This window comes from Nocardioides sp. zg-DK7169, from assembly GCF_013155365.1.
Lineage (GTDB): Bacteria > Actinomycetota > Actinomycetes > Propionibacteriales > Nocardioidaceae > Nocardioides.
Map to the genome: position 1 here is coordinate 1 of NZ_JABJRA010000009.1, position 113,627 is coordinate 113,627.

Consider the following 113,627-nt stretch of genomic DNA (forward strand, 5'->3'; position numbering starts at 1 on the left):
GTCACGCCGCAGATCGACCGCCATCCGGATCGCCCGCTCCCGAAGCTCGTCCGGGTACTTCCTCGGTGCTGCCATGACTCTCATCCTTCCGTGGAATGAGAGCCTCCATCAGACCCGGCACGCGACACCCCGCCAGCCTTGACGAACAGCCGCCGCGCCCAGCTCCGCGACGCGCCAGCCGACACCGCCGCTTCATCAATGCCCAGACCAGCTCGGAGACCTCGCCAAAACTGATGCTCGTGCTCACGCGGCAGATCGGGCTTGGTGAACTTCCTCATCGCAACTCCTCATAGAGGGCGTTGCGTCACTACCTAGAACTCGCCGCGGCCCGCCCTTCGCTTACCGCCTCGGCCGGCCTTGCCGCCGGTCACTCTGTCCTAGGTGATTGCCGGTGAGGCCGCGATCGCCCAAGGACGCCTTGCAGATAGGGCACATCGCTCGGAGAGTTTGTCTCCATCAGTGACAGAAGAGCTGTCGCCTCCGCATGGGCTTCTGAACGTTGGCCGATCCTCACAAGCGCGTTCGCGCGCTGCGCACGCAGTTGGAGAGTGGAAACTCCATGGGCTGTGTCGGCGGCGAAGGCCTCCAGATAATCGTCGGTTAGCGCGACGACGGCCGCGTATTCTCCCGAGCGCGACAGGCTCAAAGCGAGTACGTTCGCAGCCTTGTGTGTTCGGAGATCGCCGCGCCCCAGGTCGTTCACCCGAAGCTCATGCGCCGCCTTCCCCAGCTCGACGGCCTCAGGCAGGTCTTCTGCACCAAGTGCACATCGAGCCGCGAGACTCATCGCCCAACCGACTCCGTCCGGGACCTGGGAACCGTAACGCTGATAATCCTCGACCAGCTGGCGTAGCAACGTGAGGGGCTCCGCGTAGTCGCCCGGCTTGGACGCGGTGTCGATGAGGATCTTCGCGCGATTGCCGCGTAGCCCGAGAACTAAATCTGACGTACTGCCCCACCGGTCGGCACCAGCCTCGACGGCCTTCCCTGCCAGTTCGACGGCCGATGCGCGCTGCTCCGCTTTTTCTGCGCACATCATGGCCAGATCCATCTGGGTGCGCAGCGATTCGACCGAGTCGAGGTCACCGTCGGCGACGTAGGCGGCGTGGAGGTTCTCGAGCATCCGAAAGGCGCGATCGGTCTGCCCACTTTCTCGGAAGTTGGACACTTGGTTGCGCTTCATCCTGCGCACTTCTTGCTCATCGCCCCTTAGCCGAGCCTCCTCAATCAGTTCCTCCCACCTCTCGGCTGCTGTCGCATGCTGACCAGTCTCTCCTAGGTAACCCACACGATTTTGCCGAAGGGTCGTAATAGCGGCCTCGTGCCCCGCAGGCGAGGCGGTCAAGTCGCTCAACAATTCATCCGTGGCCTCGATAGCTTCCGCCAGCCGGCCAGCTTCTTGCAGGTAATGCGACCGCATGCGACGCGCATACACGGTCTGGGCGTCGAGGGCGCCGAATCGGTCCGCACACTCGGTAGCGATCCGCTCAAACTGTGCAACCGCATCCTCGAAGCGTGCATCCAGGCCGCACCACCACGCTTCCTGGTTTCGGGCGGCCCAGTACCGTTTGTCGTCTACGTCGAAGGCATTCCGCCACGGCTGATAGCGGGCAATCAAGTTCAGGGCCGCCCGCGGCCGGTCAGCCTCTGCCATGAGTCCTGCCAGCGTCAACACGGCCACCGCCCGACCAGTACTTAACGCTTCTGTGGGCGCAGTGAAGTTCAGCAGCCAGCGACTAAGGACCTCAGCCTCTTCTTCCTCAGCAACGAGCGAAACCTCGTTCGCCTGCGAACACTCGACGAGCCGGCGCTCAAGAATCTCCTCCGCGGCCTGCGCCAGACGGCTCAGTTTGCTCTGGTGAACGTACGTACCGATGTTAAGAAGTGCGATGTCGCGCAGGATCTCCTCTTTAAACGCCTGCCGGTCCGGACTCGTCAGTGTCATCCACTCCAAGTCCGCAGCGTCCCTGCGCAGCGCCTGGGTCAACTCGTCGATCTCGTCTTCCTCTACGCCTACCGCCCCGGCAGCCTCACCGACCACTTGACCGATGACGTCGAGCTGCTGTTGCGGCAACACGCCGGCCGCCAGAGCGAGCGCCTGCTTTACGTCGTCAGGTAGTTCAGACCAGCGACGCTGGTACACCTCCTGGAGATCCTCCGGGAGGTTGTCGATGTCGTCCAGCGTCAGGTCGAGCGCGCCATCGCGTATGGCACGACGGGTACTTCGCAAGCCCAGAAACAGCTTCATCGCCAAAGGGTTCGAGTACTGGGCAACCAGCCGCTGCACGATGGCGCTGTCGGTCTCCGGGGCTAGGTCGCACACCCATGCGCGCAGATGCTCGCCCTCAAGCGGTCCGATCCCGACCTCGCTGAACCCGACGTCTGCGTCGGCAAGGTCTCCCTCCAGCCCTAGCAGGCCCCCCTCATTGCGGCACTCTGGCCAGACGGTCCCGATGATGAGAACTGGGCCAGCGGCGGCTTTGGCTACTTGGGTAAGCAGTAGGAGGAGCTCGGGGCCAAGCCGATGCATGTCCTCGACAACGAATATACAGGGCAGGTCCGGAGCCGTGGTCGCGACGATGGCATCGGCGTACCGACGCACATCGGCATCGCGTGACTGCCGAGCGACGGCACCTTGATCGACATCGGAATGTAGCGCCTGACGCTCCTCTCGGCGCTCCTGCCAGGCTGACCGCCCCAGGGCGGCCCCCTCGACGATCCACGGAAGGCCCGGGACCGCTACGCCCAACTTGTCGAGCGCCTCAAGAACAAGGTCACCCTTGGAGTCCCCGAGGGCTTTGCGAACCCGCCCGAGGCCCTCGTCGAACGTCGACCTGAGGCCTCCCTTACTCCTCCGGACTGCAAGACCAGCGGGGATGGCGTGAGCTCTGATAGACGGGCCGGCCTGCGCGACCACGTCAAGGACGTCGCCGCTTTCATTCTTGTGGCACTCGAACGCCCACCACGTGAAGGTCGGCAGTGCATCTGATCCCCAGACGAATCCGTCGGTCGGCGGGGCGAGCAGCTTGCGCCCCTGCAGCGGGTCAGCAGAATCGACATGCCCCCAGTCCGCCATCGGGGGCCAGTAGGAGTCCGCGGTCTCCAGGCGCAGACGCTCGTAGAACTCCTTGATGATGCGGGACTTTCCTATACCGGACGGTCCTCGCAACATCACGAAATGTGCAGAATTCGTCTCCTGGGCGGAACGTAACCGTGCCAGCAGGGTCTCCACCGCGTCGTTATGCGTGGCTCCGACGAACTGAACAGACATTGAAACCCCATGCGAATCGTTGGGCAGGCGGACTACCCAGATCCAATCAGCGACCGGCACCCGGCGAGTGTCGAATCGAAGAATCGCTGCTGCGGTCGTGACCAGCGATTCAGTCCTGCCGAACTGGATGAAGACCGCCCGTCGAGGGGGACGATAGTTGCCGACCACGTCGAGCGACAACGCCTAAGGCTGGCACGGTCCGAAGCGTGCGTCAGGCCGCGCTCGGCCCCAGCGCGGTGGCCTTGATGCCGCGCAGGATGTCGACGATGGCGTCGACCTCGGCGTCGGGGAACAGGTAGTCCGGGCCGGTCGGGGCGTGGTCGACGTACGGCGACTCGTAGAGGCGAGCCGGTTCCATGACGCCGTTGGTGGTCAGCTCCTCGATGATGAGTGTCACGAAGCGAACCTGCTCCACGGAGAACCTGTTCTCGTCCAAGTAGGCAGCGAACGCCTCGACCGCCGCGGCCCGGTCAAGGCCAACGAGCGACCGGATGAAGGGGCCGAGATCCCCTGCGCGTTCATTTACCCACGTGATGTCGACCTGTTGGTCGCTTCCCGAAGCCACGAGCATCTCCGAAAGCGAGGCCAGATCGTCTTCCGTGAGGGGCCTGTTGCGGCGTAGTCGCTGCAGGGCAACGTGATCCTGGTGCTCACGCAGGTACGCCTGCGCCTTGGCTCGGAACCGCTCCCAGTTCATTCCGGTGGTGACCTGCGGCAGCTCGATAGGGGTGGGGTCCTCGAGCGTGTCCTCGAAGTCTGTGTACACCGGGTTCTGCGTGGTCTTCTCGACGAACCGGACGAGGCCGCGCAGCCGCAGGCGCACCACCTCGAGCATCGGCAAGGTCACGTCGACCCACCACTCGTCGCCGGCGACCTCGTCCAATAGCTGGAGCTGTTCGGCGACCGATGGGATGGCCTCCTTGGGGAGCAGGGCTTCGGCGATCGCCTGGATCGTCTCCCGGATCCGTTCCGCCGCAACGGCGTCGCCCTCCAGCTGCGCCAGCTGTCGGCGTAGTACGAGGAGGTCGAAGCGCTTCGCCTGCTCATCAGGGTCTCGGACCGTGGACGGCAGCCCCGGCAGATGGTCGAGGATCTCGGCCGCATCTTCCTGGGAGAGCTGGTGCCAGCGGTCGCGCTCGGACCAGGTCTCGACCTGTCGGCGGTGGGCGCGAACCAGGAAGTTGTCGAGGTTCATCCCGGCCACGATCTCGTGCAGCCACCCGGCCGTGGCGTCACGTAACTTGGGTTCCGCCCCGGCCGCGTCGAGGGCGGTGACGAGACCGAGTCGGGACTCGAAGAGCCGTTGGGTGAGCGACTTCTGCGACGACCCCTCGCTGCCGGGCAGGTCTTGGCTGAAGAACTCTAGGTTGCCGCAGAAGTCGAAGACGAAGAAGTCCTTCTTGTCCTCGCCGGGCCCGAAGATGTCAGGGCACAGGCGAGTGCCGCGTCCGATCATCTGCCAGAACTTCGACTTCGAACGCACCATCTTGAAGAACACGAGGTTCAGCACCTCGGGCACATCGATGCCGGTGTCGAGCATGTCGACACTGATGGCGATGTGGGGTGCCTTCTCGGGCTGGGAGAAGTTGTCGATGAGGCTCTGCGCGTACGGCGCGGCGTGGGTGATGACGCGGGCGAACTCGCCGCCGTACTCCGGATACTGGATGTTGAAGCGCTGCTCGATGAACTCCGCGTGGCGCTGGTTCTTGGCGAAGATGATGGTCTTGCCCAACCGATCGCCCCCGGCGACCTTGTATCCCTCGGCCATCAAGGTGGCGAGCACCTTGTCGACGGTGTCCTCGTTGAACAGGAACCGGTTGATCTCCTCGGAGTCGATGGCGTCCGGCGGTCCCCCATCACCCCAGTCGAGGCTGTCCCACTCGTCCTTCTCGTGCTCGCTCAAGTCGTCGTAGGTGATGCCCTGACGCAGGAACTTGGTGCCGACAGCGACGCCGAACGGCGGCACGAGGTAGTTGTCCGTGACTGCCTGCTCGAGGTCGTAGGCGTCGGTCGGGACTCCGTCCTCGAGATAGAACAGCCGGTAGGTGTTGTGGTCAACCTCGTCCTTCGGAGTGGCGGTCAGCCCCACGAGCGGGGCATCGAACCAGTCGAAGATCGCCTTGTACTTCTGGTAGACCGACCGGTGCGCCTCGTCAATGATGATCAGGTCGAAGTAGCCAGGCCCGAACCGTCGGTTGTCGTTCTCGACCTGGTTGATGAGGTTCAGCATCGTCGGGTAGGTGGAGACGTAGACGCGACCCTCGGTGGCCCTCTCGGTCACCAGGTTGACGGTGATGACGCCGGGCAGGTGGCTCTTGAACGCGTTGACGGCTTGGTTGACCAAGGCCGTGCGATCGGCGAGGAACAGCACCCGCTTGGCCCAGTTGGCCTTCATCAGCTGGTCGGTCAGCGCGATGGCGGTCCGGGTCTTGCCCGAGCCGGTGGCCATGACCAGCAGTGCCTCGCGCTGCTTGGCGTCAAACGCAGCGTCGACGGCCTTGATGGCGCGGGTCTGGTAGTAGCGCCCCGCGATCAAGGCGTTCACGGCCTCGCTTGCGAGCGGCAGCCGGGTCTGGCGGCGCTGGACCAGCAGTTCCAATTCGTTGCGTGTGTAGAAGCCTTGGAGTTCACGAGGCGGGTAACCGGCGGCGTCGTCCCAGATCCAATGCTCGTAGCCGTTGCTGTAGAAGATCACCGGCCGCCGCCCGAACTGCTTCTCCAAGCAGTCTGCGTAGAGCTTGGCCTGCTGTTGTCCTACCTGGGGGCTCTTGGTGGTGCGTTTGGCCTCCACCACCGCCAGCGGGAGCCCATCGGCCCCCCACAGGACGTAGTCGACGAACCCCTTGCCCTGGTTGTTGGGCATCCCCGTCACCAGATACTCCCGGTCGCGGTCCTGGTCCAGTGGCCACCCGGCCTCGGCAAGCAGAACGTCAATGATCAGCCGGCGGGTATCGGCCTCGGAGTAGTCGTGGTCGTCCACGACCTTCTGGCTGGCGGCCTGGGCGGACTTGACCTGCGCCTGCAGGGCCGCGATCTCGGCCTCGTACTTCACTACCAGCGCTTCGTTCTCAGCCCGCGCCTTGGCAATCGCTTCGTCCTGCGCCTTGAGCTTGGCCGCAAGCGCCTTGAGCTCGTTGACCGTGAGTGGAGCCTGCTGCGGCGCGAGTGCTGGGTCGAACTGCGCCTGCGTCGGCACCTGGTCACGGGCCGGCGAGTGGTGGAAGCTCGCCCACACCATGACGTGGAACAGCTCGCGCAGCGCGTCGAACGCGACGCCGGGTGCGATCGGCTGGCTGCGGTGAACTGCGGTGTTCCCGAGTTTGCGGAGCAGGTTAAGCTTCGCGGCCATCCCTGTACCGACTCGCTGCTTGAACCCGGCATCGTTGATGCGTGCAGCCAGGTCGTCGGTGTAGGGCAGCGGCAATTCCCACAGGTCGTACAGATAGCCGACGAGTCCCTCGACGGCCCGGCGCGCGTAGAAGCACGCCGAACGCGGGTCGTTGGCCAGGTACGCCTCCGCCTTCACGCAGTCGGCGTGTACAGCCGGTACGGCAAGCGCGACGAAATTGAAATTGGAACTCACACGCCCATCCTTTCCCAGGACAAGGGGCGATGGGCCGGAACTGGCGACCTGCACCCGAGAAGGCAATCGGCGGGGCCAGGAACCGAAGGGCCGTGCTACTCGAAGAAGTCCTCGTCCACCTCGACGATCTGAACCGTCCGCTTGACCTGCACGCCCACGCCGTAGCGGATCATCAGTCTGGTCAGCTTCTCGCCGTCGATGAGCACGATGCGCGTCGGCACCTGGTTGGCGTAGGCCTGTGCCTCACCACTGAACCGGCTGGTTGTGATGAAGACCCCTTGGTTGGCCTGGTTGCCGGCCAGTGCGCCGACGAAGGCCTGGATCGCGGGCCGTCCGATGGCGTTGTCCTCTGAGTACCGCTTCGCCTGTACGTAGATCCGGCTCAACCCGAGCGCGTCCTGATCGACGATCCCGTCGATGCCGCCGTCGCTGGACAGCTGGGTGCGGGTCGCGGATCCCTCCGCACCGCCATAGCCCATGGCGATCAGCAGATCGAGCACCGCCTGCTCGAAGAAGACCGGTTCCTGCGCCAGGATGCGGGTGAGCAGCTGATCGGCGACATCGGCATTGATGCGTGCGACGCCGGAGGCGATCTGTTCCTCGGGGTCAAGCTTGGAAGCTTCCTCCACTGCCGCGGGCGCCGAGGGCTGGGCAGGCGAGGGGAACGCTTTGAAGGTATGCGGGGCGTTCTCGTCGCCGGACAGCGCGCGCAGGTGCTTCTCGGTGATGCCGTCCGGGTGCTCCGACAGGAGCTTCCGGCCGGTCGCGGTAATTCGGTAGCGACCCCGGCTCGGACGCTCGGCCGCACCCGCGCGGGCTAGATAGGACAGCGCCCAGTTGCCGCGGTTCACCCACTGCTCCTGGCCCGAGGGGATCAGGATCTCTCGCTGCGCCTGCGTCACGCCCAGGAGGTCCGCAGCACCTTCCACGATGGGGCGGGCGCGGTGCACCTCGCCATCCGACAACACGCGCAGGCACGGCGCCATGTACTGATCCCAAGTCGGCACGGGCATCAAAGGTTTCCTCGGAACGCCTCGAACTGCAACGACGCAAACAACTCTTCTTCGGCGCGGATTGCGCGTTGCGCGGCTGCACGCAGAGAACTTAAGCAGTCAACACGCTTCGCGAACTGCTCCTGGTGCGCAGTAGAGACGTCGGGAATGAGCATTGTTTCCAGCTTTCCCTTCGAGACGTTCTTCATCGAGCCGCCGGTTCCGCTCGACAACCGACTGATCTGGCGACGAACTGATGGCATACGGAACAGCACATGGTAGAAGGCTGGAACACTGTCAGGGACACGCCACTCGAACTTCCAGACCTTGTCCGGCAGCGCAAGGTTCCCTGGGGCGTCATGAACCAGAGCTACCGCCCCCACCAGTTCCGTAGTGTTGGCCCTACTCATCAGCAAGTCGCCACGACGCACAAGGTGACTCGCTGGCGGAACGTAGTCCGCGGGCAGCGGCTTGGACTCGTGGGGCTTGAAGTGGCCGGTGGTGACTGCGCTGATCTTCAGTACACGATAGGGAGACTGCAACCCTGCGTCGGCGGCGACAAGGTTTCGACCGCCCGATAGACGCGCCACCTCCCCGAATGGCACTCTGTCAACGACTTCATCTGGAGAGCCGAACATCTCGAGAAAGATCGCCAACGGGAGCTCGTCGAGGTGGGCGAGGGCTTTGCGGCGCTTGGCGCGGAGGGCGTCGGCCTGGTCCAGGATGGCGGCGATGCGGCGCTGCTCGTCGAGGGGTGGGAGGGGGATCCGGATACTCTCCAGGACTCTCGCGTCGAGCTTTTTCGTACCATGAGCCGCCGTACTGACCTGCGCCAAGATCACGTCGTGCTGAGCGCGCAACATCGCAGCAAGAAATCTCGGGTCGATCTCGCGACGTGGGATGAGCGCTTTGAGGTCCTGATTTATCGCAGATTCGACATCGAGGATCGCGATAGGAACGGTGTGGGCGAGGATCATCCCGCGCACGACCATCGTGACCGTGCCTGCCGGAATCTTCCGTATCGAAGTCGAGTCGAACACGGATTGAGAGATGTGGTCAGCGGAGTCCGTCAGCCGAGCCTGTTTGATGTCTTTAGCACTGAACCAAGGCACGTCCCCACGCCAGAAGTCGGGGTTAGCCTTCGACGGTGTCCCGCCGCTGTGAAAGTCGACGACTTCGCCGAGCGCAACGGTGGTCAAGAGAGAATGGCCCTCAGGTCGATCAAGCCCTGTTGAATATCGGTCTCGAGGCGCTCGAGGTCGGCGATGATGTCCAGCGGCGCGCGATGCTCTACCTCGTCGTGCACGACTTCCTTGTACCGGTTCAGAGAGAGGTCGTAGCCCTGTGCGGCGATGTCCGCCTTGGGCACACAGAAGCTCTGCTCGGTGCGGGCACGGTTCTGCTCGTCACCGTCACGCTTCGCCCAGCGTGCAAGTACGTCGGGGAGGTCGTTGGCCTCGACCGGGTTGCGCTTGTCATCGAGGGAGAAGCCGTCGGCCCGGACATCGTAGAACCAGACGTGGTCGGTGCCACCGGAGTTGGTCTTGGTGAAGAACAGGATTGCGGTGGACACCCCGGCGTAGGGCTTGAAAACCCCTGAGGGGAGCTTGACGACGGCGTCGAGCTTCTCGTCCTCGACGAGGATGCGGCGCAACTCCTTGTGCGCCTTCGACGATCCGAACAGCACGCCGTCCGGCACGATCACCGCCGCTCGACCGCCGGGCTTGAGCAGCCGGAGGAAGAGCGCGAGGAACAGGAGCTCGGTCTTCTTGGTCTTCGCGACCCGCTGCAGGTCCTTCGCGGTGGACTCGTAGTCGAGCGAGCCGGCGAACGGCGGGTTGGCGAGGATCAGGGTGTACTTCTCGGCGTCCTCCGACGCTCCCTGCGAGAGGGAGTCGCGGTAGCGGATGTCGGGCGACTCGATGCCGTGAAGCAGCATGTTCATCGACCCGATGCGGAGCATCACGTTGTCGAAGTCGTAGCCGTGGAACATTGACTTGTGGAACTGCGCTCGCTGGACTGCGTCGGTCAGCGTCCCGGGGTGCTCGCGTCGCACGTACCCCGAGGCGGCGACCAAGAACCCGGCGGTGCCGCAGGCCGGGTCGCAGATCTCGTCGCCTGGCTTGGGCGCCGTCATCGCCACCATCAGGTCGATGATGTGGCGCGGGGTGCGGAACTGGCCGTTCGTCCCCGCGGTCGCGATCTTGCTGAGCATGTACTCGTACAGGTCGCCGTTGGTGTCGCGATCGCCCATCGGAATGTCGTCGAGGGCGTCCACGACCTTCGACAGGAGCGCCGGGGTGGGGATGGTGAAGCGGGCGTCCTTCATGTGCTCGGTGTAGGTGGACTCGTCGCCGCCCACCTGAGCGCCGTACTGCTGCAGGAAGGGAAAGACCTCGGTAGCGACGGTCTTGTACATCACGTCGGGATCGGCGTTCTTGAAGCGGCTCCACCTCAGGTGGTCCTGGCCGGGCAGGTACTTCGGGTCCTCGATGACGCCGCCCGTGACCCGCGCCTTCTTCTCCGCGAGCGTCTGCAGGTCATCGAGTCGTCGCAGGAACAGCAGGTAGGTGATCTGCTCGATGACCTCCAGCGGGTTGCTGATGCCGCCGGACCAGAACGAGTCCCAGATGCGATCGATCTTGCTCTTCAACTCTCCGGTGATCACAGGCGGATTCTAGGCGCTGGCACGGTGCCGCCGCACAGCAAGCGAACTCGTCGCGGCGGCACCTCGCCAGCCGTCGGGGGCCGAGGGTCCAACGCCCAGACGTACGAGGACCTCGCACATGACGACGAGGGCCCGCCGCGGATGCGGCGGGCCCTCGTCACAGAAGGGGATCTGCTGATCTGTGGAGCTGCGGGGAATCGAACCCCGGTCCTCGAGCGTCGAACCAAGTCTTCTCCGGGTGCAGTCCGTGATGTCGCTTTTCTCGGCCTCGGGGCTCGCACGGACACGTCCCCGACAGGCTCAGTCACGGAATAGTCCCGCTCACCCTCCGCGACACGGAGTGAGCAGCAAGTCTCCTAGATGACGCCAGGGTCCGGGACGGAGACGGATGCCCGGTCTGACGCTTCGATCACCGCTCAGGCGGCGAGAGCGAAGGAACTGCGCTTAGCGTTGGCAGTTGTTGTTTTCCAGCGGTCGTTTACGAGATGTCGCTGGCTCCTCGACCCGCTTCCCTTGGAACTAACGTCCCAAGTCGAAACCGATCAGCCCCTCTGTAGTTGTCAACGACGCCAGTGTAGACGCCACGCCCCAGCGTCCGCACCCGACATACGTGCGCGCGTACGCCGCGGTCCAGGCGAGGGCGTTCGGCCGCTGGCCCGCTGAGGCTGAGCTGGAGGCGCCGGTCGCAGGGCGGCTCGCTCAGGACCCCTGACGGAGGTCAGCCGTCGGCGGCCTCGCCGGGAGCGGCGAGGAGGATCCGGACGCGGGTGATGCGGCGGTCCTCGACGGCCTCCACCTCGACGACGTGGCCGTCCACGACCACCCGGTCGCCGACGACCGCCATCCGGGTCAGGCGCGCCAGCACGTAGCCGGCGACGGTCTCGTAGGCGCCCTCGGGAAGGTGCAGGCCGGTGCGGTCCGCGACCTCCTCGAGGGTCAGGCCGCCCTCGACGGAGGCCTCGTGGCCAGGGCCGAGCCGGGCCGGCTCCACCTCGTCCTCGTCGTACTCGTCGCGGATCTCCCCGATCAGCTCCTCGATCAGGTCCTCGAGCGTCACGATGCCGTCGGTACCGCCGTACTCGTCGACGACCAGCGCGATGTGGGCACGGGCGTCGCGCATCCGGGTCAGGGTCGGCAGCACCCGGTTGGTGGACGGCAGCACCATGAGCTCGCGCGCCACCTCGGCGACCTGGACCTCGCCGAGGTCGCCGCGGCCGAGCAGGTCGCGCAGGTGCACGTAGCCGATCACCTGGTCGAAGTCGCGCCCGGTGACCGGGTAGCGGGTGTACGGGCTCGCCTCCATCACCTCGACCGCCTCGGCGAGGGTGTACTCACCGGGCACGAAGACCACGTCGGGCCGCGGCTGCATCGCCTCCTTCACCGAGCGGTCGCCGGCCCCGAAGACGTCCTCGACGATCGCGCGCTCCTCGGCGGGGATCCCCTCGTGGCCCGAGATCATCCCGCGCAGCTCGTCCTCGTCGATCTCCTCGTTGGCCGCGTCCGGGTTGCCGCCGAGCAGGCGGACCAGCAGGTTCGTCGACACCGACAGCAGCCAGATCACCGGCGTCATGACCGTCGCGAAGCGGCCCAGCGGAGGCGCCAGCAGGCGGGAGAAGCCCATCGAGCGCTGCAGCGCCAGCCGCTTCGGCACCAGCTCGCCCAGCACCAGGGAGAGGTAGGAGACCACCAGCGTCGTCGCCACCAGCGACACCGTGTCCGCCGCCGGGACCCCGAGGTCCTCCAGGCCGGGGGCGAACTGCGGGGCGAGCGTCGAGGCGCCGAACGCCGCGGAGAAGAAGCCCGCGACGGTCACGCCGATCTGCACCGCGGAGAGGAACCGGTTCGGGTCGCGGGCCAGGCTCGCGACCGACGCGCCCCGGCCGCCCTCGGCCTCGAGCTTGGCGACCTGGCCCTCGCGCAGCGACACCAGCGCGATCTCGGTGGCGGCGAAGACCCCGCCCATCAGGATGAAGGCGACGATGAGGAGGAGGTCGACGGCAGTGCCTGAGTCCATGGCCGCCACGGTAACCGGGCGGTAGCAAGGGCAGTCCTCCCCGGGACGGCCACCTCTCGACCGGTCAGGCCGCCACCCAGGCCCGCACCGCCTCCGCACCGGGCCCGTCGAGCCGCCCCATCTCCGCCGGCCGTCCGGCGATCACCGTGGCGAGCGCCTCCGCCGGACCGGTGACCTCCGGCCCGCGGCCGCCGCGCCAGTCCAGGTCGGTCGCGACGTACGTCGCCTCCGGGCGAGCGCCGAGCATCGTGCCGAGCTGCGGGATCCGGCCGGTGAGCAGCTCCAGGACCGGGCGCCACAGCTCCGGCGGCCGCTCGACGTGCAGCCCCAGCGGGACCACGATGTCGACGCGGTGGACCATCACGTCGGTCATCCCGGCCCGCGCCCCCATGCCCGGCGGCGCGACGTGGCCGTCGGCGTGCTCGCGCAGCAGGGCGACCAGCTCGGCCGGCGGGAGCTCGACGTACTCGTCGGCGAGGTACTCGATCACCCCCGAGGGGCTGCCCATCGCGCGGAGCACGGCGCGGGCCTTCGTCAGCGCCCCGGTGGCCTGCACGCTGACCAGGTGGGCCACGACGCCCTGCACGGTCCAGGCGGCGCACAGGCTCTGCGCGGCCCACTGCTCGGGGGTGAGCCCGTCGAGCAGCGCGGCGAGCTCACGCCGCTCGGTCGCGACGGTGCCCCACAGCGGGTCGGCCATCCTTCATGGTGCACCCGCGCCCCCGCCTCGGGCCATGGCCCAAGGCCCGGTGGCGCTACTCCTTCATGCCCTTGAGGTGCCGGCCGAGGGCCTGCTCCTTCTCGCGGTTCGCGGTGCGCTCGGCGATGCTGTGCCGCTTGTCCCAGGTCTTCTTGCCCTTGGCGAGGGCGATCTCGACCTTGGCGCGCCCGTCCTTGAAGTACAGCGAGAGCGGCACCACGGTGAGGCCCTTCTCGTTGACGCGGCGCTCGATCTTGTCGATCTCGACGCGGTTGAGCAGCAGCTTGCGCTTGCGTCGGGCCGAGTGGTTGGTCCAGGTGCCCTGGGAGTACTCGGGGATGTGGACGCCGTGCAGCCAGGCCTCCCCGCGGTCGATGTCGACGAAGCCGTCGACGAGCGAGGCGCGGCCCTGCCGCAGCGACTTCACCTCGGTGCCCTGCAGGACCAGCCCGGCCTCGAAGGTGTCCTCGATGTGGTAGTCGTGGCGCGCCTTCTTGTTCTGGGCGACCATCTTCTGCCCCTGCTCCCTGGCCATGCGCTGATTGTGTCAAGCGCCGCAACCGGGTTGTTCGCCGGAGGGGCCCCGGCGCCACCGGCCGCGCCCCTGCCGTGCTCTCGGCAGGGGCTCAGCGACGGGTCAGAGGTAGTTCGCGGGGTTCGCGGCGTTGCCGTTGACCAGCACCGTGAAGTGCAGGTGGCACCCGGTCGACCAGCCGGTGGAGCCGACGTAGCCCACGACCTGCCCGCGCGAGACCCGCTGGCCGGGCTGCACGACGTAGTGCGTGGCGTGGTTGTAGACCGCGGTGACGTACTTGCCGTTCACGTTGCCCACGTTGAGGTGCATGCGGTTGCCGTAGACCTGGGAGAAGTAGCTGGAGGCCACGGTGCCGTCGGCGACCGCGCGCATCGGCGTGCCGCACGCGGCGCCGAAGTCGGTGCCGTCGTGAAGCCCCCAGTAGCCGTAGATGGGGTGGGTGCGGTAGCCGAACGGCGAGGTCAGGTAGCCGCCCGGCACCGGGTTGTCGAAGAACCCGCCGGAGTTCCCGCGGTAGCCGCCGCGTGCGGAGGCCGCGGCGGCAAGGATCTGGCGCCGGATCCGCTCCTCGCGCTGCTCCAGGCGGGCCAGCACCCGCTGGTCGCGCTGCTTGGCGGCGTCCGCCGTGGCCCGGGCGTCGCGGCGGGCCTCGACGCGGGTGCGGACCGCCGCGCGGGCGTCGCGGGCCTGCACGTGCAGGCCGCGCATGGTGCGCAGGTGCGCGGCGGCTGCGCGGCGCTGCTCGGCGACCGCGGCACGGGCGTCCTCGACGCGGGACTCGCGGACCCGCAGCAGCACCTCGGTCGCGCGCAGCTCGTCGTACGCCGCGGTCTCGTTGCCGACCACCGTCTTGCGCGCCTCGACGCCGCGCATCAGGTCGCTGGGGCTCTGGGCGTCCAGGATCGAGAACACCGCGAGCATCTCGGGGTCGCCCTCCTGGTAGATGGAGGTGACCGTGTCGACCACGGAGGCGCGCTGGGTCTCCACGGCCCGCTGTCCGGCCGCGACGTCGGCGCGCGCCTGGCGCAGCCGCTCCTCGGCGACGGCCAGCCGAGCCTGCATCTGCTCGTCGCGCGCCTTCGCGGCGGTGACCTTGGCGCGGGCGGTGTCGAGGGCGTCGCGCGCCTTGGTGAGCTCGGCGACCGAGGCCTCGAGCGCGGCGGCCGCGCGGCGGGCCCGGGCGCTGGAGTGCTCGAGCTCGTCGTGGGCGTGGTCGAGCTGCTTCTCGACCTTGCGCTGCTCCTGCTTGAGGTCGTCGTCGGCCGCCTGCGCCAACGGGACCGCTGCGGAGCCGGCGAGAAGGGCGCCGGCGAGCGCGAACGAGGCCATGCGGGAACGCGAGGCGCGGGGGAAGATGCGCACCAGGTCTGCCTTAAGTGATCGGGGAAACTCGGGAGGGAGCTCGGGGAAGAACCCGCGCCAACGTTAGGCGCCCGCGATCAGACTTTGAGGTATTTGCGCGTCAGCAGGAGTGTCGGCAGCAGCGTGAGCAGCGGGCCGAGGATCGCGATCACGATCACGGAGGTCGTCAGCTCCGGCCAGCCGATCCACGGGATGAACGCCAGCGACTCGGCGAGCTTGTCCTGCACGCCGAACTTCATCAGCGCGGCGAGTGCGCCGCCGGCCAGCACCACGCTGATCACGGCGGTGACCAGGGCCTCGAGGAGGAACGGCAGCGTGATGTACAGCGTCGAGGCACCCACCAGCCGCATGATGCCGATCTCCTTGCGGCGCGCGAACGCGGCGAGGCGGATCGTGTTGGCCACCAGCAGCAGCGCGGCGAGGACCAGGAAGCCCGCAACCGCGAGCGCGCCCTTCTGGAGCACGTCGAGGGTGTCGTAGATGCGCACCACGACCTCACGGTTGTCGACCACGCGGCTCACGCCCGGCAGCCCGGCGACCGCGCTGGTGATGCCGGCCGACTCCTTCGGGTTCTTCAGGGTGATCCAGATGGCCTCGGGCATGTTCTCGGCCGTCATCACCGGGTCGGAGCCCTCGAAGTACTCGTCGGGGAAGTCGAAGAGCTCGCGCATCTTGTCGAAGGCCTCCTCCCGCGTCTCGAAGTCGGAGGAGGCCACCTCGGCGTTGTCGTCGATGACGGCCTGGATCTCCTCCTTCTGCGGGTCGGTCGCCGCGGTGTTGCACGACGGCGACTGGTCGTCCTCGCGGCACAGGTACACCGCGATCTGCAGCTCGTTGCCGTAGCGCTCGGCGGCGCGGTCGGCCTGCTGGTTCAGCAGGACGCCCAGCGCCACGAGGGTGAGGGAGACGAAGAGGGTGAGGACGACCGCGACGTGCATCGAGAGGTTGCGGCGCAGCCCCTGGCGGAGCTCGGAGAAGACGTAGCGCAGCTGCATGGGGGCGGAAGGACTCCTGATCAGGATGGAACTCGGGACGTACGACGGGCTCGGCCGAGGCCCACGCGCGGCGGCGCGGGTCCCGGCGCGGTGTCAGTGCTGGAAGCCGTAGACACCCTGGGCCTGGTCACGGATGACCCGGCCGTGGTCGAGCTCGACGACACGCTTGCGCATCTGGTCGACGATCCCGTGGTCGTGGGTGGCCATCAGCACCGTCGTACCGGTGCGGTTGATGCGGTCGAGCAGCTTCATGATGCCGACCGAGGTCGACGGGTCCAGGTTGCCGGTCGGCTCGTCGGCGATCAGGATCATCGGCCGGTTCACGAACGCCCGGGCGATGGCGACGCGCTGCTGCTCGCCGCCGGAGAGCTCGTCGGGCAGCCGGTCGCCCTTGCCCTCGAGCCCGACGAGCTCGAGGGTCTCGGGGACCAGGTCGCGGATCTCCGTGCGCGAGCGTCCGATCACCTGGAGCGCGAAGGCGACGTTCTCGGAGACGGTCTTGTTCGGCAGCAGCCGGAAGTCCTGGAAGACGGTGCCGATCTGGCGGCGCAGTCGCGGGACCTTCCAACCGGCGAGCCGGTTGATCTCCTTGCCCGCGACGTAGACGCGTCCCGAGGTGGGGCGGGTCTCGCGCAGCACCAGGCGCAGCGCGGTCGACTTGCCGGACCCGGAGGTGCCGACGAGGAAGACGAACTCGCCCTTCTCGACGTCGATCGACACCTGGTCGAGGGCGGGGCTGCCCGTGCCGGGGTAGGTCTTGGTGACCTTCTCGAAGCGAATCACGCGACAGACGGTACGCGCTCCGGATGCGGATCCATGGATCGTGCTTTCGTATGTTGGGGGCGTGCGCCACTCCGTCCGGTCCCTGACGCTCGCCGCCGCCGCGCTCGTCGTGACCGGGCTCGCGGTGCTCCTGGGCGTGCTCACGCTGGGCCAGGGCACCTCCCCCGCCCAGGAGCGTGAGGCCCCGGCGGCTGTGCCGGAAATCACCCTGGCCGAGCTCGACACCACCGCCCTCGCCGTACGTCGTGACGCGTTCTGCGACGCCGTCCCGGCGAGCAGCGTGGCGAGCGCCCTCGACGCGGAGCCGAAGGGCGCGCGCGCGCACTCCCCCGGCGACCGCGCCCAGCTCGCCGAAGGGATCCGCGACGTCGCCCACGAGCACGCCTGCTCCTGGACAACCCCCACGGCCACCGCCCGCGCCTGGGTCTTCGCCCCTCCGGTGAGCCCCGGCCAGGCCCGCGCGACCGGGCGCGCCGCCGCGGACGCCGAGGGCTGCTCGCGGCTCCCCGACGCCCCGTCGTACGGCCTGGCGTCGGTCGCGCTGCTGTGCCGCACCGATGGCGGGCAGGAGGTCTCGTGGCGCGGCCTGTTCGGCGACGCGTGGCTGACCTGCTCGCTGCGCGCCCGCGACGTCCCCCGCGCGGAGCTGGTCGACCGGGGCGGGCGCTGGTGCGCCATGGTCGCCCGCGTCACCGCCTCCTGAGCCCGCCCTGAGCCAGGCCCCGGCCCGCGCCTGACGCGGGTCCCACCGACGCCACGCGCCGGCCGCTGAGCCGCACGCTCGCACGAGCCCGTTCGCCGAGCCCGTTCGCCGACCCTCCCGAGGGGCTCGGCGAAACCTGTCGCCAGACCGTGTCACCACGGCCGTGACAGCACGTTTCTTATGTGCATTAATTTACTCGACTTTATCGCAAAACCGAAGGAGCCCCATGTCCTCCACCCTCCCCCGTCGGCGTCACCGCCGACCGCGTCGACGCCTGCCCGTCGCGCTGGCCATGGCCATCTCGGCTCTGGTCGTGGCCGGCTGCTCCTCCGAGGCCGCGGGACCCGAGCTCGAGGCCGGGGCCGACCTCCCGGACCAGGCCCCCTCCGGGACGGTGCTGCGCGTCGGCGACCCCGCCACGCAGACCGCACTCGAGGTCTCCGGCCTCATCGCCGAGATCGACTTCGACATCGAGTGGGCCAACATCTCCGGCGGCCCCAAGACCCTCGAGGCCTTCCGCGCCGACGCCCTCGACGTCGGGGCGGTCGCGGACATCCCACCGCTCTTCGCGACCTGGACCGACACCGAGGTCCGCATCCTCGCCACCCGCGAGACCGTCGACCCGCTGGAGCACCAGACCTACGCCCTGGGCGTCGCGCCCGGCGCGGACGTCTCGGACCTCGACGACCTGGCCGGCAAGAAGATCGCCTACTCCCCCGGCCAGGCGCAGGGCGCGCTGGTGCTCCGCGTGCTGGAGAAGGCCGGACTGAGCCAGGAGGACGTCGAGCTGGTCGAGATGACCAGCGTGGACGACTCCTTCGTCAACGCCCTCGGCAGCAAGCAGGTCGACGTCGCCCCGCTCCAGCCGACCCTGGCCAAGACGTTCCTCGCCAAGTACGAGCGCGACGGCGCCCGCACCGTCGCCTCCGGGGTCCGCGACGACGCCTGGGTGCTCTACGCGCCGGTCGAGGTGGTCGAGGACGCCCACAAGGCCGCGGCCGCCAAGAAGTACGTCGCGATCTGGGCCAAGGCCCAGGAGTGGATCAACGAGCACCCCGAGGAGTTCGCCCAGGCCTTCTACGTCGAGCACGAGGGGCTCTCCCTCGAGGACGCCCGCTACGTGGTCGAGGCGCTCGGCACCTTCACGGTCCCGACCGACTGGGACGACCTGATCGCCCGGCACCAGGAGACCGCCGATCTGCTGGCCCGCGAGCAGGGTCACGACGAGCTCGACGTGAGCGAGCTCTACGACCGCCGCTTCGAGGAAGTGGTCGCCGAGGCCGTCGACGGCGCCGCACCCCGCGGGCCCGCCGGCACCGGGAGCCCGTCGTGACCGCCGCGCCCCCCGCCCCGCCCCCGACCCGCGCCCTCCACGACGGCTCGAGCGCCGTCGACGCCCGCGTCGTACGCCGCCGGCTCGGGCCCGGTCCGCGGGTGCCGTTCGCGGCGCTGCTCGGCCCGGTGCTGCTCGTCGTCGCCTGGTGCGTCGGCTCCGCCACCGGCGTCCTCGACCCTCGCACCCTGAGCGAGCCGTGGACGGTCGCGAGCACCGCCGCCGACCTCGTCGAGAGCGGTCGGCTCCAGGACAGCCTGGTGACCTCCGCGGTCCGGGCCGGCCTGGGGCTCGCCCTGGGCACCGCCGTCGGCGTGGTGCTGGCGATCATCGCCGGCCTCTCGCGTCTCGGCGAGGCGGTCGTCGACGGACCGGTGCAGATCAAGCGCTCGATCCCGAGCCTGGCGCTGATCCCGCTGCTCATCCTCTGGTTCGGCATCGGCGAGGAGATGAAGGTCATCACGATCGCCCTCGGCGTGCTCGTTCCGGTCTACATCCACACCCACCACGGCCTGCGCGCCATCGAGGGGCGCTACGCCGAGCTCGCCGAGACCGTCGACCTGAGCCGCACCGCGTTCGTGCGCAGCATCGTCATCCCGGCGGCGATGCCCGGGTTCCTGCTCGGCCTGCGCTTCGCGGTGACCTCCGCGATCCTCGCGCTGGTCGTGGTCGAGCAGATCAACGCCACGAGCGGGATCGGCCACATGATCACGCTCGCGTCCAGCTATGGACAGACCGACGTCATCGTCGTCGGCCTGGTCGTCTACGCCGCCCTCGGCCTCGTCGCCGACGGCACCGTCCGCCTGATCGAGAGGAAGGCCCTGACATGGCGACGCACCCTGGGCTGACGCCCGCCACCACCGACCACGCCCCGCAGCCCCACGGCAGCGCCGTGCGGGTCCGCGGCCTGCACCGCCGCTTCAGCGAGGCCGGGGGCGTGCTCAACGGCCTCGACCTCGACATCGCCCCCGGGGAGTTCGTGGCCCTGCTCGGGCGCAGCGGCAGCGGCAAGAGCACGCTGCTGCGCGCCCTGGCCGGGCTGGACCGCGACGTCGCGGGCCACGGCACGATCGAGGTCCCGACCAACGTCTCGGTGGTCTTCCAGGACTCCCGGCTGCTCCCGTGGAAGCGGGTCCTGGACAACGTGGTCCTGGGCCTCCCCGGCCGGCACGCCCAGGTCCGCGGCCGCACCGCACTGGAGGAGGTCGGCCTCGGCGGGCGCGACCGGGCCTGGCCGCACCAACTCTCGGGCGGGGAGCAGCAGCGAGCCGCGCTGGCCCGCTCCCTGGTCCGCGAGCCCGCGCTGCTGCTCGCTGACGAGCCCTTCGGCGCGCTCGACGCGCTCACCCGGATCCGCATGCACACGCTGCTGCGCCGGCTGTGCGAGGCGCACCGGCCCGCGGTGCTGCTGGTCACCCACGACGTCGACGAGGCGATCGTGCTGGCCGACCGGGTGATCGTGCTCGACGACGGCGTCGTGCGCTCGGACCTGGCGGTGCAGCTCGACGGGCGCCGCTCGCAGGCCGACCCCGCGTTCGCGGCGCTGCGCACCCGGCTGCTGGCCGAGCTGGGCGTCGTCGACGACGCGGACGCCGTACGCACGGAGGTGGCCTCGTGAGCCTGCACCTGAACCTGTTCATCTACCCCGGCGGTCACCACGAGGCCGCCTGGCGTCACCCGGACAGCGACATCTCGCGCGTCCTGGACATCACCTACTACCAGGCGCTGGCCCGCAAGGCCGAGGGCGCGAAGCTCGACGCGATCTTCTTCGCCGACGGCCCCTCGCTGGCCGACAACATCCGCTACGCCTCGCGGTTCCGCCTCGAGCCGCTCACCTGGATGTCGGCGATCGCGGCGGTGACCAGCCGGATCGGGCTGATCGGGACCGCGTCGACCACCTACACCGAGCCCTACAACCTGGCCCGCCAGTTCGTCTCGCTGGACCACCTCAGCAACGGCCGCGCCGGCTGGAACATCGTGACCACCGGGGCCGCCGGCGCCGCGGCCAACTTCGGGCTGCCCGAGCACCCGCCGCACGCCGACCGCTACGCCCGCGCCGACGAGTACCTCGAGGTGGTCACCCGGCTGTGGGACAGCTGGGAGGACGAGGCGCTGCTCGCCGACCCCGACAGCGGGATCTTCGCCGACACCGACCGCATCCACCGCGTCGACCACGTCGGCCGGGAGTTCTCGGTCGCGGGGCCGCTCAACCTGCCCCGCTCCCCGCAGGGCCGCCCGGTCTACGTGCAGGCCGGCTCCTCCGCCGACGGTCGCGGCTTCGCGGCCCGCTGGGCCGAGGCCATCTTCACCGCCCACCAGACCCTGGACAGCGCCCAGGAGTTCTACGCCGACATCAAGCAGCGCGCCCGCGACGTCGGGCGCGACCCGCGCTCGGTGCTGGTGCTGCCCGGGATCAGCCCGGTGATCGGCGCGACCGAGGCCGAGGCCCGCGAGCTGCACGACCGGCTCAACGTGCTCACCCAGCCGGCGTACTCCCTGGAGGTGCTGCGCAACACCCTGGGCGTGGACCTGTCCGGCCACGACCTGGACGGGCCGTTCCCGGTCGAGGCGCTGCACCTGGACGGCGAGCGCGCCGAGTCCAGCCGCGCGCAGCTGGTGCTCGACATCGTCGAGCGCGAGCAGCCGACCATCCGCCAGCTCATGCACCGCCTCGCCGGCGCCCGCGGCCACCGGGTCGTGGTCGGCACCCCCGAGCAGGTCGCCGACCAGATCCAGCTGTGGCACGAGAGCGGCGCCGCCGACGGCTTCAACGTGATGCCGCCGTGGCTCACCGGCGGCTTCGACCGCTTCGTCGACGGCGTGCTGCCGATCCTGCGCGAGCGCGGCCTGTTCCGCCACGAGTACGACGGCACGACGCTGCGCGAGCACCTCGGTCTCGCGCGGCCCGCGAGCCTCTTCAGCCAGCCCCACCACCACCAGGAGACCGCATGAACCCCGAGCACTGGCGCGACCTCGGCACCACCGGCGTGAAGGTCAGCCCGCTCGCCCTCGGCGCGATGATGTTCGGCGAGTGGGGCAACCCCGACCCCGAGGACTCGATCCGGATCATCCACCGCGCGCTCGACGCCGGAATCAACGTCATCGACACCGCCGACGTCTACTCCCGCGGCGAGTCCGAGCGGATCGTGGGCCGGGCGCTGAAGGGGCGCCGCGACGACGTCGTCCTGGCCACCAAGTTCCACGGCGCCATGTCCGATGAGGACCCCAACCACGGCGGCAACTCGCGGCGCTGGATCATCCGCGAGGTCGAGAGCTCGCTGCGCCGGCTGCGCACCGACCACATCGACCTCTACCAGGTGCACCGCCCGCGCCCGGAGATCGCGATCGACGAGACCCTCTCCGCGCTCTCGGACCTGGTCCACCAGGGCAAGATCCGCTACCTCGGCACCTCCACGTTCCTGCCCTCGCAGGTCGTCGAGGCGCAGTGGGTCGCCGAGCGCCGCCACCGCGAGCGGCCGGTGACCGAGCAGCCGCCGTACTCGATCCTGGCCCGGGAGGTCGAGCGGGACCTGCTGCCGACCGCGCAGAGGTACGGCCTCGGGATCCTGCCGTGGAGCCCGCTGGCCGGCGGCTGGCTCTCGGGGCGCCACCGCCGCGGCGAGGAGACCATCACCTCCTCGCGGCTGGCGCGCCAGCCCGGGCGCCACGACCCGTACCACCCCGCCAACGCGCGCAAGCTCGAGGCGGTGCACCAGCTCCAAGACCTCGCCGACGACGCCGGGGTCTCGCTGATCCACCTCGCGCTGGCGTTCGTGCTCGAGCACCCGGCGGTCTCCTCGGCCATCATCGGGCCGCGCACCATGGAGCAGCTGGAGTCCCAGCTGGGCGCGGAGAAGGTCTCGCTGTCGCGCGACGTGCTGGACCGCATCGACGAGATCGTCGCACCGGGCACCACGATCAACGACGCGGACCGGGGCTACGCACCCCCGGCCCTCACCGAGGCACGTCTGCGCCGCCGCTCGGCGCGCTGACACCCCTGGCACCGGGGCGCCTCGACGCGACAGGCCCCGTCTCCCGATCGGGAGGCGGGGCCTGTCGTCGTACGGCGGGTGCGGCGCGGGGCCGCGTGGCTCAGTTCTCGTCGGCCTTCTCGGCGCCGCGGCGCCAGCGGATGCCCGCCTCGAGGAAGCCGTCGATGTCGCCGTCGAAGACCGCGGCGGGGTTGCCGACCTCGTAGCCGGTGCGCAGGTCCTTGACGACCTGGTAGGGGTTCAGCACGTAGTTGCGCATCTGGTCGCCCCAGCTGGCCTGCACGTCGCCCTTGAGCTCGTCGAGGTGCGCCTTCTCCTCGGCCTTCTTGCGGGCGAGCAGCTTGGCCTTGAGCACGACCATCGCGCTGGCCTTGTTCTGCAGCTGGCTCTTCTCGTTCTGGCAGCTGACCACGGTGCCGGTGGGGATGTGAGTCAGCCGGACCGCGGAGTCGGTGGTGTTGACCGACTGGCCGCCGGGGCCGCCGGAGCGGTAGACGTCGACGCGGATCTCCTCGTCGGGGATGTCGATCTCGTCGGTCTGCTCGAGCACGGGCACGACCTCGACGGCGGCGAACGACGTCTGGCGACGGCCCTGGTTGTCGAAGGGGCTGATCCGCACGAGGCGGTGGGTGCCGGCCTCGACGCTCAGCGTGCCGTAGCCGTACGGCGCGTGGATCGCGAAGGTCGCCGACTTCAGGCCGGCCTCCTCGGCGTAGGAGGTGTCGAAGACCTCCACGGAGTACTTGTGCTGCTCGGCCCAGCGCGTGTACATGCGCATCAGCATCTCGGCGAAGTCCGCGGCGTCGACGCCACCGGCGCCGGCGCGGATGGTCACCAGGGCCTCGCGGGAGTCGTACTCGCCGGAGAGCAGGGTGCGGACCTCGAGGGCCTCGACGGACTTCTTGACCCGCTCGAGCTCGATCACGGCCTCGCCGAGGACGTCGTCGTCGCCCTCCTCGCGGGCCATCTCGGCCATCAGGCCGACGTCCTCGATGCGGCTGGTGAGGCTCTCGAAGCGCTCGAGCTCGCCCTGGAGGGTGGACAGGCGACCGGTGACGCGCGCGGCGTTGGCCTGGTCGTCCCAGAGGTCCGGGGCGCCCACCTGCTCGCTGAGGTCGGCGATCTCGACCTTCATCGCGTCCACGTCGAGCACCTGCTCGATCGTGCGCATGGTTGCCTGGAGCTGTTTGATCTCGACGTCGAAGTCCGGTCCGGCCACGTCCTACAGGTTACGGCCCCGCTGGGTAGGTGTCGAAAGCCGCCCTGACCTCGGTTTTTTCAACCGCGTGCCGCCGGGCGACAACTTCCCCTGCGTCCGGGCGCTGCCTAGCCTCAGGGCCGATGGTCCGCCCACGCCGGGCCGGCCGGCGCGTTCTTTGGGGGTCCTCCTGCACAGGAGGGTGTGCGCCGTCCCGGCCGGCGTACGGCGTCAGCGCTGGCCGAGCACCTGCGCGGCGTACCAGCGGCCGTCGTCGCCGCGTCGGGCCGCGATGCCGACCCGGTCGAACCCGCCGTTGAGGATGTTGGCGCGGTGGCCGGGCGACTTCATCCAGCCCTGGCGCACGACGGCGCGCCCCCTGGGATAGCCGGAGGCGACGTTCTCACCCACCATGCTCATCCCGCAGCGCTGCAGCAGCGGGCCCAGGTCCTGGTGGAAGATCCGCTGCTGCGCGGCCATCTTGCGCGCCTGCTGGGCGGCGGCCTTGCGCAGGCAGGCGTTCTTCTTCACCGCGCCGCGGTCGTGGTTGGCGCGCACCGCGTTGGTCGCACGCACGGCCTGGTTGGCGTAGGTCTGCTCCGGCGTCGCGGCGCTGGCCGGCGACAGCACCGCGAGCGGGGACAGGAGGAGGGCGAACAGGGCCACGAGGGTTCCGAGACGGTGAGACATCCGGCGAGGCTACGAGATCGGTGGTGGCCGATGCACGCGCCGACACCCGCCTCCCCCACTTCGCATCGGCACATATAACCGGGGCATCCCGTATCGTTTACTCAATGGCACGGACTGGACGCCCGGCAGGGCCGGCGAACGAGACGGCGACCGTGGTGCTCACCGCGGCACTCGAGCTGCTGCTGGTGGAGGGCGCGACCGCGCTGACCCCGCAACGGCTGCACCAGGTGACCGGCGTCTCGCGCTCGACGATCTACCGGCACTGGCCGACCTCGACCGACGTACTGGCCGCGCTCATCGACGTGGCGCCTTCCCCGCCGGGCCCCTCCTCCGGCGACCTGGCGGCCGACCTGCACACGGCGGTCGATGTGCTGTGCGACCGGCTGCGCGACAAGCCGGTGGCGGCGTTCCTCCAGGCGCTGACCACCACCGCGGCGCTCGACCCGGCCGCGGCCGACCTGCGGCGGCGCTACGTCGAGGACCTGCTCGAGCCGTTCGGCACGGTGCTGGCCCAGGCGCAGGTGCCCCGCGGCCCGGCCGACGACGTGATCGCCGTGGTCGTCTCACCGCTGCTCGTCGACGCCCTCCTGCTGGACCGGCCCGCGGCGCGCGCCCGGGCGCACCGCGCGGTGGACCTCTGCCTCGCCGGGCTCGAAGGAGTGTCGCGATGACGAACGCCGTGGGCCCCCGGGCCGTCTTCGGGGTGATCGTGCCGAGCACGAACACCGTGGTCGAGCACGACTACTGGCGCGCCGGTGTCGACGGGGTCGCGTTCCGCGCCGGCTCGATGCACATCCCGGACCCCACGATGGCCGGCGACGCCGGCTTCGAGGCGCTGCTGGTGCAGATCCGCGCCTCCCTCGACACCGCGGTGCGCGACGCGCTCACCGCCGAGCCGGACCGGATGGTCATGGGGATGTCGGCGGAGACGTTCTGGGGCGGCGTCGAGGGCAACGCCGCCTTCGAGCAGCGGATGCGCGAGCGCACCGGTCTCCCGGTCACCACCGGCGCCGGCGCGTGCCGGGCGGCGCTGCACGCCCTCGGCGTACGTCGGATCTCGGTCTTCTCGCCGTACCAGCCGGTCGCCGACCGCGAGGTCGGCCGGTTCTTCACCGAGGCGGGCTTCGACGTCGCGGCGATCACCGGCCTGCGCTGCCCCACCGCCATGGACATCGCCCGTGTCGAGGAGCCCCGGCTGCGCGAGGTGGTGGCCGAGATCGACCGCCCCGGCGTGGAGGCGATCGTGCAGGTCGGCACCAATCTCTCCTTCGTCGGGCTCGCCGAGACGCTCGAGGCCGAGCTCGGCCGCCCGGTCGTCGCGATCAACGCCGCCACGCTGTGGCACGCGCTGCGCGAGCACGGCATCGAGGACCGGGTCACCGGCTCCGGGGTGCTCCTGCGCGAGCACTGACCTGCGCTCACCGACTTACGTCCTCCGGGCGAAGCGGATGTCGCCGTTCGGCATCCGCTGGTGGAGATAGCGGTCGTCGTGGACCAGATGGTGGTGGTGGAAGCAGAGCAGGAGCGCGTTCGCGAGGTCGGTCCTCCCTCCCGCTGACCACGGCTTCAGATGATGTGCCTCGCACCAGGTGGCGGGGATCGAGCAGCCGTCCGCGCGGCACTCCCGGTCGCGGATCGCGAGGGCCTTCCGTTGTCCGGGGCTGAAGAGCCTCGTTGCGTGTCCGAGGTCGAGCGGGACCGAGCGGGTGCCCAGCACCGCGGGCACGAGGCCTGCGGTGCAGGCCAGTCGCCGGGCCTCGCCGGCGGTGATCCGGGAGCCGTCCGCCAACGTCGCCGTCCCGAGGCCCGCGGTCAGCGTCGCCAGGTCCATCGTGATGACCAGCGTCGTCGCGTCCCCGCCGTGCAGCGGCAGCCGGGCGGGGTCGAGGGCCTCCATCAGCGAGCAGAACGCCTCACCGAGGCGCCGCTCGTACGGCACCCGCCGCCCGTCGTCCGCAGCCGCCGCGCCGTCCTCCTTGCGGGGGTTGGTGAAGGCCTCCAGCATCGTGGTCAGCCGCAACGCCACGCTCTCGGGCACCCGCGCCCGGATGAATGCCGTGCCGTCGCCCTGGTGCTGCACCGACAGCGTCGTACGCCGCCGAGCCGCGCGCTCCGCGGCCTCCAGCTGTCGCCGTTCCAGCTCCTCGGCCCACTGCGGCGCGACCACCTCCAGGATCCGCTCCCCCAACCGGCGCAGCTCCCGCGGACCGAAGCCGACCGCCTGCTCCACCAGATAGACCTCCGCGCGGACCAGGACCTCGGCCCACTCCTCCGCCGGGGCCTCCACCAGGTCACGCCCGCAGGCCAGCTCGTCGAGGGCAGCCACGATCACCTGGGCCTGGTCGACGCTCATCCGCCCGCCCAGCAGCGCCAAACCGACCCGGTGCCAGCGCTGCTCGCACGCCACCCCCAGCCGCTGCGCCCGACGGGTCGTGGTCAGCGAGTCATGGGTGCGGTGCGTCAACCACGAGGCGACGTCCCGGTGGCCCTCCGCGTCCGCCACGTCGTCCGCACACCCGACCAGCCGCGCCAGGACAGCCTGCGCCCGCGACGATGCCGAGGCCGCCATCAGCAACGCCTGGCGCTTCGTCGCCACGGGAAGGAACACCGGGTCCCGCTCGACCACCCGGTCCAGGTCGGCGTGCAGGCGCTCCAGATCCACCAGATAGGGATCGAGCGTTTCGGCCATCCGGGCCTCCCGAGACCAGGTGCTGCGGAGCTCTACGACATGACTTCATCCTAGAGACGACCGGGGACATTTCCGGGGCCCCGACCTCCGTCCCTCCGCCGGCTGTGGAGGGTCGTCGGCAGGCCTGTTGGTGCGCGGGGTCCTGCGCTCCACACCCATGGGATTGGCGACGCCCGATCGCGGGAAGCAGCCCCGCGTGAAGATCCGACTCCTGCGGCCCCTCGCGTCCCTCCTCGCGTCCGGCGGCCTCCTCGTCTCCTCCCTCGCCGTGGCGCCCGCTGCCCGGGCAGCCGACCCGGTCGGTTTCCTCGACGCTGTCTCAGTCACCCCCGACGGCTACGTCGCCGTCAGCGGCTGGGCGCAGGACCCGGACACCCCGGACGCCGCCGTGGAGATCCACGTCTACTCCACCACCAGCTACGGCAGCCGCCGGCTCCTCGGAACCACGACGGCCGGTCTCCATCGCGAGGACGTCGGGCCGCACGGGTTCGCCGCTTCCTTCCAGCCCCCGGGGGACCTGTCCCCGAGCGAGACGGTGTGCGCCTACGCGATCGATCCCACGGGCAGCAACCCGCTGCTCCCGCCATGCCACGAGGTGAGGATCCCCCACCCGGATGCGATGGCGTTCCTCGAGGAGCTGAAGGTCCAGCGCACCACGCTCCGAGTCGCCGGCCGCGCGTACGACGCCAACTCCCAGGGCCGCCCCATCAAGGTGAGGATCTCGATCGACGGCGCTCGGGTCGCCACCGTCCTGGCCAACCGCCCCGCACCGAAGTCCTTCTGGTCGCAGGCTCCCCACTGGTTCCGGACCAGGGTGAAGCACCCGGTCGGCACCTTCGAGCTCTGCCTACGCCCGGTCAACGTGGGCGCGGGCACCTCCACGGGCGACTGCCTGATGATGCCGGCCGCCCGGATGACCGGGCCGGCGAAGAAGTCCACCCGGGCCAAGCGGGTGAAGCTGAGCTGGCGTGGCATCCAGACCGAGCAGCTCGGGCCTGGCCTGCCCTACTCCGTGCGTCACCGCAGCCGACCGGCAGCGCGCACCGGCAAGGGCGGCTGGACCTCGTGGACGGTCCCCGGCGCCCGGCGTGCGCTGACCACCATGTCGGTCAGGTCGCAGCCGCTGAGGAAGGGGCGCACCTACTGCTTCAGCGTCCGCCCGAATCTCCGCGCGGCAGGGGGCGACGGGAGCGTCTCGCTCGCCTGGTCGCCTCCGCGCTGCGTCACGCGACGGTGAGCCCCTCAGGCCACCGTCGACACCGCGGACCCGCTCGCGCCGACCCGTGGGCGTCGACCCAACGACAACGGAGCAGCCGCCAATCAGGCCAAAAGAGGTTACCTGGCGCGATCGTTCTTGCCCTCTCCTCGACACTCCTGGCCCCCTAGACATCCCCACCAAGGGCGCCGGTTTCACCCCCTGTTCGCCACGGGCTCCGCCATTTAGCGCACGACGCGTAGCAGAGCTCCCATGCCATGCGCCCGTCACGTCGCAGTCGGGCCCTGAGCCAGGCCCCGAGACCACTACGTGAGCAGTAGGAGGTGCGCACGGACCGCCTGGCGCCGCGCCCTCCTGCTTGACGCTGGTCCTCGCCGACCCCAGCGACACCCGTTGCGGGAGCCGCACTGCAGACCCGAAGCACACCTGCATGGGAGTGGCTGAACACCCCCTTGCTACTCCGTATTGGTGAACCGTGACTACCCCATCCGATCTGCCCTAGCGGGGCGGCGATTCGTTCGTTGGAAGACAAGAACGAAGGAAGGGGTCGCCGGACCGAACGCTCAAGCACCGTCCTCCCTCAGGGGACTGTGATTGGTCGAGCCGTCCGGGCTCTTCCCTGAGAGAAGGAGCACTCACCATGAGCACGAACACGACCGGCGAGATGGATTACAAGACCGCGAAGGCCGTCGCCAAGGCCAAGCGCCCGATCTATAAGAAGAAGCGCTACTGGCTGCTGGCGATCGTGGTCCTCGCCATCCTCATCAGCATCGCGAACGGGGGCGGCAGCGACTCCGAAGAGCCGGAGGCTGCGAAGGATGCCGGTTCCACCTCGCAGGCCGACAAGCCGAAGAAGGACGAGAAGCCGGCTGACAAGGCCGAGCCGACTGAGGCGCCCGAGCCCGAGATGACCTCGGGGCAGGAGCGCGCGATCGACGCGGCCGAGTCCTACCTCGACATGACGGCATTCTCCGAGTCCGGCTTGGTGGAGCAACTTGTCTTCGAGGACTACTCCAAGGCCGACGCGGAGTTCGCCGTGAACAACATCGAGGTCGACTGGACCGAGCAGGCCGCGAGGTCGGCGGAGGCCTACCTCGACATGACGTCGTTTTCCAAGACGGGCCTCATCGAGCAGCTTGTCTTCGAGGGCTACACGCAGGAGCAGGCCACCGCGGGCGTCAACGCCGTCTACTGATCCGGGCTGAAGTCCCGCCCGCGGGCGATCGAAAATGGCCCCTGTACCCCGCAGGGGCGCTCTCGCGTTGTCGGCGAGGCCCGGAGTGACAGCAGGCCGGCAACCCGGCCGTACGCAGCACGAACTTGCAGGTGTTCACCGCCGCGAACCCCTGCTGGTCCCCTCAAGGACTACGGTCCAACCGGTGTCCTCGAACAGGATCGCGTCCACGAATGTCGACGCCCTTACCGGTCGGGCACACAGGGCTCTAGCGCATCACATGGAGACGGTTGAGCGCGGCCACCCGCAGCCTGGATGGCCGCGTTCAATCACGCGCGCGTCGCCCCAGGCACCAAACGCGTGGCAAGAGGACCTGGCAGGCACGACGATCGCGAAGTGGCCTGGCAGGCGCCGCGAGACGCACGGCTTGCGGCTGTCGGGTTCCCCACCGAGCACAGCGGGTCAATCGCCGCGCCGAGCCGCGCCGGGCAAGCTAGCTGGCTGCCGCGAAGCGCCTCCAGAATGGCGAGCACTCAGTCCACCGTCGACACCGCGGACCCGCTCGCGCCGACCCGGGGCTGGGAGGGCGAACCGGGGAAGGTGAGCGGCAGGTCGAGCGGGGCGCTCAGCTCGACGGTGACCCGCTGGTCCGCCGAGATCCCCACCCGGAAGGTCAGACCGGGGAAGCGGCCATGCGCGCCGACCTGTTGCAGGTAGTCCGCGACCGAGGCCCGCACGGTCGCCTCGCTGACCCGCAGCCGCTCCTCGGGGACCCCGTCGGTGTAGACGTCGACGCCGGTGGCGCCCAGGTCCGCACCGTGCAGCGCCGCGCCGTCGGCCAGCGAGCTCAGCTCGGAGCGCTGGAGATAGGCGGCCGTCGCGTCGATGACGACCGCGACGGCCAGCGCGAGGACCAGCGCGAACCCGATGATCAGCGGGGAGACCGACCCACCCTCCATGCCCTGCCCACGCGCTCGGAGCGGCGGTAACGGGGGCGTCACCGGACCTCCTGGTACTGCCCGATCGGCACCGTGTGGCTCGCGTCGAGGGCGAACCGGCCGCGCTCGGCCCCGAGCGCGTCGGGCAGCACCGGCAGCGCCACGCTGGAGCTGATGCGCACCGTGATCACCGAGGTCCCGCTGTGGCAGTCGGCGTGCGGTGTGCAGCTCACCTCCACCTGCAGCGGGGCCGAGCCGATCCCCTGGTCGCGCAAGGCCTGGCGCGCCGCCTCCTCCGCGCGCTGCCGTCCCTCCGCATCGCTCGGCGCCAGGGCGTAGGCCCGCCCGGCGGCCCGGGCGGCCGCGCTCACGGCGTACGCGCCGCGCTGCACCTCGAAGACCGACAGCACGATCCACAGCAGCGGCACCAGGAGCAGCAGCCCGAGCCAGACCAGCTCGACCAGCGCGCTGCCCTCTTCACCGCGGTCCCCGAGCCGATGCCCCCGCCGGACGCCGGGCATCACGGCGCCACCTGCGCCGTCTCCTCGACCGCGTGCGCGGTGACCACCACGTCGACGCCCGGACCGCCCAGCCCCAGCGCCGGGACGCTGGCGCGCACCGTCACCTCGATCATCGGCTGGCCGTCCTGCACCACCTGCCGTGCGCTCACGTCGCGCGCAAACCGCCCCGAGACCGCGCCCTCGACCTGGGAGCGCGTGCGCGCGACGCCGTCCGCGGGGCCCCGATCGGCGGTCGCGGCGTACCGCGCACCCTCCGAGGCGGCCGCGGCCAGCGTGTTGCGCACGAAGAGCGTCAGCGCGACCTGCAGAATCCCCAGCACCAGCGGGACCAGCACCAGCACGACCAGCACGAAGTCCGCGACGGCGCTGCCGCGCTCGCCCGCGTCCGGTGGTCGAGCCCGGCCAGCCCCCGCGGGCACTACTGCACCTTGGACAGCGCGTTGGTCAACATCCTGGTCAGCTGCGGTTGGGCGACGGCGGTGATCGCACCGACCAGACCGACCGTCATCAGGGTGACGAGCACCCACCCGGGTACGTCGCCGCGCTCGTCGCGGCGCCCACGCGCCACCACGAGCGTGGCCTGCAGCCTGACCAGGAGAAGCAGGAGGTGGGTCATGAGGGGCTCCGATCTGTCCGGGTTCGCGGGGGGGGGGGTAAAGCAGGGTCTGGAGTGGTCAGGGAGTGGTCAACGAGAGCCCGACGGCGCCCGGCCAGAACGCAAAGAGCACGGTCACCGGGAGCACGAGAAAGACGACGGGCACCATCATCGCGACCTCCTTGCGGGCCGCGACCTCGATCAGCTCACGCCGGCCCGCCTCGCGGACGTCGGCGGCCTGCGCGTGCAGGACGTCGGCCAGCGGGGTGCCGCGCTCGGAGGCAACGGCGATGCCCTGGGCGAAGCGAGCTACCAGCGGGAGCCCGCTGCGCGCGGCCAGGGCGTCGAAGGCGGAGGCCACCGGCTCCCCGGTGCGTACGGCGGCGAGCACCACGGCGAGCTCGTCGGAGAGGTCTCCCCCGCTGCGGCGTACGACGCGGTCCAGCGCCGAGACCGGGCTCTCCCCCGCGGCGACCGCCAGCGCGAGCAGCTCCGCGACCGTCGGGAACTCCTCGAGGATCCGCCGCTCGCGCGCCTTGACCTGCGAGGACAGCCAGGTGTCGCGGGCCAGCACGCCGCACACGAAGGCGACCGCACAGACCAGGAGCGACGCCAGCGCGGCGCCGGGCGCCGTCATCGCGCGCAGCAGCCCCCAGGCCGCCGCGACCGCGAAGCCGGCCAGGCCCCACAGCACCTGCTCGACCCGGAACTCCTGGACCGTGGTCTCGAGACCGGCGCGCTCGAGCCGGCGGCGTACGGACGTGGCGCCGCCGAGCACCCGCTCCACCGCCTCCGCCGCGGAGCGCAACACCGGCCCGAAGACGCCGACCGCGGCGGCCGCGGGCGACGCCGAGGGGGCTGCGGCGGCCGGGCCGGCCCCGTGGCGCGGCAGGTCGCGCACCCACGGCAGCACCCGCTCGGCCAGCGGCACCCGGCGCATCGCGACCAGGCGGGACACGACCAGCAGCAGTCCGCCGGCGAGCGTCGCGCCGAGCACGGCTCCCCACATCGCGAGGCTCACGACAGGATCCGTCGCTCGACCGGTAGCCGTCCGATGCGCATCATCACGCGGTAGGCGACCGCGCAGATCCCGGCGCCCACGACCAGCACGACCACGCCCGCGGGCGTGGCGTAGCGCCGGATTGCCTCGCCCTGGAGCGAGAGCATCAGCAGCACCACCCACGGCGCCGCGACCGCCAGCCGGGCGCCGTTGACCGTCCAGGACTGCCGCGACTCCAGCTCGGAGCGCGTCCGGGCCTCTTCACGCAGGTAGCCCGACAGGTTGCGCAGCAGCCGGCCGAGCTCGCCGCCACCCACCTCACGAGCGATCCGCAGCCCCTCCACGACCCGGTCGCCGACGGGGTCGGACAGCCGGTCCTTGAGCCGGTCGAGGCAGTCGCCGAAGCGGCCGGTGACCTGGTAGTCGAGGGCGAAGGACTGGAACGCCGGCTGGAGCGGCTCGGGCCCGCGGGTGCCCAGCGCGGCCAGCCCGTCCGGGAGCGACATCCCCGCGCGTACGGCCGAGGCGAGGTTGTCGACCGCCTCGGGCCAGACCTCGGCGAACTCCCGCTGGCGCCGGCGCGCGCGGCCGGTGACGACGGCGACCGGCAGGTAGCCGCCGAGCAGGCCGAAGACGAGGGCGACCGGGGCGGTGCGGGAGACGACCTGGATCGCCAACGCGGCCACCATGCCCACGGCCACGCAGAGCAGCACGAAGCCCGGCGCCGACACCCCCTGCAGCCCGGCCCGGGCGAGCAGCCGGGTCACCCGCCCCTCCTCGCGCGGTGCGCGCTCGGGGTGCGGCAGCGCGAACGCCGACCAGATGAGCACCAGCCCGATGCCCACCCCGAGACCGACCAGCGCGCCCATCAGGACGCCCCGCGCTCCTGCTCGGCGACCGAGCCGGGCTCGGCCAGCAGCGCGTGCACGTCGATCCCGGCCCGCTCGTAGAGCTCGACGCGCGGCGGCATCCCCCGGGTCCGCCGCAGGTCACCGCCGCGCCGCTCGAAGATCGGCTCGACCTCGATGACGTCGTTCTCCACCCGACCCGGCACGGCCACGATCTCGTTGACCCGCCGTACGCCGTGCTGGTCGATGCCCAGGTGGACCACGAGGTCCACCGAGGACGCCACGGTCGGCACCACGAAGCGCGCCGAGATGTTCTCCCCGGCCAGGAGCGGCAGCGTGCACATCTTCACCAGCGCCTCGCGGGCGCTGTTGGCGTGCAGTGTCCCCATCCCCGGCAGGCCGGCGTTGAGCGCGAGCAGCAGGTCGAGGCACTCCTCCGCCCGCACCTCCCCCACGATCAGGCGGCTCGGCCGCATCCGCAGGCTCTCCTTGACCAGGTCGCGCAGCCGGATCTCACCGGTGCCCTCCAGCCCGGACTGGCGCGTCTGCATCGGCACCCAGTCCGGGTGCGGGAAGCGCAGCTCGAAGACCTCCTCGACCGAGACGATCCGCTCCCCGCCGGGGATCGCCGCCGCGAGGCAGTTCAACATCGTGGTCTTCCCGGTCTGCGTACAACCCGGTTGCTAACAAGGTGGTTAGCGGCCATCGTTCTCGGCATGCCCGCCACCGCTCGCCGCTGCGCCATCTACGTCCGGATCTCCGTCGCCCAGGAGGCGTCAGTGTCCATCGACCGCCAGGTGGAGGCGGCTGAACAGTACGCCGCCGCTCGCGGTTGGCAGGTCGTCGCGACGTTCCGCGACGAGGGCGTCAGCGCGACCCACAACAAGCCCGAGGACCGCGCCGGGTGGCGGGCGCTGCTGGACTCCCCCGAGAGCTTCGACGCCGTCGTCATCTGGAAGCTCGACCGGCTCGCGCGCCGGGTGCTGGACTTCCACCTCGCCAACGAGGCGCTCCAACAACGGGGCGCGGGAATCGTCGCCGTGGAGAACGCCATCGACATGACGACCCCGGACGGGCGGTTCGTCGCGGGCGTCCTGGCCACCTTCGCGGAGTACGAGGCCGACGCCATCTCGGCGCGCGTCAAGGCCGCGAGGAACCACCTGTTGAAGGCGGGGCGGGTCGTCGGCGGGACCGTGCCATACGGCTGGCGCTCGGTCCCCAACCCCGACGGCAACGGCTACGTCCTGGCCAAGGACCCCGACCGCATCGACTTCGTGCGTGGGGCGGCTGAGCGAGTCGCGGCGGGTGCGTCGATCTACTCGACCGTCCAGTGGCTCAACGAGGTCGGCGCCCCGCTGCCCGGCGTATCGCAGGCGAGCCGCAAGCGCGACGGCTGGGCGTACTCCACGGTCGAGCGACTGCTGCGCAACCCGGTGCTTGCGGGCATGACCGCCTACAACCCCGGCAACGTCAGCAAGCAACGCGGGACGGAGGTCCTCCGCGACCCCGACACCGGCTTGCCCGTCGTGGACGAGTCGGTCGCGATCATGACGCCGCCCGAGTGGCGGGCGATGGTGCAGAAGCTCGACGCGCGCAACACCGCGCAGAGCAAGCCCCGCGCGATGCGCGCCAAGACCTCCGGGCTGCTGTCGGGGCTCGTCTACTGCGGCGAACACGACGGCGAGGCGGTGCGCATGCACCGGGGCACGGTCCAGAACCGGCCCGGCTACTACTGCCCGAGCTGCCACATGGCGATCAGCAACTTCGAGGACGCCGTGGTCGAGGAGTTCCTGCGCCAGCGCGGCGACCAGCTGCGCCTGTCGGTTGTCGAGGAGGTGCACGAGGGCGGGGCGGCGCTGCTGCCCGAGATCGAGCACCGGCTGGCCGAGCTCGGCGCGGCACTCCAGGCCACGGACGATGACGACGAAGCCGACCGGCTCACCGCCGAGATTGCCGGGCTGCGGAAGCTCCGGCGCGAGGCCCGAGCGAAGGCCCCGAGGGTCACTCTCCGCGCCGTCGAAGGCTCGCAGACCTTCGGGGAGGACTGGGCTCAGGCTGGCACCGTCGAAACCCGGAGGGCAGTCCTGGACGACGCCCTCCGGCGCGTGTGGGTGCGACGCGGCCGACCGGGGCGACGTACTCCGGCGCAGCTGCTCGCGCGGCTCACCTTCGACTGGCATCCGGCTGGCCAGGTCGAGGCCCCGACCGATGAGGACCTGGCTTACTGGGCGGACTAGGCGACGCTACGAAACGTGAATCGGAGTCTCCGCATCGGAGTTCTCCCGCACGCCGTACCGCGACCGGAAGTTTCGGAACTCTCCGTTCTTGGCAGCTGCCATGGCGTCGAGGATCGGGCTGGTGACCTCCCCAGCGACGAGCGGCGCCCAGGTCTTCTCGGTCGCCTCGTGTGATCGCTTGATCCCGTCCCACAGAAGCCACGGCGGCACCAACACGAACGCCAGTGCGAGCGGCGACCAAGCCACAGCCAGGATCCCGGTGAGCACGATGAGTGGCCAGAAGATCGACATCCGAAGCTCGGCTTCGACCTTGAGGCGGTCGATCTCCGCGTAGACCTCGGGGAACCGCATCTGGATGCGGACCTCTACCGCCGGGCGCTCATCCTTAACCTCGCGGACGAAGTTCTCGCTCAAGCTCGACCGAAGCTGGTCCGAATTGATGCCGTAAGCAGGGTGGGACTCGACGGTGTCCGCAGCGTAGAAACCCTCGAAGCCGTTCGGAGCGTTACAGCCACCGTCGAACGAGCGCATGACCGGGACGTGCCCATCGGACAGCATCGCCTGAAACTCGTTGTGCAACCAGCCATCTACGGCCTGCCACCGAATGCCTTCCGACTGGCACCAGCTGCGCGCTCGATTGACCGGTCGGCGGTAGGACCACTTGTCGCGCCACTTCTTCCACAGCCAGCGATGGCGCCGCTTGGCTGGCGCGCGATCTTCGTCCAGGCGGTCGATCATGCGGGCGACCCACGGCCGGAACCGCACCACCAACGGTTCGATCGGCGACTTCCGTACGACGAGGAGACTGCCTACGAGGTACACGAGCAGCGCAGCGGCGCCAAGCCACACCGTCGAGGGCAGTTGGTCGAGGCGGAAGTCCGACACGAAATCGCTGGTGGCATTGCTATCCGAGATGGGCCTTCCGACGAGCAGCCACAGGCACGCTGCCCACAGAAGCCCAGTCACCAGCGGCGTGCGGAACTCGCGAACGCCAGGAAGCAGGGTCGAGAGCATGCAGGCAGATTAGTTCTGAGCACCGACAGTCGGCTGGCAACTAGCACATCTCAACCTCATCCCAGCGATTACTGCCCATATGCAGAACTAACGCCTGCGGCTCAACCCGGCGCGATATCGTTGTCACCACGAACAAGGGCTACGAGCTGCACGGCAGCGGTACCAGGTAGGCGCCCCACCGGGGACGAACCTGAGAGCGCGTGTGGCCCGGCGTCGGCGGTCAGGCGAGAGCGCCGGGCCAGGGCAGGTCGGACACCTGATCCACACCGACGTCGGAGAGTGCGCCGTCCACAGCGGAGGGACGGCAGACAGCTCCCGGAAAGAGCAGTGGCGGCCCGCCACCAGTGAAGGACTCGCCATCATGGCCGAGCCTCAGAACCTCCTCGCTGCACGGATGCAGGTCGCTCGCGTCGCCCGTGCGACTCACGGCGCCGACCAGACCGAGATCAACGCGGCGCGCACCAGCTACGCCACTGCGAAGCTCGACGTCGCGATCCGTCAGACGATGCGCAACTCCGCCAAGGGCGCCCCCCTCGATGACTCGCAGGTCGCCCACCTCTGTGGGCTCCTGCTGGCCGAGGCGGGCGTGAAGTACGAGGCGTTGCAGCTCATCGAGCCCGTCATCCGCGCGGCGGTCGTCGCGGCGCAGGGCGGTGAAGCGTGAGCACCTACACGAGCCTCGCCCACAACAGTGGGCGCCGTCGGGCCACCGACCGTCAGCAGCCGCGCAAGTCGAAGCGCGAGCACGCCGAGCACACCGACAAGTACGCCGAGGAGCTGATGGCCGCGAGGCTGTCCGAGCTGGTGCGGCACTTCAATGGCGAGGAGGCCGACCGTGGCTAGCCCGTACGACGCTGCCGACGACTACCGGGCCGCGGGCTGGCTCGGCACCGTGATCCTGCCGCGCCGCAAGAAGTCCCCGCCGCCGACCGGCTTCACCGGCTACGACGGCACTGACCCGGACGACGCGCAGGTGGCCGCGTGGCGCCGCCGTGGGGGCAACATCGGTCTGCGCCTGCCCTCCGACGTGATCGGCCTCGACGTCGACGCCTACGACGACAAGCACGGCGGCAAGGTGCTGGCCGAGGCCGAGGCGCGGTTGGGCAAGCTGCCGCCCACGTGGCGCTCGACCTCGCGCGACACCGACTTCGTGAGCGGCATCCGCTACTACCGGGTGCCGCCCGGTCGCCGCTGGGCCAACGTGCTCGGTGAGCACGTCGAGCTCATCCACCACGGCCACCGGTTCGCCGTCGCTCCGCCGTCGGTCCACCCGGCGGGTGGTGAGTACGGCTGGTGGGACCCCGACGGGCTGCCCACCCACGACATCCCCACCGTGGCCGAGCTGGCCTCCCTGCCGGACGCCTGGGTGGCCGAGCTCGACAGGGGCGATGCTGCCGACCACGACCGCAAGGCAGAGGTTGACCGGGCCGACGTCGACGCGTGGGTGGCCGAGCTCCCCGACGAGGATGTGCACCCTGCCGTCGGAGAGGTGTTGGCCAACGCTGCCATGGCGCTCAGCGTCGCGGCCAGCCGCCACGACACCACGGCGACGCTGATGCTCGACCTGGTCCGCAAGGGCGAGCAGGGCCTCGTCGGTGTGCCCACGGCGCTCGACACCTTGGAAGCCATGTTCACCACGGCGTTGGGCGGCGAGCGCGACGCCCAGGGCGAGTGGTCGCGGCTGCTGGTCGGCGCCTACGGCATCGTCAAGGCGAACCCGACGCCCACGGCGGCTGAGGTCTTTGATGATCTGGCCGACGACCTGTTCGACGCCACCCCGGTGCTGCGCCGCATCCGCGACGCGGCGCACTCGCGGCTCGTCGGGTCGCAGGCGCTGCTCTGCTACGTGCTGGCGCGGGTGCTGGCCGAGCTGCCGCCGGGCGTGGCCCTGCCGCCCGTCGTCGGCGGGCGAGCTTCGCTCAACCTGGGCGTGGCGGTCGTGGGTGGCTCGGGCGCCGGTAAGAGCGCGCTGCTCGCTGTCTCGCGGGACCTGCTGGGCGACGTCGGGCAGTGGCAGGAGGACATCGAGCGCAACGTCGGCTCTGGCGAGGGCTTGGTGCAGACGTTCCTCCGCAAGGGCTCCGGGCGCGACTTGGTGCTCATCGACTACCCGCACCGCATCCTCACCGTCGATGAGATCGACTCGCTCGGCGCGACCCAGCGCCGTAGCGGGGCGACCATCGCCCCGACGATCCGCTCGGCGCTGACCGGGGGCACGCTCGGGCAGGCCAACGCCTCCGCGGAGCGCAACCGCCACGTGCGGGCCAACAGCTACCGGCTGGTGATGCTGCTCGGGGTCCAGCCCACGCGGTCGGCGGCACTGCTGGACGACGCCGACGCGGGCACGCCCCAGCGGCTCGTGTGGGTGCAGGCGGTGGACCCGTCGCTGCCCGACGCCGACGTGCCGTGGCCCGGCGCCCTCGACTGGCATCCGCCGGCCGATCTGCCCGAGGTCATCGACTACCCCGAGCACGTCCGAGCCGAGGTCCGGGCCGCGCGGCGCGCCCAGCTCCGCGACGCGGGCGCCGACCCGCTGGCCGGGCACAAGCTCCTGACCCGATTGAAGGTGGCGGCGGCGCTGGCGCTGCTGCACGGCGAGGTCGCGATTAACGACCAGTGGTGGGAGCTGGCCGGGGTCGTGATCGACATGTCGGCGGCTGTCCAGGTCCAGTGCAAGCGCACGTTGTCGACCCAGCACCAGGAGGGCCACGACGCCGTTGCGGTGACCAAGGCGCGGGCCGAGGATGCCGCCGACGAGGACCGCGTCAAGCGGGCCGCGCAGGCCATCACCAAGACGCTCCAGACGGCGGGCGGCGAGTGGGTCGTGTGGGACAAGGTCCGCCCGCGGATCACTCTGCGCCCGTACGCCGACGAGGCGGTGGACCGCCTGGTGGCCAGCGGCACGGTTGAGGTCGAGCACTACACGAGCCCGAAGGGTGTCGAGTCGCGCAGGCTGCGCCACGCGGGCGGGTGACGGCCGAAGCCCGGTACACCGGTACGCGTACCGGGCTACGGGCCTGTGCCACTGCCTTATCGAATCGACTCGTATCTGTATCTGGTGAGGTCAGAGAACAGATTGGTCGTCGGCGGGTCGGCGTGTTCTACCGGCGTTGCCCGGTACGCGTACCGGACGTACCGGGCTACCGGGCGGCTCGTCCGGGTGTCTGCGAGCTGCCCAGTGGGCGGGGAGGCCGGGTGGTTTGGATGGTGGGCGGACGAGCCGCGCGGACCTAGCCGGACGCCCGGCGCACGCTGCACCCCTCACGCACGCGCGAGAGAGAAGCCCTCCGGCGCTCGGTTGTCACCCCACTGGCCCGGCCAGAGAGTTCGTCGTAAGCCAGTCCTACAGGACCGGCTTACGGCTACCCGAGGAGCGACCATGAACGTCGGCATCTATACCCGCGTCAGCACCACCGGCCAGGTGGACGGCGAGTCCCTGCCCGAGCAGGAGCGGAACGGGCGAGCTTGGGCCGAGGCCCACGGCCACCACGTGCTCGCGGTCTACACCGACGCGGGCCGCTCCGGGGCGCTCCCGGTCACCGAGCGCCCTGGGTTGGCCGAGGCCCTGGAAGCCCTTGAGACGGGCGCTCTCGACGGTCTCGTGATGCGCGACCTGGACCGGCTCGCCCGCGAGGTCACCGTCCAGGAGGCGGTGCTCGCGCAGGTGTGGCTGACGCCCGGCGCCACGGTCTTCACCTTCCACGGCGAGGTCCAGCGCGACGACCCGGACGACCCGATGCGCACGGCCATGCGGCAGATGGCGGGCGTCTTCGCTGGCCTGGAGCGGCGCGTGATCGTCAAGCGCCTGCGCGACGGGCGCCGCGCCAAGGCCCGCAAGGGCCAGCACGCCAACGGTCCCGCCCCGTACGGCTGGCGCTCCGCCGACGGCGAGCTGTTCCCGGTGCCCGCCGAGCAGGCGGTCCTCGCCCTGATGCGTGACCTCCGAGCCGACGGGCTGCGGCAGGCCGAGGTCGCGGAAGCTCTCAACGCCGAAGGCCACCCGACCCGCAACGGCGGGCCGTGGACGCAGCCCGTGGTCGGGCGCATCCTCGCCCGAGAGGCCGCGCTCACGCCGGAGCAGTGTGCCTACCGAGCGGACCGCCGCTCCGTCCGTGCTCACGGCTCACCCGCCGACTAGGACCGTTCGCCAAAGTCCTCGCTCATTGACTCAACCGATAGTCAGCGTGCCGTCATACGCCGGATCGAGCGCAACGAGCTGCGGGTCCGAAACCTCGTTACCGAGCAGCCCCACATCCACTAGCGCGCCGATGATGTTCGCCTTCTTCGGGACCATGAAGGCGTAGGTCATCTCGGAGGTAAAGCCCGGCTGCAGCTGCGCGTTGCACTCGGGGTTATCCCGCATCTCGTGAAGGCTCTGGACGGGGTCGTACTCCTGGAAGTCCTCGTTGAAGACCTTGATGTCGATGGGGAAGCTGCACGTCAGGTCCATCGACTCGGTCGAGTTGTTCTTGATGACGGTGTCCAGCACGACGAACGTGCCGCCACGCGCGGGCTTCTGCTGAGTCCAAGTCTCGTAACCGCTGCCCGACTGGTAGCCCGACTGGTTGACCTCCAAGGTCTCCGCCTTGCGGACGTTGCGGATCGTCATCACGAACCCCGGAGCCTTGATCCGGTCGCCCACACCGTAGTTGTCGACCGCTGGCTCCGGTTCGGGCGTCGGCGTGCTGGCTTCCGAGGGGGACGCCGAGCCGGTTGAGCCGCTGGCCTGCGCCGTCTCGCCCACCTCGCTGTCATCGTCGCTCCCGCAGCCCGAGAGCGCGAGAAGAACTACAGCCACTGCCGCCAACCTCGTTCGCATGGCCGTAATCGAAGCAGCAGAAGGTAAAGGCCCGCAGGAGATCGCCCGATCCCCCGCTCAGATCACTGAGCTTGTCGCTGCAGCGCCCATGCCCCATCGTTCATCCCGAGCGGTCCTCATCCCTGGCCCTCTCGGTGCAGCCATCTCCCGGCTGACCTCGCCGCCCGCGACCGTTCAGCCGGTCGCGGGCGGTGGTGTTTCCCCACGGGGCCTCATTGAGCTACCGCGAGGCGCGCATCCGGCCTATCGTTCGACTCAGGTCGCTCAGTCGGCCAGCACGCGCAGGTGGGCGCGGGCCAGTAGGCCAACCCACCAGGCGCCCTCGCGGGCGCGGGCAGTCGCCCAGGACGCAGTCGAGCTTCGGCTCCTGCGTGGTGCAGGAGCACCGGCCCTAACCGACTCACCCGACCCGCAAGGAGAAGCCACCATGGCTCGCGGATACAACGCTTGGGCGGACGTTCGGCGGACCACCGCCGACGGTCGCGACATCAACGAGCTCTACGACGAGCTCACCGCCGCCGCGCAGCTCGCAAACGAGCAGCAGCAGCGGTTCCTGGATCTGTTCACGTACAACACCAGCGCCCCGGTCGTCTCGGTCCTGCAGACGCTCGGCGCGGGTGACGCGGCCTTCGAGGAGGCCAGCGAGTACGGCATCGCAACGAGCAAGCGGACGGCGCACGACACGCTCAACATGGGCGCCACCTTCAAGTGGTACGACAACCGGTGGGCCGCGACCTGGCGCTACCTGGCCGACGCGACCTCCGCGGAGATCGAGGCCAGCACCAACGCGATCCTCGCCGCCGACCAGGACCTCATCTTCCGTGAGGTCATGCGGACGATCTTCAACCCGGCGAACCGCAAGGTCACCGACCGGAAGACCAACACCGTCTACGACGTGTTCGCGTTCGCGAACGGCGACGGCTGGGTGCCCCCGGAGTACGCGGGGAACACCTTCAACGGCTCGCACACCCACTACCGGACCTCCCACGCGGACACCGTCGCGAGCGCGGACCTGGACGAGATCCTCGACGACTTCAAGAGCCACGGTTACAGCGCCGAGAACGGCTCGCAGATCGTCCTCTTCGTCAACGCGGCCGAGGCCAACGTCATCGGCGGCTTCCGGGTCGCCAGCGGCGCACGAGCCGACTTCATCCCCTCGCAGGGTCAGCGGTTCTTCGCCAACGAGGGCGACCTGGTCGGCTCGCAGGTGGCCTCCACGTTCGCGGGCTTCCCCGTCAAGGGCAGCTACGACGAGGCGCTCGTCATCGAGTCGAGCCGCATCCCTGCCGGGTACGTCGCGGCGATGGTGTCGGGCGGCTCGCTCGTGCCGAGCAACCCGATCATGTTCCGCCAGCACGAGCGGATCCAGGGCCTCCAGCTGATCCCCGGCGCCGAGACGTACCCGCTCCAGGACAGCTACTGGACCCGTGGATTCGGCACCGGTGTCCGACACCGCCTCGCGGGCCTCGTCATGCAGATCACCACCAACACCACGTACGCGCCCCCGGCGCTGTACGTCGGCTGAGCCAGGAAGGACAGCGGACGTGGCTGCTCGATACGACAAGTACGACCCGAAGTCCGGCGGCTTCCGCGCGAAGCTCGACGCGGCGCTGACCGGTGAGAACGTCGGCGTCCCGCTGGGCGTCGGCCTGAACGCCAACGGTCGCGTCGTCGTGGGTGCCGGCAACTCGGGCGTCCGTGGCGTCCTGGTGGTGGACCACCCGATGGACGCGGGCGACCCCGTCGACGTCATGACCTCCGGTGAGGTCGTGGACGTCGAGGACCTCACCGCTGGCACGGCGTACAGCGCCGCCGCCGACGGCTCGCTCGGCACCGAGGAGACCGACACCCCGGTCGGCTTCACCGCCGAGGCCACCCGGCTCGTCGTCCGGGTCTGATGCACCGGTCCGGTGGGGGCCTGGCTTGGACCTCCACCGGATCGGCTTCCAAGCCGCTCCAAGCCACCCCGAAGGAGTCACGATGACCATGGCCACCAACCCCACCGACATCATCGAAAACGCGATCCGCGACGGCGCCGAGCTGGTGGAGTGGGCCGAGCCCAACACCGCCGCCCTGGCCGACGACGACACCGAGTACGCCGCCCTCGCGGCTCTCGGCGGGCCTCTCGCCCCCGAGCTGGCCTTCGGCGTGCCCCTCCTCCGGTTCGCCAACCTCGACCTGCCTGCGGTGCCGCTGATCCAGGCGGTCATGAGCCCGCCGAAGCACCGTGCCACGGACTGCGACCGCTGCCGCAACCCCATCGGGCGCGGGATGCGGAGCTACGACCTGTGGGTGCCGATGGGCGCCTCGGTCGTGGCTGTCACCACGTGCGGCTACTGCCACGACGTCCTCAACGACGTCACCGCGTGCGACCTGGTGTGGCGGTAGCCATGCCTGGCCGGGGCGTGACTCACTCCGAGGACTGGTGGGCGACCCGTCGCCCCGCCCACGTCCTCCGCTGCACCGCGAGCTTGAAGCGGGACGGCTCGCAGTGTCGCCGCGAGGCGGTGCCGGGCGCCAACGTGTGCAGCCAGCACGGTGGACTCGCTCCGGCTGTGCAGGCTGCGGCGGCGACCCGCATCCAGATGAGCGTCGAGGACGCGGCCAAGGCGCTGCGCGAGCTGGCGTTCGATGAGAACGGCGACGCCCGCGTCCGCCTGAAGGCGATCCAGGACCTCCTCGACCGGGGCGGGCTCGCGCCGACGAGCAAGGTGCTGCAGGGCGTCGCCACCGACGACCCGATCGAGAAGCTCTTCCGCAACATCCTCTCGGACCCCAACGTGTATGCGCCGCCGAGGCCGGTGCACGTCGAGGCCCTGCCTCCGGCTCGAGACGAGGCCCAGGAGCGCCTAGACCGCGCCCAGCGGGCGTCGGAGTGGGAGGACCTGATTGGCGTCGCCGACGACTCCGAGGAAGACCTCATTGGGGACGTGGTCGACGCCGAGCTGGTCGAGGAACCGGAGGCACCTGTCGTAAGCAGCCGTCCGCCGAAGCACATTCTTCGCGACCTGGAGCGGCTGGACCTGCTGTGAGCGAGTTCGCCGATCTCCGGTCCGGCAAGAAGGCCGACGTGGGCGCGTGGCTGGCCGAGCGCCTCGGGCCGCGCTATGCCTACGACAGCGAAGCGCTGGACCCTATGAGGACGCACCACGCAGCCAAGGGTGTGTGGAAGTGGAGGTTGTCCTCCGGCGCGCTGCACCGCATCGACACGTCGGTGGTCGTACAGGCGGTGCGGGCGGAGCTGGACTTCGCCTACTACGCGGCGTTGGACGACACCACCTTCACCGCGAGGGCGGTTGAGCGGCTGTCGTCGGACCGCTTCATCGATGTTGCGGTTATGCCAGTCCTGCGAAAGCTCCTCGCGCTGCCTGTCGCTCCCAGGCCGGTGCGGCGGCGCAAGCCGAAGGCCATGGTCACGCGTCGTCGTGCAGCCGCACCGGCGCCGTACCGGCGCAGGCGCTGTGCCGAGTGCGCCCTGGTGAGCAACAGTGGCGGCATAGGCCTGCACCAGAAGAACACCGGCCATACCGGGTGGGTGGAACTGGACCCGACCTACTCCGGATGACCCACTCGCAGGTTTCCATGAACGAGTGTCGGTGGTCTTTTGTACCGTCCTCACGTGACGACGGCTGAGTGGGCGCCCTTCGGGCTGAGCGACGACGAGACCTCGCAGTACAGAGTCCTGGCCGACGGGGTGCCACAGAAGCTCCGGGAGCCGCTGATCGCCTGGCTTCGGCCCGCCCTGGCATCGAGTGATTACCCTTACTGGGTGATCACTGCCCGGACGCGCGAACTGGAGATGCGGACCGAGGTGCGTATGGGGCTGGCGGAGCAGTCCCACTTGGATTGGAAGGCGTACACCGAGCTACTGCGAAAAATGCCGCCCGAGAAGTTGCTGCGCGTGGTCGATGCCGTGCTCTCCTCCGGCTGGTACGGCATACGCGTTGACGAGCTAAACAAGACCCTCACCCTGGCCAAGTCCAAGTGGATGGTGGGTGAGCGAATGGGTAAGCCGGGGCTCGTCGCGCGTGAGCCCGAGGGTGTCCAGGACATGGTCGAGGACACGATCAAGAACTCCGGCACGGCGGGCCAGATTCTCGCCCGCGCCTGGGGCAAAGTGCACGCCCTTGAGCCCGACAACCCCGGCGCGTACGCCGACGCCGTCCGCGCCGTCGAAGCAGCGGCCAAGCCCCTCGTCGAGCCAGACAATGACGAGGCCACGCTAGGCAGCATGGCCGGTGTGATGCGGAACCATGGGGACTGGCGGCTTCCCCTTCGCGAACACCAGCACGCGCCGACCGGCCAGATGATGGTCGCCATGATGCGGTCCCTATACCGGGGACACGTAGACCGCCACGGTCGCGACGACTACAGGGACGTCACGCACGAGGAGGCGCGGGCCGGTGTCGCTCTCGCAGCGACCCTCGTCTCTTGGTTCGCGCTCGGCGTCGTGCAGCGGCGCCCCGAGGTCGACTAAACAACTGGAAACCTACCGGCCTGCGTGCCACCGGCCACCATGACGTTCAGCCCGGCCCGCACCGACGCCTCCAGGAACGCCGCCGCCCGCGGTGTCACGCTGCCCAGCTCGACGAGGTCGGCGACCCGGGCCGCGCGCAGCACGAACTTGCGGATGTTGACGGCCGAGAACCCGCGGCTGATCCCCTCCAGGACCACGTGCAGACGATGCCCCTCGGGCAGCATCGCGTCGACGAACGGCTGGCTCAGGTCGAGGCGCCGACCGCTCGACTTCAACATGCGCTCGACCAGCTCGGTCACCTGCGCCGCACTCAGCATCAGGTTGGTCAGCTCGTGGCGCCCACGCCGCGCGACGAACACGCGGGAGGGGTCGTTGATCCAGATCTCCTCGACCTCGGGATCATCGAGGAACTCCTGCAACGGCCCGAACCCCGCGACCCGGGCCACCAGCTCCCCGACCACGACCTCCACGTCCGGCACCGGCTCCACCCGCCCGGTCAGGCTCTGCTCGTCGTGCGCGCGGACCACGCCCTCGGCGATCCGGCGTACGACACCCGCGTCGCGCTGCGGGTCCACACCCTCGCGCCGGACCAGGTCCCGCACCCGCTCGTCGAGCAGGTCGACCAGCACGCTGCGCGTGTGGGTGTGCCGGCTCGACGTCGTCATCGCCATGGTGGCCCCGTCCCGAGTGGACTCGTGGCGCCCGACCGTAGGCGAGCCAGCGACCCGCGGCCAGCCCCTCTACCCAGATCTGTGGACAACGAGTCCGCCGCCCGGGTGCCGGGCCGCTCGACGACCGGGGATCAGCGACTCACTGCTCGTCCTCGACGTCCTCGTCGGCCTCGTCGCCTTGGAACCCGAGCAGCCAGTGCAGGCCGTAGCGGTCGATGACCTCGCCGTCGAAGTCTCCCCACCCCCGCGCCTCGAGCTCCGCGACCACCCGGCCGCCCTCGGACAGCCGGGCGAACCACTCGCGCAGCACGCGCGGCTCGGCGGCGCCGAGCAGCGAGAGCATCAGCCCCTCGGTCCGCAGCGGCGGCTCTTCGGCCCCGGCGTCGGCGCCGAAGAGCGCCACCGGCCCGTCGCGCAGCACGCCGTGGGCGACCGCCTCGGCGGGGCCGTCCACGCGCCCGAAGTCGGCGTAGGTGCGCACCTGGACCCCGCAGCCGAAGACGTCGCCGTAGAACGTCAACGCCTCGCGCGCCGTGCCGGGGAAGTGGATGTAGGGCGTGGGATGTGTCATGGCGCACACGCTAGGCGCTGGCGCCGTCGGTGTCGGTAGGCCAGCAACGGGGTCCCGCCGGCGACCAGCAGCCCGAGCACCCCGGTCCCCAGCTCCACCCAGCGGGCGTCGCCCTGCGCGAAGGCCCGTTCCGGGTGCGCGGACTCATACGAGACCTCGATCGGCTGGCCCGGGTGCGCCGCCCGGCACCGGCGCCGGCCGAGGTCGAGACGGTAGGTCTTCCCCTCCACGACGTACTCGATGACCCGGGAGCAGGGAGAGTCGACGACCTGCCCGGTCACCGTGCGGTCGGGACGCGGAGCGGTCGCATAGCCGTGGATCCCCCAGGCAGCGAACGCGCCGCCGAGAACGATCCCCAACAGCGAGATGACGATCGGGTCGTGCCGTCTCAGACGCCGCTTGCGCCTGTCAGGTTCCGTGCTGACCACCGTCACTCACTCCCTTGCGCAGACCCGGGCCAGGCCAACCTAGCCGGAGGGGTCGGGCGGGCGTCCGCCTGTGCGGATGCCGGCGTCAGTCCGGGTCGACCGCTGTCGGCAAGGGCACGTCGACGTCGAGCATCCGCTCCTCCCGGGGCTTCATCCAGTAGAGGACGATCGCGATCAGCGCGGCCGGCACGATTCCCGAGGTCATCAGCGCGGCGACGTTCTCGGGCAGCTGTTCGGCGATCTCGGGACGCCAGGCGAACCCCTGCCCCACGACGACGGAGACGGCGATGATGATCAGGTCGTTCTGCGTCAGCGGCCGAGTGGTCAGCAACGTGATGCCGGCGGCCAGCACCATTCCGAACATCATCACCCCGGCGCCCCCGATGACCGGCGCGGGGATGATCGCGATCACCATCGCGAGCTTCGGCACGAACCCGGCCACGACGAGGAACAGCGCCCCGATGGTGACCACGAACCGGCTCATGACCCCGGTGAAGGCGACGAGCCCGACGTTCTGGGAGAACGACGTGTTCGGCAGCGCGCTGAACAGCGCAGCGAGCGAGGTGCCCACGCCGTCGCCCATGAGGCCGCCCTTCATCTCGCGAGTCGTCGGCTCGCGCTGGTCACCGGCCTTGGTGAGCGCGGAGATGTCGCCGACCGTCTCGATCGAGGTCGCCACCGCCATCGCACCCATCGCGATGAGGGCAGCGCTGGGGAACTCCAGCCCGAAGTGCAGCGGCTGCGGTGCGGCCAGCCACGGCGCGTCGGCCACGCGGTCCCAGTCGAGCATCCCGAGCGACGCGGTCAGCAGGTAGCCGAACACCAGGCCGAGGAGGACGGCCGCAGCGGCCATGAACCCCCTTCCGAACCGGTAGATCAGCAGGATCGAGACGAGGACCGCGGTCGCCACGCCGAGGTTGCGCAGGGAGCCGAGGTCCTCGGAGCCGGCCCCACCCGCGAAGAGCAGGATGCCGGTGGGGATGAGCCCGATGCCGATGACGAGCACGACCACGCCGGCGACCAGCGGCGGGAAGAGGTGCCGGATCCGGGTGAAGAACATCCCGAAGAGGAACTGGACGCCGCCGGCGAAGAGCGCACCGCCGAACACGGCACCGAGGCCGCACTCCTGCGCCAGGGGCACGGACACGACCAGGAAGCCGAAGTGGTGCCCTGGACGATCGGCAACCGGGCGCCCACCGGCCCGATGCCGATCGTCTGGATGAGCGTCGCCAGTCCCGCGACCAGCAGCGCCATCTGGACCAGGAACGCGGTGTCCTCGGCGCTGGAGCCGATCGCCGCGGCCAGGATGACCGGGATGGTGACGTTGCTGGCCATCATGACCATGACGTGCTGCAGGCCCAGCGGCACGGCCGTCCTGAGCGGTGGTCGGTCGTCGAGACCGTAACGAGGGCTGTCGGGGGTCGAGCTCATCCGCTGCGCCTCGACGGGCACGACCAGTCCCACGTGGACCTCGACGACCCGACCCTGCTGACCAACGACTACGTACGCCGCATCGGCGACGTGCTCGACGCGTGCGCGCAGCGGGATCAAGGTGCGCCCGGTGGACGGCCGCACGGGGCTGGCGGCGCTGCGCGAGGACAGCGCCGACGTGGTCGTCGTCGACGCGTACGCCGAGGGGCGGGTACCCGGCGACCACCTCGCCGCGCGGGGCCCCAGGCACCCGGCTCGACGCGCCCTGGTCGACCGGAACTGACCTGCCCGCCCGGGCCCGTCGTCGCCCGCCGGCTCGTCGGCCGGGGAGTCGAGGCCCTCGATCAACCGGACACCGACCAGAACGCGTTGCACTTTATTGGTGACTCGGCTCACATCCGGGCCTGATCCTGGCTAGCGTGCCCAAGCATGAAGTTCAACCTGGCCTCCGTGTTCGAGACCGTCGCCGACGCCGTGCCCGAGCGGGTCGCCCTCACCTACGAGGGTCGCGACCTGACCTACGCCGAGTTCGACCGCGAGGCCACCCAGGTCGGCCACCTCTTCGCGGCGCACGGCGTCGCGCCGGGTGAGCACGTCGCGATCTTCCTCAAGAACTGCGTCGAGCACGTCACCTCGATGGTGGGCCTGCTCAAGATCCGCGCGGTGCCGATCAACGTGAACTACCGCTACACCGCCGCGGAGCTGGAGTACCTCTTCACCAACTCCGACAGCGTCGCCGTCGTCGTCGAGGAGCCCGCCCACCAGCGTGTGCTCGCCTCGATCCTCGACCGCCTCCCTCAGCTCCGCACCGTGTACGTCGCCGGGCAGCCCGACGCGGCGCTCGTGTCCGCGGCCGGCGAGCGCGGCGTCGCGCTCGTCGACCTCGCCGGCTGGCGCGACCAGCCGGCCGAGCGGGACTTCGCCGAGCGCACCGGGGACGAGCACTACATCCTCTACACCGGCGGGACCACGGGCTACCCGAAGGGCGTCGTGTGGACCCACGACGACCTCTTCCACAAGCCGCTCTCGGGCGGCAACCCCTACGGCGACGCGCACCCCGACCTCGCGGCCGTCGCAGCGGCCGCCCAGGCGATGCCGCCGATCTCGTTCCTCATCGCGGCCCCGCTGATGCACGGCGCGGCGTCGTACGCGATGTTCTTCTACTTCATCTTCGGCGGCCGGCTGGTCATGCTCCGTGACTTCGACCCGGCGAGGATCGTCGACGGCATCGCGCACGACGGCCTGCAGAGCCTGCTCATCGTCGGCGACGCGATGGGCATGCCGCTGGCCGATGAGATGGAGCGCCGCCAGGACGAGGTCGACTACTCCGCGCTGTTCATGATCACCTCCGGCGGGGCGATCTGGTCCCAGGCGTGCCGCGACCGGTTCAAGGCGCTCGCCCCCGGCGCGATGCAGCGCGACAACTTCGGTGCCTCGGAGTCGGGCAACGACGGCGAGATCACGCTGGACGAGCGGGGCAACCTGCGGGTGCCGGCCACCGACCAGATGCTCGTCGTCGACGACACGCTCGCCGAGGTGCCCGCCGGGCCCGAGAACGTCGGCCTCATCGCCCGCCTCGGACCGGTCCCCCAGGGCTACTACAAGGACGAGGAGAAGACCGCCCGCACGTTCCGCACCCTGCCCGACGGGCGGCGCTGCTCGGTGCTGGGCGACATGGGCTACCGCGACCACGACGGCTCGATCGTCTTCCTCGGCCGCGGCTCGCAGTGCATCAACACCGGTGGGGAGAAGGTCTACGTCGAGGAGGTCGAGAACGTCCTCCACGGCCATCCCGACATCGCCGACGTCCTCGTCGTCGCCGTCCCCGACGAGCGGCTCGGCGAGCGGGTGGCCGCCGTCGTCTCCCCGCGGGAGGGCCGCGAGCCGCAGCTCGAGGACGTCCAGCGCCACGCGCGCGAGTCGCTGGCCGGCTACAAGGTCCCCCGCGACCTGGTCGTCGTCCCCGAGGTCAAGCGCACCCCCGCCGGCAAGGCCGACTACCGCTGGGCCAAGGCGGTCGCGAGCGAGCACGCCCCCACCCCCGCCTGACGCCTCGCGGGGCGCGCGGCCGGGCGCCGCTGCGAGGATAGGCCCGTGGACACCGGGACCCTCGAGATCGTGCCGACCGAGCGGGCCGGCGCCTACGTGCTGCGCCTCGACGGGCACGACCAGTCCCACGTGGACCTCGACGACCCGACCCGGCTGGCCTTCGACTACGTACGCCGCATCGGCGACGTGCTCGACGCGTGCGCGCCGGCGGGCGAGCCGGTGCGGGTGGTGCACGTGGGCGGGGCGGCGATGACGCTGCCGCGCTACGTCGCCGCGACCCGGCCGCGCTCGGCGCAGATCGTGCTCGAGCCGGCCACCGAGGTCACCGACCTGGTGCGCGCGGAGCTGCCGCTGCCCCCGCGCAGCGGCATCAAGGTGCGCCCCGTCGACGGCCGTACCGGGCTCGCCGCGCTGCGCGAGGACAGCGCCGACGTGGTCGTCGTCGACGCGTACGCCGAGGGGCGGGTGCCCGGGGACCTGGTCACCCGGGAGGCGGCCGCGCTCGCGGCGCGGGCGCTCGGTGAGCACGGCCTGCTGCTGCTCAACCTCGCCGACCGGGCGCCGTTCGCGTGGACCCGGCGGGTGGTGGCAGCGGTCCGCGACAGCCTGCCCCATCTGATGCTCAGCGCCGAGCCGGCCACCCTGCGCGCGCGGCGCGGGGGCAACCTGCTGCTCGTCGCCGCCCGCGGGCCGGTGCCGCTGGAGGAGCTGACCCGACGCGCGGCGAGCTCGCCGGCGCCGTACCGCGTGCTGGACGCGGGGCAGGTGAGCGACTCCTTCGGCGGCGGCCGGCCGTTCACCGACGCCGACACGGAGCCCTCACCCGCCCCCTGACCCGTCCTGCGCAGGTCAGCGGCGCGCGGTGCCCGCGAACCAGGAGTCGGTCCAGATCTTCGTCCGCTCGACCCGCTTGCCGGTCGAGGGCGCGTGGATGATGCGGCGCTTGCCGTTGTCGAAACCGGTGAAGATGCCGACGTGGTAGACGCTGCCGCCGTTGTGGAAGAAGACCAGGTCGCCGCGGCGCATCTTGGCGCGCGGGATCCGCTTGGCCCACCCGGCCTGGGCCGAGGAGGTCCGCGGGATGCCGGTGAACCCCGCCTTGCGGAAGGAGAAGCTGGTCAGGCCGGAGCAGTCGAACGCGTCGGGCCCGGTGGCGCCGTAGCGGTAGCGGTCGCCGATCTGGTTGCGAGCGACGGAGATCGCCTTGCCGATGCGGCGCTCCTGCTTCTTGCGGGCGGCCGGCTGGGCGGTCGGTGCCACGGCCTGGAGCGTCGTGCCGGACCCGGTGGCGGCGTCGGCGGACGGCGCGGGGGCGACGCCGATCAGGGTGACGGCGAGGGCGCCGGCGCCGAGGACACGGGCGCCGAGCCGGGTGCCGCGGCTCAGCGAGCCGGCGAGGAACCTGCGGGCAGGGGTGGGGGTGGTGGGGTGCATGGTTGTCCTTCCCACGCCTGTGAGGTGAGCTGTCGGGCTCGGGCTCGGAAGGTGCCCGGCCACCCGCGGGTGGCTTCGCCCCGAGCGGTCCGTGGACCGCGTGGAGATGTGGGTCCCCCACTCCTGCCCCTGCGGCGCGCGCGCCGTCAGGCTTCCGGCGCACGGGCGGGCAGGACTCGGCGTGACCGCGCGTCGGCGACCTGGGCTCAGGTCAAGCCGACGACGGTAGCCCGGCCTCGGGGCGAGGTCCAGTTCAGCGCGGCCGGTCGCGATCGGCGAGCACCGTGTGCGCGTAGAGGTCGCGCAGCAGCGCCACCTCGGCGAGGTGGTGGATGAGCTCGCGGTGGATGTGCAGCACCAGGTCGGCCATCGCGAGGTCCGGATACGGCTCCTTCGGGCCCACCTGCGCCAGCAGCTCGTCCTCCCCGAGGCCCCGGACGCCGGCCAGCCAGACCCCCAGCTGGGCCTCGAGCTGCTCCAGCGCGCCGGCCGCGGTCTCGGAGTACTCCCACTCGTCGTACGACGTGGGCGGGGCGCCGAAGTGGGAGGCGTTGCGCATCGCCAGCACGCCCACGATCACGTGGCCCAGGCGCCACGCGATGGTCGTGAACGGCGCCGGGTCCGGGGCGGGGTAGGCGTAGTCGATGGTGAGCGCGCCGGCACCGGCCTGGATCGGGGCGGTCGAGGTGCCCCGCGGGTAGAGGCTCCACGCGCCCGGGACCGGGGACCAGAGGTACTCCTCGTCGGTGAGCCCCTCCAGGCGCGGGCGCAGCTGGTGGTCCCAGTGGAACTCCCACTGCTCGCGCAGCGAGCGGTTCCAGTCGTGCGGCGCGGTCATGGCGGCCTCCGGGTGTCGATGACCCCACTGTGACACCGGCCACCCCCAGTGGCCGGTTGCCTCGACTCGACCGCCAGAAGTCTCGACTCGACCGTCAGAAGTCTCGACTCAACCGTGGCGCGGGACCGGGCAGCCGCCGGGGAAGGTGCCGAGGTCCTCGACGCGGAAGCCGTCGGGGTAGCTGCGGATCCAGGGGAGGTCCTCGATGCGCTTGGGGTCGCGGCGCACCGGGAAGGCGCGCAGGGCGATGCCGCGGGCGCGCAGCAGGCCGCGCGAGAGGACCTCGACGCGGCGCGAGGGGGCGTCGTAGCCGAAGGCCTCGCGCAGCGGCTGGTCCATCAGCGAGCGGCTGAACACCTCCACCGCGCGGGAGGCGAAGGAGGGGTGGAAGGTCAGCAGCAGCGCCAGCGTGGCGTCGGCGACGCGGCGCCCGCCGGGGTCGAAGGCGAAGTGCTCGGCCTCGTAGGTGTCCATCAGCCGCGCGAACCCGTCGTAGCTGTCCGGGATGTCGGGGATCGCCATGTGCCGGCCCAGCTCGCGGTAGTAGTTCACCGACGCGCGCAGCTCCACGTCGCTCAGCGGCCGCTTGCCGTAGTCGTCGAGCCAGCGCTTCGGCACCACCACGAAGGTGCTGAGCACGTAGCGCATCTCGTGGTCGGGGATGTCGTAGGAGCGGTGCATCTGGTTGATCCGCCGGATCGCCGCGCGTGCCTCCGGGTCCTCGAAGCCGCGCCCGAACGGCACCTCGAGCAGCAGCGCGGTGTCGTCGTAGCGCTTCTGGGTGTTGCCCTCGAACTCCCCGGTCGCGTCGAGCAGCCGCCCGATCCCCGGTACCGCGTAGGTGCGGAAGAGCGCGAAGCTCAGCGCCTGGTTCATGTCCCAGGGGAACTCGTGCATCGCGACGTTGCGATAGATCTCGACGTACTGCGTCTCGGGGTCCATCGCCTCGTTGACGCGACGCCAGTGCTCGCGCGAGACGCCGCCGAAGCGCTTGCCGCGGATCTTGATGCCGTCAGCGAGGGGAGCCATGCCGGCCAAACTAGAGCAGATGCTCCAGTCTGGCTAGGGTGTCGGGATGCGCACCCCGCTCCAGGCCCGCAGCGAGTCCTCCGCGGACCGGATGCTCGACGCCGCCCTGACCCTGCTGGCGGACGGCGGGCTGCGCGCGGTCACCGTCGCCGCCGTCGCCCGCGAGGCGGGCACCTCGAACGGCTCGCTCTACCACCGCTTCGGCGACCGCGGCGGCCTGCTGCTCGCCGCGCAGGACCGCGCCCTCGGCCAGATCGAGGCCGCCACCGCCCGCGCATTCGCCCGCGCGGACGCCGAGCCGGACGACGACCGTGCCCTCGCGATGCTCGCCCGCGAGGCGCTCGCGATCTTCGGCACCCACCGGGCCGCGCTGCGCACCTTCCTCGTCGAGGCCGCCGGGCAGCCCGAGTTCGAGGCGCGCACGGTGCGCTCCAGCCACCTGCTGGCCACCACCGTGACCGACTGGCTGCGGACCCGCTTCGACGCGCGGGACGAGGACGCGGAGGCGGCGTACCGGCTGCTGTTCGCCCTCGGCGCGGCGCAGGCGCTCTTCGACGACGCCCAGGTCTCCCCCGGGCGCACCGACCCGGACCGGTTCGCCGACGCCGTCGCACGGGCGGTCGGCGCCGTCGTGCGCGCCTGAGCGTCGGCGCTCAGCCCGCGTCGGGGCGGGGACCCTCGAGGCGGAAGCCGACGCCACGCACCGCGACCACCTTGTCGGCGACGCCGACGCCCTCGAGCTTCTGGCGCAGCCGCCCGATCGTGACGTCGAGGGTCTTGGTGGAGCCGTACCAGTTCTCGTCCCACACGTCGGCCATCAGCCGGCCGCGGGACACCACCTTGTCGCGGTTGGCGACCAGGATCGACAAGACGTCGAACTCCTTGCCGGTCAGCGGCACCTCCTCGGCGCCCGCGTAGACCCGCCGCGCGGCGACGTCCACGCGGAGCGCGCCGTCCCCGGCGTCCTCCGGGCCGAAGCCGGTGCCGGCGGTGCGCCGCAGCAGCGCCCGGATCCGGGCGTGCAGCTCGGCGAGCGCGAACGGCTTGGCCAGGTAGTCGTCGGCGCCGTAGTCGAGCCCGACCACGCGGTCCATCTCGCTGGCGCGCGCGGTGAGGATCAGGATCGCCCCGAGGTAGCCGGCCTCGCGGGACTTGCGGCACACCTCGAGACCGTCGAGGTCCGGCAGGCCGAGGTCGAGCAACACCACGTCGGAGGGGTCCTTCGCGAGGATCTCCAGAGCACCCAGCCCGGTGTCCACCCACTCGACGGCATAGCCCTCGTGCTCGAGCGTGCGCACGAGCGGGTACGCGATGTCCTCCTCGTCTTCCACGACGAGAACGCGCTGGGCCATGCCAGGAGCATAGGGCCCGCTCAGCGGGGGCGCTCCCGGTTGCCGCAGACTGACCAGACCTCTTCCCACGCTAGGAGCCAGCCCTTCTCACCCGCCCCACGGGGGCACCACCAGCCGTCCACGGGTGGGTAACGACCCGGCGACGTGCCGGGGTCAGGCGAAGAGGTCGCCGTGCTCGGCGACCCGGTCGAGCACCTCGGTGAAGAGGAACTGCCCCAGCCCCTCGGGGTCCTCCGCGCCCGCCTCGACCTCCGCCCAGGTGACCGGCGTGGCGACGGTGGGCCGCTCCTTCCCGCGCAGCGAGTACGGCGAGATGGTGGTCTTGGAGGCGGCGTTCTGCGACCAGTCGAGGAACACCTTGCCGCCGCGGCGCGACTTGGTCATGGTGGCGGTGACCTCGCCGGGGTGGGCGCGCTGGAGGTCCTCGGCGAGCTCCTTGGCCAGCGCGGTGACCTCCTCGGACGGCAGCCGGCGCGGCAGGTCGGCGTACAGGTGCAGGCCCTTGCTGCCGCTGGTGACCGGCTTGCCGGCGAGCCCGCGCTCCTCGAGGCGCTCGCGCACCAGCAGCGCCACCTGGCAGCACTCGTGCAGCCCGGCCGGCTCGCCCGGGTCGAGGTCGACGACGAGGCGGTCGGCGTTGCGGGGCCGGCCGTTGCGGCCCACCTTCCACTGGTGGACGTGCAGCTCGAGGGCGGCGAGGTTGACCAGCCAGGTCAGCGTGGCGAGGTCGTCGGCCACCGGGAAGACCAGGGTGTCGCCATGGCGGGAGGTCCCGCGCGAGCCAGTGGTCGGGACCTTCACGGTGCGCACCCACGAGGGCGTGCCCGGCGGGGTGTTCTTCTCGAAGAAGCTGCCCTCCTGCACGCCGTGCGGCCACCGGATCCGGGTGACCGCGCGGTCCGCGACGTGCGGCAGCAGCACCGGGGCGACCTGGGCGTAGTAGTGCAGCACCTCGCCCTTGGTGGTGCCGGTGCGCGGATAGAGCACCTTGTCGAGGCTGCTGATGGTCAGGGTGCGCCCGTCGACCTCGACGCGCACCTCCTGGCGGTCGCGCGCCGGGCTCACAGGTCCTCCGGGGACAGGTCGCTGCGCACGCCCTGGTACGACGGCTGGCGCAGCCGCTGCGCGCGCGAGGTGTGGTGGGTGTCGACGTCGACCACCAGGACCGGGTCCACCCAGACGGTGCCGCGGGCGTCGATGCGCGGCACCTCGTCGTCGAAGGGGCTGTCGGCGCGCACGTGCCCGGCCAGCAGCTCGCCGAGCTGGCGACCGACCCGGGCGCCGATCCCGCTGCCCACACGGCCGCGGTAGAGCAGGCCGTCGGGACTCGGCTCCCCCACCAGCAGCGCGGCCAGCCGGTCCTCGGTCCCCTCCTGCGGGCGCCACCCGCCCACGACGTAGGAGTGCCGGTGCCGGTGCGCGAGCTTGCGCCAGTGCGGGCTGCGGGCGCCGAAGACGTAGCGGGAGTCGCGGCGCTTGCTGACCACGCCCTCCAGACCCTGGGCGAGCGTCGCCTCGTGGAGCATCGCGCCGTCGTCGTACGACGCGGGCACCTGCCAGGCGCCGAGGTCGCCCGCATCGGCGAGCCCGGCCAGCAGCTCGCGGCGCCGCTCGAGCGGCTCGTCGGTGAGGTCGCGCCCGTCGAGGCGCAGCAGGTCGAAGACCATGTAGGTGGCCGGCAGGCTCCGCGCCAGCCGGGTGGCGCTGGTGGCCCGGCGCACGTGCATCCGGTCCTGGAGCACCCGGAAGTCCGGCAACCCCTGCTCGTTGAGCGCGATGATCTCCCCGTCCACGAGCAGGTCGCGCCCGGGCGCCGGCCCGCCGCCGGCGACGTCGGGCCAGGCGACGGTGACGTCGTTGTCGTTGCGGCTGGTCAGCCGCGGCCCCTCCGCACCACCCGCCTCCGAGCGCAGCTCCGCGAGGATTCGCACCCCGTCCCACTTCACCTCGTGCGACCATGCCTCCCCCGTCGGGACCTGATCGGTCTTCGTGGCGAGCATCGGGCGCATGCGGTCATCCTTACCCATCCCCGTCCACCGCTCACGCACCTCAATTTGCCCTTTGTCGATGGATTCACGAGAGAATGCCGCCGGGCCCGTCGGGCCGCGGAAGGGGACACATGGAGCACAGCCACGCCGTGATCGGCGCCGGACCGAGCGGCCTGGCCGCCGCCCGCAACCTGCAGCGCCACGGGCTGGCCTGGGAGGGCTACGAGCTCGGCCCGGGCGTCGGCGGGCTGTGGGACATCGACTCCCCGCGCAGCACGGTCTATGAGTCCGCGCACCTGATCTCCTCCAAGCACACCACCGAGTTCCTCGAGTTCCCGATGCGTGCCGAGGTCGCCGACTACCCCTCGCACCGCGAGCTGCTGGCCTACTTCCGCGACTTCGCCGCGCACTTCGACCTCACCTCGGGGTTCCGGTTCCACACCGAGGTCACCGCAGTCACCCCGCACCCGGACGGCGGGTTCACCGTCACCAGCACCGGCCCCGACGGCGCGCGCGAGGCGCGCCACGCGAGCGTCCTGGTCGCCAACGGCACCCTGAGCGAGCCGAACCGCCCGGTCCTGCCCGGCCGCTTCGACGGCGAGCTGATCCACACGAGTGAGTACAAGCGGGCCCAGGTCTTCGCCGGCAAGCGGGTGCTGGTCGTCGGGGCCGGCAACTCCGGCTGCGACATCGCCGTGGACGCGGTGCACCACGCGGCCTCCGTCGACATCTCGGTGCGCCGCGGCTACTACTTCGTGCCCAAGTACGTCCTCGGCCGCCCCGCGGACACCCTCAACCAGGGCCGCCCGCTCCCGCCGCGGCTCAAGCAGGCGATCGACTCCCGGCTGCTCAAGCTGTTCACCGGCGACCCGGTCCGCTTCGGCCTGCCCAAGCCCGACCACCGGATCTATGAGTCCCACCCGGTGGTGAACTCGCTGGTCCTGCACCACCTCGGCCACGGCGACATCACGGTGCGCCCCGACGTCGAGCGCCTCGACGGCGACGGCGTCCGGTTCCGCGACGGCTCGCGCGCGGCGTACGACCTGGTGGTGCTGGCGACCGGCTACCGGCTGCACTACCCGTTCCTCGACCCCGCGCTGCTGCGCTGGTCGGGCACCGGCGGCGCGCCGGACCTCTACCTCAACATCTTCAGCCCCGCGCACCCCGACCTGTTCGTGCTCGGCATGATCGAGGCCTCCGGGATCGGCTGGCAGGGCCGCTACGAGCAGGCCGAGCTGGTCGCGGCGTACCTGCGGGCCCGCACGGAGGACCCGGCCGCGGCCGCCGCCCTCGAGGCCCGCGCCGCCGGGCCGCGCCCCGACCTCTCCGGCGGCTACCGCTACCTGGGCCTGGAGCGGATGTCGTACTACGTCAACAAGGACGCCTACCGCCGCGCGGTCCGCGCGGAGATCGAGGCGCTGGCCGCCCCCGCGGGAGCGGGCCGATGACTCCCCTGCTGGCCGACGTCGACAACGTCCGGATCGCCTTCGAGGAGGGGTCGCTGACGACGCTGAAGATCGTCATCGGCGCGATCCTCTTCGGCATCGCGCTGGACACCCGCCTGGAGGACTTCACCGCGGCGCTGCGCCGGCCCGGCACGATCGCGATCGGGGTGCTGGCGCAGTTCCTGATGCTGCCGGCGCTGACCTTCGTGCTGACCCTGCTGCTCGACGTGCGCGGCTCGGTCGCCCTCGGCATGATCCTGGTCGCCTGCTGCCCGCCCGGCAACGTCTCCAACATCCTGACCCACCGCGCCGGCGGCGACGTCGCGCTCTCGGTGTCGATGACCGCGGTCGGCAACGTCCTCGCGATCTTCCTGATGCCGCTCAACATGGCCTTCTGGGGCGGCCTGCACCCCAGCGGCAAGGCGATGCTCGAGGACATCGAGCTCTCGGTGGCCGACATGCTCGGGGAGATCGCCTTCGTCATCGGCGTGCCGTTCGTGCTCGGCATCGCCATCCAGCGGATCTGGCCGCGCGTCGCCGCGGTCGGCCACCGGGTGATCGGGCCGCTCTCGTTCCTGGCGCTCGGCGCGGTGATCGCGGTGGGCGTGGCGAACAACTGGTCGGTCTTCCTCGACCACATCGGCATCGTGCTGCTCGCGGTGTTCCTCCACGACGCCCTGGCCCTGTTCCTCGGCTTCGGCATCGCGAAGGCCACCCGGCTGCCCGAGGCCAGCACCAAGGCGATGACCTTCGAGGTCGGCATCCGCAACGCCGGGCTGGGCCTGCTGCTGGTCTTCACCTACTTCGACGGCCTGGGCGGCATGGCGCTGGTCGCCGCCTGGTGGGGCATCTGGGACATCATCGCCGGCCTGGCCGTCGCCCAGTGGTGGCGCGCGCGCAGCGGGCGCCGCGCCAGCACGGTCGGGGCGAGCGCGTGAGCGGGCTGCGCGTCCTGGTCACCGGTGGCAGCGGCTTCCTCGGCTCCTCGGTAGTGCGCGGCCTCGCCGCGGCCGGGCACACCGTCACCAGCGCCGACCTGCGGCTGCCGGAGACCCCGGTCGCCCGTGTCGACCACGTCGTCATGGACGTCACCGACCGCGCCGGCGTGCTCGCCGGGATCGGGACGGCCGCCCCCGAGGTGGTCGTGCACCTGGCCTCGGTGGTCACCCCCGGCCCCGGCTCCACCCGGGAGCGCGAGCGCGCCGTCGACGTCGACGGGTCGCGCCACGTCCTCGACGCCTGCCTGGCCAAGGGGGTACGCCGGGTGGTGGTCTCCTCCAGCGGCGCGGCGTACGGCTACCACCCGGACAACGGCGCCGCCCACGGCGGCTGGCTGACCGAGGACGACCCGCTGCGCGGCAACGTGGAGTTCGCCTACAGCGACCACAAGCGCCAGGTCGAGGAGATGCTCGCCGAGCTGCGCGCCACCCGTCCCGAGCTGGAGCAGGTCGTGCTGCGCATCGGCACGATCCTCGGCGAACGCGTCGACAACCAGATCACCGCGCTCTTCGAGCGGGACCGGCTGCTGAAGATCCGGGGCTCGGACTCGCCCTTCGTCTTCATCTGGGACACCGACGTGGTGGCGATCATCGAGCAGGCGGTCACCGGTCCCGTGACCGGGACCTTCAACGTCGCCGGCGACGGCGCCCTCACCATCGACGAGATCGCCGGGCTGCTCGGCAAGCCGGTGCTGAGCATCCCCGAGCCGGTGCTGCGGACCGCGCTCGCGGTCGGTCGGCGGCTGCGCCTCACGGCGTACGGACCCGAGCAGACGCGGTTCCTGCAGTACCGCCCGGTGCTGGCCAACGACCGGCTCAAGGAGGTCTTCGGCTACACCCCCTCGCGCACCTCGCGGCAGGCCTTCGAGGATTGGCGGGTGCGTGGGCCCCGCTGAGGTCGGATACTGAGGCGCATGCGAGCGATCTGGAAGGGCGCGGTCTCCTTCGGCCTGGTCAACGTGCCGGTGAAGCTGTACGCCGCCACCGAGTCCCACGACGTGTCCTTCCGGCAGGTCCACGCCAAGGACGGCGGCCGGATCCGCTACCAGCGGATCTGCGCCCTCGACGGCGAGGAGGTGCCCTACGCCGACATCGCCAAGGGCTACGAGACCGAGGACGGCGAGATGGTGATCCTCGACGACGAGGACCTGGCCGAGCTCCCCTCGACCTCTTCGCGCGAGATCTCGGTGGAGAAGTTCGTGCCGAGCGACCAGATCGACCCGATGCTGTTCGAGAAGTCCTACTACCTCGAGCCCGAGAAGTCCGGCGCGAAGCCGTACGCCCTGCTGCGCCAGGCGCTGCGCGACGCCGACCGGATGGCCGTGGTCACCGTGGCGCTGCGCCAGCGCACGAGCGTGGCGGTGCTGCGCGTGCGCGACGACGTGATCGTCCTGCAGACGATGATGTGGCCCGACGAGGTCCGCACCCCCGACTTCAACGTGGACGGCGGCGACGTGAAGCCCGCCGAGGTCAAGATGGCCACGATGCTCGTCGAGACCCTGGCCGGGGACTTCGACCCCACCGAGTTCGAGGACGACTACGCCGAGGCCGTCGAGGCGCTGGTCAAGGCGAAGGTCGAGGGCGGCGAGGTGCAGCGCACCCCCACCTCCACCAAGTCCTCCGGGGAGGTCGTCGACCTGCTCGCCGCGCTCCAGCGCTCGGTCGACGCCGCGAAGAAGGGCCGGGGCGAGGCGACCGGCCCCGACGAGGGCGCCGAGGAGGCCGGGGACACGGACGCCGGGGAGTCGGAGAGGAAGACGACCCGCAAGGCCCCCGCCAAGAAGGCCGCCGCCAAGAAGGGCACCGCGAAGAAGGCCGCGAAGCCCGCCGCCAAGACCGCGACCAAGACGGCCACCAAGAAGACGGCGAAGAAAACCACCCGCAAGGCCAGCTGAGCGGCTCGGCGGGTCTCGACGCCTCGACCCGCGGGCCTCAGTGCTGCTGGACGGTGATGTCGAGGTCGCGGGGCGCGGTGCGGTGGACCACGACGGCCACCGCCAGCATCACCAGTCCCCCGGCCAGGCTGGCGGTGGCGAGGGAGTCGGTGAAGGCCTCCGCCGCGCGGGTGGCGAGCTCGGGCAGGCCGGCCGCCTCGGAGACCGCGACCGCGCCGCCGAGGGAGTCCTCGGCCTGCGCGCCGAGCTCGGCCGGCAGACCCGCGGAGCGGAGGTCCGCGAGGTCGAGGTGGGAGCGGTAGACCACCGCGGCGAGGCTGCCGAGAACCGCGACGCCGAGCACCGTGCCGAGGTCGTAAGCGGTCTCCTCGGCGGCCGCCGCGCTGCCCGCGCGCTCGGGCGGGGAGCCGGCCATGATCATCGCCGAGGCGATCGCCAGCGACCCGGCGCCGGCGCCGACCATGGCCATCGCCACCGCCGCCGTGAGATAGGTGAGGTCGCCGGGGACGACCCCGATCGCGACCGCGCCGAGGCCCGCGACCGCGAGCCCGCCGGACAGCACGACACGGGCGCCGATCCGCTTCGCCAGCGCGGGCGCCAGCAGCGACGCGACCAGGCCGCCGCCGGCGATCGGCAGCAGGTGCACCCCCGCCTCCAGCGGGGAGTGTCCCTCCACCAGCTGCAGCCACTGCGCCAGCAGCAGCAGGAGCGCGGCCATCGCGAACATCGCGCTCAGCGCGGCGACGACGCCCGCGGTGAACGCCCGCCCCGCGAACAGCCGGACGTCGAAGAGCGGGCGCTCCGCGCGCAGGCAGCGGCGTACGAACAGCGTCAGCAGGACGGCGGCCGCGGCCAGCGCGAGCCAGCCGAGCGGGTCGAGCAGGCTGGTCTCCTCGGCGAAGCGCTTGACCGCCCAGACCAGCCCGACCATGCCGCCGACCGAGAGCAGCGTGGCGGGCAGGTCCCACGGACCCGGGTGCGGGTCGCGCGCCTCGGGCAGGATGAGCGCGCCCGCGAGGACCGCGAGCGCCATCAGCGGCACGTTGACCAGGAACGCCGCGTGCCAGGAGAAGTGCTCCAGCAGCGCGCCGCCGACGATCGGGCCGACGGCGGCGCCGATCGCGGAGACGCCCGCCCACACGCCGAGCGCGGTGGCCCGCTCGCCGGGGTCGGTGAACACCGAGCGCAGCAGCGACAGCGTGGTCGGCATGATCATCGCCCCGCCGACGCCGAGCAGGGCACGCGCCGCGATCACCTCGCCGGGGCTGTCCACGAGCAGCACCGCGGCCGACGCGCCCCCGAAGACCGCGAACCCGGCCAGCAGCACGCGCTTGCGGCCCCACCGGTCCGCGAGCGCGCTCATCGGGATCAGCAGCCCGGCCAGGGCGAGGGAGTAGACGTCGACGATCCACAGCTGCGCGGTCGCCGAGGGCCGCAGGTCCGCGGCCAGGTCGGGCAGCGCCACGTTGAGGATCGTGAGGTCCATGGTGACCACCAGCAGGCTGGCGGAGAGCACCGCGAGCGAGGCCCAGCGGCGCGCCGCGGACACCTCGGCCGTCGCGGTCGGAGGGGCGGGTGCGGTCTCGGGCAACGGGGGTCCTGGCTTCGCGGGGCGGGTCGCCGCGAAGTATCCCAGCCCGTGCTCCGGGGCAGCGATGACTACCCGCCCGCAGGCCGGTCGGTAGGAACACCCCCGGCCGAACCCCATCAGGAGCCCCCCGATGCGAAACGACCCGTCCACCGGCGACCCCAGCTGGATCGAGCTGTTCACCTCCGACACCGAGGGCTCGCGCCGCTTCTACGGCGAGCTGTTCGGGTGGACGGCGACCGACCCGAGCGAGGAGCTCGGCGGCTACGCCATGTTCCTGCGTGACGGTGTCCCGGTGGCCGGGTGCATGGACAACGACGAGGGCTCGATGGGCCCGACCGGTTGGTCGGTGTACCTGCACAGCGAGGACCTCGCCGCCACGCTCGCGCGTGCGAGCGAGCACGGCGGCACCGTCGTCGCGGGTCCGATGCAGGTCGGCGATGCCGGGCACATGGGCTTCCTCCTCGATCGCGAGGGCCTGGGCATCGGCGTGTGGCAGCCGCTGTCGCACCCGGGCTTCACCACGATCGCCGAGGACGGGGCCCCGAGCTGGTTCGAGCTGCTCACCCCGCGCTACACCAGTGCCACGGAGTTCTACCGCGACGTCTTCGGCTGGGACCTGCACACCGTCGGCGACAGCGAGGAGCTGCGCTACGTCACCGCCGGGGCGGGCGAGGCGGCCCGCGCCGGGATCATGGACGGCTCCGCCCTCGAGGGCCACGACATGGGCTGGCGGGTCTACGTCCAGGTCCCCGATGCCGACGTGTGCGCCGCCCGGGCCGGCGAGCTCGGCGGCACCGTCGCCGCGGCACCGCAGGACACGCCGTACGGCCGGATGACCGCGATCGTCGACCCCGCTGGTGCGCCGATCACGGTGCTGGGGCCCGACCGCGCCTGACCCCGGCCGCCCTCCCCCGTCCCGGCCGGTCCCGGCACCCCGGCCACCTGGCGGACCTCTCGCGCGCGGGCCTGCGGGAAGGTAGCGTCGCTCACACGTCGCACGGCCGCGAGACCCTGGTGTGGAGCAGCTGTCCAGACCATCTCGTGACCTGACCAATCCAGATCCCGCGCCGCTCCGAACACGGGGCACCCGCGCGCAGGAGGACCACCTCGCCGGGCGACAGGTAGGCGACACGAGCGGGAGGAAGCGCCGGTGGAGGGACCCAGCGAGGCGACCACGGACGAAGCCGGGGCGGCGGTGCTCGACGAGGACCTCGTCGTCCTCGTCGACGACGACGGGACACCGTGCGGCACCGCCCCGCGGGCGACGGTGCACACCCGGGACACCCCGTTGCACCTCGCGTTCTCCTGCTACGTGCGCGACGAGCAGGGCCGCCTGCTGCTGACCCGACGGGCGGTCACCAAGCGCACCTGGCCCGGGGTGTGGACCAACTCCTTCTGCGGCCACCAGCGCCCGGGCGAGGACCTGGGCGACACGATCCGCCGCTACGCCGGCCACGAGCTCGGGCTGGAGGTCGTCGACCTCCAGCAGGTCGTGCCCGACTTCCGCTACCGCGCCGTCGACGCGGGCGGGCTGGTCGAGAACGAGCTGTGCCCGGTGTGGACCGCGCGCACCACCGGTCAACCGGACCCGAACCCCGACGAGGTGGCCGAGAGCCGCTGGGTCACCGACGAGGAGCTGCGCGCCGCGGTCGACGCGGCACCGTGGGCGCTCAGCCCGTGGCTGCTGCTCCAGGTGCCGCTGCTCGAGGCGGCCCACTGGTCCCCCGCGCAGGCGGGCCCGCGATGAACGGCGAGCCGGCGGCAGGCGCCGCCACCCTCGAGCGCCGGCCCGCGGAGCCGTCCGCCGCACCCGCTGCGCCGCCCGCGCTCGAACCGGCCCCCGAGCCGGCCCGGCTCGCCGAGGCCCTGCTCGACGCCGGACGCGGCGGCAAGCGCTTCCGCCCCCGCCTGGTCCGCGCCGTGCACGAGCTGCTCGGCGGGACGGCGGCCGAGGCAGCAGTCCAGGTCGGCGAGGCCGTGGAGCTGCTGCACACCGCCTTCGTGGTCCACGACGACGTCATCGACGGCGACGACGTACGCCGGGGACGGGCCAGCACCTCGGGGGCGTTCCGGCACGACGCCGCCCGCGCCGGCGCCTCCCCCGAGGCGGCCGCGACCTACGCGCTCGCCGGTGCCGTCCTCACCGGCGACCTGGCCCTGGCCGGCGCGGTGCGCGCGATGGCCACGGTGCCCGCCGGCGCCGCCACGGTGCGCCGCCTGCTCGACCTGCTCGACCACGCCATCCGGGTCTCCGCCGCCGGGGAGCTGGCCGACGTCCGGCACTCCCTCGGTCTCGAGGACCCCACCCTCGCGGAGGTCCTGGCCGTGGCCGAGCACAAGACGGCCGTCTACTCCTTCCAGCTCCCGATGCAGGCCGGCGCCGTGCTGGCCGGCGCCCCGGTCGAGGTCGTGGACGGCCTCGGGGAGGTCGGGCGCCGACTGGGCACCGCCTTCCAGCTGCGCGACGACCTGCTCGGCGTCTTCGGCGACCCCCGCGAGACCGGCAAGAGCGACCTCGGCGACCTGCGCGAGGGCAAGCGCACCCCGCTGGTCGTGCACGCCCGCACCACGGCCACCTGGCCCGAGGTGCAGCCCCACCTCGGCGACCCCGGGCTGAGCCCCGCCGACGCCGTGCGGGTGCGCGCGGCGCTGGAGGCCGGGGGCTCGCGGGCGTTCGTCACCGACCTGGCCGCCGCGCACGTCGACGCCGCCCTCGTCTGCGCCGCCGGGCTCGCCGTACCCCCCGAGCTGGTCGGCTGGCTCGGCGAGCTCGCCGCCCGGATCTCGACCGACCCCGCCGTCCGCCCCGACCGGAGTGACGCATGAGCGCCGTCGAGCCCCGCCCGGCACCCGGCGACGAGCCGGCCCCCGACGGGCCGCACCACCTCTACGACCAGGTCGCCGAGGCCAGCGCGGCCCTGGTGATCGAGCACTACTCCAGCTCCTTCGGCCTGGCCAGCCGGCTGCTCGCCGAACCGGTCCGCACCCGGGTCCGCAACGTCTACGCGCTGGTCCGCGTCGCCGACGAGGTCGTGGACGCCCCGCGCCCCGACGCCACGCGCGCCCAGCAGGCCCACGTGCTCGACGAGCTCGAGGCCGAGGTCCGCGTCGCGCTGGTGCGCGGGCACAGCAGCAACCTGGTGGTGCACGCCTTCGCCCGCACCGCCCGCCGCTGCGGGATCGGCCACGACCTGATCGACCCGTTCTTCGCCTCGATGCGCACCGACCTGTTCCGCACCGTGCACGACCAGGACAGCTTCGAGCGCTACGTCTACGGTTCCGCCGAGGTCATCGGCCTGATGTGCCTGCGCGCGTTCCTCGCCGACGAGCCCGGGCCCGAGGCGGCGTACGACGCGCTCGCCGGCGGCGCCCAGCGGCTCGGCGCGGCCTTCCAGAAGGTGAACTTCCTGCGCGACCTGGCCACCGACGAGGGGCTGCTCGGTCGCAGCTACTTCCCCGGGGTCGACCCCGCCCGCCTCGACGACGCGACCCGCGACCGGCTCCTCGACGGCATCGACGCCGACCTCGCGGCGGCCGCCGCGGTGATCCCGGCACTGCCGGCCAGCAGCCGGCGCGCCGTGCGGGTCGCCCACGGCCTCTTCGCCGAGCTCTCCACCCGTCTGCGGCGCACCCCGGCCGCCGAGATCCGGCAGCGCCGGGTCCGGGTGCCCGGTCCCGCGAAGGCCCGCATCGCGGCCCGCTGCCTGCTGCGGGGCGGCCGATGAGCGCGCGCTCCGGGGCCACCGCACCCGGCACGGCGGTCGTCATCGGCGGCGGGATCAGCGGCCTGGCCACGGCCGCGCTGCTGGCCCACGAGGGCTGGTCGGTCGACCTGCTCGAGCGCCAGGACACCCTCGGCGGGCGCGCCGGGCGCTGGGAGGTCGACGGCTACCGCTTCGACACCGGCCCGTCGTGGTACCTGATGCCGGAGGTCTTCGACCACTTCTTCGAGCTGCTCGGCACCTCCACGGCCGAGCAGCTCGAGCTCGTCACCCTCGACCCGGCGTACCGGGTCTTCTTCGAGGGCCGCGAGCAGCCGCTCGACCTGCGCCTGGACCGGGCCGCCAACGAGGCGCTCTTCGAGTCCGTCGAGCCCGGTGCGGGCGCCGCGCTGTCGGACTACCTCGACTCCGCCCGGCACGTCTACGACCTGGCGGTGCAGCGCTTCCTCTACACCAGCTTCGACTCGCCGACCACGATGCTCAACGCCGACGTGCTGCGCAACGGCCCCCGGCTCTCCTCGCTGCTCACCCGGTCGTTGGAGTCCCACGTCGCGGCGCGGTTCGACGACGAGCGGCTGCGCCAGGTGCTCGGCTACCCGGCGGTCTTCCTGGGCACCTCGCCCGAGCGCGCCCCGAGCATGTACCACCTGATGAGCTGGATGGACCTCGCCGACGGGGTGCGCTACCCGCAGGGCGGCTTCACCACGATCATCGACGCGATCGCGCGCCTCGCCGCCGAGCGCGGGGCGCGGCTGCGCACCGGCTGCACGGTCGAGGCGGTCCGCACCACCCGCCGCGGCCGCGGCGCCCGGGTGCAGGGCGTGCGCTACGTCGACGCGGACGGCGCGCGCCACGACCTGGACGCCGACGTCGTCGTGGGCGCCGCGGACCTGCACCACCTGGAGACCGGGCTGCTGCCGCGCGACCTGCAGACCTTCCCCGAGTCCTGGTGGCGGCGCCGCGACGCCGGGCCGGGCGGCGTGCTCGCGCTGCTGGGCGTCGACGGTGAGCTGCCCGAGCTCGCCCACCACTCGCTGTTCTTCACCCGCGACTGGCGGCGCAACTTCGACGACATCTTCGGCTCCGCGCGGCGGGTCCCCGACCCCGCGTCGCTCTACGTCTGCCGCCCCTCCGCGACCGACCCGAGCGTGGCCCCCGCGGGCAAGGAGAACCTCTTCGTGCTGATCCCCGTCCCGGCCGACCCGGCCATCGGCCACGGCGGCCTCGACGGCGCCGGCGACGCGGGCGTCGAGAAGGCGACCGACGCCGCGATCGCCGAGATCGGCGCCTGGGCCGGCGTGTCGGACCTCGGCGACCGGGTCGAGGTTCGCCGTACGATCGGGCCGGCCGACTTCGCGGCCGACCTCAACTCCTGGAGCGGTGGAATGCTCGGCCCCGGCCACACCCTGAAGCAGAGCGCGTTCTTCCGCGCCGCCAACGTCTCGCGCAAGGTGGAGGGCCTGATGTACGCCGGCTACGCCACCCGTCCCGGCGTCGGCCTGCCCATGTGCCTGATCAGCGCCGAGCTGGTGCTCAAGCGACTGCGGGGGGACACCTCCACCGGGCCCTCGCAGGTCGCGGGCGCAGGACGGGGCGCATGAGCCTGCTGTACCTGCTGTCGATCCTTGCCTCGGGGTTCTGCATGGGCCTGGTCGACCGTCGCTGGAGGCTGTTCCTCTTCGACCGGCCGCGGCGTGCGCTCGTGGTGCTCGCCGCCGGCCTGGCCTACTTCCTGACCTGGGACCTGGTCGCGATCGGCCTGGAGATCTATCACCGCGGCGAGTCCGAGGCCATGACCGGTATCGAGGTGGCTCCCGAGCTGCCGCTCGAGGAGCTGTTCTTCATCGTCTTCCTCTGCTACGTCACGATGGTCCTCCACGGGCTGTTCCGGATGCTGCTCGCCAGGTCCTCCGGTCCGGCCGGGCCCGCCTCGGGCACCGGCCACGCGCGCCGGGAGGCCCTCGGATGACCTACGTGCTCGTGTCCTCCGCGTTCGTCGCGGTGGCGCTCGCCGTGCTCGCGACCGCGGTCGTACGGCGCCGTCCCGACCGCCGCTGGTGGGCGGCCACCGGGCTCACGCTCCTGGCGCTCATGGCGCTGACGGCGGTCTTCGACAACCTGATGATCGCGGTGGACCTGTTCGGCTACGTCGACGACCAGATCTCCGGGCTCAAGATCGGCCTGGCGCCCATCGAGGACTTCGCCTGGCCGCTGGCGGCCGTCGCCGGGCTGCCCGCCCTCGCGCTGCTCCTCGACCGGGTCCTGGATCGGCGCGAGCGGTGAGCGCCTGGGGCCAGGTGCTCGCGTCCTCGAGGCCGCTGAGCTGGGTCAACACCGCCTACCCGTTCGCCGCGGCGTACCTGCTCGCCGGCGGGCGCCCCGACGGCGCCGCCGAGTGGGCGGTGCTGGTGCTGGGCACGCTGTACTTCCTGGTGCCGTACAACCTGCTGATGTACGGCCTCAACGACGTCTTCGACTACGAGTCCGACATCCGCAACCCCCGCAAGGGCGGGGTGGAGGGCGTCGTCCTGGACCGCGGGGTGCACCGGCGCACCATCTGGGCGGCGGCGCTGAGCAACGTGCCGTTCGTGGCCGCGCTGGTCGCGCTCGGCGACGTGGCGTCCACCGCGGTGCTGGCGGTGAGCGTGTTCGCGGTGGTGGCCTACTCCGCGCCCGGGCTGCGGTTCAAGGAGCGCCCGTTCCTGGACTCGATCACCTCGAGCACCCACTTCGTCTCCCCCGCCGTCCTCGGCCTGGCGATGAGCGGGGCCGGGCTCGACGCGACCGCGCTCGCGGCGCTGGCCGGGTTCTTCCTGTGGGGCATGGGCTCGCACGCCTTCGGCGCGGTGCAGGACATCGAGGCCGACCGGGCCGGCGGGATCGGCTCGGTCGGCACCGTCATGGGCGCCTCGACGACGACCTGGTTCGCACTGGGCTGCTACGTCGTGGCGGGGCTGCTGCTGCTCAGCCTGCCCTGGCCGGGCTCGCTCTCGGCGCTGCTGGTGCTGCCCTACGTCGCCAACGTGGCGCCGTACGTCCGCCTCACCGACGCGGAGTGCGGGCGCGCGAACGCGGGCTGGCGCCGCTTCCTGTGGCTGAACTTCCTGACCGGGTTCCTGATCACGCAGCTCTTCTTGTGGATGACGATCGGCTGGTAGCCCGCCCCCGGGCGAACCGGTCGCGCCAGCGCAGCCACGGCGGCTGGTCGGCCCAGTTGAGCCGCAGCGTGCGGACGGCGCGGTCCAGGCGCCGGCGCAGCTGGGGCAGGCCGTGCAGCGAGCGCGCGGAGACCTCGACGTCGAGGCCGGGGTCGAGGCGGATCCGGGCGTGCGGGCCGAGCACGAAGGCGAGGTCGAGGTCGTCGTGCACCTCGGCGTCGTCGCGGTGCACCTGCTCGCGCACCCGCTCCCACGACGAGCGGCGCAGCGCCATGCTGGAGCCCCACAGCGCGGTGTGCCCGAGCGCGAGGTGGCACAGCGCGTAGTAGGACCCGAGGTAGACCAGCGCGACCGGACGCCCGAGCAGCGGCGGGAGGTCGTGGAACCGGCCGGTCCCGGTCGCCGCGTCCAGACGGGGGTCGGCCATCCGGCGCCCGACCCTCGACACCCAGGCCGGCCCGGGCCGCGAGTCGGCGTCCAGCCGGGCGATGACCTGGCCGCGCGCCGCGTCATAGCCGGCGGCGGCCGCCTGCGGGATGCCCGGCGACGCCTCGTGGACCACCCGCGCCCCGTGGCGGCGGGCCACCTCGGCGGTGTCGTCGGTCGAGGCGTTGTCGACCACGACGACCTCGTACGGCGCCACGCTCTGGCGCGCCAGCAGCACCAGGCAGCGCTCGAGGGCCACGGCGTCGTCGCGCGCGGGGACCACCACCGAGACGCTCGGGTGGTGCGGGTGCCGCGCGGAGGGTCCTCTCATCGAGCAGGTCCCGCTCGCCGCGCCCCGGGTTGGCGCAGGAGCGCATCGCTCAGCAGGAGCGCCCCGGCGATCGCCGCGCCCACCATCCCGGAGACCAGGTCGCCGAGGGTGTCCTCGTAGCCCACCTGGATCCGGTCGTCGACGAGGGCGTGGCCGGCCCACTCCAGCACCTCCCAGACCAGCGCGAGGACGGTGCCGGCCCCCGTGGCCACCACCACCCGACCGGGCCACGGGACGGTCGCGGGCAGCCACCGGACCCGCACCGTCACGACGTACGCGACGACGGCGATCAGGCCGGTCGCCGCGGCGTGGACGACGGTGTCGAGCCAGGCGAAGCGCAGGTAGAGGTCGAGGACCGCGGCCCACGCGCCGGCCAGCAGCACCGAGCAGTAGGTGACGTCGAGTGACGGCGGAGCGCCCAGCGCGCGCGGGATCATCGTCCCGCCCAGCACCAGCAGGAACAGCGCAAAGCCCACGAACCCCCACCCGCTCGCGCCCACCGCCACGCTCGCCAGCGCGACCGCGCGCAGCAGGTCGCCCACCACCCAGCGTGGCGCGGACACAGCGTCGGGCTCTGCAGTCGTCGTCACCGCGCCACGGTACCCACGCCCCGGGGCGCCGAGCCCACCCGCGAGGCTCGGTTGGCGGCCCGTTGGTCGAGCGCAGCCCGTCGGTCGAGGTTGTCGAGCCCGCGGGCCGGGGGTGCGGCGCCCGCGGCGATCGGCAGCCCGCCGGCGTCAACCCCGTGGCCGGCGGCGCCCCTGTTGGTCGAGGTCGTCGAGACCATGGCCGGAGAGGGCTCCCCGACCGCTCGCCGGCGCTCGCTGCTCGACCGACGGTGCTGGCCCTGGGCGCTCGCGGCTCGACCATCAGTGCGCTGCTCGACCAGCGGATGGCGGACCATCGTCCGGGCTCAGCCGGTTGGTCGAGCTCGTCGAGACCGTGGCCAGAGGTACCGCGCCCGCGGCGGTCGGCAGCCCGCCGGTGTCAGCCCCATGGCGGGGCGGCGCCCCCCTTGCTCAAGCCTGTGGAGACCGTATGGAGAACCCCTTACTCTCGAACGTGCGTTCGAGTAGAATGAGGCATGGCCGACCCCGAGCTCCCCGACTGCGACACCCCAGCCGCCGTGCTGGCCTTCGCACAGCGCCGACGGGCTGCCGCCCAGCGCGCGGAGGTCGACGTCCTGGAGGCCGCCCTGGTGTGGGCGGCGATGCACCCGGAGGAGACGGTCGCCGACTCGACGCCCACGACCGGACTGGTGTTCGGTGAGCTGGCCGTCCCGCTTGCCGGCGAGGGCACGCCGCTGGTCGCGGAGTTCGCCCCGATGGAGTTCGGTGCCGCGCTCGGCATGTCCACCGATGCCGCCCGAGGCCTCGTCGGTGACGCCCTCGAGCTGGCCCACCGGCTGCCGCGGATCTGGAAGCGCATCCGCGCCGGCGAGGTCCCGGTGTGGAAGGGCCGCCGGATCGCGCAGCTGACCAGCACACTCCCCCTCGACGGCGCCGAGTTCGTCGACCGTCAGCTCGCCGCAGTCGTCGGGAAGATCAGTTGGGCCGGGATCGGGCGCCTCGTCGACCGGGCACGGGTCATGTTCGACCCCGAAGGCGCCGAGAAGGACCGCCGGGAGGCTGCGGACGGCCGACGCTTCGACGTGCACACCCGCGAGGCGACCCACGACGGGACCGCGCACATCGAGGGTGTAGTCGACCTCGCTGATGCGATCGATCTGGACACCGCAATCCGCCGGGGTGCCGAGGAACTGGCCGCGCTCGGGTCCACCGAGTCGTTGGACGTGCGCCGCTCGATGGCGGCTGGTGAGCTGGCCCGGCGCCAGCTGGCCTTCGACCTCCGTGCCGAGGCAGGCAGCGCTGGTGAAGGCGCCGCCTCGGTCGTGAGGCCGCGCCAGGTCGTCATCCACGTCCACCTCTCCGACGCTGCGATCAGTCGTGAGGAGGCCGGCTTCGCGCACGTCGAGGAGACCCGGTCGGTCGTGTCGACCAAGCAGGTCCGTGACTGGTGCAGCAGTGACGCCCACGTGACCATCAAGCCGGTCATCGACCTCGAGGCCCACCACCACAGCGACGCCTACGCTGCGCCCGACCGACTGGCCGAGCAGACCAAGCTCGCCCAACCGGTGTGCGCGTTCCCGTGGTGCGAGAGGCCGGCCCGCAGGTGCGACACCGACCATGTCACCGCACACGGTGAAGGCGGCCCGACGTGCTCATGCAATCTCGCGCCGTTGTGCCGGCGCCATCACCGGGCCAAGACCCACACGGCGTGGACCTACGACAAGACCGACGCCGCGACGTACCTCTGGCGATCACCGCACGGTCTTCACCTCCTGAAGGACCGCGCCGCCACCCGCCTCGTCACCGCGCGCCCGCCGGACGAGTAGATCCACCGCCCCGGACCCCACCAGCAACCCAGCCGGCGGGGCCACACCCCTGCGTGGGCCTCGGCGAGCTCGACCCAGCCACCAGCGGACCAACGCTCAGTGGCCGCGGGTGTGGGCGCGGACGGTGTCGCGCAGCGCCTGCTCGGGGTCGACCCCGGCGGCGTGGGCCTCCGCGACCAGGGCGAGGAGGCGCTCGCCGAGGTCCGGCGACCCCGCGTCGGTCGCGACCGGACGGCCGGCCCGGGCGAGGCGGTCGAGAGCCTTGTCGGCGTACAGCAGCGCCGGAAGGGTGGGGGCGATGCCGTCGAGGGCGGAGGTGCGGGCGCTCTTCTCCTCCGCCTTGATCGCCTCCCACGCCTCGTTGACGGCGGCGGCGTCCTGCGGGGGCGCGGCCCCGGGTGCCTGCCCGGGCGGCGGGAAGACGTGCGGGTTGCGGCGGACCATCTTCGCGGTGATGCCGCGGGCGACGTCGTCGAGGTCGAACGCGCCGGACTCCTCGGCGACCACGGCGTGGAAGTACACCTGGAGCAGCAGGTCGCCGAGCTCCTCGCGCAGGTGGGCGGCGTCCCCGGTGTCGATCGCCTCGAGGGTCTCGTGGGTCTCCTCGAGCAGGTAGCGCGCCAGCGAGCGGTGCGTCTGCTCGGCCTTCCACGGGCACTCCGCGCGCAGGCGGCGCATCACCGCCAGCAGCTCGAGCAGCGGCTCGCCGGAGGTGGCGGCGCGGTCCGGGTCGTCCGGGCGGTCGGGGCGGTCGGGCTCGGGCACGGGTACGACGTGCTCAGGCGCCGCAGCGCTGGTTGGCGGGCAGACCGGCGGTGACCTCGGCCGCCTCGGCCTGGGAGGCGGGGGCCGCGGCCATCCGGGCCCAGTCGGAGACCGGGACCGACAGGTCCTCGCGCCCGCCCGCGACGCCACCCTCGCCGATCACGAGGCTGTCGAAGAGCGGGTTGGACTCCAGCCCGTGGTCCTCGGCCCACTCCGCCCCGAGCTCGTAGCCGCGCGCACGCGCCTCCTCCTCGGAGGCGCCGGGGCTGAGGTCCCGGGCGCCCCACTCGGTCAGCACGAGGTCGAGGTGGCCGTCGCCGGTGAAGCCCGGCATCGCCTCCTCGAGCTGCTCGGGGTCGGCGCCCTGGTAGGCGTTGCGGATCGTGTCGATGCCCGCCCGGAGGTCGTCCTCCACGTCGATGCCCTGCTCCGCCGCGATCTGGTCGGCGGCGATGTTGAGCGCGAGGCCGCGCTGGGCGGCCGAGCGCACGATCCCCATCGGGTACTCGGCCGGAGCAGCCGGCTGGCCGGGCTGGGTGTTCTGCGCCTGGGCCACCAGCACCGAGCACAGGCTCTCGGTGACGTCCTCGACCTCGCCCATCGACACGACCTCCTCGTCCACGACCGCCGCGGTCCCCGGCCGGAGGTCGGTGCCGTCCGGCCCGCAGCCGCTCAGCAGCACGAGCGGGACGACGGCGGCGGCGAGGGACACGAGCGGACGGCGCACGGGGGCTCCTAGGGCTTCGACTTCTGGTCGCTCTTCGCGACCGCGTGGTCGGGGTCGATGACGGCGTCGATCACATGGCGGGCCCATTCAAGCAGGGCGATCCCGTCGATGGGCTTACCTCCGACCGGCGCGGTCTGCGGACGCGGCACCAGGATCGTGTCGACCTGGGGCTTCACGATCGAGCGCGGGTACATGCGGTTCAGGCGCACCACCCGCGACTCCGGCAGCGAGACCGGTGCGAAGCGGACGTTCTTGCCGGCGATCGTCACCTCGCCGACGCCCGCCTGCCGGGCCCGGGCGCGGAACCGGGCGACCAGCAGCAGCGAGATCACCACGATCGGCGGCTCGCCGTAGCGGTCGATGAGCTCCTCGTTGATCGCGTCGACGTCCTCGTCGGTGCGGACCTCCGCCAGGCGCTTGTACATCTCCAGGCGCAGCCGCTCGCTCGGGATGTAGTCGTGCGGCAGGTGCGCGTCGACCGGCAGCTCGATGCGGACCTCGTTGAGCTCGGGCTCGGTGTCGCCCTTGAACTCGTTGACCGCCTCGCCGACCAGGCGCACGTAGAGGTCGAAGCCGACGTCCTCGATGTGGCCCGACTGCGCGCCGCCGAGCAGGTTGCCGGCGCCGCGGATCTCCAGGTCCTTCATCGCGATCGCCATGCCGCCGCCGAGGTCGGAGTGCTGGGCCAGGGTGGCCAGCCGCTCGTGGGCGGTCTCGGTCAGCGGCTTCTCCCCCGGGTAGAGGAAGTAGGCGTAGGCGCGCTCGCGGGACCGGCCGACGCGACCGCGCAGCTGGTGCAGCTGGGACAGGCCGAGGGTGTCGGCGCGCTCGATGATCATCGTGTTGGCGTTGGAGACGTCGAGGCCCGACTCGACCAGGGTCGTGCAGACCAGCACGTCGAAGCGCTTCTCCCAGAAGTCGAGCATGACCTGCTCGAGCTGCTTCTCCCCCATCTGGCCGTGGGCGGTGGCTACCCGTGCCTCGGGGACCAGCTCGCGCAGCCGCGCGGCGGCCTTCTCGATGGAGTTCACCCGGTTGTGGATGTAGAAGACCTGGCCGTCGCGCAGCAGCTCGCGGCGCAGCGCGGCGACCACCTGACGGTCCTCGTAGGGCCCGACGTAGGTCAGCACCGGGTGCCGCTCCTCCGGCGGCGTGGCGATGGTGGACATCTCGCGGATGCCGGTGATCGCCATCTCCAGGGTGCGCGGGATCGGCGTCGCGGACATCGACAGCACGTCGACGGAGGTGCGCAGCCGCTTCATCTGCTCCTTGTGCTCGACACCGAAGCGCTGCTCCTCGTCGACAATGATCAACCCGAGGTCCTTGAACCGGATGTCGGGGTTCAGCAGCCGGTGGGTGCCCACGACGATGTCGACGGTGCCGTCGGCGAGCCCGGCCATGACCTCCTTGGCCTCCTTGTCGCTCTGGAACCGCGAGAGCGCCTTGAGGTTGACCGGGAAGTTGCTCATCCGCTCGGCGAACGTCGAGAGGTGCTGGGTGACCAGCAGCGTCGTCGGCACCAGCACGGCGACCTGCTTGCCGTCCTGCACCGCCTTGAACGCCGCGCGCACCGCGATCTCGGTCTTGCCGTAGCCCACGTCGCCGCAGATCAGTCGGTCCATCGGGACCGTCTGGCGCATGTCGGCCTTGACCTCCTCGACCGTGCTGAGCTGGTCGGGGGTCTCGGTGAAGGGGAAGGCGTCCTCGAGCTCGCGCTGCCACGGGGTGTCCGGGCCGAAGGCGTAGCCCTTGGTCGCCTGGCGGGCGGCGTAGAGCTTGATCAGCTCGGCGGCGATCTCGCGCACCGCCTTGCGGGCGCGGTTCTTGCGCTTGGTCCAGTCCGCACCGCCGAGGCGGTCCAGGCTGGGCTGCTCCCCGCCGACGTAGCGGGTCACCTGGTCCAGCGCGTCGGCCGGGACGTAGAGCCGGTCCGGCGGGGCGCCGCGCTTGGAGGCGCCGTACTCGAGCACGAGGTACTCGCGCACCGCGCCGCCGGCCTCGCGCTGCTTCATCTCCACGAAGCGGCCCACGCCGTGCTGCTCGTGGACGACGTAGTCGCCGGTCTTGAGCTCGAGGGGGTCGATCTGCTTGCGCCGGCGCACCGGCATCTTGCGCATGTCGCGCGTGGAGCTCTTCTGCCCCGACACGTCGTCGCCGGTGAGAAGCACCAGCCGGTTGGTGTCGTCGACGAAGCCGTGCGCCAGCCCGCCGACGGTGACCGACACCGTCGTCGGCAGCAGCTCCTCGCCGGTCTCGATGCCCTCGAGGTAGCGCGCGGAGACGTCGCGCTCGGTGAGCACCTCCACGGCTCGCTCGGCCGGACCCGGCCCGGCGTACACGAGCACGGCGCGGTACCCGTCGTCGGTCCAGCGCTGCAGGTCGCGCGTCGCACGCTCGGTGTCGCCGCGGTAGGCGTCGACCGGGCGCATCGGCAGCCCGCGGCTCGGCACGCCGGCGTCCTCCGCGGAGGACCCGACCGGCGCGGCCTGCTGGTCGTCGAGGCCGAACGGGCTCAGCGTCCACCAGGGCAGCCCGAGGTCGAGGGCGTGGTCGCGCACGTCGCCCACCGAGCGGTACGACGCGGCGCCGAGGTCGATCGGGGCGGTGCCGCCGCTCGCGGCCGCGGCCCAGCTGGCGCCGAGGAACTCCTCGCTGGTGGCGACCAGGTCCTGGGCGCGGGTGCGGACCCGCTCGGGGTCGAGGACCAGCACGTGGGTGCGCTCGGGGAGCAGGTCGACCAGCAGCTCCATCTCGTCGACCAGCACCGGGGCGAGCGACTCCATCCCGTCCACGGCGATGCCGGCGGCGATCTTGTCGGTGAGCTCGAGCAGCTGCGGGTGGCTGCGCCCCAGCTCGGCGGCGCGGGCGCGGACCTCCTCGGTCAGCAGCAGCTCGCGGCACGGCGGCGCCCAGAGCCGCTCGACCTTCTCCAGGGTGCGCTGGTCGGCGACGGAGAAGGCGCGGATCTCCTCGACCTCGTCGCCCCAGAACTCCACGCGCAGCGGGTGCTCCTCGGTGGGCGGGAAGACGTCGACGATGCCGCCGCGAACCGCGAACTCACCGCGCTTCTCGACCAGGTCGACGCGCGAGTAGGCCGCGTCGGCCAACCGGGCGACGACGTCGTCGAGGGAGGCGGTGGAGCCGGCGAGGATCTCCACCGGCGCCAGGTCGCCCAGGCCCTTGACCTGCGGCTGCAGCACCGAGCGCACCGGGGCGACCACGACCTTCAGCGGCCCGTTGCTCACGTCGTCGCCGGGGTGGCACAGCCGGCGCAGGACCGCGAGGCGGCGCCCGACCGTGTCGCTGCGCGGGCTCAACCGCTCGTGCGGGAGCGTCTCCCAGCTCGGGTAGTAGGCCACCGTCGCGGGGTCGAGGAAGCAGCCGAGGGCGTCGACCAGGTCCTCGGCCTCGCGCGAGGTCGCGGTCACCGCGAGCACCGTGCGGTCCTCGCGGACCAGGCCGGTGACCACGAACGGGCGCAGCGACTCGGGGGCGGTGAGGTCCAGGGCCTTGACCCGCCCGGGTCCGGCGTCGGCGAGGGCGCCGGCGAGGGTCGGGTCGGCGAGAACGGCATCGGCGAGGCCGTTGAGGCTCACGTGACTCCTCTGGAGTGGAGAGTGTGGGGTGGTCGCCCGCGCCGCAGGCAGCACGAGCGCCTCCGGCCGACAGGTCGCGGAGGGACCTCGTGAGTCTACGGAAGGGCTCCGACACATCCCGCTCCGCGGCTGCCGCAATTTGGGGATGCAGCGACCGGCGTCGTCCCGCAAGGTGGTGCCCGGGGTTGCGACCCCCCGACCCATCAGTCGTCGAACCGGTGAGAACGGCTCCCTGCCGCCCCCGCTGCGGGAGCCCACCCACCGGTGTGTGCGTACGTCCGACCCCCCGGCGGGCAGCCCGATGACTGGTGGGTCGTCCCCCCCTCCTCCACCTCGCTCGGTCCTCCGCCGCTGCCGGCCTCCCCTGGATTGGGTATGTGATCCGGGTTGCCCTCCGCGTGCCCGAAGCCGTTTCCTAGATTCGCGGCTTCCGGTGGCGAGTGCCGGCAAGGAGGAACGATGAGGCTGCAGTTCGGTCGCCGTTTCCTCGTCCTGTACGTGCTGACGGTGCTGTGCCTCGGCACCGTGGCCGTCGTGGTGCTGGGCGAGGACACCGGCTCCTCCGCACCCGACCCCGACAGCGCCGCCTCCCTGTCCAGCGCCGCCACGGGCGGTCCCGAGACCGGCCCCACGAGCGGCGAGCGCCCGCCCGGGGCGCCGCCGAGCGACGGGTCGAGCCCGGGACCTGGCGGCATCGAGGCCGCCCCGGACGACGATCCCTACCCCGGACTCGGGACGCCCCCCGGTGCGAGCCGCGGGCCGGGTCGCCTCCCCGTCGTCCCCACCGTCGAGCAGCCCGAGTCCGCCGACGGCGCGCTCGTCGCCAGTCACCCGCGCCGGGTGCTGCCCGCGGCCCCGGGCACCCAGGTGCTGACCTCCAGCGTCTCGCCGTCCCCCGGGCGCCTGCAGGTCACCTTCACCGCCCACGGCCGCGACCCTGAGGACGTGCTGGCCTTCTACCGCCTGCGGCTGACGTCGCTGGGCTTCCGGGAGACGCCGGGCCGCGCCGCCGGCGGCGCCGAGGCCGCCTTCTTCGCGTGGCGCACCAGCTCGGTGGTGATCACCGCCGACCCCGCGGACGACACCTACGCCGTCTTCGCGGTCCTCAGCACCCGTCGGTCGTGACATGTACGTCTCGCTGCGCCAGGGCGCGCCTGCGCCCGGGAGCGACCCCGCCGCCGCTGCACCCCCCGCGTCCGGACGACGGGTGGCACCGGTCGTCGTCACCCTGGGCCTCGTCAGCCTGCTCACCGACATCTCCTCGGAGTCGGTCGCGGCGATCCTGCCGCTCTACCTGACCGTCGGGCTGGGCGTCTCGACGCTCGCCTACGGCCTCATCGACGCGGTCTACCAGGGGGTCAGCGCCCTGGTGCGCATCGCGGCCGGCTGGAGCGCCGACCGCAGCGGGCACCCGAAGTGGGTGGCGCTGATCGGCTACGCCCTGAGCTGCGTGGCGCGGGTGGGCTTCCTGCTGACCACCGGTGTCGCGGCGATCGCCGCCGTGGTGGCCGTGGACCGGGTCGGCAAGGGGATCCGCAGCGCGCCGCGCGACGCGATGATCAGCGCCGCGACCGCGCCGCAGCACACGGCGTACGCCTTCGGGGTGCACCGCAGCCTGGACACCGTCGGTGCGGTGATCGGCCCGGTGCTGGCCTTCGCGATCCTGTGGTGGATCCCCGACGGCTACCTCGCGGTGATGGTGGTCTCGCTCGGGTTCGCCGTGCTCGGGGTGGTGCTGCTCGGGCTGTTCGTCGAGGACCGGCCGGCCTCGGCGCCGGCTCGGCCGAGCGTCCCTCACGGCCCGCGCTGGCGCGACGTCGCGGCGCCCGGGATGGTGCGGCTGCTGGTGGTCGCCGGCGTGCTGGGGCTGCTGAGCGTCGGGGACGGGTTCGTCTACCTCGCGCTGCTCGAGCGCGGCGGCTTCGCGGCCCACTGGTTCCCGCTGCTCTACGTCGGCACCAGCGTGGCCTACCTCCTGCTCGCGCTGCCGATGGGACGCCTGGCCGACCGGTACGGGCGCGCCCGCACCCTGGTGCTGGGTCACCTCGCGCTGCTCGCGGCGTACGTCGCGGCCGGTGCGCCGCTCGCCGCCGCGCCCGGCACCCTGCTCGCCCTGGCGCTGCTCGGGATCTTCTACGCCGCGACCGACGGAGTGCTCGCCGCCGTCGCGGGACGAGTGGTGGTGCCGGCCGTGCGCGCCAGCGCGATCGCCTCGGCGCAGACGGTGGTGGCCGTCGCTCGGATGGCCTCCTCGGCCGGCTTCGGGCTGCTGTGGTTCTGGCTGGGCCCGGGCACCGCACTGCTCGTGGTCGCGACGGCGCTGGGCGCAGTGCTCGTGCCCGCGCTCCTGGCGCTCGCGCCCCTGGACCGCGAGGAGGCGGCCCGGTGAGCCTCCGGGGGCGGGTCCTGGTCATGGCCGGGGTGCTGGTGCTCGTCTGCGGCGCGAGCGCGGCCTACCTCGTGCACGACGCGGAGCGCTACCGCCAGCGCCACGACGCGGCGCCCGCCGTCGCGGTCGCGGCGCGGGCAGGCCTCCCGGACGGGCCACGGATCGTGTTCCGTCACACCGGGACCGACCGCAGCTTCGGCCTGGTGGCCGGCGTGCCGCTCGCCGACCCGGGCGGGGAGCGGTCGATCAGCGACGTCGCGTGCGACCGGGTGGACGCGGTCGGGGAGGTCGTCTCCTGCCTGCACACCGTCCGCGGCGTGGTGACCCGCCACGAGCTGCGCGAGCTCGACGCGGCGCTGCGCGAGCGGCATACCGTCTCGCTGCCCGGGATCCCCAGCCGCACCCGGCTCTCCCCCGACGGTGGCCTGGTCGCGACCACGACGTTCGTGAGCGGGCACTCCTACCTGCAGACCGGGTTCTCCACCGCCACCGAGATCCGCGACGTCGGCGGGGAGGGCCACGGCAACCTCGAACGGTTCGCCCTCGTCCTGGACGGCGAGGAGGTGCGCCCCGCCGACCGGAACCTGTGGGGGGTGACCTTCCTCGACGATCGCACCTTCTACGCGACGGCCGCGACCGGCGGGCGCACCCACCTCGTGCGCGGCGACCTCGAGGCACGCACCCTGACCGGCCTGCGCGAGAACGCCGAGTGCCCCGCGCTCTCCCCCGACGGGACCCGGCTGGTCTACAAGGTCGACGGCCCGGAGCCGGGGACGCAGTGGTCCTTCGCGGTGCTCGACCTCGCCAGCGGCGAGGAGACGGTGCTCGGCGGCCAACCGCCCGGCGTCGACGACCAGGCCGCGTGGCTCGACGACGACACGATCCTCTACGGCCTGCCGCGCGAGGACGAGCCGGGCGTGACCGACGTCTGGGCGCTGGACACCACCGCCGAGGCCACGCCCCGCCTGCTGATCGAGCAGGCGTGGTCGCCCGCCGTCGTCCGCTGATCCGACCGGGTGCCTCAGGCGGCCGCGGCGACCGCGATCAGCGACTTGGTGAGCCCGGCCATACGCTCCTGGTGGATCTCGGAGCCCGGGAAGTAGGCGCGCATCTCGGCACGGCCGATCAGCTCGGTCCACTGCACCTCGGCGAGGGCGTCCTCGCGGGAGTCGGGACGCGTGTGGGCCAGCGGCCACGCGGCCGCGACCCGCGCGCGTGCACCGACCGGCAGGAACTGCAGCCCCGGGCACAGCCAGTGCGGCTCGACCGGGAAGTAGCGGTTGGGCGTCTGCACCCAGTGTCGCGGCGCCAGCGCGTGCACCTCGCGGGCGAGGGCGGCCCGCTGGGCGTGCCCGCCGACGTGCTCGATCAGGGAGTTGGAGAAGACCAGGTCGTACGCCGCGGGGGCCTCGGCGGCGGCGAGCGAGCGCCGCGCCGTGCAGGCGTCGCCGAGGACCGGTCGCAGCCACGGCTCGGTGGTCTCGCCGGGCTCGAGGAGGTTGAGCACGACCACGCTCGCCGGATGCACCGGAGCGCGGTGCCAGGCCTCGGCGGTGCCGCCGAGGTCCAGCACCGACATCTGGTCGAGGTCGGGGAACAGACGCGCGAACAACTCCCAGCGCTGGGCACGCCGGCGGGCACCGACCGAGGCGGGTGAGTCGACCATCAGCTCGCGCAGCCGGGAGGCGCCCGTCGCCGTGGCCATCACGACACTCCAGCCGTCGCGGGGCGGCCCAGCGCGCGGTAGCCCCACCCCGCGGCCCGCCAACGCGCCGGGTCGAGGGCGTTGCGCCCGTCGAGGACCCGGCGCTGGTGCACGACGGCGCCGAGCTCGTGGGGGTCCAGGTCGACGTACTCGCGCCACTCGGTGAGCAGCAGCACCAGGTCGGCGCCGGTGGCGGCCTCCTCGGCGGTGAAGGCGTACTTGAGCTCGGGCCACCGGCGGCGCGCGTTGTCGATCGCCTGCGGGTCGGTGACCACGACCTCGGCTCCCTGGAGGGACATCTGGGCCGCGACGCTGAGGGCTGGTGAGTCGCGCACGTCGTCGCTCTCGGGCTTGAAGGCCGCCCCGAGGATGGCGATGCGTCGCCCGACGATCGAGCCCCCGCACTCCTCGCGGGCCAGGTCGACCATCCGCACCCGGCGTCGCAGGTTGATCGCGTCCACCTCGGCCAGGAAGGCCAGGGCCTGGTCGGCGCCCAGCTCGCCGGCCCGGGCCATGAACCCCCGGATGTCCTTGGGCAGGCAACCGCCGCCGAAGCCGAGGCCGGCGCCGAGGAACCGATGCCCGATCCGGGCGTCGTGGCCGATCGCCTCGGCGAGCCGGACGACGTCGCCGCCGGAGGCCTCGCAGACCTCGGCCATCGCGTTGATGAAGGAGATCTTGGTGGCCAGGAAGGAGTTGGCGGCAGCCTTGACCAGTTGGGCGGTCGCCAGGTCGGTCTCGACGACCGGGGCGCCCTCGGCGATCGGGCGGGCATAGACCTCCCGCAGGACGGTGCGCGCGTGGTCGGCGGTGCCGTCCGCGGCCAGGCCGAGCACCAGCCGGTCGGGGTGCAGGGTGTCGTGGACCGCGTGCCCCTCGCGCAGGAACTCGGGGTTCCACACCAGCGCCACCCCGGGACGGAGGGCCTGGAGCTCGGCGAGCAGCGCCTCGGCGGTGCCGACCGGGACCGTGGACTTGCCGACGACGACGTCGCCGGGGTCCAGGCAGGGCATCAGCATCTCCAGCGCGGTCTCCACGTGGCTGACGTCCGCGGCGTTCTCGCCGGGCCGCTGCGGGGTCCCGACGCAGATGAAGTGCACGGTGCAGCCCGCGGCCGCCGCCGGGTCGGTGGTGAAGCGCAGCGACCCGGTCGCCGCGGCCAGCAGCCCGGCCAGCCCGGGCTCGTAGAAGGGCGCCTCGCCGGCGGCCAGCCGGGCCACCTTCTCGGCGTCGACGTCGATGCCGACGACGTCGTGTCCCAGCGCCGCCAGGCCGGCGGCGTGGACCGCGCCCAGGTAGCCGCATCCGATGACCGAGATCCGCATCAGTGCCTCCTCAGGCGCCGAGCGCCTGGCGGCGCACGGTGGGGTGGGGGCCGCGGCCGCGCACGAAGCGGCCGAGCTCCTCCGGGGTGTCGGGGACGTACGCCGGCGCCGCGGACGCCGTCGCGGTGGCGCCCCCGCGGCCGACCAGCCGGTCGAAGACCCCGACGTAGGCCTCGCGCTGCGGGCGCCAGTCGAGGACGTCGCGCACCCGCTGCCGGGCCCGCAGCGACATCGCCTCGCGGCGCAGCGGGTCGTCGAGGAGCACCTCGACGGCGTCGGCGAACGCGGCCACGTCACCGGAAGGGACGTAGAGGCAGGAGTCCTCCCCCGAGACCCGGGTCTCGACCAGGTCGAACGCGACCGAGGGCAGCGCGTAGGCCATGTACTCCATGGTCTTGTTCATCGTCGAGATGTCGTTGAGCGGCGTCTTCAGGTCCGGGCAGACCCCCAGGGTGGCGGCGCTGAGGTGCTCGGCGATCATCTCCGGGCCGGCCCGCCCGGTGAACGTCACGACGTCGTCGAGGCCCAGCTCGTGGCTGCGGCGCACGAGGTCGTCGTAGCAGTCGCCGAAGCCGAGCAGCGTCGCGCTGACGTCACGGCGCCCCCGGACCCGGACGAGCTCGTCGACGACGTCGAGCACCAGGTCGACGCCGTCCTGGGGACCCATGATCCCCAGGTAGACCAGCGAGTGGCGCCGCGCCGGCAGCACGTCGGACGGCGGCAGGAGCGGGCGCATCGCGGCGGTGTCCGGGCCGCTGCGCACCACCGTGACCCGTCCGGGGTCGAGGCCGCCTCGGGTGAGCGCGACCTCCTGGTAGGAGCGGTTGGTCGAGATGACCTGGTCGGCCGTGCGATAGGTCATCCGCTCCAGCCAGCGCAGCCCCGCCAGCTGGACCCGGCCCGACAGGCCCGTGGGCCGCCCGAACCGGGACAGGAACAGCTCGGGGTTGAGGTCGTGCTGGTCGTAGACGAAGCGGACCCCGCGGCGCTTCCAGTACCGCGCGAGCGCCCAGTAGGTGTCGGGCGGGTTGCACGCCTGCAGCACGTCGAAGGGCTGGCGGCGCCAGACCCGGCCGCTCAACCACGCGGTGCGCACCCAGGAGTAGACGAACTCCAGCAGGTAGCCCAGGGCGCCCTCGGCCGGGGGCGCCGGGCGGTACTTGTGGATGCGGATCCCGTCGATGACCTCCAGCCCGGGATCACCCGGACCCTTCGGGCAGATGACGCTCACGTCGTACCCCTGGGACCGCAGGGCCTGGCACTCCAGCCAGACCCGACGGTCCAGGGGCACGGGCAGGTTCTGCACGATGACGAGGACATGCGCGACGGCGGGCATGACTCCAATCTCACGACGCCGTTCGCGGGCCTCAGACGAAGAAGTGCCACTTCACCAATAGTGGTGAGCACCCCTCAGGAGGGGTCTGTGCTACCCGTCTGGTCGACGTCGGCGGAGGGGATGACGGGGCCGAGCGGCTACGTGGTGCAGGGCAGCGCGGTCCCCGTCGTCGGCTGGCCGTCGGCTCCCAGCGCCGAGATCGAGGCCTCCCACGCACCCAGCAACGAGCACGTCACGTCCGTCGGTCCGTAGAACCCGGACCCGGTCTCGACGTACAGCCGGCGCACGGTCCCGGGTTGTCCCAGGCGGAAGGCGTAGCCGCCGCCGGCCACGACGAGACCGTCGATGTCCACCGACGAGTTGCCCTGGTCGGCCGGATAGAAGAACGGCGCGGTGCCACCGCAGCCGTCGCGCTCCACGAGCCTCAGGACGCTGTCGCGAAGCACCAGGTCGCCACCGTCGTAGCCCTGGAGCGCGTCGCCGTGCCAGTCCTCGCAGATGTCCGGGGACACGACCCGGACGAAGGAGCGCTGGATCACGACTCCTCCGCACGCACTCTTGCCGCCGACCCGGAAGCCTTCCGGCGTTCCGACGATCTTGACGCCGGTTGCGGTGTACCCGCCGGTTCCGATCGAGGGGACGTCACCAGAGGTCTGTTGCCCGCGGGCCGGTCGCACCGTGGTGTCGATGATGTCCAGCCCGGTCTGGCAGGTCGCGCCCGGGAAGTTCTCGATCCGTCCACCCCGGAGCTCCACGCGGCGCACGGTGACGTCGGGCGCATCGATGATCAGGTCGCCACGGACGATGCGGACGTCGCTGATCTCCGACCCGGGGTCGGTGACTCGGACGTCACCGTAGACCGTGCGCTGTGGTGCCCATCCCCGCGGAACTCCCGTCGTGCGTGCCGTCGGGAAACCCGTCTCGGCTCTCGTCGAGATCGAGTCGGCGACGGGGTCGGGGATCGGAGCGCCCTCGGATGCGGACGCCTGGGACAGGGTCGAGAGGCTGATGATGACGACGATGGCGAGACCGCGTGCTGCGCAGGCTCGAAGCCGGTACGGGGACATGAGGTTGCCGTTCCGTTGGGGGGACCGATTGGCCACCATGACCCATGCCGCGGCCATCGCGGAACAGGTCGTAGCCAAAGTCGGGTACGCCGCACCGGGCAACGCCCCAAGTCGAGGCTGGCTCAGCGCCGTCCGGAGACGAACGCCGCGAGCGAGCCCAGGGTCTCGAACACCTCGCCGGTGAAGTCGTCGTCGTCGATGACGATGTCGAAGTGCTCCTCCAGCGCGCTGGCCAGCTCGACGACGGCCAGCGAGTCCAGCTCCGGCAGCTCGCCGAGCAGCTCGGTCTCGGGGCGCAGCTCCGCCTCGCGGTCCTCGATCCCGAGGGTCCTGGCGAGGACCTTGCGGACCTGCACGAAGCTGTCGGGGGCCGTCGGGGCGGTGTCGTCGGGGTGCGCGGTCTCGGTCATGGCTCTCTCCTGGGCGGACGGGACGGGTGGACGGGTGCGGCGCTCAGAGGAGCACCTCGGGTGGCGCCGGGTGGCCGAGGAAGCCCAGCGGGCTGGCGCTGCGGCCGTAGGCACCGGCCTGGAACAGCACGACGAGGTCGCCGACGCGGGCGTCCGGCACGGCGACCCCGGTGCCGAGGACGTCGAGCGGGGTGCACAGGCAGCCCACGATGTCCGCGCGCTCGCCCCGGTCCTCACCGAGGCGGTCGCCGACGACCAGCGGGTAGTTGCGGCGGATCACCTGGCCGAAGTTGCCCGAGGCCGCGAGCTGGTGGTGCATGCCCCCGTCGACGACGAGGTACGTCGTGCCGCGCGAGACCTTGCGGTCCACCACGCGGGTGACATAGATCCCCGCCTCGCCGACCAGGAACCGGCCGAGCTCGATGACGACGTGGGCCTCGGGCAGCGCCGGGCGCACCCGCTCGGCCACGAGCCCGCGCAGCCGCTCGCCGACCGCGGTCAGGTCGAGGGGCCGGTCCTTCTCGAAATAGGGGATGCCGAAGCCGCCGCCGAGGTTGACGTAGCGGATCGGTGTGGCGGCCTTGTCGGCCAGCGCGAGCAGCAGCTCGACGGTGCGCTGCTGGGCCTCGGCGATGATCTCGGCGTGCAGGTTCTGCGAACCGGCGAAGAGGTGGAAGCCCTCGAGCCCGAGGTCGCGCTCGGCGAGCAGGTCCAGCAGGCCGGGCACCTGCTCGACGTCGACGCCGAACTGCTGGGGGCCACCGCCCATCCGCATGCCCGATCCCTTGACCACGAAGTCCGGGTTGACCCGCACCGCGACCCGCGGGCGCACGCCGAGGCGCTCGCCGACGCCGACCACCCGGTTCGCCTCGCCGGCGGACTCCAGCTCCACCAGGACCCCGGCGGCGACCGCCTGCTCGAGCTCGGCGTCGGTCTTGCCCGGCCCGGCGAAGCTGGTGCGCGCCGGCGCACCCGAGGCGTCCAGCGCCACGTGCATCTCCCCCGCCGACGCCACGTCGAGCCAGTCGACCAGCCCGGCGAGGTGGGCGACCACCGCCGGCATCGGGTTGGCCTTGACTGCGTACCCCAGCTCCACCTCGGGGCCGAGGGCGGCACGCAGTCGCTGCACCCGCGCGGTGATCGCGTCGCGGTCGTAGGCGAAGTACGGCGTGCTGCCGACGCGCGCGGTCAGCCGGCGCAGCGGCACGCCGCCGACGCAGAGCTCGCCGCCGACGGTGCCGAAGCGGTCGACGTGGTCCTCGGCATCCATCAGGAGACCTCCTTGCGCAGCAGCACGCGGTCGAACTTGCCGTTGGGCGAGCGCGGCAGCGTGTCCAGGACGCGCACCTCCGCGGGCACCATGAAGAGCGGGAGCCGGCGACGCAGCTCGGCCACCAGCGGACCCGTGTCGTACGCCGCGGGGTCGGGCCGGTCCGCGGGCGGGCTGAGCACCAGCACGATGCGCTGGCCGAGCCGGTCGTCCTCCACCCCGAGCGCGGCGACCTCGCCGACCAGCCCGGTCTCGTGGGCGACCTCCTCGACCTCGCTGGGGCTGACCCGGTAGCCGGAGGTCTTGATCATGTCGTCGGAGCGGCCGACGAAGTAGAGGTAGCCCTCCTCGTCGGCGACCACCGCGTCGCCGGACCACACCGCACGCTCCGGGGTCCGCCAGGCGGCGTGCGCGTCGGGCACGGGCCGGAACCGCTCGGCGGTCCGCTCCGGGTCGTTCCAGTAGCCCTGGGCCACCAGCGGGCCGCGGTGGACCAGCTCGCCCTCCTCGCCGGGCGCCGCCGGGGTGCCGTCGGGGCGCAGCACCAGGACCTCGGCGTCCGGGACCGCGCGCCCGATCGAGTCCGGGCGCCGGTCGACCTCGGCAGGGTCGAGGTAGGTCGAGCGGAAGGCCTCGGTGAGGCCGTACATCAAGAACGGCTCGGCCTGCGGGAACAGCTCGCGCAGCCGGGCGAGCGTCGCGCGCGGCATCCGGCCGCCGGTGTTGGCGAAGTAGCGCAGCCCGGTCGCCTCCGGCGGCCACTCCACGGCGGCGAGCTGGAGCCAGAGCGGCGGCACGCAGGTCAGCCCGGTCACGCCGTGGCGGGCGCACAGCCGGACCACGTCGCGCGGCAGCAGGTAGTTGACCAGCACCACGTGGGCGCCGACCGCGAACGCCGTCGTGACCTGGCTCAGCCCGGCGTCGAAGCTCAGCGGCAGCGCCGCGAGGATGACGTCGTCGGGGCCGTTGTCGAGATAGCTGCTCACGCTCTCCGCGCCGACGACGAGGTTGCGGTGGCTCAGCACCACGCCCTTCGGGCGTCCCGTGCTGCCGGAGGTGTAGAGGATCGCCGCGAGGTCGGAGTCGACGCCGCGCGCCGGCGCGGGCACCTCGTCCCGGGCGAGCAGCGCGTCCCAGGTGCCGGTCGCCACGGTCGGCGCGTCGGCGGCGGCGCCGGATCCGCCGACGAGCACCACCGACTCCAGCGCCGGCAGTCGGTGCGCCTCCGCGGCGAGCGCACCCCACCGTGCGGGCGAGGTGACCAGGAGCCGGACGTCGCAGTCGGCCAGGACGTGGACGACCTGCTCGGCCTTGAGCAGCGGGTTGACGGGGACGAACACCGCGCCGGCGTACGACGCGGCGAAGATCGCCGCCACCGTCTCGGGACGCTTGTCGAGCAGGATCGCGACCCGGTCGCCGCGGGTCACCCCGAGGCGCCGCATCCCGGCGGCGGCCGCGCGGGCGAGACCGGCCAGCTCGGCGTAGCCGAGGGTCTGCTCGCCCGAGGTGAGGGCGGGGGCGTCCGGTCGGCGTCCGGCCTGCTCCTCGAGCAGGTCGTGCAGGTGTACTCGCATCGAGGGTCTCCCTTGGCGCCCGGTCACCAGGCGACGAGCGTGAGCTCGCTGTAGAGGTCGTCGACCGCGGACGCCGGGACGTCGGGACCGCGGAACATCTTGGGGCGCGGGTGCTCGAGCAGCACCGAGCCCGCCGGGCGGGTGCCGAGCACGCGCAGCTCGGCCAGCGTGACGGGCAGTCCGCGGGCGAGCAGGTGGCGGCGCAGCACCCCCAGGTGGCGGGCGAGCACGTCCGGGTCGCCGACGTGCAGCAGCGTGGCGAACAGCCGCAGCCCACGGCGCCGGTCGCGGCGGTAGACCACGTAGCACTGCTCCGCCCCCGCGAGCACCAGCACGTGGTGGGCCCCGGCGGCGCCGCGGTGGTCGCGGAAGATCCGCTGCTGCTCGCCCTCGAGGCGAGCGTCGATCTCGTCGAGGTCGGTGACCACCCGGCCCCGGCCGATCCCGGGGAGGTTGGCCACGAGCGCGGTGGTGGTGTCGAGGTGCCGGAAGCCCAGGCGCTCGTTGAGCGCCACCACGCTGCCGCTCGGCGAGAGGTCGGTGAAGACGTGGCCGCGCTGGGCGAGCACGGCCCGCAGCAGCCGCAGACCCTGGCTGCGGTGCTCCTCGCGCACGCACCACGCTGCGAGGTTGCAGAAGCGCACCGGGTTGCCGGCGACCGGGCGCTCGGCGTAGAAGGCCAGCTGGGCGCCGACCACCTCCGCCTCGGGACCGTCGCCGACGCGCAGCAGGAAGCCGTGATTGGGCGCCTGGCCCGGCCAGGTGGGCACCGCGGCACTCGCCCACTGCGCCGCGCTCAGCCGCGGGTCCAGGTGGGCGTGCAGGAACGCGCCGACCTCGGGGAGGTCGGCGTCGTGGATGGGCTCGACGCGCGCCCGGCTGCGGGCACCGTCGTGGGCCCCCTCCAGCCCCTCTTTCAGCATGCCGCTCAACGTAGGGAGACGCCCGGGGAGCGCTCGGACGAAGCCGCGGCGTGTACCCAATCGTGGGGAGGCCTCACCGTCCCGGCCCGATGACCCCTGTCCCGGTCGCCACCGTGGGGCGCATGAGTGCTGTCAGTCCTGTGAGCGTCGTCATCGCGGCCCACGACGAGGAGGCCGTCATCGGCCACACCCTCGACACCCTGCTCGCCGGCGCCGCCCCGGGCGAGCTGGACGTCGTGGTCGCTGCCAACGGCTGCCGCGACCGTACGGTGCAGGTCGCCGAGCAGCGCCCCGGTGTCACGGTGGTCGAGGTCGCCCGCGCCAGCAAGACCCATGCCCTGAACGTCGCGGAACGCCTCGCCACCGGGTTCCCCCGGATCTACCTCGACGCTGACATCGCGGTGCCGGTCACCGCGGTACGCGCCCTGTGCGCCGCACTGGAGGGGCCGAGCGCACCGCTGGTCGCCGTACCGGCACGGCACCTGGAGACGCGCGGGCGGCCGTGGCCGGTCCGCGGCTACACAGCCATCCATCGCCGGCTGCCGGCCTTCGAGGAGGGTCTGTTCGGGCGCGGCATGATCGCGGTCTCCCAGGCCGGCCGGGCACGGTTCGATGCCTTCCCCGAGGTGGTGGCCGACGACCTCTTCCTGGACTCGCTGTTCGGCGCGTCCGAGCGCGTGCAGGTCCCCGAGGTGACCACCACCGTCCAGACCCCACTGCGCACCGCCGACCTCAGCCGCCGCCTTGCCCGGGTGCGCCGCGGCAACGCGGCGCTGCGCGACCGTGTGCAGACCGAGGGCACCGGAACCGTGAGGGACGCCGACCGGTGGTCGTGGCTGCGCGACGTCGTCGTCCCGCGGCCCTGGCTGGCACCGGCCGCGCTGGTCTACGTCGCGCTGAGCGCCCGGGCGGCACTGGAGGCCCGGCACCAACGCGGCGGCGCCGCCCCGGCCTGGGGCCGCGACGAGTCGACGCGCACCCTTCGGGCGGGCTGAGCCGTGGACGAGCGACGCACCATCAACCTGTGCTTCCACGGGATCGGCACCCCGGCCCGCGACCTGGAGATCGGCGAGGCCCACTACTGGGTGCGGACCACCGTCTTCCACGCCATCCTCGACGCCGTCGCCGACGATCCGCGGGTGCGGATCAGCTTCGACGACGGCAACGCCTCCGACGCCGAGATCGCCCTCCCGGCGCTGCGCGAACGCGGACTGACCGCGACGTTCTTCGTGCTGAGTGGTCGGCTGGACGAGCCTGGCAGTCTCAGCCGCGAGCAGGTGCTCGAGTTGCGCGACACCGGCATGGCGATCGGCACCCACGGCCACGCGCACCGCCCGTGGCGCGGGCTGGACCCGGCCGCGACGCACGCGGAGCTCGAGGACGCACGCGAGGAGCTCGCGGAGCTGGTGGAGCAGCCCGTCGACGAGGCCGCGCTGCCGCTGGGCCGCTACGACCGCGCGCTGCTCGCCACCCTGCGGCGCCTCGGCTACGGCACCGTGCACACCAGCGACCGGCGCTGGGCCCGCGGGGACGCCTGGTTGCAGCCGCGGTTCAGCGTCCGCGACCACGACACCGTCGCGCGCCTTCAACGGGAGGTGCTGCGTCCCCCGACGCTGCCCACGCGCACCCGCGGCGAGCTGGTGGGGCTGGTCAAGCGGTTCCGCTGACTCAGGCCACCCACTCCGGCCCCGCGGGCCGGCGCAGCAGGCGGGGGCTCAGCAGCACCCGCACCGCGGCCCGGGCCGGGGGCCGGCCCAGGCAGGCACGGGTCGCCTCGCGCAGCACCAGCGCCGCCCACACCGCCCACGCGGCGGCCAGTCCCTGACGTCGACGGGCAAGACGTACCCGGTTCGCGGTGAGCAGCGGCCACAGCCGCGGCGAGACCCCCGAGTCCCCCTCCAGGTGCGTGGCGCGGGCGGTGGGGACGAACCGGACCACCTGCCCGGCGTCCCCGACACGCAGGTGGAAGTCGGTCTCCTCGGAGTACAGGAAGTAGGACTCGTCCCAGTCCCCGACCCGGGCCCAGCACTCCACGTCGACCAGCTGGACCGAGCCCTCGGCCCACGCCGTGTCGCAGGGCTCGCGGTACCGGGCCTCGTCGGTGATCGTCTCGCCGAGACCGCCCAGCCTCCCCGCACGGTCGGCACCGATGACCGCGTCCGCCCAGGCGCGCAGCACCGACGGCTCGCGGCGCAGGGAGTCGATCCGCACGCCGTCGGCGTCGCGCAGCAGGGGTACGGCGACCCCGACCTCGGGCTCGCGCAGCGCGGTCAGGAGGGTCGGCACGCACCCGGCGTCGAGACGTACGTCGGGGTTGAGCACCAGCACGGCGGTGCATGCGCCGCCGGCCGCCACGGCCGCGTTGATCCCGGCCGCGTAGCCGGCGTTGCGCCCCATCTCGACCACGACCGCCTCCGGCGCCAGGTCCCGCACCACCGCGACGCTGTCGTCGTGGGAGCCGTTGTCGGCCACCGCCAGGCGCCACGGGACGGGGTCCAGCGCCGCGGGCAGGGTGGCGAGGAGGCCGGGCAGCAGATGGCCGCTGTTGAAGCTCACCACCACGACCAGCACGGTCTCGTCAGCCTCGGACATCCGCGGGCCCTCCTGTCTGCACCACGTGCGGTGTCTGGTCCGAGGGCTCGTCCGAGGCCCGGTACGGCGCTGGGACCGGCGTCCGCCCCACCGGGGGCACCCCGTCGGCGCGGGCCAGCCGGCGTGCCGCTCCCGCCATGCCGGCGACCAGGAACCCGATCCCGGCCGCCATCGGGAACCCCCACGCGTCGAAGGTGAACATGCCCACCGCGCCCCCGGCCACCGAGGCGGCCAGGGCGAGCCCCAGGTGCCGTGCGCGCGGGTCCCGGGCCCGGCGCGCGCCGATCCCGTTGAGGAACGCGACGGCCAGGAAGACCAGGACGGCGAGCAGGCCGAGGATCCCGATCTCGACGAGGAGCATCAGGTACTGGTTGTCCAGGATCCGGTAGTAGCGCGGGATGAAGGTGAACAGCCCGCGGCCGATCAGCCAGTGGTCGGCGTAGAGGTCGAGGACGACGTCGTAGTCCGTGGTGCGGCCGGTGACGCTGGGATCGTCGAAGAGGTTGCGGAACATCGAGACGATCGTGCCGACCAGCCCCGGGATCGCCACGCGCAGCGCGACCACGGCGACCGGGGCGAGGAGCAGCGCCCGGACCCGCCATCTGGCCGGCCAGCCGAGGAACAGCACCAGCATCGCGACCAGGAGGGCCAGGACCGCCGAGCGCGAGATCGAGACACAGGCCCCGACGAGGATCAATACGCCCGGCAGCGCGGCGCCGCGACGTCCCCACTGGTGGATCGTGCGGTGCAGCGCGAGCGGGAAGATGCAGGCCAGCACGACCCCGAACTCGATCGGGTGGACGGCGGTGGCGGAGACCCGGTTGAAGATGGACCGGGTCTGCGTCCCGCCGATCTCGCTGTTGGCCACCAGGCCGGGCACCGAGATGGACCCGGCGAGGTTGTGGCCGGTGATGAACTGGAGCAGCCCGACTGCCGCTATCACCGCGCCCACCCAGGTCAGCCAGGTGACCAGCCGCTCCAGGTCGCACCAGGAGCGGATGCCGTCCGCGACCACCAGGACGATCCCGATCCAGGCGGCGAAGGCCAGCACGCCACGGTCGCCGGCACTGATCATCATCCCGGCGACGTGGCTCAACGTCTGAGGCGCCAGGGTCCACAGCTCGTCGGTCTCCTGGCGCACCGTGAGCGGGGCGTACCAACCGCGGGCGTTGCCGTTCGCATAGGCGGCGAGGACGCAGCAGACCAGCGCCAGGACCGCCACGCGGACCGCGGTGAGCCCGCGCGTGGCGTTCTGCCCGCCCAGCGTGCTGGCGCACCACCAGACCAGCGCCGCCATGCCCCACAGGCTTGCCGGGGACCCGGCTGCGCCGAGCGGGCCGAGGACGAGCTGGGAGGGCACGCAGAGCAGCAGGACCACGTAGCCGACGGCGACGATGAGCGGCGCGTTCGCGACGCCGCGGGCGCGGGTGGTGAGGTGCCCGAGTACCCCGGCGAGCATCGTCAGCTCGCCCGTCGCGACCGCTTGTCGCCCGGGCTGCGCGCCTCCGCGTCGACGCGCGGCCACGACGCCGGCCGGCGTCCAGCCGCCGCGGCGTCGCCCTGCTCGTCCTCGTCCGGTACGCCGTCGGCATCGACCCCCGCCCCGTCGACGGGGTCGGTGCCGCGGCGGCCGCGGTCGGCACGGGTGCCGGGCAGCCCGGTGCCACCGCCGCCTCCCCACAGCCGGTCGAGGCCGAGGGCGACCAGCAGCGTGAGGAGCAGCCCGACGGCCGCGGTTCCCCCGAGGGCGCGGATCCGGCTCCCGGTGAGCTCCTCGGCGCCGTCGCTCACCCCCGATCGGTCGCCCTCGATCAGCTGGCGCGGGGGAACGTTGGCCCGGGCCTGCATCCGGGCGAGCTGCGCGTCGATCTCCTTCATCACCGCGTTGCGGGTCTCGACCGCCTTCTCCGCGTCGGTGCTGGTGGAGGTGACCTGCATGATCGGGCCCGCCCCCGGGACCAGCGCCACGTCGTACTCCGCGTCGGCTCCGGCACCCGCCAGCGTCCGGCGCACGTCGGGGGTCGACACGTTGCCCGCGAGCAGCGAGGCCACCGTGACCTGGCCGGCCTGCATGTTGAGGAACGGGTTGGTGGGGGTGGACACCCCGCTCGCCTGCGGAGGCAGCAGCAGCACCAGCTGGCTCGAGGCCTGGTACTGGGTCCCGACGAGCTGAGCGACCTGCCAGCACCCGACCGCGGTGAGGCCCAGGCCGATCAGGACCACCACCCAGCGGCGTGCCATCGCGCTCAGGAGGTTCATGACGGACATCTCAGGTCGCCTTTCCGTACGTGGTGTCCTGCGCGGACCGTCCGAGGCGAGCAGTACCGAGGCCCGCCGAGCGGGATGATGGCTCGACCTGCGGCACCAGCCGCTCGAATACCGCCGCCACCGTCCGACCCGCGTCCGTCCAATCGACGGAGGACACCGAGCTGGCTGCCGACACCGCTCGGGCGTGTTGTGCGTCCTGCGGTGCATCCACCAACTCGCCGAGAGCGTGCGCGATCGCACCCGGCGATGGCGCCGTGTAGCGGACGTGTGCATTGTCGAGCACCAGCCGGTTGTGCACCGCGTCGTTGACCACCGGTACGCAACCCGCGGCCAACATCTCCCAAGGCACCAGCGACACGTTGGTCGCCGATAGCACGAGCCCGGCCGCGCAGCGCCGGTACAGTTCCCCAAGCTCGACAGGCGAGAGGCGCCCGTGCTGGTGCGCTTCGAAGGGCAGGTCCCGCACCCGGGTGCCATAGCAGTGGATGGGCACGTCGGGGTGTTCGCCCGCGAAACGCGCTAGGGCGAGCACGGCGATCTCGTGCGCGCGACGTGGCGTCCCGGGGCGGCAGTAATAGGCCACCCCGGTGCGCCGGCGTACGTCACCAGTTGGGGCTGTCTCCCCCCGGTAGGTGTCGAGGTCGCATCCGAAGTCGAAGTGGTCGCTGACCATTCCGTAGTCGGTGCGCAGCCGCTCAGCGAGCCAGGGGCCGGCGGTAATGCCGTGCAGGCCAAAACGGTAGGTTGCTTCCGCCAGGATGGTGGAGCTACCGGCCGGGTGAAACAGGTGCTCCAGGTCCTGGACCAAGTAGCAGCGCACGCCTCGCGCCGGGGACACCAGCGCGGCGTACGCCGTCTCCCACCCGGTAGCCACGACGACGTGCGCGTCGTCGATGCCTCGGGCGAGGTCGCGCACATCGGCGCGGACCTCGGGCCAGTGCTCGCGGACGATCGCCTCATGCTGACGCAACGCCCAGCCGTGCTGGTCGCGCAGGTAAAGCGTGCAAGTGTGCCCAGCGCTCTCCAGCGCGTTCACCAGGCGGAGCATCGTGGTGTGCCCACCCGAACCGGGTCCCGGCGGGGATGTCACCCACGCCACGTCGAGCGGCTCCCCGCGCCGCCGGACCCGTGCCGCCGGCACCGGGCGCCTACCTTCCAGCACGTCCTCGGCGGCATCGACCTCCTCGGCCGTGACAAGTAGCGGCGTGGTCCCCGGGGGGACCAGGACCTCGGCTGCACGCGCACGGACCCGTCGCGCCAAGCCCTCCCCGCCCTCGGTCGCCATCAGCCGGCGGATCTGTCGGGCGCGGTCAAGCGCGCCCACGGGCGGCCGCATCACGACAAGCCCCTCGCGAGATCTCCGGCCGACGCGGCGCGATCTACCGCGTCGGCGAGCTCGGTGACGACCCGCTCCTGCTGGGCGGCGGTGATGCCCGGGAACATCGGCAGGGACAGGATCTCCCGCGCCGCCCGCTCCGCGACCGGGAAGCTGCCCGCGGCGAGGCCCAGGCCCGCGAAGGCGGGAAGCAGGTGGACCGGGGTGGGGTAGTGGATGCCGGTGTCGATGCCGCGCTCGGCGAGGCGGCGCTGGACGGCATCGCGCTGCGCCACCCGGACCACGTAGAGGTGCCAGACGTGCTCGTTGCCCGGCACGACCCTCGGGAGGCGTACCCCGGGCAGGTCCGCGAGCAGGTCCGCGTAGCGGGCCGCGGCCGCGTCGCGCTCGGCGTTCCACTCCTTGAGGTGCTCGAGCTTCACGGTCAGCACCGCCGCCTGCAGCGAGTCCATCCGCGAGTTCGTCCCGATGACGTCGTGCTGGTAGCGGGCCTCGCCACCGTGGTTGCGCAGCTCCCGCAGCCGCCGGGCGACCAGCGGGTCGTCGGTGGTGACGGCGCCCGCGTCCCCGAAGGCCCCGAGGTTCTTGCCCGGGTAGAAGCTGGTCGCGGCGACGTCGCCGCACGAGCCGGCCATCCTCCCGAGCCGGGTCGCTCCCTGCGACTGTGCCGCGTCCTCCAGGAGGACCACCCGGGAACCGACCACCTCGCGCAGCCGCTCGAACGGCGCTACCTGGCCGTAGAGGTCCACCCCTGCGACCGCCCGGGTGCGCGGCCCGACCCGTGCGGCGACCGCCTCGACGTCGATCAGCAGGTCCTCGTCGCAGTCGACCAGCACCAGCTCGGCGCCGGCGAGGGCCACGGCCTCCGCGGTCGCGACGAACGTGTTGGCGGGCACGACGACCTCGTCGCCCGGCCCGACGCCGACGGCACGCAGGGCGAGGTGCAGGGCGTCGGTGCCGTTGCCCACGCCGACGGCGTGCTCGACGCCGCAGAACGCGGCGTACGCGTCCTCGAAGTGGCGGACCTGCGGGCCGAGCACGAAGGCGCCGGTGTCGAGCACCTCCTGCATCGCCCGGTGCGAGTCGGACTGGATCCTGGCGTTCTGGAGCGCGAGGTCGAGGAGCGGCACCCGGGCCGCTGCCCGCTCGCCCCCGGAGCCTCTGCGGTCGCTGGTCATGTGGTGCTCCCCCTGGTCAGCCGGACGGGGTCCGGTCGGTGTGCGTCGGGACGACGCAGGTCATTGATGCGACGCAGCCACCACGAGCCGAGCGGGAGCGCGTACGCCGCGAGGGCGACGAGGCAGCCGAGCACCAGCACCAGCAGCGGCGGGCCCGAACGGGCACCGGCCCACCAGCACGCCGCCGCCGCAGGAACGGCGACCGCCAACGGCACCAGCCCCGCGCGCAGGAACGCGCCGGTGTCGACGCCCGCCCGCCGCAGGCACACGCCGTACGCCGGGATGACGACGGCGACGGTGACCACGACGTGGCTCCAGCCGGCGCCTGCGAGCCCGAAGCCGGCCAGCCCGACGTACATCGCGGGCACCAGGGCCGCCATCCACAGCACCTGGACGGCGAGCACGGCAGTGGTCGCACCGATGGCGATCAGGAAGGTCGCGACGAGGTCGAGCAGCACCCGCAGGGCACCGAAGACGGCGAGCCCTGTCAGAGCGGCGGCGGCTCCGGACCAACGCTCGCCGTAGAGCACCGCGACGAGCGGCCCTGCCAGCGTGGCCAGGGTCAACCCCATCAGGGCCGCGACCGCGGCCGCCGGGGCGACGCTGCGCAGCAGGGCGCGGTTGCGCTCCCCCGGGTCGGCGACCTGGGCGAAGCCGGGCAGCGCGACCACGCGCAGGGCCTGGCCCACCGCGCTCATCGGCCACGACGAGACGTTGAAGGCCAGCAGGTAGAGCCCGAGCTCCCCGGGGCCGAGGACCCGGGCGACGATCAGGTTGTCGATGCTCAGCAGCGCCCAGGACACCAGGTTGGCCAGCGCCAGCGGCAGGCAGAACGCGAGCGAGGCCCGCGCGATCTCGCGGTCCAGCCCGAAGCGCGGCCGGCTGCGGGTGGCCAGGTGCAGGCCGAGCACGACGACGACCTGGTTGGCGACCTGTCCCCAAGCCAGCGCGGCGGGTCCGACGTCGCGCAGGGCGAGGGTGGTCATCACCAGCGCCGAGGCGAGCAGCCCGGCGCCGTTGACGGCGAACAGCGTCCCTTGGCGGAACTCGCGCTGCAGACGGGCGGCCGGGACGATGGAGAACCCGAAGACCGCGATGCCGAGGGCCATCACGACGATCACGCCCCTCGACTCGGGACTGCGGAACGCCGCCGCCAGCGGGCCGGCGGCCAGCACCATCGACAACGCCAGGATCGCGCTGATCAGGACACCGAGGCTGGCGACCGTCGGTGCCCGGCGCTCAGGGTCGCTCGCCCGCACGAGGTCCGCGCCGAGGCCGAACTCCGCCAGGGTGCCGAGGATCGCCCAGATCGTCAGGGCGACGGCGAAGACGCCGAGCTCGTCGGGTGCGATGAGGCGCGCCATCAGGATCGACACCGCCACGTTGCCGAACCGCAGCGCGACATTGCCGGTCAGGCTCCATCCGAGCCCTCGGCCGATCCGCGCGGCGCGCGACGCCGCCTCGGTGCTCATGTGCCGTACCGCCGCTCGAAGCGCCAGCGCAGGTGGTGCCTCGCGCGGCCGGCGAAGCGCAGGGCGGCGGCGCCGGGCAGGGGGGTGGCGATCGAGCGGCCCACCAGCTCCTCGAGGCGCCAGGCCAGGTCCTGCTCGGAGGCCGGCCGCAGCCCGTCGGCGAAGCGGCGGTAGGCCACGGCGTCGGCCTCCCGGCCGTCGCGCCGGGCGGCGAGAGCGCGGTACGCCGCCTCGCGGCTCAGCGCCCGCAGGGCGGTGCGGTGGTGGGACCGCAGCTGCGCCACGTCGAGGACCTCCTCGGCGAAGAACAGCTCGAAGGTGCGCTGGCGTTCCTGGAGGTCCGTGAGCCAGCCGGCGTACGTCGTGAGGTGCATGTTGGCGTCGTGCACGCGGTACCAGGCCTGGACCGGCCCGTTGACGCGGGCGACGTCCCAGTGCGCCGCGGCCCGCAGCCAGAGCGCGAAGTCGGCCGAGTGTGGGAGGCGGGGGTCGTAGCCACGCTCGGCGAGCACCTCACGGCGCACCACCGCCTCGGGGCTGGAGATGAAGCACCGACCACGTCGTGCCGCCAGGCCCAGCCACTCCCGTCCGGGGTAGACGCTCCAGTTGCGCACCTGGGGGTCCGCGACCGGCACGGCGCCGGTGAAGGAGCGCGCGTAGCCGTAGACCAGGCCGACGCGGGGATGGGACTCGAAGAGCGCCGCCGCGCGGGTCAGCGCCCCCGGCGTCAGCAGGTCGTCGGCCGAGAGCAGGCTGATGTAGTCGCCCCGTGCCAGCGCGATCCCGTCGTTGTAGGACGCGATGTGGCCGAGGTTGTGCGGGTGGACCAGCACCCGCACTCGAGGGTCCGCGACAGCCAGGGCGTGTGCGACCTCGGCGCTGTCGTCGGGCGAGGCGTCGTCGACGACGATCACCTCGACGTCGACACCCGGCTGGTCCAGCGCGCTGGCCACGGCATCGGGAAGGAAGTGGCCGTAGCGGTAGCACGGCACGATCACCGAGATGCTCGGCGAGCCACCCAGCGGACGGGGTCGGTGGAAGCGCATCAGGCCTCCGCCGTCAGCTGCGGCGCGAGCTGCCCGCGGCGCGATGCGAGGAGGGGTGCCGCGGGCACGCCGGCCCACGTCTCGCCGTCCGGCAGCGGACGCAGCAGGGCCGCCCCCATCCCGAGGACGGTGTCGGCGCCGACCCGCAGGCCCTCCCGGACACTGGCGTTCATGCCCAGGTAGGCGCCCGAGCCCACCGTCACGTTGCCGCCGAGGCTCACGCCGGCGCACAGGGTCGCGTAGTCGGCCACGACGTCGTCGTGGGTCAGCGTCACCTGCGGCATCGCGACGACGTGCGCCCCGATCCGCACGTCGCTGGTGAGGCTCACGTGGGCCAGCAGGATGCTGCCGCGCCCGACCACGCAGCTCTCGGGGATCTCCACGCTGGGGTGCACGATGCGTGCGTAGTGCTCCCAGGTGACCCCGACCCGTGCCAGCCGCTCCACGAGGGAGCGCCGGGCGCGGCCACGACCGGCGCAGACCACGATCTCGCTGTCGAGGAGCCCGGCGACCCGCTCGATGCCTCCGACGACCGGGACCCCTGCGAAGCTCCTCCCCCACCGCAGGGGGTCGTCGTCGACCGCCAGCACCCGTCCGTGGTTGCCTGCAGCACGGACCGCCGAGAGCACCTCTCGCGCCAGGCCCCCGGAGGCGACGAGCACCAGGTTCCTCATCGTGTCGTCCCCACCAGCACCTCGACCACCCGGTCCTGCTCACCCTCGGTGAGCTGGTGGAACAGCGGGAGGATGAGGGTGTGGTCGGTGAGCCGCTCGGTGACCGGCAGCGGACCCGCTTGGGCCGAGGCGTACGCCGGCTGGCGGTGGATCGCCATGATCCCGCGGCGCGCGGAGACGCCGGCCTCGGCGAGCGCGACCAGGAGCCCGTCACGGTCCACCGGGTGCTCGGGAAGCACCTCGACCCAGTAGGACTGGAAGTTCGACTCGCCGTACGACGGGTCCGCGACGGGCCGCAGCCCGGGCAGGTCGGCCAGGGCCGCGGCGTAGCGCGCGGCCAGGTCGCGGCGCCGGCGCACGACCTGCGGGAGGCGGGCCAGCTGGACCAGCCCCACCGCGGCCTGGAGATCGGTCATCCGGTAGTTGAAGCCGACCTCGAGGTAGGACTCGGCCGGTGCCAGCACGCTCGCGTGGCGCTCGGCGGCGGAGACGTTCATCGCGTGCTCGCGCAGGAGCCGGGCACGCTCTGCCCAGGCGTCGTGCTCGGTGGTGAGCATCCCGCCCTCACCGGTGGTCAGCACCTTGCGCGGGTGGAAGGACCAGGCGGCGACCTCGGCGCCGGCTCCGACGGGGTGGCCGCGGTAGGTCGAGCCCGCACCGCAGGCGGCGTCCTCGACGACCACGATCCCGCGCGGGTCGCACCGCGCGCGGATGTCGTCGAGATCCACCGGCACCCCGCCCTGGTCGACCACGACCACGGCCCGGGTGCGCGGCGTGAGCACCCGCTCGATGCTCTCGGAGGTGAGGTTGCCGGTGACGGGGTCGACGTCGGCGAAGACCGGTCGTCCCCCCGCGTGCACGACGGCGTTGGCGGTGGCGACGAAGGAGAACGACGGGACCACCACCTCGTCGCCCGGGCCCACGCCCGCCACGACGAGGGCGAGGTGCAGCGCAGTGGTGCAGCTGGAGACCGCCCGGGCGTGGACGGCCAGCTGTGACCGGGCGAAGGCCTCCTCGAAGGCCGCGACCCGGGGCCCCTGGGCGACCCAGCCCGAGCGGAGCACCTCGGCGACCGCCGCGACCTCCTCCTCGCCGAGCCAGGGGACCATGACGTTGATCCGGCTGGGGGCGTCCTCGGGTGCGGTCGCGGTCACCGGTGCCCCGTCCCTCACGACATCGCTCATCGCTGGAGCGCCAGGTCCCGGCCAGCGGCGATCTCGGCGCGCAGCGGGCGCCACCAGGCGACCAGCTCGCGCAGACCCTCCTCGAGCCCGACCTCGCTGTGGAACCCGAGGTCGGCGGCGGCGGCGGTGGTGTCGGCCAGACGACGTATCACTCCGTTGACCGCCCGCTCCGGGCCGTGCTCGACCGGCAGCGTGGAGTCCATGGCCCGCAGCAGCGCGTGTGCCAGCTCCAGCAGGCTGGTCTCCGTGCCGCTCGCGACGTTGTAGACCCCCTCCTCCACCGGCGAGGCGGCGGCCAGGACGTTGGCCCGGGCCACGTCGCGGGTGTGGACGAAGTCCATGGTCTGGGCACCGTCGCCGAAGATCAGCGGCGCATTGCCGTCGGCGATCCGCTCCATCCAGCGCACCAGCACCTCGGTGTACAGGCCGTGGACGTCCATGCGCGGGCCGTACACGTTGAAGTAGCGCAGCGCCACGAAGGAGATGCCCTCCATCGCCCGGAAGCTGCGCAGCGTCCCCTCGTTGAACGACTTCGCGGCACCGTAGAAGGTGTCGTTGGCGTGGTGGTGGTGACGCTCGGGTGTCGGGAAGGCTTCCGCCATGCCGTAGACCGACGCCGACGACGCGGCGACCAGCTTGGCCACCTTCGCTCGGGCCGCCGCCTCGACCACGTTGAAGGTGCCGTCCACGAGGACCTCGAGGGCCAGGCGCGGCTCCTCCGCACACTGGGTGATCCGGATGGCGGCCTGGTGGAAGACCAGGTCCTGGCCCTCGGTCAGGTCGTGGACCAGGTCCCGGTCGCGCACGTCGCCCTCGACGAGGCGCACGCGACCATCGGCCAGCGCACCGTCGAGATTGGCACGGCGACCGCGCACCAGGTTGTCGAGAACGTCGACGTGGTCGACCCCGGCGGCGAGCAGCTGGTCGACCAAGGTCGACCCGATCGTGCCGGCGCCTCCGGTCACCAGGACCCGGGCGCCCGTCAGCGCGCTCATCGCACGATCTCCACGGGCCGGGTGATGTCGGCGACATCGACCAGCGCCCCGCGGGCGCGCAGGCTGGTCGCAGCCGACTCCAGCACCTGCAGCACCCGCAGGCCCGAGGCGCCGTCGGTGGCGGGCGCCCGCTCGCCCCGGATGCTCGCGGCCAGCTCGGCCACCATCGCGCCCAGTGCCTCGCGCTCGGGCAGGGCCGGGGCCCAGGTGTCGCCGAGCCGGTAGGCCACCGAGGCGGTACGCCGGTCCGCGCTGTCCACCGACTGCTGGACCAGGTCGACGCCGCGGTCGTAGATGCTCAGCCGCTGCTGGGGGTTCAGGTCGTCCCACACCAGCGTGCGCTCGCTGCCGCCGATCACCATCTGGCGGATCTTGGTCGGGCTGAGCCAGTTGACGTGGACGTGCGCCATCGCGCCGTTCGCCAGCGGCATGCTGAGGTAGCCCACGCACGAGGTCCCGGCGCCGACGGGATCGGCGCCCTGCGCGGCGACCCCGAGTGGGTGCAGGCCCCCGGGGAGCACATGGTCGAGGATCGAGAGGTCGTGGGGCGCGAGGTCCCAGAACACGTCGACGTCGGACTGCACGAGCCCGAGGTTGATGCGCACCGAGTCGATGTAGAGGATCTCCCCCAGCGCGCCCTCCGCGACCAGCTCGCGGATCTTCTGCACCGCCGGGGTGTAGCAGTAGGTGTGGTCGGCCATCAGCACGAGCCCCTCGCTCCGGGCCAGCTCGACCATCTCGCGGCCGTGCTGGACGCTGTCGGCCAGCGGCTTCTCAACCAGCACGTGCTTGCCGGCACGCAGCGCCCGGGTGGCGATCGCGTGGTGGGTGCCGGCCGGTGTCGCGATGGCCACGGCGTCCACGTCGTCGCGCGCCAGCACGTCGTCCAGGGCGATCGTCACCTGGACCTCGTCGCGGCGACCGACCAGGTCGCGGGCGCGCTCGGCGTCGAGGTCGCACACCGCGCGGACCTCCCAGTCCGGAGCGGTGCTGAAGTTGCGGAACAGGTTCGGCCCCCAGTAGCCGGCCCCGACCAACGCCACCCCGAGGCGCGGCCGGTCCGCCCCCTCGGCGGCTCCCGACCCCACGTGTTCAGCCATCAGCCCATTCCCCCTCGCGACGTCGGCCGGACCGCAGCGGTCCGACTCGGTTGTGTCGACCTCCTTGGTAGGACCGGCGGCCCGGACGCCGAGGCAAGACGTTCGGCCAATACCTCACTTTGGGGAGCCCGTCGCATCACGGGAGGGGACTGCGGAAGACCAGGTCGACGAAGTAGTTCGTCGCGCCCCAGGACAGGTCCGGGAAGCCGCCGGCGGAGCCGTAGCGGAAGCGCCCGTTGCCGCCCGCGGGCACCGACAGCGGCCCGGAGGTCCAGCCGTCCGAGAAGAATCCGGAGGTCGCCGCGTAGTGCCCTCGCGGGGCGAAGTAGGACACGACGTACGTCGTCCCCGCCTCGAGGGGGTACGGCGTGGCCAGCTCGGCCACCTGCCACCCGGTGGCGGTCTCATCGGTGAACACCACCGACGCGAGCGGGTCGCCGGTCGCGGACCACAGGGTGCCGGTGTGGGTGCCGGTGTTCCCCGGGCCCTTGAAGAACCGGATCGCGGTGGCGTGACCGTCGACGCCGGGCGTGAAGGACACACCGAGCTCGACGGGGTCGTTCTCGCCGACGTCCGCGATCGCGGGGGTGGACGTGCCCAGCAGGGTCGTGGTCCGGTACGCCGCCGGCTCGGTGCGGAAGCTCCAGGTCGTCGTGGGCAGCGCGACGTCGTCGGTCGACACCACGCCGGTGGCACGGACCGTGACCAGGGTGTCGGACGGCAACGGGTCGACGGGCGTCGCGACCAGCCGGGTGCCGTCGGCCGTCAGGCTGGTCGTCGCGTCGAGGTCGTGTCCTCCGACGCTGAGGCGCAGCGTGGCTCCCGAGCGCAGCGGCGCGCTGAGGGTGAGGCTCGGGCGCACCGTGGTCGCCACCCCCGTCGCGTCCGGCGCGGGGGTCCGGCCGGTGATGCTCAGCGACGCCGCGTCGGGGACATACTCGACGTCCGCGAAGTACGCGCTCGCGCCGTAGGAGTAGGTCGGGAACCCACCGGCCGCGCCGTACAAGAACCGGCCGTTGGCCGCGGCGGGGGCACGGAGGTCGCCCGAGGTCACCCCGTTCGCGAAGTAGCCCGGGGAGTAGGAGTAGTGACCGTGCGGCGCGAGGTAGGACACCACGTAGGTCCGGCCCGCGACGACGTCGACCGGGCTCGCGAGCACGGCTCGCTGCCAGCCGTCCGGGGTCTCCCCGGTGAACGTGACCCGCCCGAGCACGTCCCCATCGGCGCTCCACAAGGTGCCGACGTGGGCGCCGGTGTTGCCCGGCCCCTTGAGGAACCGCAGTGCCCGGACCTCGCCGTCACGCGCGGGCGAGAACACCGTGCCGACCTCCACCGGCGACGAGGCGTCGTCGGCGGGGACCGCCGGCACCGCGTCACCGAAGATCGTCTGTGGGTCGCGGACGCCGGGCTCACGGGTGCTGAACGACCAGGTCCTGGTCGGGAGCACCGCGCCGTCGGTCGAGACCACCCCGCTCAGGGTGACCCGGACGACGGCACCGGCCGGGTACGGCGACGCGGGCACGAAGGTGAGGCGTCGCCCGGAGCCGTCCAGGGTGGTGGTGCCGGGGACCGGGAAGCCGACGACGGAGACCCCGAGGGTCGCGCCCGGCGCGATCGGGGAGCTCAGCCAGACCCGCACCGGCTGGGTGCGCGGCACGTCGAGCGCGCCCGCGGGCGGGTCCTGCGCCTCGACCGCGATCGCGGCGGCGGCCCGCTCGAAGACGACGTCGACGAGGTAGCTCGAGGCGGAGCGCGACGACGGGAAGCCGGTGCCGTAGGTGTAGCTGCCCGACTGGGCGTCGACGCGCAGCGGCGCGCGGGAGAGGTCGGAGGCGGCGAATGCTCCCGGCGTCACGGAGTAGCGGCCCTGCGGGGCGCGGTAGGACGCGACGTACTCGGTGCCGGGGACGATCGGCACGGGCTCGTCGAGGACGAGCGTCTGCCAGCCCTCCGAGGACTCCGTCCCTAGGGTGCCCTCGGCCAGCACCGTACCGTCCGCCGACCACAGCGTCGCCCGGTGCGGGCCGGGGTTGCTGGCCGCCCGGTACATGCGGATGCCGGTGACGATGCCGGCCACGTCGCTGCGGAAGCGCACCCCGACGCTCACCGGGGAGGTGTCCCCCGAGTCGGGTAGGGCCGGGGCGAGGTCGTCGGCGAACAGCGAGCAGGGGCACACCCCCACCGGGCCCTGCGGCACCGCGGTGGTGAAGGACCACTGCCGGGTCCCGGTGACCTGCTGTCCCGCGGCGTCGGTGGCCTGCACCGTCGCGGTGTGCCGCACGCCCCCGGCGAGCGGCTGCGCCGGGGTGAAGGTGGCGGTCCGGCTCCCCGCGTCGTACGCCGTGGCGCCGGGCACCGCGTCGCCGTTGGCGTCAACGAGCCCCAAGCGCACGCTGGCGGCGCCGACGGGCTTGGAGAAGCGGGCCCGGACCACGGCGGTGCTGGGCACGCTGGAGGCGTCCGGGCGCGGGTGGCGCTCGAGCACCGTCAGCGGCGAGGTGTCGGTGAGGCTGAAGACCGGGTCGACGAAGTACCCGGTGTTGCGGCTGGACTCGGTGGGGAGCACGCCCGGCGCCCCAAAGACGCCGGCCGGGGCCGCGCCGTACCCGCCCAGGACGGTGAAGGGTCCGCGGCGCCAGCTGCGGGCACTGAACGCCTCGCTCTCCATCGCGTAGCGACCGGCCGGTGCCGTGTAGGAGGCGGTGTAGGACTCCCCGGCCAGGACCGGCACCGGGGTGGCGAAGTCGACGCGCTGCCACCCGCCGGCGCTCTCGCCTCCGAAGGCGGCCGAGGCCAGCCGCTCCCCGGCGGCCGACCAGATCGACCCGACGTGGGTGCCGGTGTTGCCGGTGCCCTTGAAGAACCGGACGCCGGTGAGGAACCCGTCGACGTCGACGCGGAAGCGCAGCCCGAGCTCCCGGGCGGCCGGGTCGTCGGCGGCCGCGACCGCAGGCTCGTCCGCTCCATGGACGGTGCACGGGCAGGTCACGGCGACCTGGCGGGTCGCGACCGGGCCGATGTTGGCGCTGTCGTCCATAGCCCGCACCCGGATCGTCTCCGCGGCGACCCCGCGCTGGGTGTAGGTGTGGGTCCAGGTGTCGGTGCCCGTCGCCGGGTGCCACGTGTCCCCGTCGTCGGCGCTCACCTCGACGCCGGCGACCCGGCCACCGCCGGTGTCGCTTGCGGTCCCCGTGACGGTGAGCCGGGCGCCGTTGGCCCGGCTCTCGCCGGCCGTGGGCGAGGTGATGGTGACCGTCGGCCCGGTCCGGTCGGTGGACGCGGTGGTCGCGGTGAGATGGGACGCGAGGGTGCGCGGCTGGGCGCCCATGTCGGCGAGCAGGTTGACCTGCGCCTGCTGCATCCGTGGGTCCGCGGGCTCCGGGGCGAAGGGACTGTCGTGGCGCTCGTCGAGGCCCCAGGTCCACTGGACGCTGCCCGCACTGAACACCAGTGAGCCGCTGGGCGCGCGGTACATCGTGAGGTGGTGGGTGGTCGTGCCCGGGGCGACGGTGTTGCCGAAGTCGGTGAGGTACTCCTGCGTCGGCCCCGTCGTCGTCGAGAGCCGCACCAGCCCGGGCGGGCGGAAGCCGTTGTCGATGTCCTCGTTGGACTCGTACCCGACCGTGTGGGGGGCGAGCGTCGCCTGCCCGCCCGCGGGCAGGGTCGCGAGCGAGGTGTGGCGCCACAGCCGGGAGCGGCCCTCCTGCGCGCCCACCGTGAGCGCGAGGTCGACGTGGTTGACCTGGTAGAGCGTCCCGATGAGCTCGTTCTCCGGTCGCCCCGCGCCCTGCGAGGCCGGCGCGTAGCGCGGGTCGCGCCAGGTCCCCGTCCACTCCGGCGCCGGGTCGATCTTCGCCCGGTCCCAGGTTTCCTTGTAGGAGACCAGGGTGCGGTACGGCGTGTGCGAGGCGTCCGCGGACGCCTCGTAGCGGGTGCGCCAGTAGACCTCGTTGCCACTGAGGAACTGCAGGTGCATGCCGGCGTCGCGAGCGGCCTCGACGTTGGCCCGCTGGGCACCGCTCCAGTACTCGTCGTGCCCGACGGAGAGGAAGACGTCGTGGTTCGCGAGCAGGTGCCCGCGCCGGTCGGTGTCGACCCCGGCGAGGTAGCTCACGTCGTAGCCGTTGCGCTCCAGGAAGCGGACCAGCGGGTACTCGTTGGCGAAGTAGAAGTCGCGTCCCCCCGTGCCGCCGCGGGTCAGCATCGGCCGGTTGTAGCTCAGCTTCAGCGCCCGCCCCCGGGCCCCGCCCCAGTAGAAGTTCGACCCGCCGTAGTCGTTGTAGGCCACCCAGGTGGGGTCGGAGGTCTGGAAGGCGATGTCGGCGTCGCTGGCCTCGTCGCGCACCACGAAGGTGATGTGGCTCGCCGCGCCGGTGGCGGGGATCTCCAGGTGGGCGAGGTAGACCCCGGAGACGGCGTCCTCGGGCACCTGCCAGGAGGCCGAGACCCCCCAGTTGCCGCAGTCGTAGAGCTCGGTGCTGGCCTCGCTGATGCACTCGGGCTGGTGCTGCGGCAACGTGGCGGAGGGAGTGACGGAGTCGATCCGGCGCGCCCCGTCACCGCCGTAGTAGCCGGTGCGGTAGATGGTGATGTCGTAGTCGGCCGCCGCGGTGTCGATCTTGAAGTCGACCTGCTCCCCCACGTCGACGCTGATCTCGGTGGAGAAGCCCTGGATGGTGCTGCTGCCGGCCCCCCACATGTCGTCCCACACCGCCGGCGGCGTGCCAGGGCGGCTGTTCTCGCAGGTGATCTCGTTGCCCGCCGGGCCGCACGGATCCGTGACGGCGCTCGCGGCCGCCGCGGCCGGGCTGACCGCAGACAGGCCGACGGCAGGGGCTGCGGACCCCGGCGCGATGACGGGGGATGCGGTTCCCTGGGCACCGGCCGGGGCGAGGACCGCCGCGCCGGCGGTCACGCCCAGGACCAGAAGCAGGCCCATACCCCGGCTCCGCCGTCCTCGACGGGGGTGGCCGGTCTGCTCGCGTCGCTCGCTGGGTCTCACGTCGTACCTGCCCTGGTCGGCTGCCGTCGGCACTCGTCCTGGGATGGCACGGGCCCCGAGCCGGCCCGTCCCTTGTGCCGCTGCCCGCACTCTGGGCCCCACCTGGTCGAGCGTGGGCGGACTCCTGGCGTACTCCCTCAAAATCGGGCACGCATGCCCCGCGGCGCCGGGTCAACTGCTCCGGTCGAGGCTGAGGAAGCGGGTGTAGGTCGCGACGGCGGCGAGCTGGGAGTTGACCGCCAGCTTGCGCAGGATCGAGCGCACGTGGCTGCGCACCGTGCCGTCGGCGACCCGGCACAGGTCGGCGATCTCGAGCACGGTGCGACCGGCGTGCAGCAGCTGGATGGTCTCCAGCTCGCGCGGGGTGAGCGCCGCGATCCGGCGGTTTAGCTCGGCGCTCTCGCGCTCGGTGATCCGCCAGGCACGCAGCAGCTGCTCGCGGGTGGCCTGCGCCATCAGTCCCTCGCCCGCCAGGACCCGGCGCAGGATCGTCTCGACCTCGTCGAGCGCCGCCGAGGTGGGGATCACCTCGTCGGCGCCGCTGTCGAGCATCGCGCCCCACACCGGCCCCGGCTCCCGTTCGGTGAGGACCACACAGGGCAGGGCCAGCTCGTGCACCAGCTCCCGGACGTCGTGCAGGCGCAGCGGCCGGACCAGCTCGCTGGCGACCAGCAGCAGGTCGGGGGCGAAGCGGCGCACGGCCCGCTCCTGGGCGGCGAAGACCCCGCCGAGGCGCACGTGCAGCACCATCGCGACGAACCCGCGGCCCCTGAGCGCCGCCCGGATCGCCTCGGCCACGAGCGGCAGCTCGGAGGCCACCAGGAGCCGGACCGGGCGGTCCATGGGCTCTCCGCGTGGCCGACGGCCCCGGTTCGTGATCGGGCGCTGGTCGGGTCGTACGGTCGGTCGGCTCGCGAGATCGCTCACCTCACACATCACCTCGGTCGGCGCTGGGTCGATCGGACGGGATCCCGAGCCCGTCCCCGGACACGTCGGCGTGCCGGGCGCGCACAGCATCACCGCGGCCCCCGCCGGGCCCTCCTCGGCGACATGAGCGTTCCCTCATTTGAGGGAACCCGGCGCGGCGCCGGGGCCGTCGGCGGCGGGCCGGGGTGCCCAGTACTGGGTATGCCCGCCGTGCACCCGGGCGCCGGGCTCCCGCCCGGTCGCACGCTCGCGGGACCCGAGCGAGGAGCACGATGACCGACACCACCGCCGCCCAGGGCTCCGACCGCACCGTCGCGGAGCCGCCCCCCGCCGAGACGCCGGGCCCCGGGCCCACGATCGCCGGGTCCGCCGACGTGGACCCGCGCGCGCGGGTCGGCGCGGGTTCCCGGATCTGGCACCTCGCCCAGGTCCGCGAGCACGCCGAGGTGGGGCCGGAGTGCTCCATCGGACGCGGCGCCTACCTCGGCCCCGGGGTCGTGATGGGGGCGCGCTGCAAGGTGCAGAACGCCGCGCTGGTCTACGAGCCGGCGCGCCTCGAGGACGGGGTGTTCATCGGTCCGGCCGCGGTCTTCACCAACGACCTCCTCCCGCGGGCCGTGACCCCGGACGGGCGCCTGAAGACCGCGGCGGACTGGGACGTCGTCGGTGTCGTGGCGCGCACCGGGGCCAGCGTCGGCGCCCGCGCCGTGTGCATCGCGCCGGTGACCCTCGGTCGGTGGTCGATGGTCGCCGCCGGCGCCGTGGTCACCCGCGACGTCCCCGACTTCGCGCTCGTCGCCGGTGTCCCCGCCCGCCGCATCGCGTGGGTGGGGCGCGCCGGCGCGCCGCTGGAGGAGACGAGACCCGGCGCCTGGCGCTGCCCGCGCACCGGCGAGGAGTACGTCGAGACCGACGACGGGCTGCGCGAGACCTCCTGCTGAGCGCACGCGGTCACGCCCGGGTCGCGCGGAAGATAGCCCGCCAGCGCCCCGGCGGGGTCGCGAAACGGCACTAGCGTCCGAGACCGGACCGCCGCTCGGGGCGGTCCGTGCTCTGTCCCGACCCTGCCCAGCCCTGGTCAGGAGCTCCGCCCCCGCCCACCCTCCGACACCACGGCAGGACCGCGTCACTCCCCTCGCCTCCCTGACACCCCTCGGCAGCACACCGCCAGGGGCCCGGCAGCCCGCCGGCAGGGAGGACGGACCCCGGCACCGTGCCGCCGGCTCGGGACGCGTCTGTCAGAGGAGCACGACTGCATGGACCACCACACCCCCGCCCCCGGCCCCGGCCCGGCCCCTGTCGCCGGCCCTCCCGACCCGTACCAACCCCGCGGTCGCCGACGCTCCCGCTCCCTGCGGGGCGTCGGCGCGCTCGCTGCGCCGCTGGCCGTCGTCGTCGCGGGCGGCCCGCTGCTCAGCCCCGTGGCAGCGGCCCCGTCGCCTGAGTCGGCCCCCACGGCGGCAGCGCAGACCACGGGCGGCTCGCTCGAGCGCCGCCTGCACGACACGCGGATCGAGGAGTCCAGCGGCCTCGCCCGCAGCACCTACCCGCGCTCCCTGCTGTGGACCCACAACGACAGCGGCGACGGGGCCCGGCTCTTCGCCGTCGGGCCGCGCGGACGCACGCGGGCCGTCCTGCGCCTCACCAACGCCACGGCCCTGGACTGGGAGGACGTGGCGGCCGGCCCACGCCACACCCTGTGGGCCGGCGACATCGGCGACAACGACCGCCTGCGCGAGCACGTCAGCGTCTACCGCGTGCGCGAGCCGCGCGAGGTCGCCTCGGGCGCCGCCCGGGCCACCCGGTTCCGCCTCGCCTACCCCGACGGCCCGCACGACGCCGAGACCCTGCTGGTGCGACCGACCAGCGGCCGGGTCCTGCTGGTGACCAAGTCCGAGGACGGCGGGGCCGTCTACCGCGCCCCGCGCCGGCTGCGCGCCGACCGCGTCAACCTGCTCACCCGCGTCGCCGACGCCCCGGCCGGGGTGACGTCCGGCGCCTTCTCCTCCGACGGCCGCTTCCTGGTGCTCGGCACCGAGGGCGACGCCTACGGCTACCGCACCGTCGGCGGGAGCGGCACCCCCATCACCCTCCCCGAACGGCCCCAGGGCGAGTCCCTCGAGATCCGGCGCGGGCGGCGCTCCCTGGTCGTCGGGAGCGAGGGTGCCCACAGCCCCGTGTACCGCGTCCCGGTGCCCGCCTCCCTGAGCGGGGCCGACCGGGCGACCAGCCGGAGCGCCCCCGAGGTCGAGGGCTGGAGGCTCGACCTCGAGGAGGAGTTCAACACCCTCGACCCGGCCCGGTGGAACGTCCGCGACCGCACCTACAACAGCAACGAGCAGAGCTACCTGCTCGCCGCCAACACCCGCGTCCGCGACGGGGCCCTGGAGATCGCCGGCCGACTGGAGAGCGCGGGCGGGCGCCGCTACACCTCCGGCTACGTCGACAGCAACCGCAAGTACTCCCTGCCCGACCACTTCCGCGCCGAGGTCCGGGCCCGGGTGCCGATGGAGCGGGGCCTGTGGGCCGCGCCGCTCTGGTTTCGCCCCAGCAACGGCTCCAGCGGTGAGATCGACCTGATCGAGACCTTCGGCCGCGAGCGCGACCGTCCCCTGGTCCACCAGACGATCCACACCGGGTACGGCGCGGGCCACCGCCAGTCCGCGC

The 113,627-nt window shown here is 72.2% G+C and carries 103 protein-coding genes, 1 other RNA gene, 3 pseudogenes and 1 riboswitch (1 of these 108 running past the window's edge); of the genes and pseudogenes, 45 read left to right on the top strand and 62 right to left on the bottom strand.

The window, feature by feature from the left end:
* Positions 1-367 precede the first annotated feature (367 nt).
* From HOQ23_RS13830 to ftsE, 12 genes are all read right to left on the bottom strand, one after another.
* On the bottom strand, positions 368-3,451 hold the full coding sequence (locus HOQ23_RS13830) for a hypothetical protein (RefSeq protein WP_172215201.1): 3,084 nt from the start codon (positions 3,449-3,451) through the stop codon (positions 368-370).
* 31 nt (positions 3,452-3,482) lie between these two features.
* Positions 3,483-6,854 (bottom strand): DEAD/DEAH box helicase family protein, encoded by a 3,372-nt coding sequence (locus HOQ23_RS13835; protein ID WP_172215202.1) that lies wholly within the window; start codon positions 6,852-6,854, stop codon positions 3,483-3,485.
* A gap of 95 nt (positions 6,855-6,949) precedes the next feature.
* Positions 6,950-7,867 carry a restriction endonuclease gene (locus tag HOQ23_RS13840; RefSeq protein ID WP_172215203.1) on the bottom strand — a complete coding sequence of 306 codons (918 nt, stop codon included), beginning with the start codon at positions 7,865-7,867 and terminating at the stop codon, positions 6,950-6,952.
* Positions 7,867-9,045, bottom strand: coding sequence for a restriction endonuclease subunit S (locus HOQ23_RS13845; protein ID WP_172215204.1), 1,179 nt, complete (start codon positions 9,043-9,045; stop codon positions 7,867-7,869). The genes HOQ23_RS13840 and HOQ23_RS13845 overlap by 1 nt, the downstream gene beginning before the upstream one ends.
* The gene (locus HOQ23_RS13850) at positions 9,042-10,514 is read right to left on the bottom strand and encodes a class I SAM-dependent DNA methyltransferase (RefSeq protein ID WP_172215205.1); all 1,473 of its coding nucleotides are present in this window, start codon (positions 10,512-10,514) and stop codon (positions 9,042-9,044) included. The genes HOQ23_RS13845 and HOQ23_RS13850 overlap by 4 nt, the downstream gene beginning before the upstream one ends.
* Before the next feature lie 179 nt (positions 10,515-10,693).
* Positions 10,694-11,064, bottom strand: a transfer-messenger RNA (tmRNA) gene (gene ssrA, locus HOQ23_RS13855).
* 168 nt (positions 11,065-11,232) lie between these two features.
* Positions 11,233-12,528 carry a hemolysin family protein gene (locus HOQ23_RS13860; RefSeq protein WP_172215206.1) on the bottom strand — a complete coding sequence of 432 codons (1,296 nt, stop codon included), beginning with the start codon at positions 12,526-12,528 and terminating at the stop codon, positions 11,233-11,235.
* Between the two features lie 64 nt (positions 12,529-12,592).
* Positions 12,593-13,228 (bottom strand): maleylpyruvate isomerase family mycothiol-dependent enzyme, encoded by a 636-nt coding sequence (locus HOQ23_RS13865; RefSeq protein WP_172215207.1) that lies wholly within the window; start codon positions 13,226-13,228, stop codon positions 12,593-12,595.
* A 55-nt stretch (positions 13,229-13,283) separates the two neighbouring features.
* Positions 13,284-13,763, bottom strand: a complete 480-nt coding sequence (smpB, locus tag HOQ23_RS13870; RefSeq protein WP_172215208.1) for an SsrA-binding protein SmpB — start codon at positions 13,761-13,763, stop codon at positions 13,284-13,286.
* 102 nt (positions 13,764-13,865) lie between these two features.
* Positions 13,866-15,125 carry a M23 family metallopeptidase gene (locus HOQ23_RS21610; RefSeq protein ID WP_172215209.1) on the bottom strand — a complete coding sequence of 420 codons (1,260 nt, stop codon included), beginning with the start codon at positions 15,123-15,125 and terminating at the stop codon, positions 13,866-13,868.
* A gap of 77 nt (positions 15,126-15,202) precedes the next feature.
* Positions 15,203-16,120 carry a permease-like cell division protein FtsX gene (gene ftsX / locus HOQ23_RS13880; protein WP_172215210.1) on the bottom strand — a complete coding sequence of 306 codons (918 nt, stop codon included), beginning with the start codon at positions 16,118-16,120 and terminating at the stop codon, positions 15,203-15,205.
* Positions 16,121-16,213: 93 nt separating this feature from the next.
* Positions 16,214-16,903 (bottom strand): cell division ATP-binding protein FtsE, encoded by a 690-nt coding sequence (gene ftsE, locus HOQ23_RS13885; protein WP_172215211.1) that lies wholly within the window; start codon positions 16,901-16,903, stop codon positions 16,214-16,216.
* A 61-nt stretch (positions 16,904-16,964) separates the two neighbouring features.
* On the opposite strand from ftsE, the gene HOQ23_RS13890 reads away from it, so the two are divergent.
* The 6 genes from HOQ23_RS13890 to HOQ23_RS13915 all read left to right on the top strand — a co-directional run bounded on the left by HOQ23_RS13890 (position 16,965) and on the right by HOQ23_RS13915 (position 22,931).
* Positions 16,965-17,606, top strand: a complete 642-nt coding sequence (locus HOQ23_RS13890) for a hypothetical protein (protein WP_172215212.1) — start codon at positions 16,965-16,967, stop codon at positions 17,604-17,606.
* A 226-nt stretch (positions 17,607-17,832) separates the two neighbouring features.
* A complete protein-coding gene (locus tag HOQ23_RS13895; RefSeq protein WP_172215213.1) occupies positions 17,833-18,939 on the top strand; it encodes an ABC transporter substrate-binding protein in 1,107 nt (368 codons plus the stop codon).
* Entirely contained in the window at positions 18,936-19,787 is an 852-nt protein-coding gene (locus tag HOQ23_RS21615; protein WP_172215214.1) for an ABC transporter permease, read from the top strand. Before HOQ23_RS13895 ends, HOQ23_RS21615 begins: the two co-directional genes overlap by 4 nt.
* Complete coding sequence (locus HOQ23_RS13905; RefSeq protein ID WP_172215215.1) at positions 19,766-20,557, top strand: ABC transporter ATP-binding protein; 792 nt, start codon at positions 19,766-19,768, stop codon at positions 20,555-20,557. The genes HOQ23_RS21615 and HOQ23_RS13905 overlap by 22 nt, the downstream gene beginning before the upstream one ends.
* A complete protein-coding gene (locus HOQ23_RS13910; protein ID WP_172215216.1) occupies positions 20,554-21,891 on the top strand; it encodes an LLM class flavin-dependent oxidoreductase in 1,338 nt (445 codons plus the stop codon). Before HOQ23_RS13905 ends, HOQ23_RS13910 begins: the two co-directional genes overlap by 4 nt.
* Positions 21,888-22,931 carry an aldo/keto reductase gene (locus HOQ23_RS13915; RefSeq protein WP_172215217.1) on the top strand — a complete coding sequence of 348 codons (1,044 nt, stop codon included), beginning with the start codon at positions 21,888-21,890 and terminating at the stop codon, positions 22,929-22,931. The genes HOQ23_RS13910 and HOQ23_RS13915 overlap by 4 nt, the downstream gene beginning before the upstream one ends.
* Positions 22,932-23,031: 100 nt before the next feature.
* Here the strand turns inward: HOQ23_RS13915 and prfB are convergent, their stop codons facing one another.
* Both prfB and HOQ23_RS13925 read right to left on the bottom strand, forming a co-directional pair.
* Complete coding sequence (prfB, locus tag HOQ23_RS13920; RefSeq protein WP_172215218.1) at positions 23,032-24,150, bottom strand: peptide chain release factor 2; 1,119 nt, start codon at positions 24,148-24,150, stop codon at positions 23,032-23,034.
* Positions 24,151-24,360: 210 nt separating this feature from the next.
* Entirely contained in the window at positions 24,361-24,819 is a 459-nt protein-coding gene (locus tag HOQ23_RS13925) for a CAP domain-containing protein (protein WP_172215219.1), read from the bottom strand.
* Between the two features lie 104 nt (positions 24,820-24,923).
* Here HOQ23_RS13925 and HOQ23_RS13930 point away from each other — a divergent pair, with 104 nt between their 5' ends.
* The gene (locus tag HOQ23_RS13930; RefSeq protein ID WP_172215220.1) at positions 24,924-25,490 is read left to right on the top strand and encodes a TetR/AcrR family transcriptional regulator; all 567 of its coding nucleotides are present in this window, start codon (positions 24,924-24,926) and stop codon (positions 25,488-25,490) included.
* On the top strand, positions 25,487-26,230 hold the full coding sequence (locus tag HOQ23_RS13935) for an arylmalonate decarboxylase (protein ID WP_172215221.1): 744 nt from the start codon (positions 25,487-25,489) through the stop codon (positions 26,228-26,230). The genes HOQ23_RS13930 and HOQ23_RS13935 overlap by 4 nt, the downstream gene beginning before the upstream one ends.
* A 15-nt stretch (positions 26,231-26,245) precedes the next feature.
* On the opposite strand, the gene HOQ23_RS13940 is transcribed toward HOQ23_RS13935, so the two are convergent.
* Positions 26,246-27,508, bottom strand: a complete 1,263-nt coding sequence (locus tag HOQ23_RS13940; RefSeq protein ID WP_172215222.1) for an HNH endonuclease signature motif containing protein — start codon at positions 27,506-27,508, stop codon at positions 26,246-26,248.
* 196 nt (positions 27,509-27,704) lie between these two features.
* On the opposite strand from HOQ23_RS13940, the gene HOQ23_RS13945 reads away from it, so the two are divergent.
* A complete protein-coding gene (locus HOQ23_RS13945) occupies positions 27,705-28,745 on the top strand; it encodes a hypothetical protein (RefSeq protein ID WP_172215223.1) in 1,041 nt (346 codons plus the stop codon).
* Positions 28,746-29,364: 619 nt separating this feature from the next.
* Positions 29,365-29,919, top strand: a complete 555-nt coding sequence (locus HOQ23_RS13950) for an Ltp family lipoprotein (RefSeq protein ID WP_172215224.1) — start codon at positions 29,365-29,367, stop codon at positions 29,917-29,919.
* Positions 29,920-30,431: 512 nt separating this feature from the next.
* Here the strand turns inward: HOQ23_RS13950 and HOQ23_RS13955 are convergent.
* From HOQ23_RS13955 to HOQ23_RS13985, 7 genes and pseudogenes are all read right to left on the bottom strand, one after another.
* The gene (locus tag HOQ23_RS13955; protein WP_172215225.1) at positions 30,432-30,857 is read right to left on the bottom strand and encodes a pilus assembly protein TadG-related protein; all 426 of its coding nucleotides are present in this window, start codon (positions 30,855-30,857) and stop codon (positions 30,432-30,434) included.
* Between the two features lie 38 nt (positions 30,858-30,895).
* Positions 30,896-31,357 carry a hypothetical protein gene (locus HOQ23_RS13960; RefSeq protein WP_172215226.1) on the bottom strand — a complete coding sequence of 154 codons (462 nt, stop codon included), beginning with the start codon at positions 31,355-31,357 and terminating at the stop codon, positions 30,896-30,898.
* Positions 31,357-31,776, bottom strand: a complete 420-nt coding sequence (locus HOQ23_RS13965; protein WP_172215227.1) for a TadE/TadG family type IV pilus assembly protein — start codon at positions 31,774-31,776, stop codon at positions 31,357-31,359. The genes HOQ23_RS13960 and HOQ23_RS13965 overlap by 1 nt, the downstream gene beginning before the upstream one ends.
* Complete coding sequence (locus HOQ23_RS13970) at positions 31,776-31,973, bottom strand: hypothetical protein (RefSeq protein ID WP_172215228.1); 198 nt, start codon at positions 31,971-31,973, stop codon at positions 31,776-31,778. The genes HOQ23_RS13965 and HOQ23_RS13970 overlap by 1 nt, the downstream gene beginning before the upstream one ends.
* Before the next feature lie 58 nt (positions 31,974-32,031).
* Entirely contained in the window at positions 32,032-32,973 is a 942-nt protein-coding gene (locus HOQ23_RS13975) for a type II secretion system F family protein (protein WP_172215229.1), read from the bottom strand.
* Positions 32,970-33,821 (bottom strand): type II secretion system F family protein, encoded by an 852-nt coding sequence (locus tag HOQ23_RS13980; protein WP_172215230.1) that lies wholly within the window; start codon positions 33,819-33,821, stop codon positions 32,970-32,972. The genes HOQ23_RS13975 and HOQ23_RS13980 overlap by 4 nt, the downstream gene beginning before the upstream one ends.
* A pseudogene (locus HOQ23_RS13985) lies at positions 33,821-34,465 on the bottom strand (CpaF family protein); the annotation flags it as partial. The pseudogene HOQ23_RS13985 and the gene HOQ23_RS13980, both read right to left, overlap by 1 nt.
* 51 nt (positions 34,466-34,516) lie before the next feature.
* On the opposite strand from HOQ23_RS13985, the gene HOQ23_RS13990 reads away from it, so the two are divergent.
* A complete protein-coding gene (locus tag HOQ23_RS13990; protein WP_172215231.1) occupies positions 34,517-36,037 on the top strand; it encodes a recombinase family protein in 1,521 nt (506 codons plus the stop codon).
* A 6-nt stretch (positions 36,038-36,043) separates the two neighbouring features.
* Here the strand turns inward: HOQ23_RS13990 and HOQ23_RS13995 are convergent, their stop codons facing one another.
* Complete coding sequence (locus HOQ23_RS13995; protein WP_172215232.1) at positions 36,044-37,051, bottom strand: hypothetical protein; 1,008 nt, start codon at positions 37,049-37,051, stop codon at positions 36,044-36,046.
* A 361-nt stretch (positions 37,052-37,412) separates the two neighbouring features.
* Here HOQ23_RS13995 and HOQ23_RS14000 point away from each other — a divergent pair, with 361 nt between their 5' ends.
* The 4 genes from HOQ23_RS14000 to HOQ23_RS14015 all read left to right on the top strand — a co-directional run bounded on the left by HOQ23_RS14000 (position 37,413) and on the right by HOQ23_RS14015 (position 41,189).
* Entirely contained in the window at positions 37,413-37,715 is a 303-nt protein-coding gene (locus HOQ23_RS14000; RefSeq protein ID WP_172215233.1) for a hypothetical protein, read from the top strand.
* On the top strand, positions 37,712-37,894 hold the full coding sequence (locus HOQ23_RS14005; RefSeq protein ID WP_172215234.1) for a hypothetical protein: 183 nt from the start codon (positions 37,712-37,714) through the stop codon (positions 37,892-37,894). Before HOQ23_RS14000 ends, HOQ23_RS14005 begins: the two co-directional genes overlap by 4 nt.
* A complete protein-coding gene (locus HOQ23_RS14010) occupies positions 37,887-40,025 on the top strand; it encodes a bifunctional DNA primase/polymerase (RefSeq protein WP_172215235.1) in 2,139 nt (712 codons plus the stop codon). Before HOQ23_RS14005 ends, HOQ23_RS14010 begins: the two co-directional genes overlap by 8 nt.
* A gap of 405 nt (positions 40,026-40,430) precedes the next feature.
* On the top strand, positions 40,431-41,189 hold the full coding sequence (locus HOQ23_RS14015; RefSeq protein WP_172215236.1) for a recombinase family protein: 759 nt from the start codon (positions 40,431-40,433) through the stop codon (positions 41,187-41,189).
* 30 nt (positions 41,190-41,219) lie between these two features.
* Here HOQ23_RS14015 and HOQ23_RS14020 read toward each other — a convergent pair whose 3' ends face one another.
* The gene (locus tag HOQ23_RS14020; RefSeq protein WP_172215237.1) at positions 41,220-41,849 is read right to left on the bottom strand and encodes a DUF4352 domain-containing protein; all 630 of its coding nucleotides are present in this window, start codon (positions 41,847-41,849) and stop codon (positions 41,220-41,222) included.
* Positions 41,850-42,297: 448 nt separating this feature from the next.
* Between HOQ23_RS14020 and HOQ23_RS14025 the strand changes: the two genes are divergently transcribed.
* From HOQ23_RS14025 to HOQ23_RS14050, 6 genes are all read left to right on the top strand, one after another.
* Positions 42,298-43,395 (top strand): hypothetical protein, encoded by a 1,098-nt coding sequence (locus tag HOQ23_RS14025; protein ID WP_172215238.1) that lies wholly within the window; start codon positions 42,298-42,300, stop codon positions 43,393-43,395.
* Positions 43,396-43,414: 19 nt separating this feature from the next.
* Entirely contained in the window at positions 43,415-43,768 is a 354-nt protein-coding gene (locus HOQ23_RS14030) for a hypothetical protein (RefSeq protein WP_172215239.1), read from the top strand.
* Between the two features lie 82 nt (positions 43,769-43,850).
* A complete protein-coding gene (locus tag HOQ23_RS14035; protein WP_172215240.1) occupies positions 43,851-44,258 on the top strand; it encodes a hypothetical protein in 408 nt (135 codons plus the stop codon).
* Between the two features lie 197 nt (positions 44,259-44,455).
* Positions 44,456-44,902 (top strand): hypothetical protein, encoded by a 447-nt coding sequence (locus tag HOQ23_RS14040; protein ID WP_172215241.1) that lies wholly within the window; start codon positions 44,456-44,458, stop codon positions 44,900-44,902.
* Positions 44,899-45,435: a hypothetical protein gene (locus HOQ23_RS14045; RefSeq protein ID WP_172215242.1), complete on the top strand. Its 537-nt coding sequence runs from the start codon at positions 44,899-44,901 to the stop codon at positions 45,433-45,435. The genes HOQ23_RS14040 and HOQ23_RS14045 overlap by 4 nt, the downstream gene beginning before the upstream one ends.
* 54 nt (positions 45,436-45,489) lie before the next feature.
* A complete protein-coding gene (locus tag HOQ23_RS14050) occupies positions 45,490-46,347 on the top strand; it encodes a hypothetical protein (RefSeq protein ID WP_172215243.1) in 858 nt (285 codons plus the stop codon).
* Here HOQ23_RS14050 and HOQ23_RS14055 read toward each other — a convergent pair.
* The 5 genes and pseudogenes from HOQ23_RS14055 to HOQ23_RS21620 all read right to left on the bottom strand — a co-directional run.
* Complete coding sequence (locus tag HOQ23_RS14055) at positions 46,344-47,012, bottom strand: ATPase, T2SS/T4P/T4SS family (RefSeq protein ID WP_253945534.1); 669 nt, start codon at positions 47,010-47,012, stop codon at positions 46,344-46,346. The two genes, HOQ23_RS14050 and HOQ23_RS14055, sit on opposite strands and share 4 nt — an antisense overlap.
* A gap of 145 nt (positions 47,013-47,157) precedes the next feature.
* Entirely contained in the window at positions 47,158-47,589 is a 432-nt protein-coding gene (locus HOQ23_RS14060; RefSeq protein ID WP_172215244.1) for a VOC family protein, read from the bottom strand.
* A complete protein-coding gene (locus HOQ23_RS14065; protein ID WP_172215245.1) occupies positions 47,586-47,948 on the bottom strand; it encodes a hypothetical protein in 363 nt (120 codons plus the stop codon). The genes HOQ23_RS14060 and HOQ23_RS14065 overlap by 4 nt, the downstream gene beginning before the upstream one ends.
* A 154-nt stretch (positions 47,949-48,102) precedes the next feature.
* Positions 48,103-49,164: a solute carrier family 23 protein gene (locus tag HOQ23_RS14070; protein ID WP_172215246.1), complete on the bottom strand. Its 1,062-nt coding sequence runs from the start codon at positions 49,162-49,164 to the stop codon at positions 48,103-48,105.
* Positions 49,165-49,220: 56 nt separating this feature from the next.
* Positions 49,221-49,448, bottom strand: a pseudogene (locus tag HOQ23_RS21620) (solute carrier family 23 protein); the annotation flags it as partial.
* Between the two features lie 3 nt (positions 49,449-49,451).
* On the opposite strand from HOQ23_RS21620, the pseudogene HOQ23_RS20965 reads away from it, so the two are divergent.
* The 3 genes and pseudogenes from HOQ23_RS20965 to HOQ23_RS14090 all read left to right on the top strand — a co-directional run.
* Positions 49,452-49,671 (top strand): annotated as a pseudogene (locus HOQ23_RS20965) (hypothetical protein); the annotation flags it as partial.
* 206 nt (positions 49,672-49,877) lie between these two features.
* Positions 49,878-51,497: an AMP-binding protein gene (locus tag HOQ23_RS14085; RefSeq protein WP_172215248.1), complete on the top strand. Its 1,620-nt coding sequence runs from the start codon at positions 49,878-49,880 to the stop codon at positions 51,495-51,497.
* 45 nt (positions 51,498-51,542) lie between these two features.
* The gene (locus HOQ23_RS14090) at positions 51,543-52,331 is read left to right on the top strand and encodes a spermidine synthase (RefSeq protein WP_367650497.1); all 789 of its coding nucleotides are present in this window, start codon (positions 51,543-51,545) and stop codon (positions 52,329-52,331) included.
* Positions 52,332-52,346: 15 nt separating this feature from the next.
* Here HOQ23_RS14090 and HOQ23_RS14095 read toward each other — a convergent pair whose 3' ends face one another.
* The 3 genes from HOQ23_RS14095 to HOQ23_RS14105 form a co-directional block, all read right to left on the bottom strand.
* Positions 52,347-52,931: a C40 family peptidase gene (locus tag HOQ23_RS14095; protein ID WP_172215249.1), complete on the bottom strand. Its 585-nt coding sequence runs from the start codon at positions 52,929-52,931 to the stop codon at positions 52,347-52,349.
* A 2-nt stretch (positions 52,932-52,933) separates the two neighbouring features.
* Positions 52,934-53,078: riboswitch (cyclic di-AMP (ydaO/yuaA leader) on the bottom strand.
* 106 nt (positions 53,079-53,184) lie between these two features.
* Positions 53,185-53,769, bottom strand: a complete 585-nt coding sequence (locus tag HOQ23_RS14100) for a DinB family protein (RefSeq protein WP_172215250.1) — start codon at positions 53,767-53,769, stop codon at positions 53,185-53,187.
* Between the two features lie 108 nt (positions 53,770-53,877).
* Complete coding sequence (locus HOQ23_RS14105; RefSeq protein ID WP_172215251.1) at positions 53,878-54,798, bottom strand: oxygenase MpaB family protein; 921 nt, start codon at positions 54,796-54,798, stop codon at positions 53,878-53,880.
* 46 nt (positions 54,799-54,844) lie between these two features.
* On the opposite strand from HOQ23_RS14105, the gene HOQ23_RS20970 reads away from it, so the two are divergent.
* Positions 54,845-55,441 carry a TetR/AcrR family transcriptional regulator gene (locus HOQ23_RS20970; protein WP_172215252.1) on the top strand — a complete coding sequence of 199 codons (597 nt, stop codon included), beginning with the start codon at positions 54,845-54,847 and terminating at the stop codon, positions 55,439-55,441.
* Between the two features lie 10 nt (positions 55,442-55,451).
* Here the strand turns inward: HOQ23_RS20970 and HOQ23_RS14115 are convergent, their stop codons facing one another.
* The 3 genes from HOQ23_RS14115 to ligD (HOQ23_RS14125) form a co-directional block, all read right to left on the bottom strand.
* Positions 55,452-56,150 (bottom strand): response regulator transcription factor, encoded by a 699-nt coding sequence (locus HOQ23_RS14115; RefSeq protein WP_172215253.1) that lies wholly within the window; start codon positions 56,148-56,150, stop codon positions 55,452-55,454.
* Positions 56,151-56,303: 153 nt separating this feature from the next.
* The gene (ligD, locus tag HOQ23_RS14120; RefSeq protein WP_172215254.1) at positions 56,304-57,215 is read right to left on the bottom strand and encodes a non-homologous end-joining DNA ligase; all 912 of its coding nucleotides are present in this window, start codon (positions 57,213-57,215) and stop codon (positions 56,304-56,306) included.
* Entirely contained in the window at positions 57,212-58,159 is a 948-nt protein-coding gene (gene ligD, locus HOQ23_RS14125) for a non-homologous end-joining DNA ligase (protein ID WP_172215255.1), read from the bottom strand. Before ligD (HOQ23_RS14125) ends, ligD (HOQ23_RS14120) begins: the two co-directional genes overlap by 4 nt.
* Positions 58,160-58,269: 110 nt before the next feature.
* Here ligD (HOQ23_RS14125) and HOQ23_RS14130 point away from each other — a divergent pair, with 110 nt between their 5' ends.
* Genes HOQ23_RS14130 through HOQ23_RS14145 form a run of 4 tightly spaced genes read left to right on the top strand, consistent with a single transcriptional unit; the run spans position 58,270 to position 62,476 of the window.
* Entirely contained in the window at positions 58,270-59,586 is a 1,317-nt protein-coding gene (locus HOQ23_RS14130) for an NAD(P)/FAD-dependent oxidoreductase (RefSeq protein ID WP_172215256.1), read from the top strand.
* Positions 59,583-60,521, top strand: a complete 939-nt coding sequence (locus tag HOQ23_RS14135; protein WP_172215257.1) for a bile acid:sodium symporter family protein — start codon at positions 59,583-59,585, stop codon at positions 60,519-60,521. Before HOQ23_RS14130 ends, HOQ23_RS14135 begins: the two co-directional genes overlap by 4 nt.
* The gene (locus HOQ23_RS14140) at positions 60,518-61,477 is read left to right on the top strand and encodes an SDR family oxidoreductase (RefSeq protein WP_216654232.1); all 960 of its coding nucleotides are present in this window, start codon (positions 60,518-60,520) and stop codon (positions 61,475-61,477) included. Before HOQ23_RS14135 ends, HOQ23_RS14140 begins: the two co-directional genes overlap by 4 nt.
* Before the next feature lie 18 nt (positions 61,478-61,495).
* The gene (locus tag HOQ23_RS14145) at positions 61,496-62,476 is read left to right on the top strand and encodes a Ku protein (protein ID WP_172215258.1); all 981 of its coding nucleotides are present in this window, start codon (positions 61,496-61,498) and stop codon (positions 62,474-62,476) included.
* Between the two features lie 37 nt (positions 62,477-62,513).
* Here the strand turns inward: HOQ23_RS14145 and HOQ23_RS14150 are convergent, their stop codons facing one another.
* Positions 62,514-64,067: an MFS transporter gene (locus HOQ23_RS14150; protein ID WP_253945535.1), complete on the bottom strand. Its 1,554-nt coding sequence runs from the start codon at positions 64,065-64,067 to the stop codon at positions 62,514-62,516.
* Between the two features lie 130 nt (positions 64,068-64,197).
* Between HOQ23_RS14150 and HOQ23_RS14155 the strand changes: the two genes are divergently transcribed.
* From HOQ23_RS14155 to HOQ23_RS14190, 8 genes are all read left to right on the top strand, one after another.
* Entirely contained in the window at positions 64,198-64,962 is a 765-nt protein-coding gene (locus HOQ23_RS14155; RefSeq protein WP_172215260.1) for a VOC family protein, read from the top strand.
* A 255-nt stretch (positions 64,963-65,217) separates the two neighbouring features.
* The gene (gene idi, locus HOQ23_RS14160; protein ID WP_367650498.1) at positions 65,218-65,814 is read left to right on the top strand and encodes an isopentenyl-diphosphate Delta-isomerase; all 597 of its coding nucleotides are present in this window, start codon (positions 65,218-65,220) and stop codon (positions 65,812-65,814) included.
* The gene (locus tag HOQ23_RS14165; protein WP_172215261.1) at positions 65,811-66,893 is read left to right on the top strand and encodes a polyprenyl synthetase family protein; all 1,083 of its coding nucleotides are present in this window, start codon (positions 65,811-65,813) and stop codon (positions 66,891-66,893) included. The genes idi and HOQ23_RS14165 overlap by 4 nt, the downstream gene beginning before the upstream one ends.
* Complete coding sequence (locus tag HOQ23_RS14170; RefSeq protein ID WP_172215262.1) at positions 66,890-67,792, top strand: squalene/phytoene synthase family protein; 903 nt, start codon at positions 66,890-66,892, stop codon at positions 67,790-67,792. The genes HOQ23_RS14165 and HOQ23_RS14170 overlap by 4 nt, the downstream gene beginning before the upstream one ends.
* Entirely contained in the window at positions 67,789-69,390 is a 1,602-nt protein-coding gene (gene crtI / locus HOQ23_RS14175; protein WP_172215263.1) for a phytoene desaturase family protein, read from the top strand. The genes HOQ23_RS14170 and crtI overlap by 4 nt, the downstream gene beginning before the upstream one ends.
* Positions 69,387-69,758 carry a lycopene cyclase domain-containing protein gene (locus tag HOQ23_RS14180; protein WP_172215264.1) on the top strand — a complete coding sequence of 124 codons (372 nt, stop codon included), beginning with the start codon at positions 69,387-69,389 and terminating at the stop codon, positions 69,756-69,758. The genes crtI and HOQ23_RS14180 overlap by 4 nt, the downstream gene beginning before the upstream one ends.
* A complete protein-coding gene (locus HOQ23_RS14185; RefSeq protein WP_172215265.1) occupies positions 69,755-70,072 on the top strand; it encodes a lycopene cyclase domain-containing protein in 318 nt (105 codons plus the stop codon). Before HOQ23_RS14180 ends, HOQ23_RS14185 begins: the two co-directional genes overlap by 4 nt.
* Positions 70,069-70,947, top strand: a complete 879-nt coding sequence (locus HOQ23_RS14190; protein ID WP_172215266.1) for a prenyltransferase — start codon at positions 70,069-70,071, stop codon at positions 70,945-70,947. Before HOQ23_RS14185 ends, HOQ23_RS14190 begins: the two co-directional genes overlap by 4 nt.
* On the opposite strand, the gene HOQ23_RS14195 is transcribed toward HOQ23_RS14190, so the two are convergent.
* Together HOQ23_RS14195 and HOQ23_RS14200 are read right to left on the bottom strand one after the other, a co-directional pair.
* Entirely contained in the window at positions 70,910-71,704 is a 795-nt protein-coding gene (locus HOQ23_RS14195; RefSeq protein ID WP_172215267.1) for a glycosyltransferase family 2 protein, read from the bottom strand. The two genes, HOQ23_RS14190 and HOQ23_RS14195, sit on opposite strands and share 38 nt — an antisense overlap.
* Complete coding sequence (locus tag HOQ23_RS14200) at positions 71,701-72,294, bottom strand: hypothetical protein (protein WP_216654233.1); 594 nt, start codon at positions 72,292-72,294, stop codon at positions 71,701-71,703. Before HOQ23_RS14200 ends, HOQ23_RS14195 begins: the two co-directional genes overlap by 4 nt.
* 494 nt (positions 72,295-72,788) lie before the next feature.
* On the opposite strand from HOQ23_RS14200, the gene HOQ23_RS14205 reads away from it, so the two are divergent.
* Positions 72,789-74,099 (top strand): HNH endonuclease signature motif containing protein, encoded by a 1,311-nt coding sequence (locus tag HOQ23_RS14205; protein WP_172215268.1) that lies wholly within the window; start codon positions 72,789-72,791, stop codon positions 74,097-74,099.
* A 96-nt stretch (positions 74,100-74,195) separates the two neighbouring features.
* On the opposite strand, the gene HOQ23_RS14210 is transcribed toward HOQ23_RS14205, so the two are convergent.
* Genes HOQ23_RS14210 through mfd form a run of 3 tightly spaced genes read right to left on the bottom strand, consistent with a single transcriptional unit; the run spans position 74,196 to position 79,187 of the window.
* A complete protein-coding gene (locus tag HOQ23_RS14210; RefSeq protein WP_367650499.1) occupies positions 74,196-74,864 on the bottom strand; it encodes a MazG nucleotide pyrophosphohydrolase domain-containing protein in 669 nt (222 codons plus the stop codon).
* Positions 74,865-74,877: 13 nt separating this feature from the next.
* Positions 74,878-75,591, bottom strand: a complete 714-nt coding sequence (locus HOQ23_RS14215; protein WP_172215269.1) for a hypothetical protein — start codon at positions 75,589-75,591, stop codon at positions 74,878-74,880.
* Between the two features lie 8 nt (positions 75,592-75,599).
* Positions 75,600-79,187, bottom strand: coding sequence for a transcription-repair coupling factor (mfd, locus tag HOQ23_RS14220; protein WP_172215270.1), 3,588 nt, complete (start codon positions 79,185-79,187; stop codon positions 75,600-75,602).
* Positions 79,188-79,646: 459 nt separating this feature from the next.
* Between mfd and HOQ23_RS14225 the strand changes: the two genes are divergently transcribed.
* The 3 genes from HOQ23_RS14225 to HOQ23_RS14235 all read left to right on the top strand — a co-directional run bounded on the left by HOQ23_RS14225 (position 79,647) and on the right by HOQ23_RS14235 (position 82,583).
* Positions 79,647-80,312, top strand: a complete 666-nt coding sequence (locus HOQ23_RS14225; protein ID WP_172215271.1) for a hypothetical protein — start codon at positions 79,647-79,649, stop codon at positions 80,310-80,312.
* Between the two features lie 82 nt (positions 80,313-80,394).
* Positions 80,395-81,576 (top strand): MFS transporter, encoded by a 1,182-nt coding sequence (locus tag HOQ23_RS14230; protein WP_367650500.1) that lies wholly within the window; start codon positions 80,395-80,397, stop codon positions 81,574-81,576.
* Positions 81,573-82,583 (top strand): PD40 domain-containing protein, encoded by a 1,011-nt coding sequence (locus HOQ23_RS14235; protein WP_172215273.1) that lies wholly within the window; start codon positions 81,573-81,575, stop codon positions 82,581-82,583. The genes HOQ23_RS14230 and HOQ23_RS14235 overlap by 4 nt, the downstream gene beginning before the upstream one ends.
* A 14-nt stretch (positions 82,584-82,597) precedes the next feature.
* On the opposite strand, the gene HOQ23_RS14240 is transcribed toward HOQ23_RS14235, so the two are convergent.
* From HOQ23_RS14240 to HOQ23_RS14275, 8 genes are all read right to left on the bottom strand, one after another.
* A complete protein-coding gene (locus HOQ23_RS14240; protein WP_172215274.1) occupies positions 82,598-83,281 on the bottom strand; it encodes a methyltransferase type 11 in 684 nt (227 codons plus the stop codon).
* Entirely contained in the window at positions 83,281-84,606 is a 1,326-nt protein-coding gene (locus tag HOQ23_RS14245) for a UDP-glucose/GDP-mannose dehydrogenase family protein (protein ID WP_172215275.1), read from the bottom strand. The genes HOQ23_RS14240 and HOQ23_RS14245 overlap by 1 nt, the downstream gene beginning before the upstream one ends.
* Before the next feature lie 10 nt (positions 84,607-84,616).
* Entirely contained in the window at positions 84,617-85,942 is a 1,326-nt protein-coding gene (locus HOQ23_RS14250) for a glycosyltransferase family 4 protein (RefSeq protein ID WP_172215276.1), read from the bottom strand.
* A gap of 137 nt (positions 85,943-86,079) precedes the next feature.
* Positions 86,080-87,066 (bottom strand): hypothetical protein, encoded by a 987-nt coding sequence (locus tag HOQ23_RS14255; protein WP_172215277.1) that lies wholly within the window; start codon positions 87,064-87,066, stop codon positions 86,080-86,082.
* 65 nt (positions 87,067-87,131) lie between these two features.
* A complete protein-coding gene (locus tag HOQ23_RS14260) occupies positions 87,132-87,419 on the bottom strand; it encodes an acyl carrier protein (protein ID WP_172215278.1) in 288 nt (95 codons plus the stop codon).
* A 43-nt stretch (positions 87,420-87,462) separates the two neighbouring features.
* Positions 87,463-88,689 carry a pyridoxal-dependent decarboxylase, exosortase A system-associated gene (locus tag HOQ23_RS14265; RefSeq protein WP_172215279.1) on the bottom strand — a complete coding sequence of 409 codons (1,227 nt, stop codon included), beginning with the start codon at positions 88,687-88,689 and terminating at the stop codon, positions 87,463-87,465.
* On the bottom strand, positions 88,689-90,263 hold the full coding sequence (locus HOQ23_RS14270; RefSeq protein ID WP_172215280.1) for an acyl-CoA ligase (AMP-forming), exosortase A system-associated: 1,575 nt from the start codon (positions 90,261-90,263) through the stop codon (positions 88,689-88,691). The genes HOQ23_RS14265 and HOQ23_RS14270 overlap by 1 nt, the downstream gene beginning before the upstream one ends.
* 23 nt (positions 90,264-90,286) lie before the next feature.
* Entirely contained in the window at positions 90,287-91,186 is a 900-nt protein-coding gene (locus tag HOQ23_RS14275) for a hypothetical protein (RefSeq protein ID WP_216654235.1), read from the bottom strand.
* A gap of 122 nt (positions 91,187-91,308) precedes the next feature.
* Between HOQ23_RS14275 and HOQ23_RS14280 the strand changes: the two genes are divergently transcribed.
* Positions 91,309-92,181, top strand: a complete 873-nt coding sequence (locus tag HOQ23_RS14280; RefSeq protein ID WP_172215281.1) for a glycosyltransferase family 2 protein — start codon at positions 91,309-91,311, stop codon at positions 92,179-92,181.
* A 3-nt stretch (positions 92,182-92,184) separates the two neighbouring features.
* Positions 92,185-92,853: a polysaccharide deacetylase family protein gene (locus tag HOQ23_RS14285; RefSeq protein ID WP_172215282.1), complete on the top strand. Its 669-nt coding sequence runs from the start codon at positions 92,185-92,187 to the stop codon at positions 92,851-92,853.
* Between the two features lies 1 nt (position 92,854).
* On the opposite strand, the gene HOQ23_RS14290 is transcribed toward HOQ23_RS14285, so the two are convergent.
* The 13 genes from HOQ23_RS14290 to HOQ23_RS14350 all read right to left on the bottom strand — a co-directional run bounded on the left by HOQ23_RS14290 (position 92,855) and on the right by HOQ23_RS14350 (position 110,876).
* Positions 92,855-93,778 (bottom strand): glycosyltransferase, encoded by a 924-nt coding sequence (locus HOQ23_RS14290; protein WP_172215283.1) that lies wholly within the window; start codon positions 93,776-93,778, stop codon positions 92,855-92,857.
* A complete protein-coding gene (locus HOQ23_RS14295; protein ID WP_172215284.1) occupies positions 93,765-95,237 on the bottom strand; it encodes an O-antigen ligase in 1,473 nt (490 codons plus the stop codon). Before HOQ23_RS14295 ends, HOQ23_RS14290 begins: the two co-directional genes overlap by 14 nt.
* Positions 95,238-95,239: 2 nt before the next feature.
* Positions 95,240-96,037 carry a hypothetical protein gene (locus HOQ23_RS14300; RefSeq protein WP_172215285.1) on the bottom strand — a complete coding sequence of 266 codons (798 nt, stop codon included), beginning with the start codon at positions 96,035-96,037 and terminating at the stop codon, positions 95,240-95,242.
* Between the two features lie 10 nt (positions 96,038-96,047).
* Complete coding sequence (locus tag HOQ23_RS14305) at positions 96,048-97,082, bottom strand: glycosyltransferase family 1 protein (RefSeq protein WP_172215286.1); 1,035 nt, start codon at positions 97,080-97,082, stop codon at positions 96,048-96,050.
* Positions 97,083-97,381: 299 nt separating this feature from the next.
* The gene (locus HOQ23_RS14310; RefSeq protein WP_172215287.1) at positions 97,382-98,560 is read right to left on the bottom strand and encodes a DegT/DnrJ/EryC1/StrS aminotransferase family protein; all 1,179 of its coding nucleotides are present in this window, start codon (positions 98,558-98,560) and stop codon (positions 97,382-97,384) included.
* Positions 98,557-100,032: an oligosaccharide flippase family protein gene (locus HOQ23_RS14315; RefSeq protein WP_172215288.1), complete on the bottom strand. Its 1,476-nt coding sequence runs from the start codon at positions 100,030-100,032 to the stop codon at positions 98,557-98,559. Before HOQ23_RS14315 ends, HOQ23_RS14310 begins: the two co-directional genes overlap by 4 nt.
* Positions 100,029-101,078, bottom strand: a complete 1,050-nt coding sequence (locus tag HOQ23_RS14320; RefSeq protein WP_172215289.1) for a glycosyltransferase family 2 protein — start codon at positions 101,076-101,078, stop codon at positions 100,029-100,031. The genes HOQ23_RS14315 and HOQ23_RS14320 overlap by 4 nt, the downstream gene beginning before the upstream one ends.
* Complete coding sequence (locus HOQ23_RS14325) at positions 101,078-101,752, bottom strand: acetyltransferase (protein WP_172215290.1); 675 nt, start codon at positions 101,750-101,752, stop codon at positions 101,078-101,080. Before HOQ23_RS14325 ends, HOQ23_RS14320 begins: the two co-directional genes overlap by 1 nt.
* Positions 101,749-102,906, bottom strand: coding sequence for a DegT/DnrJ/EryC1/StrS family aminotransferase (locus tag HOQ23_RS14330; protein ID WP_367650501.1), 1,158 nt, complete (start codon positions 102,904-102,906; stop codon positions 101,749-101,751). Before HOQ23_RS14330 ends, HOQ23_RS14325 begins: the two co-directional genes overlap by 4 nt.
* 26 nt (positions 102,907-102,932) lie before the next feature.
* Positions 102,933-103,931: an NAD-dependent epimerase/dehydratase family protein gene (locus HOQ23_RS14335; RefSeq protein WP_172215291.1), complete on the bottom strand. Its 999-nt coding sequence runs from the start codon at positions 103,929-103,931 to the stop codon at positions 102,933-102,935.
* Positions 103,928-105,031 carry a Gfo/Idh/MocA family protein gene (locus tag HOQ23_RS14340; RefSeq protein ID WP_172215292.1) on the bottom strand — a complete coding sequence of 368 codons (1,104 nt, stop codon included), beginning with the start codon at positions 105,029-105,031 and terminating at the stop codon, positions 103,928-103,930. The genes HOQ23_RS14335 and HOQ23_RS14340 overlap by 4 nt, the downstream gene beginning before the upstream one ends.
* A gap of 136 nt (positions 105,032-105,167) precedes the next feature.
* Positions 105,168-109,970 (bottom strand): DUF4082 domain-containing protein, encoded by a 4,803-nt coding sequence (locus HOQ23_RS14345; RefSeq protein WP_172215293.1) that lies wholly within the window; start codon positions 109,968-109,970, stop codon positions 105,168-105,170.
* 234 nt (positions 109,971-110,204) lie between these two features.
* The gene (locus HOQ23_RS14350) at positions 110,205-110,876 is read right to left on the bottom strand and encodes a LuxR C-terminal-related transcriptional regulator (RefSeq protein WP_172215294.1); all 672 of its coding nucleotides are present in this window, start codon (positions 110,874-110,876) and stop codon (positions 110,205-110,207) included.
* A 356-nt stretch (positions 110,877-111,232) separates the two neighbouring features.
* Here HOQ23_RS14350 and HOQ23_RS14355 point away from each other — a divergent pair, with 356 nt between their 5' ends.
* Positions 111,233-111,901 (top strand): acyltransferase, encoded by a 669-nt coding sequence (locus HOQ23_RS14355; RefSeq protein WP_172215295.1) that lies wholly within the window; start codon positions 111,233-111,235, stop codon positions 111,899-111,901.
* A gap of 315 nt (positions 111,902-112,216) precedes the next feature.
* A protein-coding gene (locus HOQ23_RS14360) for a family 16 glycosylhydrolase (protein WP_172215296.1) crosses the window boundary here: on the top strand, positions 112,217-113,627 show its 5' portion. It continues 290 nt past the right edge of the window; only the first 1,411 of its 1,701 coding nucleotides appear in the window; the start codon lies at positions 112,217-112,219; the stop codon falls past the right edge of the window.

Coding starts and splice junctions, on each gene's coding strand:
- HOQ23_RS13840 (WP_172215203.1), bottom strand. CDS start 7,867: ATGCCCGTGCCGACTTGGGATCAGTACATGGCGCCGTGCCTGCGCGTG.
- HOQ23_RS13860 (WP_172215206.1), bottom strand. CDS start 12,528: ATGGACTCAGGCACTGCCGTCGACCTCCTCCTCATCGTCGCCTTCATC.
- HOQ23_RS13865 (WP_172215207.1), bottom strand. CDS start 13,228: ATGGCCGACCCGCTGTGGGGCACCGTCGCGACCGAGCGGCGTGAGCTC.
- smpB (WP_172215208.1), bottom strand. CDS start 13,763: ATGGCCAGGGAGCAGGGGCAGAAGATGGTCGCCCAGAACAAGAAGGCG.
- ftsX (WP_172215210.1), bottom strand. CDS start 16,120: ATGCAGCTGCGCTACGTCTTCTCCGAGCTCCGCCAGGGGCTGCGCCGC.
- HOQ23_RS13895 (WP_172215213.1), top strand. CDS start 17,833: ATGTCCTCCACCCTCCCCCGTCGGCGTCACCGCCGACCGCGTCGACGC.
- HOQ23_RS13905 (WP_172215215.1), top strand. CDS start 19,766: ATGGCGACGCACCCTGGGCTGACGCCCGCCACCACCGACCACGCCCCG.
- HOQ23_RS13915 (WP_172215217.1), top strand. CDS start 21,888: ATGAACCCCGAGCACTGGCGCGACCTCGGCACCACCGGCGTGAAGGTC.
- HOQ23_RS13925 (WP_172215219.1), bottom strand. CDS start 24,819: ATGTCTCACCGTCTCGGAACCCTCGTGGCCCTGTTCGCCCTCCTCCTG.
- HOQ23_RS13930 (WP_172215220.1), top strand. CDS start 24,924: ATGGCACGGACTGGACGCCCGGCAGGGCCGGCGAACGAGACGGCGACC.
- HOQ23_RS13935 (WP_172215221.1), top strand. CDS start 25,487: ATGACGAACGCCGTGGGCCCCCGGGCCGTCTTCGGGGTGATCGTGCCG.
- HOQ23_RS13940 (WP_172215222.1), bottom strand. CDS start 27,508: ATGGCCGAAACGCTCGATCCCTATCTGGTGGATCTGGAGCGCCTGCAC.
- HOQ23_RS13950 (WP_172215224.1), top strand. CDS start 29,365: ATGAGCACGAACACGACCGGCGAGATGGATTACAAGACCGCGAAGGCC.
- HOQ23_RS13955 (WP_172215225.1), bottom strand. CDS start 30,857: ATGGAGGGTGGGTCGGTCTCCCCGCTGATCATCGGGTTCGCGCTGGTC.
- HOQ23_RS13960 (WP_172215226.1), bottom strand. CDS start 31,357: ATGCCCGGCGTCCGGCGGGGGCATCGGCTCGGGGACCGCGGTGAAGAG.
- HOQ23_RS13970 (WP_172215228.1), bottom strand. CDS start 31,973: ATGACCCACCTCCTGCTTCTCCTGGTCAGGCTGCAGGCCACGCTCGTG.
- HOQ23_RS13980 (WP_172215230.1), bottom strand. CDS start 33,821: ATGGGCGCGCTGGTCGGTCTCGGGGTGGGCATCGGGCTGGTGCTCATC.
- HOQ23_RS13990 (WP_172215231.1), top strand. CDS start 34,517: ATGCCCGCCACCGCTCGCCGCTGCGCCATCTACGTCCGGATCTCCGTC.
- HOQ23_RS13995 (WP_172215232.1), bottom strand. CDS start 37,051: ATGCTCTCGACCCTGCTTCCTGGCGTTCGCGAGTTCCGCACGCCGCTG.
- HOQ23_RS14000 (WP_172215233.1), top strand. CDS start 37,413: ATGGCCGAGCCTCAGAACCTCCTCGCTGCACGGATGCAGGTCGCTCGC.
- HOQ23_RS14015 (WP_172215236.1), top strand. CDS start 40,431: ATGAACGTCGGCATCTATACCCGCGTCAGCACCACCGGCCAGGTGGAC.
- HOQ23_RS14025 (WP_172215238.1), top strand. CDS start 42,298: ATGGCTCGCGGATACAACGCTTGGGCGGACGTTCGGCGGACCACCGCC.
- HOQ23_RS14035 (WP_172215240.1), top strand. CDS start 43,851: ATGACCATGGCCACCAACCCCACCGACATCATCGAAAACGCGATCCGC.
- HOQ23_RS14040 (WP_172215241.1), top strand. CDS start 44,456: ATGAGCGTCGAGGACGCGGCCAAGGCGCTGCGCGAGCTGGCGTTCGAT.
- HOQ23_RS14055 (WP_253945534.1), bottom strand. CDS start 47,012: ATGACGACGTCGAGCCGGCACACCCACACGCGCAGCGTGCTGGTCGAC.
- HOQ23_RS14060 (WP_172215244.1), bottom strand. CDS start 47,589: ATGACACATCCCACGCCCTACATCCACTTCCCCGGCACGGCGCGCGAG.
- HOQ23_RS14085 (WP_172215248.1), top strand. CDS start 49,878: ATGAAGTTCAACCTGGCCTCCGTGTTCGAGACCGTCGCCGACGCCGTG.
- HOQ23_RS14095 (WP_172215249.1), bottom strand. CDS start 52,931: ATGCACCCCACCACCCCCACCCCTGCCCGCAGGTTCCTCGCCGGCTCG.
- HOQ23_RS14100 (WP_172215250.1), bottom strand. CDS start 53,769: ATGACCGCGCCGCACGACTGGAACCGCTCGCTGCGCGAGCAGTGGGAG.
- HOQ23_RS14105 (WP_172215251.1), bottom strand. CDS start 54,798: ATGGCTCCCCTCGCTGACGGCATCAAGATCCGCGGCAAGCGCTTCGGC.
- HOQ23_RS20970 (WP_172215252.1), top strand. CDS start 54,845: ATGCGCACCCCGCTCCAGGCCCGCAGCGAGTCCTCCGCGGACCGGATG.
- HOQ23_RS14115 (WP_172215253.1), bottom strand. CDS start 56,150: ATGGCCCAGCGCGTTCTCGTCGTGGAAGACGAGGAGGACATCGCGTAC.
- ligD (WP_172215255.1), bottom strand. CDS start 58,159: ATGCGCCCGATGCTCGCCACGAAGACCGATCAGGTCCCGACGGGGGAG.
- HOQ23_RS14130 (WP_172215256.1), top strand. CDS start 58,270: ATGGAGCACAGCCACGCCGTGATCGGCGCCGGACCGAGCGGCCTGGCC.
- HOQ23_RS14135 (WP_172215257.1), top strand. CDS start 59,583: ATGACTCCCCTGCTGGCCGACGTCGACAACGTCCGGATCGCCTTCGAG.
- HOQ23_RS14145 (WP_172215258.1), top strand. CDS start 61,496: ATGCGAGCGATCTGGAAGGGCGCGGTCTCCTTCGGCCTGGTCAACGTG.
- HOQ23_RS14155 (WP_172215260.1), top strand. CDS start 64,198: ATGCGAAACGACCCGTCCACCGGCGACCCCAGCTGGATCGAGCTGTTC.
- HOQ23_RS14165 (WP_172215261.1), top strand. CDS start 65,811: ATGAACGGCGAGCCGGCGGCAGGCGCCGCCACCCTCGAGCGCCGGCCC.
- HOQ23_RS14170 (WP_172215262.1), top strand. CDS start 66,890: ATGAGCGCCGTCGAGCCCCGCCCGGCACCCGGCGACGAGCCGGCCCCC.
- crtI (WP_172215263.1), top strand. CDS start 67,789: ATGAGCGCGCGCTCCGGGGCCACCGCACCCGGCACGGCGGTCGTCATC.
- HOQ23_RS14180 (WP_172215264.1), top strand. CDS start 69,387: ATGAGCCTGCTGTACCTGCTGTCGATCCTTGCCTCGGGGTTCTGCATG.
- HOQ23_RS14185 (WP_172215265.1), top strand. CDS start 69,755: ATGACCTACGTGCTCGTGTCCTCCGCGTTCGTCGCGGTGGCGCTCGCC.
- HOQ23_RS14195 (WP_172215267.1), bottom strand. CDS start 71,704: ATGAGAGGACCCTCCGCGCGGCACCCGCACCACCCGAGCGTCTCGGTG.
- HOQ23_RS14205 (WP_172215268.1), top strand. CDS start 72,789: ATGGCCGACCCCGAGCTCCCCGACTGCGACACCCCAGCCGCCGTGCTG.
- HOQ23_RS14225 (WP_172215271.1), top strand. CDS start 79,647: ATGAGGCTGCAGTTCGGTCGCCGTTTCCTCGTCCTGTACGTGCTGACG.
- HOQ23_RS14240 (WP_172215274.1), bottom strand. CDS start 83,281: ATGGCCACGGCGACGGGCGCCTCCCGGCTGCGCGAGCTGATGGTCGAC.
- HOQ23_RS14245 (WP_172215275.1), bottom strand. CDS start 84,606: ATGCGGATCTCGGTCATCGGATGCGGCTACCTGGGCGCGGTCCACGCC.
- HOQ23_RS14250 (WP_172215276.1), bottom strand. CDS start 85,942: ATGCCCGCCGTCGCGCATGTCCTCGTCATCGTGCAGAACCTGCCCGTG.
- HOQ23_RS14255 (WP_172215277.1), bottom strand. CDS start 87,066: ATGGCCGCGGCATGGGTCATGGTGGCCAATCGGTCCCCCCAACGGAAC.
- HOQ23_RS14260 (WP_172215278.1), bottom strand. CDS start 87,419: ATGACCGAGACCGCGCACCCCGACGACACCGCCCCGACGGCCCCCGAC.
- HOQ23_RS14265 (WP_172215279.1), bottom strand. CDS start 88,689: ATGGATGCCGAGGACCACGTCGACCGCTTCGGCACCGTCGGCGGCGAG.
- HOQ23_RS14270 (WP_172215280.1), bottom strand. CDS start 90,263: ATGCGAGTACACCTGCACGACCTGCTCGAGGAGCAGGCCGGACGCCGA.
- HOQ23_RS14275 (WP_216654235.1), bottom strand. CDS start 91,186: ATGCTGAAAGAGGGGCTGGAGGGGGCCCACGACGGTGCCCGCAGCCGG.
- HOQ23_RS14280 (WP_172215281.1), top strand. CDS start 91,309: ATGAGTGCTGTCAGTCCTGTGAGCGTCGTCATCGCGGCCCACGACGAG.
- HOQ23_RS14290 (WP_172215283.1), bottom strand. CDS start 93,778: ATGTCCGAGGCTGACGAGACCGTGCTGGTCGTGGTGGTGAGCTTCAAC.
- HOQ23_RS14295 (WP_172215284.1), bottom strand. CDS start 95,237: ATGCTCGCCGGGGTACTCGGGCACCTCACCACCCGCGCCCGCGGCGTC.
- HOQ23_RS14300 (WP_172215285.1), bottom strand. CDS start 96,037: ATGAACCTCCTGAGCGCGATGGCACGCCGCTGGGTGGTGGTCCTGATC.
- HOQ23_RS14310 (WP_172215287.1), bottom strand. CDS start 98,560: ATGACCAGCGACCGCAGAGGCTCCGGGGGCGAGCGGGCAGCGGCCCGG.
- HOQ23_RS14315 (WP_172215288.1), bottom strand. CDS start 100,032: ATGAGCACCGAGGCGGCGTCGCGCGCCGCGCGGATCGGCCGAGGGCTC.
- HOQ23_RS14320 (WP_172215289.1), bottom strand. CDS start 101,078: ATGCGCTTCCACCGACCCCGTCCGCTGGGTGGCTCGCCGAGCATCTCG.
- HOQ23_RS14325 (WP_172215290.1), bottom strand. CDS start 101,752: ATGAGGAACCTGGTGCTCGTCGCCTCCGGGGGCCTGGCGCGAGAGGTG.
- HOQ23_RS14335 (WP_172215291.1), bottom strand. CDS start 103,931: ATGAGCGCGCTGACGGGCGCCCGGGTCCTGGTGACCGGAGGCGCCGGC.
- HOQ23_RS14340 (WP_172215292.1), bottom strand. CDS start 105,031: ATGGCTGAACACGTGGGGTCGGGAGCCGCCGAGGGGGCGGACCGGCCG.
- HOQ23_RS14345 (WP_172215293.1), bottom strand. CDS start 109,970: ATGGGCCTGCTTCTGGTCCTGGGCGTGACCGCCGGCGCGGCGGTCCTC.
- HOQ23_RS14350 (WP_172215294.1), bottom strand. CDS start 110,876: ATGGACCGCCCGGTCCGGCTCCTGGTGGCCTCCGAGCTGCCGCTCGTG.
- HOQ23_RS14355 (WP_172215295.1), top strand. CDS start 111,233: ATGACCGACACCACCGCCGCCCAGGGCTCCGACCGCACCGTCGCGGAG.